At 67.4% G+C, this 113979-nt stretch carries 107 protein-coding genes and 5 pseudogenes (2 of these 112 only partly in view); 73 read left to right on the forward strand and 39 right to left on the reverse strand.

Annotated features, from left to right (window positions below):
• Positions 1–338 carry the 5' portion of a TetR/AcrR family transcriptional regulator gene (locus tag RDCOP1_RS09295; RefSeq protein WP_072700367.1) on the reverse strand. 217 nt of this gene lie to the left of the window's left edge, so only the first 338 of its 555 coding nucleotides appear in the window; the start codon lies at positions 336–338; its stop codon lies beyond the left edge, outside the window.
• 150 nt (positions 339–488) lie between these two features.
• On the opposite strand from RDCOP1_RS09295, the gene RDCOP1_RS09300 reads away from it, so the two are divergent.
• Both RDCOP1_RS09300 and RDCOP1_RS09305 read left to right on the forward strand, forming a co-directional pair.
• The gene (locus RDCOP1_RS09300; protein WP_072699844.1) at positions 489–1538 is read left to right on the forward strand and encodes a hypothetical protein; all 1050 of its coding nucleotides are present in this window, start codon (positions 489–491) and stop codon (positions 1536–1538) included.
• Positions 1539–1620: 82 nt separating this feature from the next.
• Positions 1621–2104 (forward strand): annotated as a pseudogene (locus tag RDCOP1_RS09305) (FBP domain-containing protein); the annotation flags it as partial.
• Between the two features lie 124 nt (positions 2105–2228).
• Here RDCOP1_RS09305 and RDCOP1_RS09310 read toward each other — a convergent pair.
• On the reverse strand, positions 2229–2933 hold the full coding sequence (locus RDCOP1_RS09310; RefSeq protein ID WP_072700369.1) for a type 1 glutamine amidotransferase domain-containing protein: 705 nt from the start codon (positions 2931–2933) through the stop codon (positions 2229–2231).
• 143 nt (positions 2934–3076) lie between these two features.
• Positions 3077–4033: a DUF8129 domain-containing protein gene (locus RDCOP1_RS09315; RefSeq protein ID WP_072699845.1), complete on the reverse strand. Its 957-nt coding sequence runs from the start codon at positions 4031–4033 to the stop codon at positions 3077–3079.
• A gap of 302 nt (positions 4034–4335) precedes the next feature.
• Here RDCOP1_RS09315 and RDCOP1_RS21310 point away from each other — a divergent pair, with 302 nt between their 5' ends.
• The 6 genes from RDCOP1_RS21310 to RDCOP1_RS09340 all read left to right on the forward strand — a co-directional run bounded on the left by RDCOP1_RS21310 (position 4336) and on the right by RDCOP1_RS09340 (position 15105).
• Positions 4336–4614 (forward strand): hypothetical protein, encoded by a 279-nt coding sequence (locus RDCOP1_RS21310; protein ID WP_143152189.1) that lies wholly within the window; start codon positions 4336–4338, stop codon positions 4612–4614.
• A 123-nt stretch (positions 4615–4737) separates the two neighbouring features.
• Positions 4738–4929: a hypothetical protein gene (locus RDCOP1_RS09320; protein WP_072699846.1), complete on the forward strand. Its 192-nt coding sequence runs from the start codon at positions 4738–4740 to the stop codon at positions 4927–4929.
• Positions 4930–5077: 148 nt separating this feature from the next.
• Positions 5078–8368 (forward strand): exodeoxyribonuclease V subunit gamma, encoded by a 3291-nt coding sequence (gene recC / locus RDCOP1_RS09325; RefSeq protein ID WP_072700371.1) that lies wholly within the window; start codon positions 5078–5080, stop codon positions 8366–8368.
• A gap of 14 nt (positions 8369–8382) precedes the next feature.
• Positions 8383–11697, forward strand: coding sequence for a UvrD-helicase domain-containing protein (locus RDCOP1_RS09330; RefSeq protein WP_231922983.1), 3315 nt, complete (start codon positions 8383–8385; stop codon positions 11695–11697).
• Complete coding sequence (gene recD / locus RDCOP1_RS09335) at positions 11694–13589, forward strand: exodeoxyribonuclease V subunit alpha (protein WP_072699848.1); 1896 nt, start codon at positions 11694–11696, stop codon at positions 13587–13589. Before RDCOP1_RS09330 ends, recD begins: the two co-directional genes overlap by 4 nt.
• Before the next feature lie 79 nt (positions 13590–13668).
• Positions 13669–15105, forward strand: coding sequence for a lipase maturation factor family protein (locus RDCOP1_RS09340; protein ID WP_072699849.1), 1437 nt, complete (start codon positions 13669–13671; stop codon positions 15103–15105).
• 27 nt (positions 15106–15132) lie between these two features.
• On the opposite strand, the gene RDCOP1_RS09345 is transcribed toward RDCOP1_RS09340, so the two are convergent.
• Positions 15133–15558, reverse strand: coding sequence for an ATP-binding protein (locus RDCOP1_RS09345; RefSeq protein ID WP_111731587.1), 426 nt, complete (start codon positions 15556–15558; stop codon positions 15133–15135).
• A gap of 281 nt (positions 15559–15839) precedes the next feature.
• Here RDCOP1_RS09345 and RDCOP1_RS09350 point away from each other — a divergent pair, with 281 nt between their 5' ends.
• From RDCOP1_RS09350 to RDCOP1_RS09365, 4 genes are all read left to right on the forward strand, one after another.
• Positions 15840–16343: a VOC family protein gene (locus RDCOP1_RS09350; RefSeq protein WP_072699850.1), complete on the forward strand. Its 504-nt coding sequence runs from the start codon at positions 15840–15842 to the stop codon at positions 16341–16343.
• Positions 16344–16373: 30 nt separating this feature from the next.
• Positions 16374–17732, forward strand: coding sequence for an MFS transporter (locus RDCOP1_RS09355; RefSeq protein WP_072699851.1), 1359 nt, complete (start codon positions 16374–16376; stop codon positions 17730–17732).
• An 84-nt stretch (positions 17733–17816) separates the two neighbouring features.
• Positions 17817–18428, forward strand: coding sequence for a ClpP family protease (locus tag RDCOP1_RS09360; RefSeq protein ID WP_072699852.1), 612 nt, complete (start codon positions 17817–17819; stop codon positions 18426–18428).
• Entirely contained in the window at positions 18425–19021 is a 597-nt protein-coding gene (locus RDCOP1_RS09365) for a ClpP family protease (protein ID WP_072699853.1), read from the forward strand. Before RDCOP1_RS09360 ends, RDCOP1_RS09365 begins: the two co-directional genes overlap by 4 nt.
• A gap of 1 nt (position 19022) precedes the next feature.
• Here the strand turns inward: RDCOP1_RS09365 and RDCOP1_RS09370 are convergent, their stop codons facing one another.
• Entirely contained in the window at positions 19023–19397 is a 375-nt protein-coding gene (locus tag RDCOP1_RS09370; protein ID WP_072699854.1) for a helix-turn-helix domain-containing protein, read from the reverse strand.
• 205 nt (positions 19398–19602) lie between these two features.
• On the opposite strand from RDCOP1_RS09370, the gene RDCOP1_RS09375 reads away from it, so the two are divergent.
• The 6 genes from RDCOP1_RS09375 to RDCOP1_RS09400 all read left to right on the forward strand — a co-directional run bounded on the left by RDCOP1_RS09375 (position 19603) and on the right by RDCOP1_RS09400 (position 25203).
• Positions 19603–21000 carry a uracil-xanthine permease family protein gene (locus RDCOP1_RS09375; protein ID WP_072699855.1) on the forward strand — a complete coding sequence of 466 codons (1398 nt, stop codon included), beginning with the start codon at positions 19603–19605 and terminating at the stop codon, positions 20998–21000.
• Positions 20975–22036 (forward strand): isopenicillin N synthase family dioxygenase, encoded by a 1062-nt coding sequence (locus RDCOP1_RS09380; RefSeq protein ID WP_371836815.1) that lies wholly within the window; start codon positions 20975–20977, stop codon positions 22034–22036. Before RDCOP1_RS09375 ends, RDCOP1_RS09380 begins: the two co-directional genes overlap by 26 nt.
• Positions 22033–22794: an alpha/beta fold hydrolase gene (locus RDCOP1_RS09385; protein WP_072699857.1), complete on the forward strand. Its 762-nt coding sequence runs from the start codon at positions 22033–22035 to the stop codon at positions 22792–22794. The genes RDCOP1_RS09380 and RDCOP1_RS09385 overlap by 4 nt, the downstream gene beginning before the upstream one ends.
• Positions 22795–22867: 73 nt before the next feature.
• Entirely contained in the window at positions 22868–23803 is a 936-nt protein-coding gene (locus RDCOP1_RS09390; RefSeq protein WP_072699858.1) for an ABC transporter ATP-binding protein, read from the forward strand.
• A gap of 30 nt (positions 23804–23833) precedes the next feature.
• Positions 23834–24634 carry an ABC transporter permease gene (locus tag RDCOP1_RS09395; protein ID WP_072699859.1) on the forward strand — a complete coding sequence of 267 codons (801 nt, stop codon included), beginning with the start codon at positions 23834–23836 and terminating at the stop codon, positions 24632–24634.
• Positions 24631–25203: a TetR/AcrR family transcriptional regulator gene (locus RDCOP1_RS09400; RefSeq protein ID WP_072699860.1), complete on the forward strand. Its 573-nt coding sequence runs from the start codon at positions 24631–24633 to the stop codon at positions 25201–25203. The genes RDCOP1_RS09395 and RDCOP1_RS09400 overlap by 4 nt, the downstream gene beginning before the upstream one ends.
• Here RDCOP1_RS09400 and add read toward each other — a convergent pair.
• From add to RDCOP1_RS22050, 6 genes and pseudogenes are all read right to left on the reverse strand, one after another.
• Positions 25200–26216, reverse strand: a complete 1017-nt coding sequence (add, locus tag RDCOP1_RS09405) for an adenosine deaminase (protein WP_072699861.1) — start codon at positions 26214–26216, stop codon at positions 25200–25202. The two genes, RDCOP1_RS09400 and add, sit on opposite strands and share 4 nt — an antisense overlap.
• Positions 26217–26220: 4 nt before the next feature.
• Complete coding sequence (locus RDCOP1_RS09410; RefSeq protein ID WP_231922982.1) at positions 26221–27240, reverse strand: BMP family protein; 1020 nt, start codon at positions 27238–27240, stop codon at positions 26221–26223.
• A 61-nt stretch (positions 27241–27301) separates the two neighbouring features.
• Positions 27302–28264 carry an ABC transporter permease gene (locus RDCOP1_RS09415; protein WP_072699862.1) on the reverse strand — a complete coding sequence of 321 codons (963 nt, stop codon included), beginning with the start codon at positions 28262–28264 and terminating at the stop codon, positions 27302–27304.
• Positions 28261–29340 (reverse strand): ABC transporter permease, encoded by a 1080-nt coding sequence (locus tag RDCOP1_RS09420; RefSeq protein ID WP_072699863.1) that lies wholly within the window; start codon positions 29338–29340, stop codon positions 28261–28263. Before RDCOP1_RS09420 ends, RDCOP1_RS09415 begins: the two co-directional genes overlap by 4 nt.
• Entirely contained in the window at positions 29337–30140 is an 804-nt protein-coding gene (locus RDCOP1_RS22045) for an ATP-binding cassette domain-containing protein (RefSeq protein WP_443096382.1), read from the reverse strand. The genes RDCOP1_RS09420 and RDCOP1_RS22045 overlap by 4 nt, the downstream gene beginning before the upstream one ends.
• Positions 30141–30353: 213 nt before the next feature.
• A pseudogene (locus RDCOP1_RS22050) lies at positions 30354–30764 on the reverse strand (ATP-binding cassette domain-containing protein); the annotation flags it as partial.
• Between the two features lie 279 nt (positions 30765–31043).
• Between RDCOP1_RS22050 and RDCOP1_RS09430 the strand changes: the two are divergent.
• The 4 genes from RDCOP1_RS09430 to RDCOP1_RS09445 all read left to right on the forward strand — a co-directional run bounded on the left by RDCOP1_RS09430 (position 31044) and on the right by RDCOP1_RS09445 (position 35810).
• A complete protein-coding gene (locus RDCOP1_RS09430; RefSeq protein ID WP_072699865.1) occupies positions 31044–31643 on the forward strand; it encodes a helix-turn-helix domain-containing protein in 600 nt (199 codons plus the stop codon).
• 69 nt (positions 31644–31712) lie between these two features.
• Complete coding sequence (locus tag RDCOP1_RS09435; protein WP_072699866.1) at positions 31713–32669, forward strand: isopenicillin N synthase family dioxygenase; 957 nt, start codon at positions 31713–31715, stop codon at positions 32667–32669.
• Positions 32670–32842: 173 nt separating this feature from the next.
• On the forward strand, positions 32843–35149 hold the full coding sequence (ppsA, locus tag RDCOP1_RS09440) for a phosphoenolpyruvate synthase (protein ID WP_072699867.1): 2307 nt from the start codon (positions 32843–32845) through the stop codon (positions 35147–35149).
• Between the two features lie 49 nt (positions 35150–35198).
• On the forward strand, positions 35199–35810 hold the full coding sequence (locus RDCOP1_RS09445; RefSeq protein ID WP_231922981.1) for a GNAT family N-acetyltransferase: 612 nt from the start codon (positions 35199–35201) through the stop codon (positions 35808–35810).
• Here RDCOP1_RS09445 and RDCOP1_RS09450 read toward each other — a convergent pair.
• Together RDCOP1_RS09450 and RDCOP1_RS09455 are read right to left on the reverse strand one after the other, a co-directional pair.
• Positions 35793–38567 carry a cation-translocating P-type ATPase gene (locus tag RDCOP1_RS09450; RefSeq protein ID WP_072699868.1) on the reverse strand — a complete coding sequence of 925 codons (2775 nt, stop codon included), beginning with the start codon at positions 38565–38567 and terminating at the stop codon, positions 35793–35795. The two genes, RDCOP1_RS09445 and RDCOP1_RS09450, sit on opposite strands and share 18 nt — an antisense overlap.
• A gap of 184 nt (positions 38568–38751) precedes the next feature.
• Positions 38752–39285 carry a flavodoxin domain-containing protein gene (locus tag RDCOP1_RS09455; protein WP_072700377.1) on the reverse strand — a complete coding sequence of 178 codons (534 nt, stop codon included), beginning with the start codon at positions 39283–39285 and terminating at the stop codon, positions 38752–38754.
• 193 nt (positions 39286–39478) lie between these two features.
• On the opposite strand from RDCOP1_RS09455, the gene RDCOP1_RS09460 reads away from it, so the two are divergent.
• Positions 39479–39871: a hypothetical protein gene (locus tag RDCOP1_RS09460; protein ID WP_072699869.1), complete on the forward strand. Its 393-nt coding sequence runs from the start codon at positions 39479–39481 to the stop codon at positions 39869–39871.
• Between the two features lie 71 nt (positions 39872–39942).
• Here the strand turns inward: RDCOP1_RS09460 and RDCOP1_RS09465 are convergent, their stop codons facing one another.
• Positions 39943–41640: a fumarate hydratase gene (locus RDCOP1_RS09465; RefSeq protein ID WP_072699870.1), complete on the reverse strand. Its 1698-nt coding sequence runs from the start codon at positions 41638–41640 to the stop codon at positions 39943–39945.
• 220 nt (positions 41641–41860) lie between these two features.
• Here RDCOP1_RS09465 and RDCOP1_RS09470 point away from each other — a divergent pair, with 220 nt between their 5' ends.
• Entirely contained in the window at positions 41861–42640 is a 780-nt protein-coding gene (locus tag RDCOP1_RS09470; RefSeq protein ID WP_084722557.1) for a CPBP family intramembrane glutamic endopeptidase, read from the forward strand.
• A 72-nt stretch (positions 42641–42712) separates the two neighbouring features.
• Here the strand turns inward: RDCOP1_RS09470 and RDCOP1_RS09475 are convergent, their stop codons facing one another.
• Both RDCOP1_RS09475 and RDCOP1_RS09480 read right to left on the reverse strand, forming a co-directional pair.
• A complete protein-coding gene (locus RDCOP1_RS09475; protein WP_072699871.1) occupies positions 42713–42928 on the reverse strand; it encodes a maltose regulon activator MalT in 216 nt (71 codons plus the stop codon).
• A 96-nt stretch (positions 42929–43024) separates the two neighbouring features.
• Positions 43025–43804: a helix-turn-helix domain-containing protein gene (locus RDCOP1_RS09480; protein ID WP_072699872.1), complete on the reverse strand. Its 780-nt coding sequence runs from the start codon at positions 43802–43804 to the stop codon at positions 43025–43027.
• An 85-nt stretch (positions 43805–43889) separates the two neighbouring features.
• Between RDCOP1_RS09480 and RDCOP1_RS09485 the strand changes: the two genes are divergently transcribed.
• Positions 43890–44240 carry a DUF1330 domain-containing protein gene (locus RDCOP1_RS09485; protein WP_072699873.1) on the forward strand — a complete coding sequence of 117 codons (351 nt, stop codon included), beginning with the start codon at positions 43890–43892 and terminating at the stop codon, positions 44238–44240.
• On the opposite strand, the gene RDCOP1_RS09490 is transcribed toward RDCOP1_RS09485, so the two are convergent.
• Positions 44212–44799 carry a mismatch-specific DNA-glycosylase gene (locus tag RDCOP1_RS09490; RefSeq protein WP_072699874.1) on the reverse strand — a complete coding sequence of 196 codons (588 nt, stop codon included), beginning with the start codon at positions 44797–44799 and terminating at the stop codon, positions 44212–44214. The genes RDCOP1_RS09485 and RDCOP1_RS09490 overlap by 29 nt on opposite strands.
• 26 nt (positions 44800–44825) lie before the next feature.
• Positions 44826–46214, reverse strand: coding sequence for a carotenoid oxygenase family protein (locus tag RDCOP1_RS09495; protein ID WP_072699875.1), 1389 nt, complete (start codon positions 46212–46214; stop codon positions 44826–44828).
• Between the two features lie 215 nt (positions 46215–46429).
• Between RDCOP1_RS09495 and RDCOP1_RS09500 the strand changes: the two genes are divergently transcribed.
• Together RDCOP1_RS09500 and RDCOP1_RS09505 are read left to right on the forward strand one after the other, a co-directional pair.
• The gene (locus tag RDCOP1_RS09500; RefSeq protein WP_072699876.1) at positions 46430–47362 is read left to right on the forward strand and encodes a restriction endonuclease; all 933 of its coding nucleotides are present in this window, start codon (positions 46430–46432) and stop codon (positions 47360–47362) included.
• 101 nt (positions 47363–47463) lie between these two features.
• On the forward strand, positions 47464–48186 hold the full coding sequence (locus RDCOP1_RS09505; RefSeq protein WP_072699877.1) for a DUF1906 domain-containing protein: 723 nt from the start codon (positions 47464–47466) through the stop codon (positions 48184–48186).
• Here RDCOP1_RS09505 and RDCOP1_RS09510 read toward each other — a convergent pair.
• The 3 genes from RDCOP1_RS09510 to RDCOP1_RS09520 all read right to left on the reverse strand — a co-directional run bounded on the left by RDCOP1_RS09510 (position 48173) and on the right by RDCOP1_RS09520 (position 51091).
• On the reverse strand, positions 48173–49612 hold the full coding sequence (locus RDCOP1_RS09510) for an MFS transporter (protein WP_072699878.1): 1440 nt from the start codon (positions 49610–49612) through the stop codon (positions 48173–48175). The genes RDCOP1_RS09505 and RDCOP1_RS09510 overlap by 14 nt on opposite strands.
• Positions 49613–49758: 146 nt before the next feature.
• A complete protein-coding gene (locus RDCOP1_RS09515) occupies positions 49759–50145 on the reverse strand; it encodes a hypothetical protein (protein ID WP_371836816.1) in 387 nt (128 codons plus the stop codon).
• Positions 50146–50254: 109 nt separating this feature from the next.
• The gene (locus RDCOP1_RS09520; protein WP_072699879.1) at positions 50255–51091 is read right to left on the reverse strand and encodes an Rv1157c family protein; all 837 of its coding nucleotides are present in this window, start codon (positions 51089–51091) and stop codon (positions 50255–50257) included.
• Positions 51092–51465: 374 nt separating this feature from the next.
• Here RDCOP1_RS09520 and RDCOP1_RS09525 point away from each other — a divergent pair, with 374 nt between their 5' ends.
• Complete coding sequence (locus tag RDCOP1_RS09525) at positions 51466–52710, forward strand: mannosyltransferase (RefSeq protein WP_072699880.1); 1245 nt, start codon at positions 51466–51468, stop codon at positions 52708–52710.
• Here the strand turns inward: RDCOP1_RS09525 and RDCOP1_RS09530 are convergent.
• Positions 52646–52942, reverse strand: coding sequence for a 4a-hydroxytetrahydrobiopterin dehydratase (locus RDCOP1_RS09530; RefSeq protein WP_072699881.1), 297 nt, complete (start codon positions 52940–52942; stop codon positions 52646–52648). The two genes, RDCOP1_RS09525 and RDCOP1_RS09530, sit on opposite strands and share 65 nt — an antisense overlap.
• A 25-nt stretch (positions 52943–52967) precedes the next feature.
• Here RDCOP1_RS09530 and RDCOP1_RS09535 point away from each other — a divergent pair, with 25 nt between their 5' ends.
• The gene (locus RDCOP1_RS09535) at positions 52968–53375 is read left to right on the forward strand and encodes a (deoxy)nucleoside triphosphate pyrophosphohydrolase (RefSeq protein WP_072699882.1); all 408 of its coding nucleotides are present in this window, start codon (positions 52968–52970) and stop codon (positions 53373–53375) included.
• A 19-nt stretch (positions 53376–53394) separates the two neighbouring features.
• Here RDCOP1_RS09535 and RDCOP1_RS09540 read toward each other — a convergent pair whose 3' ends face one another.
• Entirely contained in the window at positions 53395–53574 is a 180-nt protein-coding gene (locus RDCOP1_RS09540; protein WP_072699883.1) for a hypothetical protein, read from the reverse strand.
• A gap of 355 nt (positions 53575–53929) precedes the next feature.
• Here RDCOP1_RS09540 and typA point away from each other — a divergent pair, with 355 nt between their 5' ends.
• The 5 genes from typA to RDCOP1_RS09560 are packed head-to-tail and all read left to right on the forward strand — an operon-like array spanning position 53930 to position 59460.
• Positions 53930–55828 (forward strand): translational GTPase TypA, encoded by a 1899-nt coding sequence (gene typA / locus RDCOP1_RS09545; RefSeq protein ID WP_072700382.1) that lies wholly within the window; start codon positions 53930–53932, stop codon positions 55826–55828.
• Between the two features lie 27 nt (positions 55829–55855).
• Entirely contained in the window at positions 55856–57856 is a 2001-nt protein-coding gene (locus RDCOP1_RS09550) for an ABC transporter family substrate-binding protein (protein WP_084722530.1), read from the forward strand.
• Positions 57853–58758, forward strand: a complete 906-nt coding sequence (gene mshB, locus RDCOP1_RS09555; protein WP_072699884.1) for an N-acetyl-1-D-myo-inositol-2-amino-2-deoxy-alpha-D-glucopyranoside deacetylase — start codon at positions 57853–57855, stop codon at positions 58756–58758. The genes RDCOP1_RS09550 and mshB overlap by 4 nt, the downstream gene beginning before the upstream one ends.
• A gap of 56 nt (positions 58759–58814) precedes the next feature.
• On the forward strand, positions 58815–58973 hold the full coding sequence (locus RDCOP1_RS21485; RefSeq protein ID WP_169848871.1) for a hypothetical protein: 159 nt from the start codon (positions 58815–58817) through the stop codon (positions 58971–58973).
• 52 nt (positions 58974–59025) lie between these two features.
• A complete protein-coding gene (locus RDCOP1_RS09560) occupies positions 59026–59460 on the forward strand; it encodes a hypothetical protein (protein WP_072699885.1) in 435 nt (144 codons plus the stop codon).
• Here the strand turns inward: RDCOP1_RS09560 and RDCOP1_RS09565 are convergent.
• The 3 genes from RDCOP1_RS09565 to RDCOP1_RS09575 are packed head-to-tail and all read right to left on the reverse strand — an operon-like array spanning position 59423 to position 62198.
• The gene (locus RDCOP1_RS09565; RefSeq protein ID WP_072700385.1) at positions 59423–60160 is read right to left on the reverse strand and encodes a uracil-DNA glycosylase; all 738 of its coding nucleotides are present in this window, start codon (positions 60158–60160) and stop codon (positions 59423–59425) included. The two genes, RDCOP1_RS09560 and RDCOP1_RS09565, sit on opposite strands and share 38 nt — an antisense overlap.
• Positions 60157–61725, reverse strand: coding sequence for a PH domain-containing protein (locus tag RDCOP1_RS09570; protein ID WP_072699886.1), 1569 nt, complete (start codon positions 61723–61725; stop codon positions 60157–60159). The genes RDCOP1_RS09565 and RDCOP1_RS09570 overlap by 4 nt, the downstream gene beginning before the upstream one ends.
• On the reverse strand, positions 61722–62198 hold the full coding sequence (locus RDCOP1_RS09575; RefSeq protein WP_231923040.1) for a PH domain-containing protein: 477 nt from the start codon (positions 62196–62198) through the stop codon (positions 61722–61724). The genes RDCOP1_RS09570 and RDCOP1_RS09575 overlap by 4 nt, the downstream gene beginning before the upstream one ends.
• Positions 62199–62405: 207 nt before the next feature.
• On the opposite strand from RDCOP1_RS09575, the gene RDCOP1_RS09580 reads away from it, so the two are divergent.
• From RDCOP1_RS09580 to RDCOP1_RS22015, 9 genes and pseudogenes are all read left to right on the forward strand, one after another.
• On the forward strand, positions 62406–62606 hold the full coding sequence (locus tag RDCOP1_RS09580; RefSeq protein ID WP_072700387.1) for a hypothetical protein: 201 nt from the start codon (positions 62406–62408) through the stop codon (positions 62604–62606).
• 80 nt (positions 62607–62686) lie between these two features.
• On the forward strand, positions 62687–65242 hold the full coding sequence (locus tag RDCOP1_RS09585) for a bifunctional FO biosynthesis protein CofGH (RefSeq protein ID WP_371836822.1): 2556 nt from the start codon (positions 62687–62689) through the stop codon (positions 65240–65242).
• 184 nt (positions 65243–65426) lie between these two features.
• Positions 65427–65750 (forward strand): ferredoxin, encoded by a 324-nt coding sequence (gene fdxA / locus RDCOP1_RS09590; protein WP_072699889.1) that lies wholly within the window; start codon positions 65427–65429, stop codon positions 65748–65750.
• 12 nt (positions 65751–65762) lie between these two features.
• Complete coding sequence (gene dapC / locus RDCOP1_RS09595; RefSeq protein WP_072700389.1) at positions 65763–66893, forward strand: succinyldiaminopimelate transaminase; 1131 nt, start codon at positions 65763–65765, stop codon at positions 66891–66893.
• 58 nt (positions 66894–66951) lie between these two features.
• A complete protein-coding gene (locus tag RDCOP1_RS09600) occupies positions 66952–67659 on the forward strand; it encodes a rhomboid family intramembrane serine protease (RefSeq protein WP_072699890.1) in 708 nt (235 codons plus the stop codon).
• A 43-nt stretch (positions 67660–67702) separates the two neighbouring features.
• Positions 67703–69145 (forward strand): acyl-CoA synthetase, encoded by a 1443-nt coding sequence (locus RDCOP1_RS09605; protein WP_072699891.1) that lies wholly within the window; start codon positions 67703–67705, stop codon positions 69143–69145.
• Between the two features lie 134 nt (positions 69146–69279).
• Positions 69280–70560, forward strand: coding sequence for a PucR family transcriptional regulator (locus tag RDCOP1_RS09610; RefSeq protein ID WP_084722531.1), 1281 nt, complete (start codon positions 69280–69282; stop codon positions 70558–70560).
• A gap of 91 nt (positions 70561–70651) precedes the next feature.
• Positions 70652–71548 (forward strand): annotated as a pseudogene (locus RDCOP1_RS22010) (substrate-binding domain-containing protein); the annotation flags it as partial.
• Positions 71549–71704: 156 nt separating this feature from the next.
• The gene (locus RDCOP1_RS22015; protein WP_371836823.1) at positions 71705–72295 is read left to right on the forward strand and encodes a VWA domain-containing protein; all 591 of its coding nucleotides are present in this window, start codon (positions 71705–71707) and stop codon (positions 72293–72295) included.
• Here the strand turns inward: RDCOP1_RS22015 and RDCOP1_RS09620 are convergent.
• Both RDCOP1_RS09620 and dapD read right to left on the reverse strand, forming a co-directional pair.
• Positions 72264–73598, reverse strand: coding sequence for an amino acid permease (locus tag RDCOP1_RS09620; RefSeq protein ID WP_371836824.1), 1335 nt, complete (start codon positions 73596–73598; stop codon positions 72264–72266). The genes RDCOP1_RS22015 and RDCOP1_RS09620 overlap by 32 nt on opposite strands.
• Positions 73599–73675: 77 nt before the next feature.
• A complete protein-coding gene (gene dapD, locus RDCOP1_RS09625; RefSeq protein ID WP_072699893.1) occupies positions 73676–74629 on the reverse strand; it encodes a 2,3,4,5-tetrahydropyridine-2,6-dicarboxylate N-succinyltransferase in 954 nt (317 codons plus the stop codon).
• 100 nt (positions 74630–74729) lie between these two features.
• On the opposite strand from dapD, the gene dapE reads away from it, so the two are divergent.
• From dapE to RDCOP1_RS09675, 10 genes and pseudogenes are all read left to right on the forward strand, one after another.
• Entirely contained in the window at positions 74730–75806 is a 1077-nt protein-coding gene (dapE, locus tag RDCOP1_RS09630; RefSeq protein WP_072699894.1) for a succinyl-diaminopimelate desuccinylase, read from the forward strand.
• Between the two features lie 9 nt (positions 75807–75815).
• Positions 75816–76628, forward strand: a complete 813-nt coding sequence (locus tag RDCOP1_RS09635; RefSeq protein ID WP_072699895.1) for an LOG family protein — start codon at positions 75816–75818, stop codon at positions 76626–76628.
• A complete protein-coding gene (gene log, locus RDCOP1_RS09640) occupies positions 76625–77188 on the forward strand; it encodes a cytokinin riboside 5'-monophosphate phosphoribohydrolase (RefSeq protein WP_371836817.1) in 564 nt (187 codons plus the stop codon). The genes RDCOP1_RS09635 and log overlap by 4 nt, the downstream gene beginning before the upstream one ends.
• Before the next feature lie 99 nt (positions 77189–77287).
• Positions 77288–79072 carry a long-chain-acyl-CoA synthetase gene (locus RDCOP1_RS09645; RefSeq protein WP_072699897.1) on the forward strand — a complete coding sequence of 595 codons (1785 nt, stop codon included), beginning with the start codon at positions 77288–77290 and terminating at the stop codon, positions 79070–79072.
• 51 nt (positions 79073–79123) lie between these two features.
• Positions 79124–80065: a dihydropteroate synthase gene (folP, locus tag RDCOP1_RS09650; protein ID WP_072699898.1), complete on the forward strand. Its 942-nt coding sequence runs from the start codon at positions 79124–79126 to the stop codon at positions 80063–80065.
• Positions 80062–80979 (forward strand): glucosyl-3-phosphoglycerate synthase, encoded by a 918-nt coding sequence (locus RDCOP1_RS09655; RefSeq protein WP_072699899.1) that lies wholly within the window; start codon positions 80062–80064, stop codon positions 80977–80979. Before folP ends, RDCOP1_RS09655 begins: the two co-directional genes overlap by 4 nt.
• 58 nt (positions 80980–81037) lie before the next feature.
• A pseudogene (locus tag RDCOP1_RS21315) lies at positions 81038–81310 on the forward strand (DivIVA domain-containing protein); the annotation flags it as partial.
• 263 nt (positions 81311–81573) lie between these two features.
• Positions 81574–82152 (forward strand): DNA-3-methyladenine glycosylase I, encoded by a 579-nt coding sequence (locus tag RDCOP1_RS09665; protein WP_072699900.1) that lies wholly within the window; start codon positions 81574–81576, stop codon positions 82150–82152.
• Between the two features lie 142 nt (positions 82153–82294).
• Complete coding sequence (locus RDCOP1_RS09670) at positions 82295–82462, forward strand: DUF3117 domain-containing protein (protein WP_006554284.1); 168 nt, start codon at positions 82295–82297, stop codon at positions 82460–82462.
• Between the two features lie 88 nt (positions 82463–82550).
• Positions 82551–83438: a putative RNA methyltransferase gene (locus tag RDCOP1_RS09675; protein ID WP_084722534.1), complete on the forward strand. Its 888-nt coding sequence runs from the start codon at positions 82551–82553 to the stop codon at positions 83436–83438.
• Here RDCOP1_RS09675 and glgA read toward each other — a convergent pair.
• Positions 83425–84597, reverse strand: coding sequence for a glycogen synthase (glgA, locus tag RDCOP1_RS09680; RefSeq protein WP_072699901.1), 1173 nt, complete (start codon positions 84595–84597; stop codon positions 83425–83427). The two genes, RDCOP1_RS09675 and glgA, sit on opposite strands and share 14 nt — an antisense overlap.
• A gap of 65 nt (positions 84598–84662) precedes the next feature.
• Positions 84663–85001, reverse strand: a complete 339-nt coding sequence (locus RDCOP1_RS09685) for a metal-sensitive transcriptional regulator (RefSeq protein ID WP_072699902.1) — start codon at positions 84999–85001, stop codon at positions 84663–84665.
• A gap of 134 nt (positions 85002–85135) precedes the next feature.
• Here RDCOP1_RS09685 and glgC point away from each other — a divergent pair, with 134 nt between their 5' ends.
• Positions 85136–86350: a glucose-1-phosphate adenylyltransferase gene (gene glgC, locus RDCOP1_RS09690; RefSeq protein WP_072699903.1), complete on the forward strand. Its 1215-nt coding sequence runs from the start codon at positions 85136–85138 to the stop codon at positions 86348–86350.
• Between the two features lie 6 nt (positions 86351–86356).
• Here glgC and RDCOP1_RS09695 read toward each other — a convergent pair whose 3' ends face one another.
• The gene (locus RDCOP1_RS09695; RefSeq protein ID WP_072699904.1) at positions 86357–86992 is read right to left on the reverse strand and encodes an O-methyltransferase; all 636 of its coding nucleotides are present in this window, start codon (positions 86990–86992) and stop codon (positions 86357–86359) included.
• A gap of 337 nt (positions 86993–87329) precedes the next feature.
• On the opposite strand from RDCOP1_RS09695, the gene sigE reads away from it, so the two are divergent.
• From sigE to tatB, 4 genes are all read left to right on the forward strand, one after another.
• Positions 87330–87908, forward strand: coding sequence for an RNA polymerase sigma factor SigE (sigE, locus tag RDCOP1_RS09700; protein WP_111731664.1), 579 nt, complete (start codon positions 87330–87332; stop codon positions 87906–87908).
• A 16-nt stretch (positions 87909–87924) separates the two neighbouring features.
• Positions 87925–88299 carry a zf-HC2 domain-containing protein gene (locus tag RDCOP1_RS09705; RefSeq protein ID WP_072699906.1) on the forward strand — a complete coding sequence of 125 codons (375 nt, stop codon included), beginning with the start codon at positions 87925–87927 and terminating at the stop codon, positions 88297–88299.
• A gap of 115 nt (positions 88300–88414) precedes the next feature.
• Positions 88415–89968, forward strand: a complete 1554-nt coding sequence (locus RDCOP1_RS09710) for a trypsin-like peptidase domain-containing protein (protein ID WP_371836818.1) — start codon at positions 88415–88417, stop codon at positions 89966–89968.
• 82 nt (positions 89969–90050) lie between these two features.
• Positions 90051–90446: a Sec-independent protein translocase protein TatB gene (gene tatB, locus RDCOP1_RS09715; RefSeq protein WP_072699907.1), complete on the forward strand. Its 396-nt coding sequence runs from the start codon at positions 90051–90053 to the stop codon at positions 90444–90446.
• A 95-nt stretch (positions 90447–90541) separates the two neighbouring features.
• Here tatB and RDCOP1_RS09720 read toward each other — a convergent pair whose 3' ends face one another.
• The 5 genes from RDCOP1_RS09720 to RDCOP1_RS09740 all read right to left on the reverse strand — a co-directional run bounded on the left by RDCOP1_RS09720 (position 90542) and on the right by RDCOP1_RS09740 (position 95688).
• Positions 90542–91675 carry an Mrp/NBP35 family ATP-binding protein gene (locus RDCOP1_RS09720; protein WP_174555792.1) on the reverse strand — a complete coding sequence of 378 codons (1134 nt, stop codon included), beginning with the start codon at positions 91673–91675 and terminating at the stop codon, positions 90542–90544.
• Between the two features lie 25 nt (positions 91676–91700).
• Positions 91701–92570 carry a lytic transglycosylase domain-containing protein gene (locus RDCOP1_RS09725; protein WP_072699909.1) on the reverse strand — a complete coding sequence of 290 codons (870 nt, stop codon included), beginning with the start codon at positions 92568–92570 and terminating at the stop codon, positions 91701–91703.
• 278 nt (positions 92571–92848) lie between these two features.
• On the reverse strand, positions 92849–93805 hold the full coding sequence (locus tag RDCOP1_RS09730) for a lysozyme family protein (protein ID WP_072699910.1): 957 nt from the start codon (positions 93803–93805) through the stop codon (positions 92849–92851).
• Between the two features lie 91 nt (positions 93806–93896).
• The gene (locus tag RDCOP1_RS09735) at positions 93897–94421 is read right to left on the reverse strand and encodes a DUF1003 domain-containing protein (RefSeq protein WP_072699911.1); all 525 of its coding nucleotides are present in this window, start codon (positions 94419–94421) and stop codon (positions 93897–93899) included.
• Positions 94414–95688, reverse strand: a complete 1275-nt coding sequence (locus RDCOP1_RS09740) for a magnesium transporter MgtE N-terminal domain-containing protein (RefSeq protein WP_072699912.1) — start codon at positions 95686–95688, stop codon at positions 94414–94416. The genes RDCOP1_RS09735 and RDCOP1_RS09740 overlap by 8 nt, the downstream gene beginning before the upstream one ends.
• 231 nt (positions 95689–95919) lie before the next feature.
• Here RDCOP1_RS09740 and RDCOP1_RS09745 point away from each other — a divergent pair.
• The 9 genes and pseudogenes from RDCOP1_RS09745 to RDCOP1_RS09785 form a co-directional block, all read left to right on the forward strand.
• A pseudogene (locus RDCOP1_RS09745) lies at positions 95920–96108 on the forward strand (DUF4383 domain-containing protein); the annotation flags it as partial.
• Positions 96109–96251: 143 nt separating this feature from the next.
• Positions 96252–97211, forward strand: a complete 960-nt coding sequence (locus RDCOP1_RS09750) for an HpcH/HpaI aldolase/citrate lyase family protein (RefSeq protein WP_072700398.1) — start codon at positions 96252–96254, stop codon at positions 97209–97211.
• A 91-nt stretch (positions 97212–97302) separates the two neighbouring features.
• Positions 97303–97791, forward strand: coding sequence for a general stress protein (locus tag RDCOP1_RS09755; protein ID WP_072699913.1), 489 nt, complete (start codon positions 97303–97305; stop codon positions 97789–97791).
• A gap of 105 nt (positions 97792–97896) precedes the next feature.
• Positions 97897–98841: a hypothetical protein gene (locus tag RDCOP1_RS09760; RefSeq protein WP_072699914.1), complete on the forward strand. Its 945-nt coding sequence runs from the start codon at positions 97897–97899 to the stop codon at positions 98839–98841.
• Between the two features lie 88 nt (positions 98842–98929).
• Positions 98930–100162 carry a GNAT family N-acetyltransferase gene (locus RDCOP1_RS09765; RefSeq protein ID WP_072699915.1) on the forward strand — a complete coding sequence of 411 codons (1233 nt, stop codon included), beginning with the start codon at positions 98930–98932 and terminating at the stop codon, positions 100160–100162.
• Between the two features lie 126 nt (positions 100163–100288).
• Entirely contained in the window at positions 100289–101632 is a 1344-nt protein-coding gene (locus RDCOP1_RS09770; RefSeq protein ID WP_072699916.1) for an ABC transporter substrate-binding protein, read from the forward strand.
• Positions 101633–101694: 62 nt separating this feature from the next.
• Positions 101695–102576, forward strand: a complete 882-nt coding sequence (locus RDCOP1_RS09775) for a carbohydrate ABC transporter permease (protein ID WP_169848876.1) — start codon at positions 101695–101697, stop codon at positions 102574–102576.
• Between the two features lie 2 nt (positions 102577–102578).
• Positions 102579–103409: a carbohydrate ABC transporter permease gene (locus RDCOP1_RS09780; protein ID WP_111731585.1), complete on the forward strand. Its 831-nt coding sequence runs from the start codon at positions 102579–102581 to the stop codon at positions 103407–103409.
• Between the two features lie 5 nt (positions 103410–103414).
• On the forward strand, positions 103415–104590 hold the full coding sequence (locus RDCOP1_RS09785) for an ABC transporter ATP-binding protein (RefSeq protein WP_072700400.1): 1176 nt from the start codon (positions 103415–103417) through the stop codon (positions 104588–104590).
• 25 nt (positions 104591–104615) lie between these two features.
• On the opposite strand, the gene RDCOP1_RS09790 is transcribed toward RDCOP1_RS09785, so the two are convergent.
• Positions 104616–105461: a chromosome partitioning protein ParB gene (locus RDCOP1_RS09790; RefSeq protein ID WP_072699919.1), complete on the reverse strand. Its 846-nt coding sequence runs from the start codon at positions 105459–105461 to the stop codon at positions 104616–104618.
• A 73-nt stretch (positions 105462–105534) separates the two neighbouring features.
• On the opposite strand from RDCOP1_RS09790, the gene RDCOP1_RS09795 reads away from it, so the two are divergent.
• A complete protein-coding gene (locus RDCOP1_RS09795; protein WP_072700401.1) occupies positions 105535–106665 on the forward strand; it encodes a winged helix DNA-binding domain-containing protein in 1131 nt (376 codons plus the stop codon).
• Between the two features lie 52 nt (positions 106666–106717).
• Positions 106718–107314 carry a suppressor of fused domain protein gene (locus RDCOP1_RS09800; RefSeq protein ID WP_072699920.1) on the forward strand — a complete coding sequence of 199 codons (597 nt, stop codon included), beginning with the start codon at positions 106718–106720 and terminating at the stop codon, positions 107312–107314.
• Positions 107315–107323: 9 nt separating this feature from the next.
• Here RDCOP1_RS09800 and RDCOP1_RS09805 read toward each other — a convergent pair whose 3' ends face one another.
• Positions 107324–109135, reverse strand: a complete 1812-nt coding sequence (locus tag RDCOP1_RS09805; RefSeq protein ID WP_371836819.1) for a hypothetical protein — start codon at positions 109133–109135, stop codon at positions 107324–107326.
• Positions 109126–110208, reverse strand: a complete 1083-nt coding sequence (locus RDCOP1_RS09810) for a magnesium and cobalt transport protein CorA (RefSeq protein ID WP_072700403.1) — start codon at positions 110206–110208, stop codon at positions 109126–109128. Before RDCOP1_RS09810 ends, RDCOP1_RS09805 begins: the two co-directional genes overlap by 10 nt.
• Before the next feature lie 81 nt (positions 110209–110289).
• Between RDCOP1_RS09810 and RDCOP1_RS09815 the strand changes: the two genes are divergently transcribed.
• From RDCOP1_RS09815 to RDCOP1_RS09830, 4 genes are all read left to right on the forward strand, one after another.
• Positions 110290–111144: a PHP domain-containing protein gene (locus RDCOP1_RS09815; protein ID WP_072699922.1), complete on the forward strand. Its 855-nt coding sequence runs from the start codon at positions 110290–110292 to the stop codon at positions 111142–111144.
• Complete coding sequence (locus RDCOP1_RS21760) at positions 111141–111614, forward strand: hypothetical protein (RefSeq protein WP_231922979.1); 474 nt, start codon at positions 111141–111143, stop codon at positions 111612–111614. Before RDCOP1_RS09815 ends, RDCOP1_RS21760 begins: the two co-directional genes overlap by 4 nt.
• A 435-nt stretch (positions 111615–112049) precedes the next feature.
• On the forward strand, positions 112050–113240 hold the full coding sequence (locus tag RDCOP1_RS09825; protein WP_072699923.1) for an NAD(P)-dependent malic enzyme: 1191 nt from the start codon (positions 112050–112052) through the stop codon (positions 113238–113240).
• 146 nt (positions 113241–113386) lie between these two features.
• Positions 113387–113979: the 5' portion of a glycine betaine ABC transporter substrate-binding protein gene (locus RDCOP1_RS09830; protein WP_143152190.1), read on the forward strand. The gene runs 22 nt beyond the window's last position; the window shows 593 of its 615 coding nt (coding positions 1–593); the start codon lies at positions 113387–113389; its stop codon lies beyond the right edge, outside the window.

Genomic DNA, 113979 nt, shown 5'->3' on the forward strand with positions numbered 1-113979 from the left:
CCGGAGATTTCGTCCGCCACGAACTCGGCCAGTGCTGCGGCCAGTGCGCCGAGATCCAGGCCGACGAGTCGATGCACGTACTCGGCCCAGGCGGTTTCCGGAGAGGTGGCGATGGTTCCGAGCGCCTGGTCGGCTGCGTGCTGCATGTCGTCGAGGATGGACAGTGCCACCTCGTCTGCCAGTGCGGTCCTCGAGTCGAAGTTCCGGTAGAGGGTGGCGATCCCTACCCCCGCCGCCTCCGCGATGGTTTCGAGCGCGACGTCGCTGCCCTCGGCTGCGAACAACCGACGTGCTTCCCGGACGATGGCCTGGCGACGTCTCGCAGCATCGGAGCGCATGGTTCCTCTTTCTGTGGTGCCGGTGGTGACTGCACGGAGGTAGTGCGGCTGTTCCATTGGACACCACGGAGATAACCGGAGGAAAAGCATCCGCTACAATCGGAGGAATAGCATCCGGTTAGCCGCCGGTCCCCTGTGAGAGAAGAGCAGATGTCACACCCCAGCACCGATACGCCCGCTCACGACACGGATCCGTCCGCGGCCGGGAGCAAGCGCAAGCCTCACTCGGCGTTCATGCTGCTGGGTATGACCGCTGGTCTCGGCGTGATTCTGGTTCTGCTGCTGATGGTCTTCATCATGCCGTTGCTCAAGAGCGGGGCTCACGACCTGAGTGTCGGTCTGGCCGGGACGCCCGCGGTCGTCGACGACTTCGAGCAGGCCCTCGTGACTGCCGCTCCCGACGCGTATGCGCCTCAGCGGTACGACTCGGAACAGGATCTGCGCGACGCGATCCTCGACCGCGAGATCGTCGGAGGGTTCGTCGTCGAAGACTCCGGAGTGCACGCGCTGGTCACCAGCGCCGGATCGGCCACCATCTCGGGCACTCTCGCCGGCACGGCCAACGCTATCGGCCAAGTGACGGATTCGGCGGTCACCGTGGAGGACGTGGTCCCGCTCCCGCCGTCGGATCCCACGGGAGTCGGAATCGGCGGACTGGCCTTCCCTCTCGTATTCGGCGGTATCGTCCCGGTCGTCGCTTTCCGTAAGATTCTGCCGCGCAGCAACGGCTGGTACCTGGCGGGATTGTTCACTTTCGCCGTCGTCGGCGGGACCATCGTCGCGGCCGTTCTCACCTACGCCTTCGGCAGCGTGGATACAGGATTCTGGGCAGTCGCAGCGTCTGTCGCCATGGGCATCGCAGCACTGGCGTTCCCGCTGGCAGGACTCCAAAAACTGTTCGGGGCCAAGGGTTTCACCATCGGAGCCATGGCGATGATGTTCCTCGGTAACCCGCTTGCCGGGATCTCGACGACGTCCGCGTGGCTACCGACCGGGCTCGGGGCCTTCGGTCAGATCCTTCCCCCGGGCGCGGCCGGGACGCTGGTCCGCTCCGCGGCCTACTTCCAGGGAGCGGGTGGACTCGTGGCGGCGTGCACGCTCGCCGTGTGGATCGTCGTCGGACTCGCGTTGTATGCCGTCGGTATGCGCCGCGCCGGCCTGGGCACGCCGAAGACCGCCGCTCCGGTCCCGGCGACCTGACTCGAAACACTTTGCTCGGTTTTCCGGCCGCGCGTAGCGTCTATTCGGTTAGCCGACCAAACGAAAAAGGAGTTCCGCCGGCATGGAAGCGATCACCGAACGAGACATCAGGGCGTCGTTCGTCAACTGCTCCAAAGGTGAGGCCAAACGGCTGCCGGCACCGCGCGACCTCGCCGAGCGGCCCTGGGAGGATCTGGACTTCCTGGGTTGGACCGACCCGTCGTTCCCGGGTCGCGGCTACCTTGTCGTCCCTCGTGAAGACGGACCCGTCGGGATCGCCATGCGCTTCGAACCGAACGGTTCCGGTAAGTCGCAGATGTGCACGGTGTGTCTGACCACCCACTCGCGCGGCGGAGTCGCGTTGATGACCGCGGCCAAAGTCGGCGACTCCGGACGGGCGGGCAACACCCTCGGCACCTACATGTGCATCGACCTCGCCTGTTCGCTCTACGCGCGAGGAAAGAAAGAAGCCCGCGCTCGGAAGCCGGTATCGCGAAGATCTCGGGCCCGAAGAGAAGACTGCGCGTGTACGCGAGAATCTGGACGCATTCCTCGACAGGCTCTTCCACCGACACGGCTTACGCCCGGCGGCAGCACCGAGCAGGGCGGAACCGGACCGAGAGACCGGCGAGGGCGGACGCCGCTCACGCGCGCGTCCGCCCTCGCCGGACTGCCGATCCACCTGAGGCGTTACTTCGCCGCCAGATCGCTCACGACTCGCTCGGCGAGTGGGCGGGACGACGCCGGATTCTGCCCAGTGTACAGATTCCGGTCCACGACCAAGTGGGGCTGCCACGCCTCTCCCGAGGAGAAGAGGGCACCTGCTTCCTGGAGGCGGTCCTGCAGCAGCCACGGAGCCTTGCTCGCCAGGCCGGCCTGAACTTCTTCGATGTTCGTGAAACCGGTCAGCTTGTAGCCCTCGAACAACCAGCGACCACCCGAGGCGAAGGCCGGCAGAAGCGCAGCGGGCGCGTGGCACACCATCGCGACGACCTTGCCCGACTCGACGAAGTGCCGCACGAGCTCCCCGAACCGCTCGTCGACCGCGAGGTCTTGCATCGGCCCGTGGCCGCCCGGGACGAACAGCAGATCGAAGTCGTCGGCGTTCAGGTCCTCGAGGACGGCTGCATTCGAAAGCTTGGGCTGAAGCTCCTCCAGCTTCTTCTTCAGTTCGGCGGACCTGTCCTCGCCTCCGGCAGCGTCGGGCTCGAGGCTGGCCTGGTCGACCACGGGTGTGCCGCCACCCGGGGTGGCGAAGGTGATCGTGTAACCGGCCTGGTCGAACACGTTGTACGGCTCGACGAGCTCTTCGGCCCAGAACCCGGTGGGATGTTCGGTACCGTCGCTCAGCGTCCAGTGGTCGGCGGCAGAGACGGCGAAAAGCAGTTTGGTCATGTTGATCCTCTCGGGTTGTTCCCCGTCCTGCCGCATACCCACTCCGGGGCGTGCGGACACGGGTTACTGCTGTGCGAACGAGGAAGTGCCGGGCCCGGAGATCCGGACCCGGCACTCGCTGGGGTTTCAGCGCCCTGTCGCGACTAGCTGAGCACTTCCTGGGCGATCGCGGCGAGGCGTGTCTGAGCCGCGGATACGACGCCGTGACGATTCTTGTGCGCTTCCTCGTAGGCGACGACCGCGCGGATGTCGGAAGCTTCGGTGAGTTCCTTCACCGCAGCGACCGCGCTGCCCACGTTGAGCGTGTCGTAGTCCTCGATCGGCAGTTCGTCGGCGGTGAGCACACCCGATGCGGTGCGCACCCGGTGCAGGGCCTCCGCAGTGCTGTCGGCACCTTCGCGGCGGCTGACACGTTCGGCGGTCTCGAGAGCGGAATCCCGGGTCGCGCCCAAGGTCTTTGCCGCGACGTCACCGGCATGAGCGCCTCGCGTCAGAATCGACTCGATGCGCGGACGGGTCGATCGGGCCACATCGATGGCGCGGTCGAGACCGCGAGAGGACCACGTGACCGGTGTGTTCACCAAGCGCACCGCAACGCCGGCCGCGGCCTGCAGGGGAGTGCGCCGCAACGCTGCGGGTCCCCCGAGTGCCTCTTCGGCGATCACCGTGGTCAGCCATTCGACCGTCGCGCTGTGGGCCTTGATGAGCTTGTCGGCGAGCGACACGATCGACGAGTTGCCGTCGGCTGTTGCGAGCGCCTTGACGTAACGGGCGCGGTCGAGCAGTTGGTGTTCGAGCGCGAGATCGCCGAGCAGAGCCTCGTCGAACGGCTGTGCCTGTTCCGCAAGCGACTTGACGGCGGTGGTCGCGCGGCCGAGAACCGGACCCACCACGTCGGGAAGTCCACCGAGCTCGCGGATCGCCTCCTCGATGGCGACCGCACGTACACGGCAATTCTCGGCGTTCCGGGTCAATTCCTTTCGCACGGCCTCGGTTCGGGCCTGCGCGATACGGGTCTCGGCCACTTGTGTTTCGGCATGGGTCAGTTGATGCAAGGTGCGGAGCTGCGTGAGCAGTGCCGCGGTGTTGGTCTCGGTCATCGTGCGTAGCTCCTTCGGACTTGAATGGTCGATGGGCTCAGCGATGTCACATCAAACGGCTACCCGAGGAGATCGATCCCTAACATCGCGTGACGCAGGACACAATCGAGTACCCTCTACACAGCAACACTTTTCCTTTCATGCGGCCCGGTATCCGGGCCTGGGGCGTCGGCGCGTTTAAGGGCGCGACGTCCGGGGCATAGCTCCCAGCACGTCGGTGAGCCAGAGAATTCACGAGATCAGGCCGCGAGGCCCTCGTGTCTGTTCGGCACTCGAGTGAGACGAAAGTTGGAGACACGCGAATGACGACCGTAGTACCCCCTAGCCTTCTGACGAGCCCGAAAAATCTTGATAGTCCGAATTCATGGGCGCCCACGCGTGTTTCGCCCACCGAGCATCCGCCCGTCGACGTCTCCGACACCGCGGTGGTCGAGCATTCGTGGGTCGGTCCGTGTCTGTTCATCTGCCTGATGCTTCTCGGGGGAATCGCCGGTGGCGTCCTCATGGGTTCGCTCGGCGCGGGCATGGCGTTCGCCGCGGTGATCGGGGGACTCGCCGCGATCCTCGTCGCCTGCCTCTAGTTCGAACGCTTCCGTCCCGTCCTAGCGCGACTCGGGTAGTCCGTTCGGCCGGTTGTTCGAGTCGTCTCACGACACGCCCCGCATAGTGTTGCGGGTCACAGTTCCGAGGCGCAAGATCGGTTCATGTCGGCGCCCTGGGACGAGGACGGCGGCTTCGCGTGGGAGCGCCGCGAGGCCGGCCAGAGCTGGGAACAGATCGGTAGCGACCTGGGCTGCCCCCCGCACGTCGCGCAGGAACTGGGGGAGCGATACCGGGCCGAGACCGATCGGATCGTGATGCGCGACCAGATTCCGCTCTTCGACGTCCCCGAGTGACCCCGGTCGCGCGTCGTCCCGCCGTCGCGCCCGGTCACAGCACCCGACGATTCGGTCCCCGGCGGTCTGACCTGCGTGGTCGTTGCGCTGTCCGTTGTGTGTGGTAAGCCCGTAGCGACGACAGAGTCGACCATGAGGGGGCCCACGCGTGCTGACGCTGCACCGTGCCGAACGCACCGACATCCTTGCCGACGCGCTCGGCGAGTTGCTGGCGGCGCCGCTCGACGACCCGTTCGCGCGCGAAGTCGTGGCTGTGCCTGCGCGTGGCATCGAGCGGTGGCTCACTCAGCGCCTGTCGAGAGTGCTGGGTGCGACCGACAGTGACGGTGTCGCGGCCAACATCGACTTTCCCTCACCGTCCCGGCTGGTGGACGAGGTCCTCGCCGCGGCATCGGGCACCACTGCCGACGAGGATCCCTGGCTTCACTCGCGGATGCTCTGGACGGTGCTCGACGTCATGGACAGTTCTGTCGGAGAGCCTTGGTGCGCGGCGCTGACCCGGCATCTCGGCCACGGCCAGGACGATCACCGCGCCGGTCGCCGGTACGCGACCGCTGCGCATCTCGCCGATCTGCTCCGCAGCTACGGACTGCAGCGCCCGGACATGATCGCCGACTGGGCGGTGGGCCACGACACCGACGGCACGGGCGCCCCTCTCGCCGACCATCTGCGCTGGCAGGCAGAACTCTGGCGACGCCTGCGCGACCGCATCGGCACCGACAGCCCCTCCCAGCAACTCGGTAACCTGTGCTCGCGGCTGCGGGCCGAACCGGGCATCGTGGACCTGCCCGAACGTGTATCGCTGTTCGGCCCCACCCGGCTCGACGCGGTGCAACTTGCGGTCGTCTCGGCGCTCGCCGCCCATCGCGACGTACACCTCTGGGTTCCGCACCCGAGTCCGGCCATGTGGTCGGCACTGTCCGGCGGCAATACTCCCCGGTGCCGAGCCGAGGACGACAGCGCTCTGCGGGTCCGTCATCCGTTGCTGGCGGCGCTCGGACGCGACGTGCGCGAGTTCGAAATGCGGTTGTCGGCGCTCGAGGCGACCGAGGTCGCCCACACCGCACCCGAACCGCCCGCGACGTTGCTCGGCCGGTTGCAGTCCGACATCCGGGCCGACCACACGCCGGAACCGGGGTCGGCACGCGCCGACGGCACCGTCGCGATCCACGCGTGCCACGGGCCGACGCGCCAGGTCGAGGTGCTGCGCGAATGTCTGCTGCATCTCTTTCAGGACGACCCGACTCTCGAACCGCGCGACGTCGTCGTCATGTGCCCGGATGTCGAGACCTACGCACCCCTCGTCCACGCCGCGTTCGGACGAGGGGTCGGTGAACACCCCGGCCACACGCTGCGGGTGCGGCTCGCCGACCGTGGGCTGCGCCGGACCAACCCCGTTCTGTCGGTGCTCGACGACCTTCTCGGCCTCGCCGACGCCCGCGTCACAGCGAGTGAGGTTCTCGATCTCGCCACCTCGGCACCCGTGCGGCGCCGGTTCGGTTTCGACGACGACGATCTCGAGCGTTTGCAGGAGTGGGCAGCCGAGACCGGAGCGCGTTGGGGCCTCGGCCCATGGCAACGACGACCGTTCGGTCTCGGGGACTTCCCGCAGAACACTTTCGGGACGGCTCTCGACCGGATCCTTCTCGGCGTCGCCGCCGACGAGTCCGGAGGTGAATGGCTTTCTCTGGCATTGCCACTCGACGATGTCGACAGCAACGACATCGACCTCGCCGGGAGGTTTGCCGAATACATCGACCGGCTCACGGTCTCCCTGCTGGGGCTCAGGGGTCCGCAGCCCGCAGAGAAGTGGTCGGCGGCGTTCGTCCAGGCGCTCGACCTGCTCACCGACGTCGCCCCCACGGACGCATGGCAGCTTGCTCAGGCTCACCGGGAGATCGGGCTCGCGATCGAGCACGCGGGTGCGGCAGACCTGAGGCTGGCCGACATACGCGCGATGTTCGCGAGCCGCCTGGCTGGTCGCCCCAGCCGATCGAATTTCCGCACAGGCGAACTGACGGTGTGCACGATGGTGCCGATGCGGTCGGTACCCCACCGCGTGGTCGTCCTCCTCGGACTCGACGACGATGTGTTCCCCCGCAACGCCCATATCGACGGCGACGATGTTCTTGCTCAGAATCCCTGTGTCGGAGAACGCGACTCACGGAGCGAAGATCGTCAGTTGCTGCTCGACGCCGTCATGTCCGCGAGCGAGCGAGTCCTGCTGTTCTACACCGGCGCCGACGCCGTGACCGGTGCCGCCCGGCCACCGGCCATTCCGCTCACGGAGATTCGCGACGTGGTCACCACCATGGCGGGCACGGCGGTCGACGACGAGCGGATCGTGCGCCGTCATCCGTTGCAGCCATTCGACCCGCGCAACTTCAAGGCCGCCGCACCGTTCGGTTTCGGTACCGCCGAACTGGCGGGTGCCCGTGCAACCCAGCGTCATTCCCGTGAGCCGGTTGTTCCGTCCGGTCTGGCGGTGGACACGCTTGCCGCTCCGGCTCGCACGGACGTAGATCTCGACGATCTCGTGGCGTTCCTGGTTCATCCCAGCCAGGGTTTCCTGCGGCAGCGCCTCGGAGTGCGCATCCCGGAACTCGACGAGGGGATCGTCGACGCCCTCGACGTCGAACTCGATCCGCTGGCCAAGTGGAACCTGGGCGACAGGATGCTCGAAGCGAGACTGGCCGGAGTGTCGGCCGCCGACTTCCGTGCGGCGGAGTGGCGCCGCGGCACGCTGCCGCCGTATGCGCTCGGCGAGCGGGTGCTCGGCGACGTGACGAACGAGGTAGAAGGCCTCGTCGCCGCCTGTGCACCGGTCCACGCGGGCCGCGCGCACACCGTCGACATCGTGCTCGACCTCGACGGCGGACGCAGGCTCACCGGCACGGTGAGCGGGGTGCACGGCACGGTGATCGCCCGGAGCACGTATTCCAAACTCGGTCCCAAACACCGCCTCACCGCCTGGGTGCAGTTGCTCGCTGTCGCTGCGTCGGGCCGTCCGGGGCAGTGGAAGGCGATCACTACCGGGCGCAGTCGTTCGCGGCTTCCGGCGTGGCGGTCCACCCTGCTCGCTCCCGCCGACGCCGCCGAACAACTGGCGCGTCTGGTGGACCTGCGGGACCGGGGACTCCAGTCGCCGTTGCCGATCGTCACGGGTGCCTCCGCCGAATACGCCGAACGACGGCATCGGGGAGACTCGGTCGAGATGGCGATCACCGCAGCAAGTCGTGCGTTCGGCGGGGCATTCGGCGACGGGCAGGATAGGCATGTGACCTACCTGCACGGATCCGGTGTCGGTCTGGATGCCCTCACGGACGCCGGACCTCGAGACGACGAACGTCCCTGGTTCGACGACCCCAGTCGTTTCGGGGTTCTCGCACGCAGGCTGTGGGAGCCCTTGCTGACGTCGGAGAATCAGGCCAGGCCGTGACGGAAGGAAACTTCGTGACCTTATCGCCGGCGACCCCGAGGGCGTCCACGGCCGGCTTCGATCTGCTCGCGCCCCTGCCCGAGGGCACCACCGTCCTCGAAGCCAGTGCCGGCACGGGCAAGACCTACGCGATCGTCGGACTCGCGACCCGATTCGTCGCCGAGGGCGTCGTCGACCTGTCGCAACTGCTGCTCGTGACGTTCAGTCGCGCCGCCACCCAGGAATTGCGGGAACGCACCCGAAACCGGTTCGCGGAGGTGGTGAGGGCCCTCGCCGACCCCGATGTCGCGCGGGAGAGCGGCGATCCGCTGATCCGCCACCTCGCCGCCGACGATGTCCACGCCCGCCGCGCGCGCTTGCGGCAGGCGCTGTCGGACTTCGACTCGGGGACGATCTCGACCACTCACGGGTTCTGTCAGCGGATGCTCGGTGAACTCGGTATCGCGGGGGAACGCGATCCCGACGTCACCGTGGTCGAGAACGTCGACGACCTCACCACCGAGGTGGTCACCGATCTGTACCTGCGGCGATACGGGCGCGGCGAGGCACCGATCCGGTACGCGGAGGCCAAGACCGCCGCGCGCGCTGCGATCTTCGATCCACAGGCCGACCTGGCCCCCGAGGGTGCAGAGGGCACCCCCGCGGGTGAACGCGTGGATTTCGCGCGGGAGGTGCGTCGCGAGGTCGAAGACCGGAAACGGCGCATGGGATTGCGCGACTTCGACGACCAGCTGGCGTTGCTGCACCGCGTCCTGCTCGACCCCGAGCACGGGGAGGCTGCGTGCCGCCGGGTGCGCAACCGGTTCGGCGTCGTGCTCATCGACGAATTCCAGGACACCGATCCCAAGCAGTGGGAGATCCTGCGGAGAGCCTTCCATGGGTACTCCCGGCTGGTGCTGGTCGGCGACCCCAAGCAGGCGATCTATGCGTTCCGGGGCGCGGAGGTGCTCAGTTATCTCGACGCCGTCTCCTCGTCCGACGCGCACTGCGAGCTGACCACCAACTGGCGCAGCGACGCCGACCTGGTGAACGCGTGCGAATACGTGTACGGCGGTGCGGCACTGGGGGATACGCGCATCGTCGCGAACCGGGTCGATGCCGCACAGCCGAACTCCCGGCTGAGAGGTCTCGCCCCGATACGCCTGAGGCACCTGCCGCGCGCCGGAGCGGGGCCCCTCAACGACTGGGGGTTCCCCAGAAACCTCGACGGTCTGCGCGCTCGGGTCGCCCGCGACGTCGCCACCGACATCGTCAAGATCCTCGGCAACGACGAGGTCACCATCGACCTGGGCGATGGTGCGGCACGGGTGGAACCGGGACACATCGCGGTGCTGCTCCGCAAGCACAAGCAGGTCGCTCTCGTCCACGACGCGCTCGTGGCGGCCGGTGTGCCGTGTGTTCTCGCCGGGGGAACGAGTGTGTTCTCCACGTCTGCGGCCACCGAATGGTTGTGGGTGCTCTACGCACTCGAGCAGCCACATCGCGCCGATCGGGTGCGGCTCGCGGCGCTGACTCCGCTGCTCGGCCGCACCGCGTCCGACGTCGACGAACGCGGAGACGAGCTCGTCGCCGAAATCGGCAGCATGTTGCGGGAGTTGTCCGCGGTGTACATCCGCGCGGGATTCTCCGCGGTGTTCGAACGGATCGCGGCATACGGCGATCTCGAGGCACGGCTCCTCGACGCGCCGTCGGGCGAGCGCCGGCTGACCGACCTGCGGCACGTCGCGCAGTTGCTCGAACAGGCTTCCGCCGGACAATCGCTCGGCCTCGCGGCACTGACCCGGTGGCTGGAAGAGCGGATCAACGATCCCGACGGCGGGTCGGCAGACCGCATCCGCCGCCTCGACAGCGACGCCGCTGCCGTCCAGATCCTCACCGTGCACGGCAGCAAGGGTCTCGAGTTCCCGATCGTGTACGTCCCGTACGGCTGGGACGCCGCCAAGAACCCCGAGCCCGACAGGTTGCTGCTCCACGAGAACGGGCGGCGCGTCCTCGACGTGGGAGGCAAAGGCAGTCCCGGCTATTCGGAACGCAAGCGCCGGCACGACGAGGAAGAAGCCGGTGAGGAATTGCGACTGCTGTACGTCGCAATCACCCGGGCCAAGTGCCAGCTCACCCTCTCGTGGGCACCGTCGACGCCCACGTCCAGATCGCCGCTGCACCGGTTGCTCTTCGCCCGCGAACCCGGTTCACCGGACATCGCCGCGGAGGGGCCGCTCCCACACGACGAAGCGATGGCGGAGAAGTTCGAGCGGTGGGCCGCCCCGGCGGGCGGACTGATTGCCGTCGAACCAGTAGGGCAGTTCAAGATTCCGCAGCTCACCTGGTCGGCACCCCGGGAGGATTTCGGGCCGCTCGCCGCAGCGACGTTCGATCGAGTGATCGACGAAAACTGGCGCCGTACTTCGTATTCCGCGCTCACCGCCGCCGCCCACGACGAACCGGGTGTGGGCAGCGAAGTGGAACAAGCCGAGAAGAACGACGAACCGGAGGAGGCTCCGCTCCTCGAAACGGAACCCGCCGCGGAGGGCATTGCATCGCCGATGAACCATCTTCCCGGTGGCGCGGTCTTCGGCACACTCGTACACGCGGTGCTCGAAGTCGTCGACACGTCGGCGCCCGATCTCGACACCGAACTCCGCGCACGTTGCAGAGAGGTCGTCGCGCACCAACTCTCGCAGGTCGACCCCACCGAACTCGCCGACGCGCTGCTCCCCGTCCTGCGCACCCCGCTCGGCCCGCTCGGCCGGACCCTCGCCGACTTCGCCCCTGCGGACCGACTCGCAGAACTCGATTTCGAATTGCCCCTCACCGGTGGCGACAACCCGGTGCCGATCACCGTCACCCTCGAGGGGGTGGCGACGCTGATGCGACGCCATCTCGCGGCCGGCGATCCGATGCTGCCCTATGCCGACGCGGTGCGCCACCTCGAGCCGGTACCCCTGCGCGGCTTCCTCACCGGCAGCATCGACGCAGTGCTGCGCACACCCGAGCGCCGGTTCGTCATCGTCGACTACAAGACCAACCGGCTTGCACGCGTCGACGAACTGACCACCGCGCACTACACCCGTGAGGCGATGGCCGCGGAGATGATTCGTGCGCACTACCCGATGCAGGCACTGTTGTATGCGGTGGCGCTGCACCGTTATCTGCGCTGGCGACTACCGGGGTACGACGCCGAGACTCATCTCGGCGGGGTGCAGTACCTGTTCGTCCGGGGGATGGCCGGCCCGCAGAGCCCGCCCGGTAGCGGTGTCTTCGACTGGCATCCGCCTGCCGCTCTCGTCACCGACCTGTCGGACCTCCTCGCCGGAAAGGCCCTGCCGTGACGGATGCGCAGATAGCTCAGCGCGGTAAAGGCGCGCTCCGCACCTTCAACGAGGCGGGTGCCCTCGCCGCCGCCGATGTGCACGTCGCAGTGCGCCTCGCGACCCTCGCCGGAGAGTCGGACGCCGACGTGCACCTCGCCACGGCACTCGCCGTCCGGGCGGTGCGCGCCGGTTCGGTGTGCCTCGACCTGAACCGTCTGCGCGATGTCACCGTGGAGGAGGACGAAAACGGAACCCCGTTGGTCGCTCCCGAAGACCTCCCGTGGCCCCGTGACGAGGATGTCCTCGCCGCGCTGCGCCGCAGCCCGCTCGTCGTGGGTGGCGGACCCGGCGGACTGCGGCCACTGCGTCTGATCGACACTGCGGACGGTCCGCTGCTGTACCTGGACCGGTACTTCCGGCAGGAGCAGACGATCCGGCGGGTACTCGCCGAACGGGAAGGCCGTTTCCCGGAAGTCGACGAACAGCGACTCGTCTCCGCGCTCACCGAACTCTTCCGAGACCAGACGGACCCGGCGCGTCCCGCTCCGGCGCCCGACCGGCAGCGGGTCGCTGCCGCGCTCGCGGCCACTCACCTGACCGCGGTCATCGCGGGTGGTCCGGGTACGGGAAAGACGCACACGGTCGCGCGCATCCTCGCGCTGCTCACCGCATTGCACGGACGCGACCTGCGCATCGGGCTCGCGGCGCCCACCGGGAAGGCTGCCGCCCGGTTGCAGGAATCCGTGCGTGCACAGGAATCCGAGCTGAAACTGCCGCCCGACCTCACCGCCATGACGCTGCACCGGATGCTGGGATGGCAGCGCGGACGCACCCGCTTCCGCTACCACGCCGGCAATCACCTGCCGTACGACGTGATCGTGGTGGACGAAACGTCGATGGTGTCGCTGACCATGATGTGCCGCCTGCTCGAAGCCGTACGCCCGGATACGCGTCTGGTACTGGTGGGGGATCCCGACCAGCTCGCATCCGTCGACGCCGGTGCGGTGCTCGCCGACCTGGTCGGCCGGCCCATCACGGGCACGCTCAACCCGGTGTTCGAGCGCGCGGTGCCGCACGACCTCGCCGTTCCGCGCGACCTCACCGCGCCGGGCGACTTCGCGGAGCGGGGGCTCAGCGATGCCGAGCACAACCGGTTGCGAGGCGGCATTGTGCGTCTGAGCAGGGGAAGACGCTTCGGCGGCGCGATAGCCGACTTGGCGCTCGCGGTCCGGCAAGGCCGCGACGACGACGTCATGGCGATCCTCGAGAGCGGCGGTCCCGAGGTGTCGTTCGTGGGCCCGTCCGATCTGGCCGCTCTCCGCGCGGACGTCGTTCGGTCGGCCGAGGGGGTCACGGCGGCAGCGGAGGCCGGCGACGTCGCTGCTGCACTCGATCGATTCGAGAGTCATCGGTTGCTGTGTGCGCACCGCGACGGGCCTTCGGGTGTGAAGCGGTGGGCGCGACAGGCGACGGAGTGGATCGGTGCTGCGACCGGCCGTTACCTGGATCCGGAGCGCTGGTATCCCGGGCAGCCACTGCTGGTGACCGCAAACGACCACGACATGCGCATATACAACGGCGACACCGGGGTAGTCGTTCGGCGCGGCGACGAACTCGTCGCCGCCTTCGCCCGGGGTGAGGAGCCGTACCTGCTGCATCCCAGTCAGTTGTCGGCGGTGAACACGGTTTATGCGATGACTATCCACCGCAGTCAGGGAAGTCAGTACGGCACGGTGTCGGTGGTGCTGCCCGAGGCGAAATCGGCGCTGCTCACCCGGGAACTGCTCTATACCGCGATCACCAGGGCCCGCAAGCACGTGAGGATCGTCGGTACCGAGGAGTCGGTGCGGGCCGGAGTGGCACGGCAGGTGTTGCGAGCAAGCGGATTGCGCAGGGAAATCCCGGCGTAGTCGTCCCGTTCGGTGGCGGCGGTGCCATGCTCGTACAGGTGTACGGCGACACCTGTAGCGGAAGCGGGTACGGGCCGACGTGACGGAGTGGGCGGCGGCTGACGGCTACACGATCGGGCGGCTCCTGGTCACCCGTGGCCTCGCCGCGCTCTACCTGGTCGCGTTCCTCGCAGCCCTTCTGCAGTTCCGCGCTCTCATCGGTACGCGCGGACTGCTTCCCGTGCCGGACTTCGTTGCGGCACGCTCCTTCAAGAGTTCTCCCAGCGTGTTCCACTTCCGCTATTCCGATCGGCTCTTCGCAGCACTCGCTGTGGTCGGCGTGCTGCTGGCCGGATTCACGCTCGTGGGCGTCACCGAGCGGTTGCCGCTGCCGGCGTGCATGGCCGTCTGGTTCGGGATGTGGGCTCTGTATCTGTCGATCGTCAACGTCGGTCAGGTCTGGTATTCGTTCGGCTGGGAGTCGCTGCTGCTCGAAGCGGGGGTCCTCGCGATCTTTCTCGGCAACGCCGATGTCGCTCCGCCGTTCCTCGTGCTGATCCTTATACGCTGGGTGCTGTTCAGGGTGGAGTTCGGCGCCGGGTTGATCAAAATGCGGGGAGATCCCTGCTGGCGCGATCTCACGTGCCTGTACTACCACCACGAGACCCAGCCGATGCCCGGACCGCTGAGCCGCTTCTTCCATCTCCTGCCGCGACCTCTCCACAGAGTGGAGGTGGCCGGAAACCACGTCACGCAACTCGTGGTGCCGTTCGGATTGTTCCTCCCGCAGCCCGCCGCGGGACTGGCGGCGGCCGTCATGATCCTGACCCAACTGTGGCTGGTGGCGAGCGGAAACTTCGCGTGGCTCAACTGGATCACCATCGTCCTGGCCTTGTCGGTCGTGCCGGACGAGTTCTACGGCCGAATCGTGACGGTGAATGCGGACTACGCGCCGACACCGCTTCCGTTCACCGTGGCGGTGGTGGCGCTGACCGTCTTGACCGCGGCACTCAGCTACCGGCCGGTGCGCAACCTCGCCTCGAGGAGGCAGGCGATGAATGCGTCGTTCAACCAGTGGCATTTCGTCAATGCGTACGGTGCCTTCGGCAGTATCACCCGTACGCGGCACGAGGTGATCGTGGAGGGTACGGCGGATCGAGTGGAGACGCCCGCCACCGAATGGCGGGAATACGAGTTCAAAGGCAAACCGGGAGATGTGCGACGTCGTCCCCGCCAGTACGCGCCCTACCATCTGCGGCTCGATTGGCTGATGTGGTTCGCGGCGATCTCGCGGGACTACGCCGCCTCGTGGTTTCCTCGCTTCGTATACAAGTTGCTCGAGAACGACAGGAAGACACTGAAGCTTCTGCGTCACAACCCGTTCCCTGAGGCTCCCCCGGCCCGCATCCGTGCTCGGGTCTTCCGGTACCGCTATGCGACGCGATCGGAGCACCGGGCCACGGGTGCCTGGTGGGTGCGCGAACCCGTCGCAGACTTCATGATGCCGCTGTCGTTGTCGGACCTGCGGATGTCGTGAGGAGTCGGACGCGTGCGACGTTCGGTTCTACAGCGACCAGTGGATGGTGACGTGGGTTCCCTGCGGGGTGGGGTCGACGACCACGTCGGTCGCGAGCCCACGAATCAGGGCAAGTCCGTGGCCGCGTGAAGTCGGGGTGGAATCGGCGTCGTGCCAGCAGCCGTGGTCGGCGACCCGGACTTCGAGAATCTGATCCTGCGGTAGATACGTGGCCTCGAAATCGAGGGAGGCGGAGTCGTCGTCGATGTCGTAGGCGTGTTCCACGGCGTTGGCCAGGGCCTCGTAACTCGCGAGCACCACGTCGTGTTTCCGGTCGTCGTCGACGTCGAGTTGTTCGAGCCACACCCGTACGGCACGACGGAGATCCGAGATGAAAGCGGCGTCGGCGCGCACACCCCGGAAGAAGATTCCCCCCGATGTGAACGACGCTGAGCCGTCGCTGTCGGTCAGCACAGCACACCCATCGGGATGACGGGTAGCCGCAATTCGGCCGTATACATACGCGGTCTCCGCCGTATGTACAACGCGAAGCCGGCTGTTCGGGGGGTATTCATATACGTCTGCACCCCGGAGTCATACCCAGCCGGGTGCATGAATCCACCTCCGGATGATCACGAAGAGAAACTCGGGAAACTGTGATGACTTCGGTGAGGCTCGCGAGTCCGAATACATGAGGGCCACCAGCGGATCGTCCGGATACCGCGGAGGAGGGGGCCGTGCCGAAAGGAGAGGCCATGCCGAAGATCACACCGTGGTTGTGGTTCGACATGAACGCCGAGGACGCCGTGAGGTTCTATACGAACGTGTTCCCCAACTCTCGAATCGGGGAGATCACGTACTACCAGGCGGGGGCACCGGTTCCGGAGGGAACGGTGATGTCGGTGGAGTTCTTCCTCGACGGTCAGGTTTTCTACGGGCTCAACGGTGGCCCGCAGTTCCCCTTCACCGAAGCGGTGTCGTTCCGGATCGACTGCACTTCCCAGGTGGAAGTGGATTACTACTGGAACGCGCTGACCGCAGACGGTGGGGAGGAATCCCAGTGCGGTTGGCTCCGGGACAAGTACGGATTGTCCTGGCAGGTGGTCCCACAGCAACTGGACGAACTGTTCGCCTCGTCCGACCCCACTGCCGCACAGCGAGTCGTCGACTCGATGATGACGATGCGGAAGCTCGACGTGGAGACGCTCGAGGCCGCCGCCCGGGGGGTGAAGTCCTCGACGCGTGCCGATGGTGCCTGACGGGCCGGGTTCCCTGTACTTTTCGCGGTTATGCCCACTCGTACGCAGCGCCTCGACGAATTGCCGTTCACCGGTAAGCACGGCCGTCTCCTCGCGGGGTCCGGCGCGGGCTGGGCACTCGATGCGATGGACGTGGGACTGATCTCCTTCGTCATGGCCGCGCTCGCGGTGCAGTGGGACCTTTCGTCCACGCAGTTGTCGTGGATCGGATCGATCGGCTTCGCCGGGATGGCCATCGGTGCGTCGGTGGGGGGACTGCTCGCCGACCGGATCGGTCGGCGTCAGGTCTTCGCGACGACCCTGCTCGTGTACGGGCTCGCCACCGGGGCCGCTGCCCTGTCGACCTCGGTGGCGATGCTCATCGCCCTGCGGTTCGTGGTGGGGCTGGGGCTCGGCGCCGAGTTACCCGTCGCGTCCACACTCGTCAGCGAGTTCGCTCCTCGCAAGATCCGCGGCCGGGTGGTGGTGGCGCTCGAAGCGTTCTGGGCCGTCGGCTGGATTCTTGCGGCGCTCATCGGCTATTTCGTGGTGCCGCTGACCGACGACGGATGGCGCTGGGCACTCGCCGTCGGTCTCGTGCCGGCTGCCTATGCACTCGTGGTCCGATTCGGGATGCCGGAATCGGTGCGCTTCCTCGAGAGCAAAGGCCGCTACGCCGAGGCCGAGGCGGTCGTCCGCGAATACGAGTTGTCGGCCGCCCGTCGTGGACCCGGCCCGCACCCGCAGGTTGCGGAGGCACCGGAGGCAGAAGTGCCGGACGGCGACGAGCCTGCCGCTCCCGCCGCTGCGCAGGAACCCGGCCCGCGGGTCTCGATCTGGGCGCCGGCACTGCGCGCCCGGACCGCCGCACTGTGGATCGTCTGGTTCGGGATCAACCTGTCGTACTACGGTGCGTTCATCTGGCTGCCGAGCCTGCTCGTCGTACAGGGCTTCGACCTGGTGACGTCGTTCGGCTACACATTGATCATCACGCTTGCCCAATTGCCCGGGTACGCCGTGGCCGCGTGGCTGATCGAAGTGTGGGGGCGGCGCGCGACCCTCTCGGTCTTTCTCGCCGGCTCGGCGGTGGCGGCGGGACTCTTCGGTCTCGCGGAGACACCCGGGACGATCGTTGCCGCCGGGATGGCGCTGTCGTTCTTCAATCTGGGCGCGTGGGGTGCGCTGTATGCGATCGGTCCCGAGATGTACCCGACTGCGCTCCGCGGATCGGGCACCGGTGCTGCGGCGTCCTTCGGGCGGCTCGCGTCGATCGTCGCACCGCTGCTCGTGCCGTTCCTCCTCGACTCCGGGGGCAATGCCTTGGTGTTCGGTGTGTTCGCGGCGTCGTTCGTGGTCGCGGCATGCGCGGCGGTCACGCTTCCCGAGAAGGCCGGAACCGTCCTCGAATGAAGCCGCTGGGCGGCGCATACCCGGTCCGTCTGCCGTGAGCGGACAGGCGGATGCACCGTTGCTCCTCCCGGTGAGGCTGGAGCCATGACCACATATTCGGCATCCCAGATGGCCTATCGCGATCAACTGGCCGACAGGCTCTTTCGGCAACGAATCCTGCAGATCACCGGCGAGGTGAACGACGAGACCGCCGAGCGTGTCTGTTCGGAACTGGTGCTTCTCGCGTCCGCCGACGACCGCCGTGACATCGTTCTGCACATCAACTCACCCGGAGGGTCCGTGCTCGCCGGACTCGCGATCTACGACACGATGGTGCTGGTGCCCAACGACGTGGTCACCGTCGCTGTGGGATTCGCCGCGAGCATGGGACAGATTCTGCTGGCGTCGGGAGCCAAGGGCAAGCGGATCGCGTTGGCACACAGCCGCATCATGATGCACCAGCCGTCGGCAGGATTTGCGGGCACTGCCGTCGATATCGCTATCCAGGCAGAGAACCTCGAGTACATGAAGCGCCAGTCGCAAGAGATTCTCGCCGAGGCCACCGGCCGGTCGATGGAAGAGATCGCGCGCGACAGCGACCGCGACCGATGGTTCACCCCGGACGAGGCGCGCGACTACGGGATCATCGACGAGGTCGCCGGGTCGTTCTCCGAACTCGCACCGTTCGGTGCGGGCCGACCGATCGGATTGTCATGAGCACCTACACGATTCCCAACGTCATCGAACGTACCCCCGCGGGGGAACGGTCGTTCGACGTCTTCAGCCGGCTCCTCGACGAGCGAATCATCTTCCTGGGAACCGAGATCGACGACGGTGTCGCGAACGTCGTGATGGCGCAGATGCTGCACCTCGAAGCCGAGACGCCCGACCTCGAAATCGGCCTGTACATCAATTCGCCGGGCGGATCGTCGACCGCAATGCTCGCGATCTACGACACCATGCAGTTCGTTCGGGCGGGTGTTGCCACGTACTGCATGGGCCAGGCTGCGTCGGCGTCTGCTGTGCTTCTGGCGGCCGGAGCGCCGGGACGACGGCACGTGCTGGCCCACTCGCGAGTGTTGCTGCACCAGCCGTCGGCGCAAGGCCAGGGCACCATCTCCGACCTCGCGCTGCAAGCCGCGGAGGTGATGCGCGTGCGGGCGCAAACCGAGGAAATCCTCTCCGCTCACACGGGCCGTGACGTGGAACAGCTACGTCGAGACACCGACCGCGACCGCATCTTCTCGCCCCAGGACGCCGTCGCGTACGGGCTGGCCGACCACGTCCTTCTCAACCGGAACGGTTATTGACTCACGCCGCACACAGTTCGACGCCGCCGCTCCGGGACACCCGGAGCGTGCGGTGCGCGGTAATCCGGCGGATCCCTCTGCTGAGCAGTTGCTCCATCGGCAGGTCCAGTGCGTCGCACACCGACCGCATCATCTCCGACGACGCTTCCTTGCGTCCCCGCTCCACCTCCGACAGGTATTGCTTCGACATCCCGACGGCGCGGGCGACATCGTCGAGGCTGCGGTCCTGGTCGCGGCGCTCGTCGCGCAGGATTTCGCCGTAGATCTGCCGGAGCAGTCGCGGCTGCGGCTCCGCGGCGCGCGGCTCCGGTTGCCGGTAGACACGCGCGGCGCGAGCGGCGGCCAGATCGACGACGGAATCCTGCTTCGGGTCCATGGCGTCATTGTGCCGCCCCGAACCGTGGTGCGCGCCGGTTCAGCTGACGACGAACACGCGCGTGACGTCGCGGCGGGGAAGCCGTTTCCGACGGTGAGATTGTGCTTACCTGCGCGAAACATGGGGACTCGAGCCCGAAAACTTCGCACCCCACGATGTATCCGGCAGCGTATACAGCCCCGCGTACGAACTTGGGAGCGAACACATGGTCTCACCGCACCCCGTCGACACGAGACTGCCGGTCTTCCGGCAATTCGCGTTCGGACTCCAGCACGTCCTCATCATGTACACCGGATGTATCACCGTCCCACTCGTGTTCGGCGCTGCGGTCGGCCTCGACCAAGACACCATCGCGATGCTCATCAGCGCCGACCTGCTCATCGCAGGCCTGATCACCATCGTGCAGAGCTTGGGTGTCGGGAAACTCGCCGGTGTGCGGCTGCCGATCGTGTGCGGCGCCACCTTCGCGGGACTGACCCCGATGATCCTGATCGCGAAGGAGTACGGACTCCAAGCGGTCTACGGTTCCATGCTCGTCGGTGGCATCATCGGCCTCGCGCTGGCGTGGCCGTTCGCCACGATCATCCGGTTCTTCCCCCCTCTCGTCACCGGTGCGGTGCTCACCGTCGTCGGTATCTCGCTGATCGGTGTCGCCGGCGGTCTGATCGTCGGCAGCGACCCCTCCTCGCCGACCTACGGCTCACCCGCCGGCATCCTGCTCGCTGTCCTCGTCATCGCCGTTGCCATCGGATTCCTCTGCCTCGGCCGGGGCATCTGGGCGCAACTCGGTGTGCTGATCGCACTCGTCGTCGGTACTGTTGCCGCTGCCCCGCTGGGCATGATCGACCTCAGCGGTGTCGCCGGTTCGTCCTGGGTGGGTCTGCCGTCTCCGTTCCACTTCGGGGCTCCGGAGTTCCCGATCACCGCCGTCGTCGCCATGAGCATCGTCATGGCGGTCGTCTTCGCCGAGTCCACCGCGAGCATGCTCGCGGTCAGCGAGATCACCGGAAAACGGGTGTCGAAGGGTGACATCGCCCGCGGTCTCGCCGGCGATGGTGCATCGGCCGTGCTGGGTGGCATCTTCAACGCGTTCGTCGACACTGTCTTCACCCAGAATGTCGGGGCCGTCGCCACCACCCGGGTGTACAGCCGTTACGTCACCGCGACATCGGGTGCGATCCTGGTGGTGCTCGGCGCTCTGCCGAAGGTGAGTTCCGTGGTCGCCGGACTGCCGAAGCCCGTGGTCGGCGGTGTGGGCATGATCCTGTTCGCGACGGTCGCGCTGGTCGGCATCAACACGTTGCGGTCGGTGGACCTGTCGGACCGGATCAACTCCACCATCGCGGCCGTCGCAGTCGGTGTGGGTCTGCTGCCCGAACTTTCCGAAGGACTGTTCGCCAGGTTCCCGTCGTCGGCGCAGATCCTCCTCGGCAGCGGAATCACGTTGGCCGCCATCACCGCATTCTCGCTGAACCTGCTCTTCAACCACACTCGGCTCGGGAAAGTGGCGCGCGCCTCGTCCCGGCCCGGCGCGGCGGCCCCCGATACCTCGGCCGAGCTTCCTTCCCCCGTAGGAGTTGTACGTGAGCCCGCAACCGTCTGAGTCGTTCGAAGTCCCCACCGTCGACATCACCCCCTACGTGCAAGGTGGCGGCGCCGACGACCGTGCCAAGGTGGCTCGTGCGATCGACGACGCGTGCTCACGGGTCGGCTTCATCCAGATCCTCGGCCACGGAATCCCGGATACGGTGATCGACGGACTCACCGCGGCCGTCGACGACTTCTTCGGTCTGCCGATGGAGGTCAAGCGCGAATATCGCGTCGTGGGAGCGAATCGCGGTTACAGCCCGCCGAAGAGCGAGTCGCTCAGCCTGAGCCTCGGTGTCGAGTCGGCGACCCGCATGAACGACTTCTTCGAGGCATACAACGTCGGAACCGAAGCGCGTTCGTTCCCGGATCTGGACCTGTCCGAAGACGACTACGGGCTCAACCTCTGGCCCGACGTGCCGGGATTCGAGGATCGCGTGCAGGCGTACTACGCCGAGGCCGGCCGCGTCGCCCGCACGCTCACGCGCATCTTCGCCGACGCGCTCGGGCAACCGTCGGAGTTCTTCGCCGGCCTCACCGACCATTCGATCGACGTGTTGCGGATGAACAACTACGCCCTTCCCGAAGGCACCGTGGACCTCGACGGTGATCTCACCGGCATGGGTGAGCACACCGACTTCGGAATCCTCACCGTGCTGTGGGCGGATCGGGTGGAAGGTCTGCAGGTGCTCGGCCGGGACGGGATCTGGCACGACGTGTCCCCGCTGCCGGGAGCGCTGCTCGTCAATCTCGGCGATCTCACCGCCCGCATCACCGACGACCACTGGATGTCCACGCTGCATCGGGTCAAGCCGCCCGTCGTCGACGGACGCATCCGACGTCGTCGGTCGGTGGCGTACTTCCACGACGGCAACGTCGACGCGGTCGTGTCCACCCTGCCGGAATACGCGGGGCCGAATCCGTACGAGCCGGTCCTCGTACGCGATCACATCAAGGCGAAGCTCGCCGGCTCCCGGCACGGCAAGAAGAACACCGCGGCTGAACGGGAAGCCGCGCGGGTGCTCGCCGCGGCGGGAGAGACCCGGTCGTGAGCCATGTCGTCCTCGTCCACGGGGCATGGGCGGGCAGCTGGGTCTGGGACACGGTGACGGGACCACTGCTCGCGGCAGGGCATACACCGCACGCGCTGTCGCTGCCCGGCGTGGGCCGATGGAGTGACGGCGACGTCACGCTCGACGACGTTGCCGGGCACGTCGCCGAGTATGTCGACGGACTCGAGGGCACCGTGGTCGTCGTCGGGCACTCCGGCGGCGGCATCGTGGCGACGCAGGTCGCGGAGATGATGCCCGACCGCGTCGGCGGAGTCGCGTACGTGGCGGGAATGATGCTGCCTTCCGGCGTCGATTTCGGGCAATTGTGTGACGGTCTGGGACTCGAACCGCCGGTGGGGATCTCGAAGTGGTTGCAGGCCACTGCCGACGGTCGCGGAACCGTGGTGCCACCCGAAGCCGCTGCGGCGGTCTTCTTCCACGAGGCCGATGCCGTCGACGCGATCGAGGCGGCGCGCAGACTGCGTCCGCAACTCGAGACTGCGCGGCTCATGGCGCCCACCTGGACGGCGGATCGATTCGGATCGCTGCCGAGGCTGTACATCGAGGCGATACGTGACCGTTCGGTCCCGCTCGTCGCGCAGAGGGAGATGCAGCGGCTCGTTCCGGGAGCGACGGTCGTGAGCCTGGACGCCGACCATGCTCCTCAGTTGTCGGCAAGCGCCGAACTTGCGGAGGCGCTCGTCGAGTGGTGCTCGACAGTGCGGCGTGCCCCAGCCGTGGGCGTGGGGTTGCGGTAGGGCGGCGATACCGGCGCCGGGTGCCGGCGAGCCGCAGGTTTGCTCCCTACCTTCCGGAAGGTAGGCTGGCGTCGTGCCCACTTCATCCGCGATCGAAATTCACGCCCTGACCAAGTCCTACGGTGACCGAGTCGTCCTCGACGACGTATCGGTCGATGTCGCCCGCGGAAGTCGCACGATCGTCCTCGGTCCCAACGGCGCAGGAAAATCCACCCTGCTGGAGATCATCGCGACCATCCGCACCCCGACCTCGGGAACTGTTCGCATCGAGGGCCACGATTCCCGCGAACACCTGCGGGATGCACGACGTTCGATCGGACTCACGCCCCAGTCGAACGCGCTCGATCCGCTTGCCACCCCGACGGAGATCTTCGAGTTCCAGGCCTCCGCGCTCGGAATGGGCCGGCGAGCGGCGCGCGTGCGCGCCCGCGAACTCGTCGAACTGTTCGGGCTCGGAGATCACTGCCGCAAACGGATCGCGCAGTTGTCGGGCGGCACCCGGCGCAAGGTCGATCTGGCGGTCGCACTGGTAGGCGAACCGCCCGTCATCGTCCTCGACGAACCGACGACAGGACTGGACCCCCTCGCCCGTCTGGATTTCTGGAACGAGTTGACGCGACTGAACGATACCGACCCGGACCGGACTCTGCTGGTTTCCACCCAGGACCTGCACGAAGCGGAAGTCCTGGCGACGGACATCGTGGTTCTACGAGACGGCCGGGTCGTCGCGCACGATGCGCCCGACACGCTCAAAGGGCGGGTCGGTGAGCGCACGCTCACCCTCGCAATGGCGGATCCGGCTTCCGCACAACACCTGATCACGAAGTCCCGTACGGCCTTTCAGGCGGAAGCGCGAGCAGAAGACCTCGTTCGGCTCGCCCTACCGCAGGACTCGAACGTGCTCGAGACCGCCCTGGAGGACATCGGTGCCATGGCAGGAGCGGTGCGTGAAATCAGGCTGTCGGAACCCTCTCTCGACGACGTGTTCGTTGCACTCGCATCTCGCTGACACGTCGGCTTCTCCGCTCGAAGGACACGAATGATCTCCACTGCAGCACTTCCCGTTCGCACACCCGCCGCCATCCCGATCACGGTTGTCGCGGCAGCAACGATTCGCTCGCTCCGCACGCTTCTGCGTTCCCCGGCGCTGCTCATCAGCCCGCTTGCCCAATCACTGTTCTTTCTGCTCGTGTACACCGGTCAGCTGAGGACCGTCGGAGAGAGCTATCTGCCCGGGGGAAGCTTCATCGCATTTCTCCTGCCACTGATCCTCGTCACCGGAGTCGCGACCGGTGCAGGAGCGGCAGGGACCCTAATCCATCAGGACGTATCGAGCGGATATCTCGACCGGCTCCGCATGGCTCACGGGACGTCCGCGCCGTTTATCGCCGGGACACTCGTCGCCACCCTCGTCGTCGTCGCATTCCAGCAGGTCGTGACCGTCGCAGGCGCCATGCTGGTCGGTTACCGCCCGGGGACGCTGTCCGGAATGGTCGCCATGCTCGGTCTCATGATCGTTCTCGGCCTCGCGGTAGCGCTGTTCGCCGTGGCGCTCGCCGTGCGCGGTGCCTCGGCGTCGAGCATCAACCTGGTCACCCTCGTCGTGTTCGGCCTGTCGTTCTTCACGGGGTTCTTCGCTCCGGTCGAACAGCTTTCCTGGTGGATGCGTGCACTCGCCACGATCAACCCGATCACCTATCTCGTCGAGACCGCGCGCGATCTCGAAAGCGGGGTCACGCTCGAGGTGGCGCCCATCGCCGCCGTCGTGCTCGTTACGCTTCTCGTGGCAGGTGCACTTGCCTGTGTCCTGTCGTCGAACCATGCTCGGAGGACCCGATGATCGCCGGAACCGATACACGAACGCAGATCATGAAGGCGTTCGCCGACCAACTTGCCGCCACCGGTTACGCCGGTATCTCCCTCGTGGGTGTGGCGGGCGATGTCGGAATCCGCAAACCGTCGATCTACCACCACTTTCCCGGTGGGAAGGAAGATCTCTACCGGGCAGTGGCCCAGGACTTCATCGAAGGTCTCCACCTGCGCATCCTGGAGGCGATCGGAATCGACGGACCGCTCGACGATCGTCTGACCGCGCTCGCGGTCGCCTCTTCCGAGTACCACCGGTCCACGATCACATTCGAGCAACGCATCTACGATGCCCTCGACCAGGTGGGTGACGCGACGCGCGACGAGATTTCCGGGCTCTACGTACGCAGAGTCCTCGAACCGGTGGTCGCTCTGTTCGCCGAGGCCGTCGACAGGAACGAACTCACCGGAAAACCCGAGTTCCTGATGAACGCCTTCCTTCATCTCGCGCGTGCGGTGGATTCGGGAGAATCTGCCGAAGCACGACGGATCACGGAGTTGTTCCTGAACGGCGCACGGCCACGCACCGACGCCGGTCGCTAGAAGGCGCCGCCCCAGGCCGCAGCGAGTCGTGCGCGGAGCGCAGCCTTGTCGTCGTCCGGTAGCCAGCAGGCGTCGACGGAGCCGATCGCGATGTCGCGCAACTGTTCCGGCGTCACCAGACCTTCTTCGACGACCGTGACGTACTCGTCGCTGATATCGCGTCCGAGCATCGCCGGGTCGTCGCTGTTGACGGTGACGTGCAGCCCGGCCTCGAGCATGCGCGGCAGGGAATGGTCGCGAACCGACGGATAGACCTGGGAAATCAGGACGTCCGAGCTGGGGCACAGGGTGAACACGATGCCGCGGTCCGCCGCTTCGGCGGCCAGCGAGGGATCCTCGACGACGAGCGGTCCGTGGTCGATGCGTTCGCAGCCGAGCACGCGGATCGCGTCGGCGACACTCTGTACGCCGAACTCTCCGGCGTGGTACGTCCGGCGGAGGCCGCGCCGTGCGGCCTCCGCGAACACAGGAGCCAGTGCGGCGTCGTCGACGCCGGCTTCGATGCCGTCACCCCCGATCCCGACGAGGAAACCGTCGGGATCGGGCAGTGACGTCAGGAGATCGAGTTCCAGCAGAGCGAGATGGGGACCGAGAAACTTGGTGCAGTCCATGATCATTCGGACACCGATGCCGGTCTCCGCAATTCCGTCTCGCAGCCCCGCGGTGATCCCGTCCCACAGGTGCGCGGCGGGCACACCCCGGGAGAGATGGACATGCGGGGTGAAGAACATCTCCGTGTAGACGATTCCCGTTGCGGCTGCGTCGAGCACCGATTCGTACGCGACCCGGTGGAAGTCCGCAGGGGAGACGATCGTGCTGCACACCGTGTCGTACACGTCGAGGAAGTGCCGCAGGTCGCGGTACGTGTAGAGCGTGCGCACGTCGTCCACGGGCAGTGGCGTGTCGTTGGCCGCGGCGAGTGCATGCACCGTGCCGGGGCGGACGGTGCCCTCGAGGTGGCGGTGCAGTTCGATCTTGGGCAGCGCCCGCACTGCCTCGAGGGTCACCGTCATCGGGTTACGCTCCGCCCTTGTATTCGACCTCGAACTCACCGGACTTGATCTTCTCGCGGTATTCCTCGAAGAGAGCCATCGTCTCGGGGGAGACCTTGTCGGCGAACGCGGGGTTCACCGCGACATCGACACCGCCCTCCGCGAAGTCCACGTCGTAGTACTTGGCGGGGTCGACGTTGCCCGCCTCGACGTCGGCCACCATGGCGCGGAGCACCTCGTCGAGGTTCCACACGATCGAGGACACGACGTTCTCGGGGGCGAGCGGCGTCTGGTCCATCGCGTAACCGGCGACTCCCACACCCCGCTGCTTGGCGCCCTCGATCGTGGCCGCGTCGACGCCGCATGTGGTGAACTGATCGGCACCCTGGTCGACGAGCGCGTTCACGGCCTCGAGGGTCTGGGCCGCAGCATCGGACCACCCGCCGATGTAGGACGGCCGGAGCTGGATCTCGCCCGGTCCCTTGTAGCTCAGCCGCGCGCCGTCGGCGAACGATTCGATCTGCGCCTTGCACACCGGGATCTCGAAACCGGCGGTGCCGGCGAGAATTCCGGACTCGGTCAGATCGCCGGCGAGGATGCCGGACAGGAAGGACGCCTCGTAGAAGGGCTGGCTGTAGTCGGCGAGGTTGGCGGTGATGTCACCGAACCCCCCGGCGTAGGCGAACATCACGTCCGGATAGTCCGCAATGACGCCTTTGATCGGCTCGCCGTAGTTGAACGAGTGTCCGACGATGAGGTTGTGGCCGTCCTCGGCGAGGTCGGTCACGATCTGCGCGATCTGTTCGGAGGTGGCACCCGAATCCTGCTGCACCACGGTGAGATCGATGAGTCCCTCGGCTTCGAGCTTCTCGGCACCTTCCACCATGCCCTGGTTCCACCCGAGGTCGTTGACCGGGCCGGAGGTGATGATGGCGGCCTTGACGACGCCGTCGGACGACGACGCTTCGGATTCCGAACTCGAACATCCGGAGACGGCGACTCCGGCCGCGGCGATCACCGCAACAGCGGTACCCAGTTTCTTCACGTGTTTCTCCTAAGGGAAGGAAGGCTCGTCGGTACGAGCCCTTGACTCGGGGGAGGGGGAGTTATCTGGCTGGGACGAAGGGAACGCCGAGCGACTTGGGGGCGTTGTTGCGGGCGAAACCCACGGTGGTCACGACGACGGCGACGAGAGTGACCGCGTAAGGCATCGCCTGGAACAGTTCGTACGGCACCGAGGTGGCCTGACCGCCCGACGCCGCCTGCACCCGCAACTGGAATGCGTCGACGAGGCCGAACATGAAACCGCCGGCGATGGCGCCGAGGGGGTTCCACCTCGCCAGGATCACCACACCGAGGGCGATCCAGCCCCGGCCACCGGTGATGCCGTCCTGGAAGAAGCCGAGGCCGTCGATCACGAGGGCGCCGGCCATACCCGCTGTCGCGCCGGAGATCAGCAGGGTGATCCAGCGGGTGCGGGGAACCGACACGCCGACCGAATCGGCAGCATCGGGGCTTTCCCCCGCCGCGCGCACGGAGAGTCCGAACGCGGTGCGCGAGAGCACCCACCACAGTGCCACCACCAGCAGCAGTGCGGCGTAGACCAGGGGCGACTGTGAGAAGACGATCTGGCCGATCGCCGGAATGTCCGAGAGCACGGGCAAGTCGACGGGTGTGCTGCCCTGGATGCGCGGGGGTGTGCCCGTGATCCCGAAGACCTGGAGGTAGAGGAACGACGCGAGCCCGGTCCCGAGGATGACCACCGAGATACCCGTGATGATCTGGTCGACTGCCATGGTGATCGTCAGATATCCGACGACCGCAGCGGTCAGGAGGCCGGCGAGGGCGCCGGTGACAGCTCCGAACAGGGGGTTTCCGGTGTAGTAGACGGTGACGAACGCCGTGATGGCGCCGACCATCATCTGGCCTTCGATACCCAGGTTCATGAGGCCGGAACGTTCGGCCAGGCAGGCTCCCGCAGCCGCGAGGATGATGGGCACCGCGAGGCGCAGCGCCGCTGTGAGCAGGGGGACGAGCGCTCCGGCGCCCAGGACGTCGGACCAGTTCATCGGGCACGCTCCACGATTCGATTGGCGAGCAACACCGTCAGGATCATCACGGCCTGCACGACGGTGCCGATCGAGGCCGGGATCTCCTGGGTGCGCTGAACGGCCTGGCTACCGAGCGTCAGACCCGAGACGAGGGCCGCCGCAAGGACGATGCCGAACGGATTCCGCCGTCCGAGCAGGGCTACCACGATCGCGGTGAAACCGATGCCCGAGGAGACGGCGAGCGACAGGCGGAACTCGCTGCCGAGCAACATGATCGCTCCGGCGATGCCACCGAGCGCGCCGCTGACGAGTGCCGAGGTGACGATGGTGCGGGCGACCGAGATACCGTTTGCCGCAGCCACACTGGGGCTCTCACCGACGATCTGGGACGAGAACCCGAACCGGGTGGAGCGCATCAGCCACCAGACCAGCGGGACCGCTGCGACAGCCACGAACACGCCGATGTGGATGCGTGTGCCCGGAATGGTAGCCAGGGCCGCCCAGTCGGGGATGCGTTCGGATTCGGGAGTGAAGCCGTTGGGGTTGGCGAGAGGTTTGCGGACGGCCCAGGCCAGGGCGTAGAAGACGAGGTAGTTGAGCATGAGCGAGGAGATGATCTCGTTCACGCCCAGTCGCGATTTCAGGACGCCGGCGATACCGCCGATGCAGGCGCCGGCAGCGGCGGCGGTGACGGCCACGACGGGAATCGCCACCCAGGAGGTACCGAGCGGAATGCTCAGGACCACGGCCGCAGCGGTGATGGCTCCCACGTCGTAATGACCCTGTGCGCCGATCGTGATGAAGCCTGTGCGGTAGGCGATCGCGTAGCCCAGGCCCATGAGCACCAGCGGTGTCATGCCGGTGAGCAGACGTCCGAGCTGGGTGTCGCCGCCGAGTGCGGCGTTCAGCATCGTCGCGTAGGCCTGTCCGGGGTTGCCACCGGCGAGGACGATCAGTACCGCGCCGACAGCGAGACCCACGACCACGGCGAGGAACGGGATCCCGACGGTGGTCAGGAGGCCGCGCAGGCGCGAGCTCGTCGCCGGGTCCGGTGTCGGTGCCGCCGTCGGCGGACTCAGCACGTCAGTGCTCATGCCGCCACTTCCTGGAATCCGCCCATCGCGGAACCGAGAGCCTCCCGGTCGAACGGGCCCTTGTCGAATTCCGCGACGATGCGGCCGCGATACAGGACGACGACGCGGTCTGCGAGACTGCAGATCTCGTCGAGGTCCGAGGAGATCAGCAGGATCGCGGCACCCCGTGCCCGGTGTTCGACGAGGGTGTCCCACACGAACTCGGTGGCCCCGACGTCGAGACCTCGGGTGGGCTGGGCGACGACCAGTACGTCCGGAGCACCGTCGAGAACCCGGCCGAGCACCACACGCTGGGCGTGACCGCCGGACAGCGTGCCCGCGAGCGTACGTGGGCTCGAGGCCTTCACCGAGAGCGCCGCGATGATGCGTTCGGCTCGGTCTCGGATGGCGTTGCGGGACAATCGTCCCCCGCGGCGGGCGAGGGGAGGGGTGGTGTAGCTGTCGACTGCGAGATTCGTGTCGATGCCGAGTGATTTCACCAGGCCGCGGGTATAGCGGTCGGACGGAACGATGCCGACCCCGGCGTCGCGGAGCGAGCGCGGACTGGAGATGTCGACCTCCTTGTCGGCGATGCGCACCGCACCGGACGGATCGGCGGCAAGACCGGAGAGCACGTCCTCGAGCGCGGACTGTCCGTTGCCCTCGACGCCGGCCACCGCGACCAGTTGGCCGGCCCCCACCCGCAGGGTCACCTCGTCCAGCTTTCCGGGTACCGAGACCCCGACGAGTTCGAGCATGCGTCCTCCGGACGGTTCGGAAGCGGCCCGCCGGATGCCGAGTCCGACGTCGCGGCCCACCATGTCGCGGGCGAGTTCGGCGGTGGTGACCTCGGCGACCGGCTTCTCGGCCACGAGCCTTCCTCCGCGGAGGACGCCGACCCGGTCGGCCGCTTCGAGTACTTCTTCGAGGTGATGCGTGATGAGCACGATTCCGACACCCCGCTCGACCGCCAGATCCCGAATCTGCGCGAGCAGTGAATGCACCTCCGCTGGAGCGAGATTCGCGGTCGGTTCGTCGAGGAGCAGATAGCGGGCTCCGAGGTGGAGGGCACGAAGGATCTCGACGCGCTGTTGCTCGCCCACCGACAGCGTGTCGACGCGTGCCGCGGGGTTGCAGGCCAGGCCGGTTTCGGCTGCCAGCGTGGAGATTTCGTCGCACGTGCGGCGCAGCCGTCCCCGGCCGACGACTCCCCGCGAGCGCCCGAGCAGGAAGTTCTCGGCGACCGTCATCGACGGTACGAGCATGAAATGCTGGTGCACCATCGCGATGCGGTCGCGGCCCCCGGCGTCGAGCGACCGATCGTCGACGGTGACGGTGCCCGCATCCGGAGGTAGCAGTCCGGTGAGAATCCGCATCAGCGTGGACTTTCCGGCACCGTTCTCGCCGAGGAGTGCGTATACCTCGCCGGGCCGAATGTGGAGCGAGACGTCTCGGAGGACGATGTTGTCTCCGAACGACCGCGCGATGCCCTGCATCACGACGCCGTCGTCGGCGCCGGGGAGTTCGGTCGCCGGTGCGATGGTGATGCGGGATGTAGAAGCTGGTGTCACCATTCGGTGTGACCTTCCGAGTAATTCGCTATTTGTTAAGGCGAGACGATCCAGGGTCCGGGTTGAGAGACCATGTCCGATCCGTGACGTTTGTGTTTCAGGGTTCGGAAAACGGTTTCGTTTGTACGAAACATGCGACGTGGAGGGGGAGATGTGACACCGGAAGAACACGATCGGGTTGCCCGGGTCGGACGAGCTGTTCGTGTCGCTCGCAGACAGGCAGGACTCAGTGCTCGTACGCTGGCGGCGCGCGCCGGGATCAGCCAGGCGTTCCTGAGCCAGGTCGAGCGCGGTCTCAACGTGCCGTCGCTTGCGTCCCTGTACAAGATCGCCGACGCGCTGGATTGCTCACCGTCGTATTTCCTCGACGCGCCGTCGGACGGGGAGGTGCTGGTGGTGCGGGCGGATCGGCGAAGTGCCCGGTCGGTGACCAGTGCTCCCAGTACACCGAACGTGTGGGTGGCGCAGGGAAACGGAGCGATAGCCGAGGTGTACCAGTACGTCATACGGCCCGGCGACGACGTCGAAGGCTGGTTTCGCCGCGCGGACGACCTCGTCCTCGTAGTGGTGAGCGGCTGTCTCGAGGTGCAGGTGCGTGGCCGTGCTCCGGTCCTTCTCGACGTGGGCGACTGCCTGTTCGCTGTTGCCGGCACCGAGATGCGTTGGGAACACCGGGGAGTGGAAGACGTGCGGGTGGTGCTGTGTGTGGCGATGCCGGGAGCGCGCCCCGTAACACGGTCCTCACCGGCGTGAGACGAAACGGCAGCATCGCGGGAATTAACTGATAGCGATCATCTCGCAACCTGCCTTCAGGAGAACCACATGGACACCCTCCCCGTCATCGACCTGCGGCCGTTGCGCGACGGGAGCGATCCCCGCGGTGTCGCCGACGCGCTCGACGCCGCCTGCACCGACCTCGGCTTCTTCGTCGTCACCGGCCACGGACTCGACCCCGAACTTCGTACCGAGACCATGGAACAGGCGCGCCGATTCTTCGCGCTGCCGTTCGAGGAGAAGATGGCGATTTCGATCGCGAAGTCGTCGTGCCACAGCGGATATGTGCCGTCCAAGGCCGAAACCCTCGACGACGCGCTCGGCGCCGACGCCAAGGAAGCGCTCGACATCACCTACGACCGGGGCACCGATCATCCGGAGGTCATCGCCGGGACGCCACTGCACGGGCCGGCACAGTGGCCGTCCGCACTCATGCCGGCATTCAAGAGTGTGGCCGACGAGTACGCCCACGCCTGCCTCGAGATCAACACACATCTGATGCGCGGTATCGCACTGGCGCTCGGTTTGGCGCCCGGGGCATTCGAGCCGATGTTCACCGATCCGATCGCCTCGCTGCGGATGCTGCACTACGCACCGGCCGGCCCGGGAGAAGTCGCGCCGGGTGCAGGTGCGCACACCGACTACGGCTCCCTGACGCTGCTCGCACAGGACGACGTCGGAGGGCTCCAGGTCGCGGCGCGCGGCGGAGGTTGGATCGATGTCGTCACCCCACCGGATGCGCTCATCGTCAACCTCGGCGACATGATCGCCCGCTGGACCAACCACCGTTACGTGTCCACACGGCACCGTGTGCTGAATCCGGTGGGGCAGCACCGCTATTCGCTTCCGTACTTCGTCGCTCCGGATTTTCATGCGGTTATCGAGGCGATCCCGACGTGCGTGGAACCCGGGACGGAACCGATCTATCCGCCCGTCACCGCCGGTGAATACATGTTGTCGCGGTTCGATGCGACGCACGATTACCTCAAGACGAAAGCGTCGTGAGGTTTCCCGGTGCTGCCCGATCGTGTGTGGGCGGCCCACGGGGCAGGTTCGAAGTGCTCCGAACGTCCGATTTCGCCCGAAAAGCGTCCGCGCCACCTACCGTGAGACACATTCCGCCGAGCGCGACACAAGGCGGTCTTCGCTAGGGAACGCCACGATCCGGGGAGTCATTAATGGCCGAGCATCATTTGTGGATACGTCCCATCGAGACGGTGGGTGCCGAGGACGCACCGATGGTGGGTGGCAAGTCCGCCAATCTCGGTGAGCTCACGCGGGCGGGTTTTCCGGTTCCACCCGCGTTCGCTGTCACCGCGGACGCGTACATCGACGCGATGCAGGCGGCGGGGCTTCGTGCCCGACTGGCTGCCGAGGCGGTGCCGGCTCCCGATATCGACGAAGCAACACTCATCCGCACCTCGGCCGAACTTGCCGAATCGGTGACGAACGCGTCTGTTCCGGACGAGATGCGGGCGGACATCGTCGCGGCGTACGAGGCTCTCGGGGCGCGTGTTGCGGTGGCAGTTCGGTCGTCGGCGCCGGCGGAAGACGCGGCGGACACCTCGTTCGCGGGAATTCACGAGTCCTACACCAACATCGTCGGTGCCGAGGCGGTGGTTCGTGCGGTGCAGGCCTGCTGGGCGTCGTTGTGGTCCGAGCGTGCCCGCACCTATCGGGGGATCCGAGGGATCTCGGAGGAACCGTCCATCGCGGTCGTCGTGCAGGTGATGGTCAGGTCGGAGTCGTCCGGTGTGGCGTTCACCGCCGATCCACGCACGGGCGAGTTGGACCGCATCGTGATCGAGGCAGCGCTCGGGCTCGGGGAAGTCGTCGTCGGCGGGCAGGTCGAGCCGGATACCTACGTCGTCGCCAAGGACGGCTTGCAGGTGCTCGACGTGCACCTCGGGCATCAGGAGTTCGAAATCGCCTCGACCGAGCAGGGCGACAGCCGTGTGGCGGTCGATCCGGCCCGCGGTGTCCAGGTCCTCGACGACGACCAGATCGACAGGGTTGCACGACTGGCCGTCGGCGTGGAACAGCACTACGGCAGCCCACAGGATCTCGAGTTCGCCTTCGCCGAAGGCGACCTGTGGATCGTGCAGGCGAGGCCGATCACAACGCTGAACGGGCAGGGCACGGGGAGACCGAATGGATCGACAGCGGGTCCGTCCGGTGACGGGGACACGGCACCTTTGCTGATCGGACTGGGCGCGGGCCCCGGTTCGGCGACCGGGCGGGTGCGTGTACTGCGCGACCTCGCGGACGGGAAGAGACTCACCGACGGTGAGATCATCGTGGCACCGATGACCCGGCCGGACTGGCTGCCCATTCTGCGGAGAGCCGGCGGGATCGTCACCGACGGCGGTGGAATCACCTGTCACGCCGCGATCGTCGGTCGCGAACTCGGGAAGCCGGTGGTCGTCGGTGCGCGCTCGGCAACGACCACGCTGAGGGACGGACAGGTGATCACGGTCGACGGCGACGCGGGCGTGGTGTTCGAGGGGGCAGTGACCACCGCCGGCAGTCGGGCAAGGGCAGACGAGGCCGGTACGGCGGCCGTGGGTAGCGCTCCGACGGTCACCGCGACCTCGGTGTACGTCAACCTTGCCACGCCGGACGCAGCCGAGGCCGTCGCCGCGACCGACGTCGACGGTGTCGGCCTGCTGCGGGCGGAATTCATGATCACCGAGGCGCTGGCAGGGGAGCATCCGGCGCACATGATCGCGGAGGGCCGCCGCGACGAGTATGTCGAGAAGATGGCGGCCGGTGTCTCGCGGATCGCCGCGGCATTCGCGCCCCGGCCGGTGGTCTACCGGGCGATCGACCTGCGCAGTAACGAATTCGCCGACCTGGAAGGTGGTGAGATCGAACCCGACGAGGCGAATCCGATGATCGGCTATCGGGGTTGTTTCCGGTACGTCCGTGATCCGGAGTTGTTCTCCCTGGACCTCGACGTGATACACCGCGTGCGGAGCGCGTATCCGAACGTGCACTTGATGATTCCCTTCGTGCGTACACGGTGGGAATTGAAGGAGTGCCTTGCACAGCTCGACGCACATCCGCTCGGCGCAGATCGTCGGATGTGGCGCTGGATCATGGCCGAGGTGCCGTCCGTCGTCTACTGGTTGCCCGAATACGCCGCACTCGGTATCGACGGTGTGTCGATCGGCAGCAACGACCTGACCCAGTTGATGTTGGGGGTGGACCGGGATTCCGAGGTCTGCAAGGACCTGTTCGACACCTTGGACCCGGCAGTACTCGACGCGATCGACCACATCATCGACCGTGCATCCGCAGCCGGACTGACGACGTCGCTCTGTGGTCAGGCCGTGTCGACGAGCCCCGCCCTCGCCGAGCACCTTGTGCGCCGCGGCATCACGTCGGTTTCCGTCACTCCCGATGCCGCAGCACGCACCAGACGAACGGTCGCACAAGCGGAACAGCGAATCGTGCTCGGCAGGGCCCGCCGGAACGAAGAATGACGCGGCGGCCCATGCGGTGTCCCGATTCCGTGGAAGGACGTATGAGCCGGTGTCCGCAGAACAGCGCGCGGTCAGCCCCGACCTGGTGATCCGCCCGCTGGGTCCGCAGGACGAGGACTCGGTCCGGGCCTTGCACGAGCATCTCACCCAGCGCGACACGTACCTGAGATTCTTCACTGTGGCCCCACGGCGCGTGGACGAGCTTGCGGAAATGCTGTGCCGCCAGGACGACAGACATGTGAGCTTGGGGGCGTTCGACGATGCCGCGGTGGTCGCAGTAGCGAACTACACCGTCCTCGATGACGACGTCGCATCGGCGGAATGCGCGGTCGCCGTGAGCCACCCCATGCAGCATCACGGCATCGGAACCGCCTTGCTGCAACGCCTGGTCGATATTGCACGAGCACGCGGAATTCGGCGTCTGTCGGCGTACGTGTTGTCGGTGAACACCACGATGCTGCAGGTCCTCGGAGAACTGGGATGGGTCCGGAACGGGAGCGAGCCGGGATCTGTCGTTCAAGTCGATATCGCGCCCGCCGATCCTCTGGGAAACGGAGGCTCCCGCGTCGCGGTGGACTCGTCCCTCCGGGTACCACCGGATCGGCCGGAGGGTGGTCCATCCGGTACGTCGGCGAACGGTCCTTCAGTCGTGGGTCCGTAACCACCAGCGGAAGATCTCGTCGCAACCCCACACGATGAACGGCAGCGGGATGAGCAAAGTCAGCAACCAAAGATCCGGAACCTCGGTGCCGAAGACGGCCTGAAACGGTGGGATGGTCACGACCACTGCGGCGAAAAGGATCTCGAAGGCGATTCCCCACAACAGCATTCGATTCGTCGTGAATCCGATCCGTGCAAGGGAGGTGCGACTGGCGCGAGCGGCCATGGCGGTACCGATCTGGCAGGCGACGATTCCGAGAAATGTCATGGTCGTGGCCTGCCGCCAGGTGTCGTGCAACTCTCCGCTACCGACGTCGGCGCCGAAGGTCCAGCCACCATCCACGAGGGTGAGCAGGAACAGCCCCATCACCAGGACGGCTGAGACACCACCGAGCACGCCCCAGGCACGAGCCAGCATGACTCCCTCGATCACCGACTGCGAACGCGGCCGGGGCCGGCGTCGCATCAGGTCCGGTTCGGCCTTCTCACGTCCGAGCGCCAGCGCCGGGACGGTTTCGGTGCCGAGATCGATGGCGAGGATCTGCATGATGGTCAGCGGTAGGGGAATCCCGCCGCTGGTGAGTGCGTAGGCAAGGAAGGGCACGACCTCGGGGGTCGCATGCGCGAAGATGTAGACGATGAACTTGCGGACGTTGTCGTAGACCCGTCGGCCCGCTTCGATGGCGCCGACGATCGTGGCGAAGTTGTCGTCGACGAGGACCATCACCGCCGCCTCGCGTGCGACGTCCGTGCCCGATCGACCCATTGCCACGCCGATATCGGCTTGGCGCAGGGCCGGTGCGTCGTTGGCGCCGTCGCCGGTCATCGCGACGATCCGACCCGATTGCTCGAGCGCGTCGGCGATGCGTAGCTTCGTCTCCGGTGAGCTGCGGGCGAACACGATCTCGTCGTCACCGGCGAGCGCAGCGTCGAGTTCGCGGTCTGACATCGCGTCTGCTTTGTCTCCACCGATCACGCGCAGGCCGTTTTTTCCGATGTGCACGCTTTCGGCGATTCCTCGGGCGGTGAGCGCATGATCTCCGGTGACGACGATCAGCCGGATCCCGGCTGAATGGCATCGGTCCACGGCGTCGGGGACCTCGGGGCGGGGCGGATCGATCATCGCGATGATGCCGAGCAACGTCGAGCCCTGTTCTGCCTGCCCACGGGTGAGGTTCTCCGTTGCCTCGGAGGGTGCCAGGGGGCGTTCGGCCAACGCCAGCAGCCGTCGACCCCGAGCCGCCCAGTCGTCGACGACGGCTTCGATGGTGGCGCGATCCTCGTCCGTCAACGGTCTGGGTGTGGTCCCGTCGGCGATGTGTGTGCAGCGGGGAAAGACCTCTTCGGGTGCGCCTTTGGTGTGTACGACGACTGTGTTGCCGACGCGGTCGACCGTCGACATCCGCCGAAGGTCGGGAGCGAAGTGGAACTGGGCGAGTCTGTCCTTCTTGCTGCGGTGGGGGTCGATACCGAGTTTCGCCGCCGCCCGTAGCAGAGCGAGTTCGGTCGGATCGCCGATCCCGGTGTCCTCCGGTTTCGTACCGTCTTCCGGTTTCGTACCGTCGGGGGGTTTCGCGCCGGGAGGTTGCGCGAGTTCGGCGTTACTGCACCACACCGCCGCCGTCATCAGTTGTCCCGGCGCCGAGGTTGCCGCGGGAGGCATCGAGAGATCCTGGAAGTCCAGCACGCCCTCGTGTGTCCATGCCTGGGTGACGGTCATCCGGTTGCGCGTGAGTGTCCCGGTCTTGTCGGTGCAGATGACGCTCGTCGAGCCGAGCGTCTCGACCGCAGAGATCCGTTTGACGAGGGCGCCCTGCCGGGCGAGGAGCCGGACGCCTACAGCGAGCGCGAGAGTGATGGTCGGGAGCAGGCCCTCGGGAACGTTGGCGACGATGAGCCCGATCGCGAAGTTCAGCGAATCGGCAAGCGACAATCCGGCCAGCAGGGTGCCGAGGGGTATGAACGCGAGACCCAGCCCCACTGCCACGATGGCGATGAGGCGGGCGACCCTCCTCACCTGCTTCTCGAGCGGGCTCTCCTCATGCCCACCTCGTTGGGACAACGCCGCGATCCGGCCGAGTTCGGTGCTCATTCCGGTGGCGTACACCACCGCGGTGACTTCCCCGGTGACGCAGGTGGTGCCGCTGAATACGAGATCGCGCGCAAGGATCAACGGCACGTGACTGTCTCCGCTGTCGGTGCTCACCGGTACCGGAGTCGATTCCCCGGTCAGTGCGGAGGCGTCGATCTGTGCGGACCCGTCGAGCAGACGAGCGTCGGCGGAAACGCGATCACCCTCGGAGACGACGATGACGTCGCCGGGCACGAGTTCCCGCGCGTCGACTTCTGTTTCGTTCTCGTCGCGGATTACCCGGGCACGTTGGGGAAGGTAGGCGGCAAGTGCTTCGACGGCCTGTTCGGCGTGGCGTTCCTGTACGAACGCGAACGCGGCGTTGAGTCCGATGACCACGACGATCGCGATTGCCAGCGGCACCGAACCCGACAGTGCCGCAAGCGCGGCAGCGACCCACAGCAGCAGTGCGAGCGGATGAAGGAGTTGCCGGCTCAGGGCACGCCACCATCCTTCGCTGGAGCGGCGAACCAGTTCGTTGGGGCCGGACAGGCCGAGGCGCCGTTGTGCGTCGCGAGTGGACAGACCGGTTCGGGCCGATCTCAGATCGCGTAGCAATCGGTCGAGTGCTTCGAGTGGATCGACGGGCGCAGCGTGATCGGTTTCGCCGCTCGCTGTCTCGCTCATGTGGTCTCATCCCTGCGGCGCCGCACCGTCGCATTGCCATGGGCGGTTGTGCAATTCGGAACAGGGCTCTGCTCGAAGTGTCCTCCTGCGACGGTTCGGGCGTCGTCGAACTCGACGGATTGATTCGGGTCGGCAGCCACCTGTTGCAGGGCTGACGGAGGTGAAAGGACCGGGCGCGCCGACGTCAGCGGCGACTCTGGGTGATGTCGCGACCGATGCCTTCGGCCCAGGCGTCGATGTCGCGCCAATCCCTGGCATCGCCGTATCTGCCTCCCATCAGGCGAAAGACGACCCGTCCGAATCCGGGCCAGTCGCCGGGGGCGATCGAGCCGGCGAAGAAGCGGTGATCACGAACCTCGGCGAGCGTCCGCAACTTCTGTATCGCATCCGGTTCGGGCATCGCGCGGCGCAGATATCGCGCCACCCGCGGCGAGAGGATCGAACTGGTTGCGCCTACCGAACACACCGAGTATGCCCAGGTCGCCCGGCCGCTCGGGGTGGTCCCGAGCCGGGTGATCGCGTCGACGGCTCCGGGGAGCCACTGGCCGTTGTGAACGGCGCTGCCGAGCACGAGGGTGTCGTACTCCTGTACCGAGTCCACCTCGCTCAACACCAGTAGATCGACCTCGACCCCGCTTGTGGTGAGCGAGGCAGCGATCCGTTCGGCGATCCCGCGGGTGGATCCTTTCGCGGTGGCGTATCCGACCAACGTTTTCATGGTGGTCCTCTGTGGGGCGTCGGCGTAGGTCGCGGGGGATCGGGGCAGGACCTGCGTTTCCACGGTATCGACCGGCGCCTGTCACCGCTCGCCTGTTGCACCGGTCCCGCTTTTCTGGGATAGTTCCAGTATTGGTGTCGTTACAGATAGTACCGGCTGGTTTGCGGCCGTAAGTACCGAAGGAGAGATTCGCATGTTCAGCGCCGAGCGATCCCGCACGGTCGCGCTTCCGCCGCTGGTTCTCGGTGGGCTGCGACCGCTCTATCGGCAGATGGCACACAACCATGTGCATTCCGCGTCGTTCGAATACCTCGCCGCAGGCGCGGCGGTGAATGCTTGTGTGATCGTGGGTGCGCACGGCCCGGAGCTGAAGTTGAGTGTCCCGGACCGCGACCTCGACATCACCTTCACGATGTCGACGCACTTCCGCGTCGTACCGGCCATGACGGCCGAGACGTATCGAGCCCTGTGCGACATTGCCGCCCCGGGCGACGAACCGTCGTCCGAGATCGTCGTCGGCTTTCTTCGCAGAATCGTCGCCCGGGCGCCCGCAGTGCTCTCGCGCACACACGCCTGCGCGGCCTGAGAATCGTACAGACGAGTTCGGCCCCGATGGACAAATTCCATCGGGGCCGAACCATGCTGTGTGCCTGCGGGTTACAGACCCGGGCGCTTACCGACGGTGAGCGTGACCTCGCCGGTGTGGGCGAAGAAGTCGTTGCCCTTGTCGTCGACGACGATGAACGCCGGGAAGTCCTCCACGTCGATCTTCCAGACCGCCTCCATGCCGAGTTCTTCGTATTCGACGATCTCGACGTTCTTGATGCAATCCAGTGCCAGGCGTGCCGCGGGACCGCCGATCGAGCCGAGGTAGAAACCGCCGTGCCTGTGGCACGCCTCGGTCACCTGCTTGGACCGGTTTCCCTTGGCGAGCATGATCATCGAGCCGCCGGCGGCCTGGAACTGCTCGACGTACGAGTCCATGCGACCGGCTGTGGTCGGGCCGAAGGACCCGGACGCGAGACCTTCCGGAGTCTTCGCCGGGCCGGCGTAGTACACGGGGTGGTCCTTGAGGTACTGCGGCATCTCCTCGCCCGCGTCGAGACGTTCCTTGATCTTCGCGTGCGCGATGTCGCGGGCCACCACGAGAGGGCCCGTGAGCGACAGGCGCGTCTTGACGGGATGCTTCGACAGTTCGGCGAGGATTTCGGGCATCGGGCGGGTGAGATCGATCTTCACGGCCGCGCCCTTGCCCGTCCCGGAGACACCGGACGTCTCCGCGTCGAGCTGGCTGTCGGTGACCTCCGGCAGGAAGCGGCCGGGGTCGAACTCGAGCTGCTCGAGGAACACGCCCTCCGGAGTGATCTTCGCCTTCGCCTGGCGGTCGGCAGAGCACGACACCGCGATGGCGACCGGCAGCGACGCACCGTGGCGCGGCAGACGAACCACACGCACGTCGTGGCAGAAGTACTTGCCGCCGAACTGCGCGCCGATCCCGATCTTCTGGGTGAGCTCGAAGACCTTCTTCTCCAGCTCGTGATCGCGGAATCCGCGACCGGTCATCGCACCTTCCGTCGGCAGCTCGTCGAGGTAGTGCGCGGACGCGTATTTCGCGGTCTTGAGCGCGAACTCGGCCGACGTACCGCCGACGACGATCGCGAGGTGGTACGGCGGGCACGCCGCGGTGCCGAGCGAACGGATCTTGGCCTCGAGGAACTGCATCATCGAGTCAGGGTTCAGGATCGCTTTGGTCTCCTGGTACAGGTACGACTTGTTGGCCGACCCGCCACCTTTCGCCATGAACAGGAACTTGTAGGAGTTCTCGTGGCCCTTCGCGGTGTCCGCGTAGAGCTCGATCTGGGCCGGCAGGTTGTTGCCGGTGTTCTTCTCGTCCCACATGGTCAGGGGAGCGTTCTGCGAGTACCGCAGGTTCAGCCGGGTGTACGCGTCGTACACGCCGCGCGCGATCGACTCCTCGTCGTCACCGGGGGTGAGCACCTGCTGGCCGCGCTTTCCCATGACGATGGCGGTCCCGGTGTCCTGGCACATCGGCAACACCCCTGCCGCAGCGATGTTCGCGTTCTTCAGCAGGTCGAGAGCCACGAACTTGTCGTTGTCCGACGCTTCGGGATCGTCGAGGATGCTCGCGAGCTGCTTCAGATGGTCCGAGCGCAGATAGTGCGAAATGTCGTGCAGCGCGGTCTCGGTCAGCAGGCGCAGGGCCTCGGGCTCGACCTTCAGAAAGGTGCGGCCGTCAGGGCCTTCGACGGTGGACACCCCCTCGCTGGTCAGCAGCCGATATTCGGTGGGGTCGTCCCCGATCGGCAGCAGGTCCTCGTAGAGGAAGTCGGCCATTGTTTCTCCTGGAAGAGGGGGTGGTGTTCCGAAGACAGATTAGTCGTGCAGAATCGGCCCCCCGACGACGGGGCGTGTGACGAAGGAGTCCTTCGTGAAGGGTGTGACCCACGTCTCCGGCGCGGGAGGACGTCTCGAGATGGAAACCACGCCGTGGTTGGTCGGGCACCCGAGGGTGATGCGCATCATGCAGTCGGGCGCGCAAATTCCTTACAATGGTATGGATGCACGGAAAAATCGGAAAGAAGACTGCGTGAGCGTCCAAGCCCTTCAATTGCCCTTTTTGGCCTGGTTGTCCCGATTTCGCGCGTGGGTGGACGTCGCAGTTGTCGTAACCGTCCTGGTCGCTACGAACCTGGTGGCGCACTTTACGACCGTATGGGCATCGATCGCCACAGTTCCCATTTCCGCCGCGATCCTCGTCGTCCTGATGCGTCGCCGGGGAATGCGCTGGTCCGAACTCGGTCTGTCGCCGCGGCACTGGAAACGAGGCACGCTCTATTCGCTCGCCGCGGTCGGCCTGGTTCTCACCGTTGTCGCGATCGGCATCGCGCTTCCGTTCACCCGTCAGTTCTTTCTCTCCGAACGCTACGCAACCATCTCGGGCGCGCTCGTCGCTTCGATGATCATCATCCCCCTGCAAACCGTGATCCCCGAAGAACTCGCTTTCCGCGGCGTCCTTCACGGCACTCTCGAACGTGCGTGGGGTGCGCGCGGGGTCTTTGCAGCGGGGTCGCTGCTGTTCGGCCTGTGGCATGTCGCATCGTCCCTCGGCCTCACCTCGGGTAACGCCGGTCTGGCCGCCGTTTTCGGTACCGGACTCTGGGGACAGGTCGCCGGTGTCGTCGGCGCGGTGGTCGCGACCGCCGCTGCGGGCCTCGTGTTCACCTGGCTCCGCTTGCGCAGCGGAAGTATTCTCGCGCCGATCGCGCTGCACTGGTCGCTCAACGGCGCAGGGGCTCTTGCCGCCGCCCTCGTCTGGCAGATCTCCCTCGGCTGACAGACGGATTCGCTCCGGCAGGCCGGCCTGTTCGGCTCCGAAGTCCGGATTTGTGCGACCGCCCCGGCTAGCTCAGTCTTCCGGGTTCTCGATCCAGGAGCCGTAGGGCGGAGGCCCGTCGCTCTGGATCTGAAGGCCGAAATTCGGAGAGTGCTTCCATACGTATCCCGGCAGGACATGCTCTTCCGAAGTCGCGTTGTTCATGATCACGATGTCCCCGGTGGCACGCTGCTCGAGAGCGAAACCGTCGTCGCGTCCGTCGACGACCCACCATTTCGAAGCGCTCATGACTACAGCCTTTCGGATCTGCTCGAACACAGTTTCCGTGCCAACCGTAGCGCGGACGACACCCGGACAACACCGCTTCGAGGCGTTCGAGACGGGTCACGACCCATGCAGCGCCGCGGCCGTGGAGGCATCCGCAGGGTAGAAAGCTTCGATCGCCAATTCCGAGACCGTGACATCGAGCGGAGTCCCGAACAGCGTGGTCGTGCTCAGGAACGACAACTCGTCGTCCCCGAGGCGCAAGCGGAGTGGCACGACCAGCGAATGCGGTGCCGTCGTCGTCACGGGGTCGTCGCACGGATACTGCTCGAGTTCGTCGTGCAGGCGCGACAGCACCGGGTCGCCGGTCGCCCCGATCTGGTGACGTAACCGCTCCAGCAGGTGCGCGCGCCACTGTCCGAGATTGAGGATGCGCGGTGCGAGCCCCCGCGGGTGGAGGGTCAGGCGCAGTACGTTGACGGGTGGTTCGAGCAGATCCGGATCACAATCCGCAACCATCGACACGATGGCGTCGTTCGCGTCGATCATCGTCCAGTGACGGTCGACGACCAGGGCGGGAAACGGCTGGTGCAGTTCCAGGATCCGGGCGATCGCATCGGATACGGCCGCCAGCGGCACCTCGCCGAGCCGGTGCTCCGGATACGCCGGCGCGAGGCCCGCGGCGAGCAAGATCGAATTGCGTTCTCGCAGGGGGATCTCCAGGTGTTCGCTCAGCCTCAGCACGACATCTCGGGACGGCTGCGACCGTCCCGTCTCGACGAAGCTGATGTGCCGGGACGAGATACCTGCTCGATGGGCGAGAGCGAGCTGACTCAGCCCTCGGCGCTCCCGCCAGGTGCGCAACAACGTACCGGGCCGGATCGACTCCACGACCGTCATGCATTCGACGATAAGGCCCGCGGGAACGACAGCCATTACCTCGCGGGTAATCGCTCTATTCCATTTCTCGCGGCAAGCTCGAGGCATGACCGCATACGCCGTAGCCCACCTCCACAGCGTCGAGTTCGGAGACGCCATCGCCGAATACCTGACGAAGATCGACGACACCCTCCGCGCATACGGCGGGCGGTTCCTCGTCCACGGAACCGATCCGCAGGTGCTCGAGGGCGAATGGCCCGGCCATCTCGTGCTCATCGAATTTCCCGACCTCGAGGAGGCACGGGCGTGGTACGACTCGCCGGCGTACCGGGCGATCCTGCCGCTCAGGACCGAGAACTCGGACGGTTCAGCGATTCTCGTCGAGGGAACTCCGCCCGGGTATCGGGCCTTGGACTACCTCCACAAGGTCACCGGGCGGGTGAAGTCGGAGCAGTGAGAATCCCCGCCGCCCGAGCAGGTTCCGCGTAGGCCGCGGCCAGCGACTCCACGGTCTCGTGGGCGTTGAGACCGCTCGGGTTGGGCACCACCCAGAGGGGAGTCCCGTCGAGTGTCTCGTCCTGAAGACCCGGACGCGCCTTTCGTTTCCCGAACGCCGCGCGGTACGCCGTGATCCCGGCGACCGCGACGACCAGCGGCCGAAACTCCGCCACCACCGACGCCAGCCGTTCGGAACCCGCGCGCAGTTCTTCCGGGGTGAGTTCGTCGGCCCGGGCGGTGGCACGGGGCGCGAGGTTGGTGATGCCCACACCTCTTTCGACGAGATGGGCGCGATCGGCCTCGCTCATTCCGTCCGACGGAGCGATCGGGTGCGTGATGATCCCGGCACGAAACAGCGCGGGGTAGAAGCGATTTCCGGGTCGGGCGAAGTGCGCTCCCGTCGCCGCGGTCCAGAGACCGGGATTGATACCGACGAACAGTAAGCGGCACCCGGGTCCGACGAGGTCGGGAACAACGGCGTCACGGAATGATTCGAGTTCGGCGCGTGTGAAGCCCATCCACTCACACTATGCAACGGGTGTACTCACGCCGACGGCAGCCACGCCCCGTGCAGACCCGCCGGGACCCGGATCGGTAACCGTACCCGCGCAACCGGTCCGGCCCCCGGGTCGACTTCGGGGAACACCAGGAACCAACTCGTGAGATCGGTGAAGTCGGTTGCGATCGAGCCCCAGTACCCTGCGCCGGACGTGCTCGTGAGGTAGGCCGGTTCGCCGGGCGACAGAGTGCCGTCGCACCACACCGTGTCGGCGCCGGTTTCCACGTCGAACCAGAAGAGGGCGTCGGCCGAGCCCGACGGGAGTCGCCGCGACCCGCTGCGGCCCAGTGTGGCGACGACACGATGCCGCCCGGTCGACCGGCGGTCGTCGATGCGGGGGAACTCGATGTCGCGTTCGTGGAGTGTCGTGCGGGTGACGCCGCGGGACCCGATGGTCGCGCGCCGCAACAGCGACGGGTTGGGGCCGGCGTGCGCGGTCAACGCGCCGGGATACCGCCATTCGACGTAGTCCAGGGCCACGTCCCCGCCGGGCAGGTCGAAGGCATTGGCGGTGTGCCACATCCAGAAGGCGTCGGTGGTGAACCATCGCACGGCACCACCGTCGCGGGGGACGAGCGCGATCTGCACGCCGAGTTCGGGTCGCCACTCCAGTGGTGATCCGCCGTCGAAGATCTTCCCGAGATCGAACACCATCGGGGCCAGGACCAGCACGATGTACGTTCCGGTCAGCGCCATGTCGTGCACCATCAGAGGGCGATCCGCACCCTCGACGGGCGTGGCCGCGCGGGTGACCGCGCCGTCCGGGCCGAACACCGACCACGTCAGGTACGGCGGATCGAGCATGTAGCAGAACGCGACCATTTCGCCGGTGCGCGGGTCGATCTTGGGGTGAGCGGTCAGACCGACCGGCAACGTGCCGCCGAACGTCTCCCGCCCGAGGGTCTCGAGGTCCGTGCCGAGGGCGTACGGCGGTGCCGCTTCGGCCAGCGCGAGCGTCCGGCCGCCGTGGCGGACGATGTTGATGTCGGGAAGTTCGCGCATGGTGTTCGCGAGATCGGGTCCGACCTCGTCGGCGGCCGGGAAATACGGATCGGTGATACCGGCCCACAGGGCCCGCCCCGCCTTCTCTTCGGCCACGACCTGCGGGGTACGCACGAAACGGTTCGTATAGCGCGCTGTACCCGCGGACAGTTCGATCCGATGCACCATCCCGTCGCCGTCGATCGGGTAGACGTAGTGCCCGATGGGATCGAACCGAGGGTTCGGTCCGTTGCGAAGGTAGCTGCCTTCCAGACCGTCGGGCAGTTCCCCCACGACGTCGAGCCCCCGAACATCCACCTCCTCCCGCTGGGGCGCGAACATGCCGCACAGGTGTGAGTGGTGGGCCATGTCCACCGGGGCGGGACGGTTCATGAGATCACCTCACGCGGGGTGGGCCGGTGCGAACGGACGGTGTCCCCGTCTCGCATGGTAGGTCGATGGCACGCGCGGGGCGGCCGCTTTGCCGGCCCCCTGCTGTCTGGGCCGGTGGAGAGCGCGGCCACCGGGGCCTGTGCAGCATCGGCTAGGGTATTTTCCGACGTCCAGGACCGAAGCGCGGCCGCGTGGCCGCAACGTTAGGGGAAGGTGTGCAGCGCCGGAACGCGATCGGAAACTCCGTCCGGAACACCGGCAGCGACGAATCCGCGTTGCCGCCGTACACGGATCTCCTGTGGCCGACCCTGCAGGCGGTGATCGAGATCGGCGGATCCGGGGTGATCGAGGAGATCGACGCCGCGGTGATCGCCCGGGTGGGTCTGTCCGAGGAAGCTCAGGCCGTACTGCACGGTGACGGTCCCGGCACCGAGATCGAATACCGGATCGCCTGGTCGCGGACTTACCTCAAGGGCATGGGCCTGCTGTCGAACACTCGGCGCGGCGTCTGGAGTGTGACCGACAGCGGTCGCGCGGTCCGCGAGTCCGAGATCAAGCCCATGCAGGTCGCATACACCGCGGAGAAGCGCCGCAGGCGTCTCGTGAGGAACTCGTCTCAGGGTGCGCAGGTCGTCCCGCTCGCCGCGGCGCCGGAGGATCCCGAACTGTGGCGCGAGCCGGTGCTCGGTGCCGTCGCCGACCTGCCCGCGGAAGGCTTCGAGCGTCTCGTCACCGCGGTGTTGCGGTCGGCGGGCTTCACCACCTTGACCGTCCCGGCTCCCGGAGGACGCGTCGACGCCGACACTCAGGTGGAGGGCACGGGGATCCTGCGCGTGTCGCTGCTGAGTTTCTCGGTGTTCTTCCGGTTCGTGCGGGGCCAGGAGCACGCGGGAGCCGACGTCGTGCGGGAGTTCCGCGCGGCCATGGTCGGTCGCGGCGAGAAGGGTCTTCTGGTCTCGACCGGATCCTTCACCGACGACGCGCGCGCGGAGGCGCATCGGCACGGCGCTCCGCCGATCGATCTCGTCGACGGAGAAGGCCTGTGCGACCTGCTCAAGGAACACGGACTCGGGGTGCGCACCACGGTGCGAACGGTCGAGGACGTCGCGCTGGTGCCGGCGTTCTTCGCGGAGTTGTCGGGTCGCTGACGGCAGGGTCCGACCAGGACCTTTACCGATGTGCCCCCTGGGGCGCGTGTGAATGTGGTGCAATCCGGGGGCACCCTTCACACATTCCGAAACGAGGCGTCATGGCGTTTTCTCGTCGAGACATGTTGCGGTACGCGGCGATCGGTTCGGGCGCTGTGGTGGCGTCCGCGGTGGTGACCCCCGGGGTCGCGCAGGGCCGGGAAGTTCTCGGCACCATCGTCGACTACTCGGCCGGTGTCCCGTCGCCGGCGTCGATCCGGTCTGCCGGGCACATCGGAGCGATCCGATACGTCTCCGATCGTCGGCCGGGCGCGGAGTGGATGCTCGGGAAGCCGCTGACCGCCCGGGAAGCGGACGCCCTGCTCGACAGCGGTCTGGAAGTGGTGTCGTGCTACCAGTTCGGGAAGGCGGAGACCGCCGACTGGCTCGGCGGCTACGAGGCAGGGCGCAGGCACGCGCAGCGGGGCCTGGAACTGCATCGTGCGGCAGGGGGACCCGACGACCGCCCCATCTACGCATCGATCGATGACAACCCGAACTTCGAGCAGTTCACCACGCGGATCGTGCCCTACCTCCTGGCGTGGCAGGAAGTGGTCGGGCCGGCGAACACCGGGGTGTACGCGAACTCGCCGACCATCGAGTGGGCCTCCGCGGTGGGCCTCGGTGCCTTCTACTGGCAGCACGACTGGGGTACGCCTGCGGGCTACGTGCACCCGCGCGCGAACCTGCACCAGAAGGGCGGCGGAACCATCGACGGAGTCGGCATCGACGTCAACCGTGTCTTCACCGCCGACTACGGGCAGTGGTCGCTCACACGTCTGTAGCGGTGCCGGCCTTTCGCAGCCGCGGCGGCGGGGGAGGGATGAGCGCGGTGAGCACCAACGCGACCGCCGAGGCGATGGTCGCGACGAGGAAGGTGGTGCGGAAACCGCTGAGCGCGGGCACCACCGCGTCACCGATCTGGACGGTCATCGCGGCGAGCACCACACCGATCACCGCAGCGGCGGTCGAGGTGCCGATCGATCTCATCAGGGTGTTCAGGCTGTTCGCCGCCGCGGATTCGTGCAGCGGTACGGCGCTCATGATGAGTGCGGGCATGGCGGCGTAGGCCAGGCCGACGCCCGCACCGATGACCATCGACGCCACCACGATGTGCCACAGTTCCCGGTGCAGCAGGTAGGCGGTGAAATAGCCGATCCCCACGAAGATCACGCCGCACGCGAGGGTCACCCGCGGTCCGAAGGTAGTGGTGATCCTGGCCGATACCGGTGACAACGCCATCATGACGAGACCGCTCGGGGCGAGTGCCATGCCCGCGGCGACCATCGACTGGCCCAGGCCGTAGCCGGTTTCCGGTGGTGCCATGAGCAATTGGGGAAAGGCGAGGACATTCGCGTACATCGCGAAGCCGAGCGCGATCGACGCCAGGTTCGTCATCAACACCGGGCGGCGGGCGGAAAGCCTGAGATCGACGAGGGGCCGGTCCAATCGCAGTTCGTACCAACCCCAGCCGAGGAACACGACCAGCGATCCGCCGAGCATCCCGAGGGTGACCGGGTCCGTCCAGCCCCAGGAATTTCCCTTGGTGACCGGAAGGAGAAGCAGGACGAGGGCGACCGACAGCAGAGCCGCGCCCAGGAAGTCGAACCGGCCGGGGTTGCGTCGCGGCGACTCCGGAACGAACTTCAGCACCGCGGCGATACCGACGGCGCCCAGCACGAGCGAGGCCACGAACAACATGTGCCAGTCTGTCAATTGCGCCACCAGTGCGGCGAGCGGAAGCCCGATGGCTCCACCGACGCCCATGGTCGCGCTGATCGTCGCCATCGCGCCGGGAACGCGCTTGGGGGGCAGTTCGTCGCGCAGAATCGCGATGCCGAGCGGGATGGCGCCCACAGCGGCACCTTGAAGGGTTCGCCCGATCACCAACGGCACGAGCGTGTTCGACAGCGCGCACACCGCGGAACCGAGCACCATCATGCCGAGGCTGGCGAGCAGCATCCGCCGTTTGCCGAACATGTCGCCCAGGCGCCCACTGATCGGGGTGACGACCGCGCCGGCCAGCAGCGTGGCGGTCACCGCCCATGACGTGTTCTCGGGGGTCGCGTTCACGAGGATCGGCAGTCGCGGCAGGATCGGCACGATCAGTGTCTGCATGAGGGCGACGCCGATACCGCACATCGCCAAGACTGCGACGATCCCGGACGGTGCGGGTCTTTCCCGCGTCGGGACCGGAGTTTCGACGGCCATGCGACTCCTCGATCGGGGCCGGCGGAGATCGCGGCCGAAAACTTTCGTGCGCCGTACGAACGGACTGGCCTAACGTGTCTAGCACGGGAGTAGTGCCGATGCACAACCGCTTTCACACGATCGGCACCGTCGTCCGGCCGTCCGGGTCAGGTCTGGCAGTGCTCGTCGGGGTCGTGTTCGCCGACGGTGACGACGAGCGGGGGACGCTCACCGGGAGCACTGTGGACGCCGCGCCACGACAGCGCCGACCAGCGCGAAAGCCCGGAGAGCGCGGACCCGAGACTGCCCAGCGACCCGACCGACAGCGCGGAACATACCGATCCCGCCGACCCGACGGAGAGGATGGATCCCACGCTGCCAACCGACAGGATCGAATCGGCGGACCCGATCGAGAGGATCGAGCGCTCCGATGCGATCGACAGGATCGATCGGTGGGACAGGAGCGATCGGTTCGACAGGGGAGAGCGGGGCAGCAGGCGCCCGCGGGGATGCCGACGAGGTGACGGGCGGGCACGATGCCGGAAGGAAGCCATGATCCGGTCTACCACGGGTGGGTGGACGAAAACCGGTAAGGCATCGAAACGAACGAAGACCGCCGGGACGGATCCCGGCGGTCTTCGCGTGTGTCGTGGGGGTTTTCGGTCAGGGCACCGAGACCAGCCCCAGGGTGGGCAGGAAGCTGCACGAACGCGGATCCGCGCCTTCCTTCTGAGTGGTGATTCCACCCGACACCACTGCGACGACCTGGCCCGAGCCGGTGTCGGCGATAGCGCTCAGAGTCGCCGGGCCGTCCGGGTTGATCCGTGCCTCGTTGGTGAGCGGCTGGGTGCCGCTGCGGCCGTTGGACACATTGATCCAGCTCAGGGTGAGATCCTGTTCGCCGGAGGTAGGAGCGGTGCCGAGTGCGGTGAATACGAATCCCACCTGTCCGGCGGCCGGGCCGGGGGGAGGCAGCTGAGCCGGACCGGCAACCGCGAGCGCGCTGCCCACGGAGTCCTGCCCGTCACCGATGCAATCCTGGCCGAGCGTCGGGTACAGGAACTGCGAGATCACGACGGTGCCCGGGGCCGGAATATCGGGGCCCCCGCCGCCGCTTCCGTCGAGGAAGGTGATGACCCGCTCGAGGGTGCCCTTGAGCGACTCCGGAAGCTCGGAGTTCGCGAGCAGTTCCTTGGCCTGTGCAAGCAGGTCGTTGCCGCCCTCGGCGACGTCTGCGACGTCCGACGGGCCGGCTGCAGCGCCGACGATCGCGGGAGCGAGGGACGCGAGTGCTTCTACCTGCTCGGGGTTCGCCTGGATCTCGGGGATCAGGCGCGTCAACGACTCGATGGACAGATCGGCGGGGACCTCGAACTGGGGCAGTTCGACGAACTGGGTCAGGTCGGGTAGCGCCGGGGGCGCCGGTTGCGCGAGGGCGTGCGACGGCACCGCCAGTCCCGCAGTGGCGGCAAGTGCGCACGCTGTGAGCGCCCGCCGCATTCCTCGAGTACGAAGCACTGTTCCCCATCCTTGTCGTTGAAGCACCTGGAAGGCCTGGAAGACCCGCCGGTGCTGACGGCTCGAGGCGACACTCTATGGAGTCCCCCCTCGCAGGACAACCCACCGTGCCGAAGCCGGCTGGCTGTTGCCTTCGGGGGAGTGTAGCCACAGCGTGTTCCGAATGGTTGTACCCGGTGACGGTAACGTGTTTCTGCTGTGACTGTTGTGAGTAGAGATGAGATTGTTACTCGCGTGAAACGAGGTTTCGGGCCGCCGGGGGTTCGCCGGTAGTCTCTACTGCCGGGGTCCGGGCATCCGGTCCGGGAACGACGGGAGGCTGCACCGCGGTGCCACGACGAGTTCCTTCGCATCCGATGTTGTGGTGCGCAGCGCTGCTGGTTATTTCCGTCGCGGCACGACTGGCCTGGACGCTGTTCACACCCAACGGCATGAACCTCGTCGATCTGCACGTCTACGTCGACGGTTCGGCCGCGCTGCTTCAAGGCGATCTCTACAACTTCACCTTCAGCCGCTACACCCCGGACTTTCCGCTGCCGTTCACCTATCCACCCTTCGCGGCGCTGGTGTTCCTCCCACTGCACGTGCTGCCGTTCGAGGTGCTCGGCGTGGTGTGGCAACTGCTCACGGTCGCGGCGTTGTTCTTCGTCGTGCGCATCGCCTTCGAACTGGTGGTGGGGCCCGACGCGCGCACTCGCCCGTGGACCGCACGAGCGTTGGTGTGGACGGCCGTCGGCATCTGGACCGAACCCCTCCGCACCACACTCGACTACGGGCAGATCAACGTATTCCTGGTGCTCGGCGTCATGGTCGCGGTGCGCAGCACCCGATGGTGGTGGTCCGGGGCGCTGGTCGGCATTCTCGCCGGCATCAAGCTCACCCCCGCGATCACCGGCCTGTACTTCCTCGCGCGACGACGGTGGCGGGAAGCGATCTTCTCGGCTGTCGCCTTCGGGGCGACGGTGCTGATCAGCGTGCTCGTCCTGGGAGAGCAAGGCCGGATGTACTTCACCACCTTGTTCGGCGATGCCGACCGCATCGGTCCGGTGGGGTCGGTGTGGAACCAGTCGTTGCGAGGCGCACTGAGCCGCATCGCGGGCGAGGACGTCGGGACGGGGCTCGTCTGGGTCGTGGCAGTGGCGGTGTGCGCCGCGCTCGCCTTCGCGGCATGGCGCTCGCTCGGCAAAGACGACCTGCTCGGAACGCTGCTGGTCGTCCAGCTCCTCGGTCTGCTGGTCTCACCCATCTCGTGGGCCCATCACTGGGTGTGGGTGATCCCCATGCTGATCTGGCTCGTGTACGGCCCGCTCGCGCACCTGGCCGGAAGCCGCGTCGTGGCTGTGGTCTGGGGCGCGGTGGCACTCGTCGGCGTGCCCTGGATCCTGAGCAGCGCCCAGGACTCGATCTGGACCATCGAACGTCCTGCTCCGCTGGCGTGGCTCGGTGCGGTCTACATCGTCGGGGCGCTCGTCGTCTACGTGTGGATGATCGTGGGGGCACGGAGAGTTCGCGCTCCGGACGCCGGTCCCGGTGGGGTCAGAGGCCCTGCGATTGAGCCAGCCGGTCGATCCGACGTGCCATCTCCGGATCCGATTCGGTGATGCCTCCCGCGGAGTGCGTGCACAGCGAGTAGGTCACCTTCCGCCATCGGATGTCGATATCGGGATGATGATCCGCCTCCTCGGCGGCCTCCGCGACCTTGTCGACGAGAGCGATCGCGTCGACGAACGTCGGTGCTTCGATGGTGCGGACCAGGGAAGCACCTGCCCGTCTCCATCCGGGGAGTTCGGACAGCGCGGAGTCGATCTCACCGTCGGTCAGTAACTGGGCCATGACCCATTCTGGGACGATGCACCTCATGACCGCAACGACACCGGCACCGATGGGACACGTGGTCGCGGGTGCCGTCTTTCGCGACGGACGGGTTCTGCTCGCGCAGCGGACCCGGCCGCCCGAACTCGCCGGCCGGTGGGAGTTGCCCGGGGGGAAGATCGAACCGGGAGAAAGCGCGGAGCAGGCTCTCGCCAGGGAACTGCGGGAGGAACTAGGGATCGAGGTGCGCGGCGCCGACCGGTTCGGGCCCCCCGTGCAACTCGGCAGCGACCTGGTGATGTGCGCGTACCGCGTGGACCTGGTCTCGGGCGAACCGCGCCCTCTCGATCACGCCGCGCTGCGGTGGGTGGATGCGAAAGAACTCGAGCAGATGGACCTCGTCGAGGCGGACCGGGCGTGGCTACCCGCGCTGCGCGACATGCTGGCCGGCTGAATTCACGAGTACGGCCGGGTCACGCGGCGCGGGCCTTCTCGAGGTACTTGCGAAGTTCCTTCTTGCTCAGGTCGTCGCCGGCGACCTTCTTCATCCGCATCACGACGACCGGGCACTTCAGGCAACGGGTCTTCTTACGGCAGCACTTCTTCTTCGGCTTCAGGCCGGCGACCTTGCCCGGCTTGATCTTCTTGCCCATGAACAATCCCGCCCTCGTCGCAATATCCGCGTGTCAGGTTAGCGTGCCCTTACGGGAACGCAAGAGGCGGTTTCGGAACCTCACCGACCGACCGTAACGCTCGTATAACGGCGTATTCGCGTGTCGAATGTCACGTTCCGGCGTCGTGACCTGGCATTACAGGGAGGGCTCGGAGCAGGCGACCCCGGAAGGGCGGTAGGATGTTCGTGGCCGCAGTGCCTGCTCGGGCCGTCTCAGGCCGGTAGCGGGCGTATCGCAATCGCGTAGCGGCTTCGAACAATATGCGCCGTACGGGCGAGGTGCCGACCGGGTCCAGTGCCGTGTGGCCGCGGACAACAGCCAGGAGAGCCATCGCGTGAGCACCGCTGATTTTCGGAACGTCGCCATCGTGGCGCACGTCGACCATGGAAAGACCACCCTCGTCGACGCCATGCTGCGCCAGTCGGGCGCGTTCGCCGAACGTGCGGAACTCGTGGACCGGGTCATGGACTCCGGTGACCTCGAGCGTGAGAAGGGCATCACCATTCTCGCGAAGAACACCGCGGTGCACCGTCACCACCCCGACGGCAGCGTCACAGTCATCAACGTCATCGACACCCCCGGCCACGCCGACTTCGGTGGAGAGGTCGAGCGCGGCCTGTCCATGGTCGACGGCGTCGTGCTGCTCGTCGATTCCTCCGAGGGACCGCTGCCGCAGACCCGCTTCGTGCTGCGCAAGGCACTCGCCGCGTCGCTGCCGGTGATCCTCGTGGTCAACAAGACCGACCGTCCCGACGCTCGCATCGCCGAGGTCGTCGAGGAGAGCCAGACCCTTCTGCTCGACCTCGCCTCCGATCTCGACGACGAGGCTGCCCAGGCGGCCGAACTCGCACTCGGCCTCCCGGTGCTCTACGCATCGGGTCGCGAGGGCAAGGCGTCGCGCAAGCAGCCCGAGAACGGCCAAGCGCCCGACGCGGAGAACCTCGACGATCTCTTCGACGTCCTCATGGAGTACGTGCCGGCGCCCAAGGGCGACGCCGCGGCACCGCTGCAGGCGCACGTCACCAACCTCGACGCCTCCGCGTTCCTCGGTCGTCTCGCGCTGGTGCGTATCCACAACGGTGAGCTCCGCAAGGGCCAGACCGTGAGCTGGATGCGCGAAGTCGACGGCGAGCCCGTCGTCACCCGCGCGAAGATCACCGAACTGCTCGCGACCGTCGGTGTCGAGCGGCACCCCGCCGAGTCCGCCGTCGCCGGTGACATCGTCGCCGTCGCGGGCTTCCCCGACATCATGATCGGCGACACCCTCGCCGACCTGGAGAACCCGGTGGCGCTGCCCCGGATCACCGTCGACCAGCCCGCCATCTCGGTGACCATCGGCACCAACACGTCGCCGCTGGTCGGCCGCGTGAAGGGCCACAAGCTCACCGCCCGCATGGTCAAGTCCCGCCTCGACGCGGAACTCGTCGGCAACGTGTCGCTGAAGGTGCTCGACATCGGCCGCCCGGACGCCTGGGAGGTGCAGGGCCGTGGTGAGCTGGCGCTGGCGATCCTCGTGGAGCAGATGCGCCGCGAAGGTTTCGAGCTGACCGTCGGCAAGCCGCAGGTTGTCACCAAGCAGGTCGACGGCAAGCTGCACGAGCCGTTCGAAGAGCTGACCATCGACACGCCCGAGGAGTACCTCGGCGCCATCACGCAGTTGCTCGCCAACCGCAAGGGCAAGATGGTTCAGATGACGAACCACGGTGCCGGCTGGGTGCGGATGGAGTTCCTCGTCCCGTCGCGCGGTCTGATCGGTTTCCGTACCGACTTCCTCACCGAAACCCGCGGAACCGGCATCGCCAACGCCGTCTTCCACGGTTACGCCCCGTGGGCCGGCGAGATCCGTGCGCGCCACACCGGTTCGCTCGTGTCCGACCGGACGGGCACCGTGACGCCGTTCGCGATGATCCAGCTGGCCGACCGCGGCACGTTCTTCGTCGAGCCCGGTGCGGACACCTACGAAGGCATGGTCGTGGGCATCAACCCGCGCCAGGAAGACCTCGACATCAACGTCACGCGTGAGAAGAAGCTGACCAACATGCGTCAGTCCTCTGCCGACGTGATGGAGACGCTGGCCAAGCCCATCGAGCTCACGCTCGAGGCAGCTATGGAATTCTGTGCCGGCGACGAGTGCGTCGAGGTCACCCCCGAGATCGTGCGCGTGCGCAAGGTGGACCTCTCGGCGACCGATCGGCAGCGCGCGCGGTCGCGCGAGAAGGCCCGTAACAAGTAGCAAGTAAGTGGCGGTCCCGGCGAGCACATGCGAGCCGGGACCGTCCCGTACCACCTGTTCGACGGGAAGGAAGCCGGAGTGTTGCGTACGCGTGTCCGTCGCCGGTGGTGTGTCGGAATTCCGGCCCTCCTCGTGTCGGCGGTCCTGGCGCTGACGGCGTGCACCGCCGATCCGCCTCCGCCCATCGAACAGGCGGAGCCGACGACCCCGCCTGCTCCGACGCGGCCCCGGAGCACTGTCGTCGTCGCGATCGACAGGGTCGACACCGGCTTCAACCCGCATCTGCTGGCCGACCAGTCGCCTGTCGCCAACGCGGTCGCGGGCTTGGTGCTGCCCAGCGCATTCCGGGCCGTGCCCGATCCGGAGAACCCGGCCGGGAGCCTGTGGGTTCCCGACGAAACGGTGCTGATCTCCGCCGAGGTCACCGAGCAGGCACCCTTCACCATCACGTACCAGGTGCGCGACGAAGCCCAGTGGTCCGACAGCGCCCCGATCGCCGCCGAGGATTTCCGGTACCTGTGGCAGCAGATGATCACGCAGCCCGGGGTCGTCGATCCTGCCGGATACCGGCTCGTCGACGACGTGCGGTCGTCGGGCGGTGGCAAGACGGTCACCGTCACGCTGCGCGAACCGTATCCGGCCTGGCGCGAACTTTTCACCCATCTGCTGCCCGCCCATCTCGTCAAGGACACCCCCGGCGGGTTCCTGAGCGGGCTCTCCGAGACGATCCCGGTCTCCGGCGGCAGATTCCACGTCGAGACCGTCGACCGTGGCCGCGGCGAGGTGCTGCTCGAACGCAACGACCGCTTCTGGGGCACTCCCGCTGTTCCCGACGAAATCCTGATGCGCCGCGGTGGCAGTGACTCGCAGCTCACCGAATCGCTGCGCAGCGGCGACGCCCAGGTGGCTGAGGCCCGTGGCGGGACCGCGCTGCTCGCTCAGCTCGACGCGGTGCCCGGCGTCCGGACCGGCATCCAACTGCAGCCCCGCACCCTCGACCTGACCCTCAACACCCGTGCTCGCGAACTCGCGGATCCGCGCGTGCGCCGCGGGATTCTCGCGCTGCTCGATCCGGAACTCCTCGCTCTGGTCGGCGCTGGAACCCAGACCGGCGTGGTCCCGGCACGCGCGCAGGTCCTCGCGCCGTCCGATCCGGGTTACGCGCCGACGATGCCGCCGCGCCCGAGCAGGGAAGAAGCACTCGGTCTGCTCGCCGAAGCGGGATACGTCCCCGTCGCTCCCGAACCGGCGCCCGAAGAACCTCCCGCCCCCACCGGAGAATCCGCCACGACGACCTCGCGGGCTCCGAGCACCCCTCCCGCAGCTCCGCCGGAGGCAGACGACGACCTCCTTCTCCGCAACGGCGAGCCCCTGAACTTCGTGGTCGGGGTGCCCGAGGACGCGGAGATCTCGCTCTCGGTCGCACGTACCGCGGCCGACGTTCTGCGGGACGCCGGTATCGCCGCGACTGTCGTGGAGTTGCCGCCCGACGAGCTGTACGGCGAGTCGCTCGTCGACGGTGACGTCCACGCGATCCTCGGCTGGATGCGTGCCGGAGACGATCCGGCGACCGCAGCCCTGTCCCGCTTCGGCTGCCCGCCCGTGCTGCCGACCGTCGAGGGCGCGGCGCGCTCCACGGATCCGACGGCGGATGCACAACCCGACGAGTCTCCGGACGCCGGAGGCGAGGACACCACCACGCCCGCCGCGCCCACGTCGCCGGACGAGGACGCAGACGAACGGGAGGACGAGATTCGCGCGACGCTCGAAGCACCGAGCAACCTTTCCGGCGCGTGCGACCCCGGACTCGAGGAAGATCTGCTCGCCGCGGTACGCGGAACTGCCGACCCGCGAGAGGTCATCGCCGCCGCGCAGCCCGCCCTGTGGGCACTGGCCGTGAACCTCCCGATCCTGCAGGATCGCACCGTGGTTGCGGCCGGCCCGGACATCGACAACGTGTCACTGACCGGTTCGGTCCCGGCCGGCATCGTCGGCGACGCACACTTGTGGTGGAGGAGTAAACCGTGACAACAGATTTCGTCCAGCGGCCGAACGTCGCGGATCGCCGGCTCCTGCTGGTCCACGCCCACCCCGACGACGAATCCCTCACCACGGGCGGTGTCATCGCCCGTTACGTCGGGGAAGATGTTGAGGTCACCGTCGTGACCTGCACGCTCGGTGAAGAGGGAGAGGTCATCGGCGAGCGCTGGGCGCAGCTCGCTGCCGACCGGGCCGACCAGCTCGGTGGTTACCGGGTGCTCGAACTCAGCCGCGCGCTGGCGGCACTGGGTGTGGACGGCCCCCGCTTCCTCGGTGGCGCAGGCCATTGGCGGGACTCCGGTATGGCCGGGACACCTGCTGCCGGGAACCCGCGGGCATGGGTGAACGCCGACGAAGAAGAGGCGCTGGAAGCGCTGGTCGCGGTCATCCGCGAGATTCGCCCGCACGTCGTCGTGACCTACGATCCGCGCGGTGGGTACGGGCACCCCGACCACATCGCGGTCCACGACCGTGTCACCGCCGCCGTCGAGCTGTCCGGGACCGAGGATTACCCGGAGGCGGGCGCGCCCTGGACCCCGGCGAAGGTCTACTGGACGGTGACCGAGCAGTCGGCGCTGGACGCGGGAATCGCCGCCATCGGCGACCTGCCCGACGGCTGGCGCCGTCCCGAACCGGGGGAGCTTCCGAGCGTCGCCGACGACCGGGTGACCACCGCCGTCGACGTGTCGGCTGTGCTCGACGCCAAGCGCACCGCGATGGCTGCGCATGCGACGCAGGTGGTGCTCGCTCCGGGTGGCGGCCAGTTCGCCCTGTCCAACATGGTGGCCCAACCGGTGTTCGCCGAGGAGCACTTCGTGCTCGCCCGCGGCGAGCTCGGCCGCGTCGACGACTCCGGTCGAGAGGATGACCTGTTCGCCGGCATCGGTTAGTGTGACCTGGGTCATAGAGACTGCCGCGCAGGGGCGGCCACACGGCTGGGGGCACGATGTACAACTGGTCCGTACAGAATCAGATCGTCGCGTTCGTGGACTCGCTGCGGCCTTACGCCGATCAGATCCGCGCGGAGTACTTCGACGCGCTCTACCACTTCGCCGATCAGCAGAGTGCCCTGCTGACGATGCTCGGTTACCCTCCGGTCCCGTGAGCGCACAGGACCCGGTTACGCGGTCCCTCGGTCCGTGGCGCACTATCGTGTCATGACGGTCGATCCCGCAACCAAGCAGTCCGGTGGTCCCGTATCCGTGCCCGAACCGCGCCGGGGTGCGGTCGCACTGCTGGTGATCAGCGGTGGCCTGTGCGCAGTGCTGTCGGTGTTCTACCTCGGCCTCTACATCGGCGGGGTGCCGTTTCCCGTCGTGATCTTGCTCGCGGCGGTGATGAACCTTCTCCTGGTGGCGGCGATGCGCACCGAGACGGGCTCGTTGGGCCGCGCGGCGCTTCCGCTCGTCGCCTGGGCTGTGGTGTTCCTGCTCTGTCTGGCCGGCGGTCCGGGTGGCGACCAGGTGGTCGTCGCCGACTGGCGTCTGCTGTTGCTGCCGGTCGCGGCGCTGGCGCCGGCCGGGTTCTACCTGTTCTCGGCTCGCCTCAAAGAGATCACACGGGCAGTCCGGCCGCCCGAGCAGCGTCCCTGAGCACGTCGGTCACCATCTCCCGCGTCAACCGGCCGGTGAAGGTGTTCTGCTGACTGACGTGGTAGCAGCCGAACAGGTGCAGCGGACGCCGTGACGGCGCTGCCGGTTGCAGGACCGCGTGCGCGCCGTGCCCGAACTTCGGTCGCGGAGTGGGCACCGTCCATCCTGACGCGGACAACACAGGCAGCAACGACTGCCACCCGAAACCACCGAGCACGACGACTGCCCGCAACGTCGGTGCGAGCAGATCGAGTTCCTGCTCGAGCCAATGCCGGCACGTGTCCCGTTCGACCACCGTCGGCTTGTTCGCCGGCGGCGCGCAGTGCACGGGCGCGGTGATCCGCGTGCCGAACAGTTCGAGGCCGTCGCCCCGGTGCGTCGCGACCGGCTGCGAGGCCAGCCCCGCCTCGTACATCGCCTCGTACAGCACGTCGCCGGACCGGTCGCCGGTGAACATGCGGCCGGTTCGGTTGCCTCCGTGTGCGGCCGGGGCGAGCCCGACGATCAGCAGCGACGCGTCGTCCGGCCCGAAGCCGGGGACCGGGCGACCCCAGTACTCCTCGCCGCGGTACGAGGCTCGTTTCTCCCGCGCGACCTGCTCGCGCCACGCCACCAGACGCGGGCAGGCACGGCACTGCACCAGCTCGGCGTCCATCTCCTCGAGTGTGCCGGGGTCCGGACGGGGACGCGGGTCCGTCATCGTCGTGTCCAGGGGTCGCCGCATCCGGGAGTGACCGCGTCGATCAGCGACCAGGCCTGATCCTGGGGAATGTCGATCACCTCGTAGTGTCCGGCCCCCGCCGGTGTCGCAGCGACGACTGTTGCGAGACCCGCCCGGCGCTGGAAGAAGGATTGTCGTACCGTCCAGCCGATGATGCCATCGGCGTCCAGGCTCACCCGCTGACGATCGACCGACCCGTTGCGTGTGACGAGACGACCGGGCACGACCGCGTGGCCCAGGCCGCGGTAACGGTCCCACCCCAATGCGCACCCCGTGGCGACGGCAGCGACCGCCGCGACGATCGTCGCGGAGAGCGGTAGGGCCTGCCCGGCCACCGCGAATGCACCGATCACGACGGCAGCAACCGCGACCGCAGGCCCGAGAGCGCGTGTGTAGCGGCGGCGACGGGCCGCGGGACCGTGCGAGATCAGTGGTACATGCACCGGGAGCGGGTCGGTGAGCACGTCCGCCGCCACACGCTGCACCTCGCGTTCGGGTGCGGAGGGCAGCACCAGCGACGATTCGCCGCTCTCGGCCGCGACCCCCGTCATGATGGCGTCGAGGCGCGCGCCGCCGGCGAGCCGGAGAGCGAGCGGTTCGCGGAGATTCACCCCGCGCAGGCGTCCACGGTCGAGGGTGGAATGGCGAACCTTGACGAGGCCGTGGCCGATGCGCAGCATGCGTCCGTCGTCCGTCACCCGCAGGTTCCCGTAGAGCAGCACGTAGCGCGCGCACGCGGCAATACTCGCAACCAGCAGCACGACGAAGGCCACGACCGCGATGGAGACCACCACGCCGGCAGCTGCGAATGCCGCGACTCCACGTTCGAAACTTCCCGACTCGGCGATGCGCTCGCCGAGCCCGTACTGGAAAGCCAGGCCGACCACGGCCGCGATGCCGAGCAGGCCGGTCGTGGAGAACGGTGCGTAACGCACCCAGCGCGGGTCGAAGCGTGCGAGTTCGACCTCGGGGGACGAGGTCGCGGAGGCTCCGGCGGTCCGGGTGTCTGCGCTGCCTGGGTCGGTGCCGGGCAGGTCGGCCAGCAGTGCGGACCGCAACGCGGGCACGGAGTCTGCAGCGAGCCCGTTGAGTTCGAACCGGTTGCGGTCACCGGCGCCTGCGGCCTGCCCGGTTCCGATCTTCACCACGGCCAGGCCGAGCAGGCGATGCAGCACCCGCTGCTCGACGTCCACCGACCGGATCCGGCTGCGCGGGATCGACAGTTCCTGCCGCTGGAGCAGACCGCGACGCAACTCGACGTGCACGGGCCCCACCCGGTACGTCGTCGTGAACCATCGGGACACACCGACCGCGACGAGCACCGCGGTGGCCGCGAGCCCCCAGTACGGGTTGCCGCTGCTGCTCCCGAGCACCACGGTGCCGATCAGGACGGGAAGCAGGCGCAGCACTTCTTCGACGGGGTGGACGAGCAACATCCGGGGGTCGAGTCGGGACCACGGCGCCGATGCGTCCGGGTCGTCGCCGGAGGACAGAGCGGTGGCACCGTCGTCGGGGTCGCGACAGGGATCCGGGTCGGGGTTCATGTCGCGTCGACTCCGTCGCGACCTGCGATCTCCGTCAGGCGCGCGACGGTTTCGTCTGCGACGGCTGCGTCGAGGGCGGTGATCTCGACGGCGCCGGCCGACGAAGCGGTGGTGACGGTGACGGTCGCCAGGCCGAGCCAGCGGTCGATCGGGCCGCGCTCGGTGTCCACGGTCTGGATTCGCGAGATCGGCGCGATGCGCCGTTCCTGGATGAACCATCCGGACCGCGTGTAGACCGCCGTGTCGCTGATCTCCCAGCGGTGGACGCGGTAGCGCCACTGAGGCACCAGGATGATGTGCAGCGCCGCGAGGACCGCGGTCGCCACGGCAGCGGCGACATGCCAGACGGTGAGGCGAGGATCGATCGCCGTCCACACGACCTGTGCGACGACCACCGGCACCCACAGGAGTGCGGCGTTGATCGCCCACAGGGTCCGCGCTCGCTCGCTGGGACGCCACGCCGGGTCGGCCATCCTCACCTGCGGTGCGGGAACCGCAGCCGGTAGCGGGTTCCGCTCCTCCGGAGGCGCCGAACCCACGTCGGCGTCGCTGTCCACCATGACCCTCCAATGCTCGCCGGGGCCCCGCGGCGGCCCGACATCGTTGTCGGCATCCAGGCTAGGCTGATGCCGGAACACGAGCCCGACCCGTCGGGCAGGAACCGCACCAGGAGGATCGTCATGACCGAATCGTCGGATGCACTGGACTTCGACATCCAGCAGGGTGACGACTCCGAGGCCGACCGCATCGACCAGGCCATTCCGGTGGATGAAGAGCCCGAGGGCGTTCCGCCGTCCGACGTGCCTCTCGAAGCGGATCCCGTCGACACGTACGAGCAGCAACTCGAAGTGCCCGTCGACGACGACTACCCGCGCGAATAGACCCCGAGGTGGCATGCCGCCCCCGTGAGGCGGATGATCGGCCGATGACCGATTCCGCGAACGACACCGCGCAGTCTGCGATGCTTCCGACGCCGTCCGTGCGTCCCGGGGCGGTACCGCCGCCGGCACCTTCCGCGATACGCCGGGCGTTGCGCCGGGCGCGCGACGGCGTGACGCTCAACGTCGACGAGTCCGCGGTCCTGTTGCAGGCGCGCGGATCCGATCTCGAGGATCTGTGCGCGTCGGCAGCCCGGGTTCGCGATGCGGGACTGCTCGCGGCCGGGCGGCCCGGCACCGTCACGTATTCGCGCAAGGTGTTCGTCCCGATCACCCGGCTGTGCCGCGATCGCTGCCATTACTGCACCTTCGTGACGGTGCCTGGCAAGCTCCGGGCCGAGGGGCGGGGGATGTTCCTCGAGCCCGACGAAATCCTCGAGATCGCGCGCCGAGGCGCCGAACTGGGCTGCAAGGAAGCGCTGTTCACCCTCGGTGACCGGCCGGAGGAGCGGTGGCCGGAGGCAGCCCAGTGGCTCGAAGAACGTGGTTACGACTCGACGCTCGACTATGTGCGCGCGATGTCGATCCGGGTGCTCGAGGAAACCGGACTGCTGCCGCACCTCAATCCGGGTGTGATGAGCTGGGCCGAGATGTCCCGGCTCAAGCCGGTCGCGCCCTCGATGGGCATGATGCTCGAAACCACTTCGGAGCGGCTGTTCACCGAGAAGGGCGAGTGCCACTACGGTAGCCCCGACAAGGACCCGGCGGTGCGGCTGCGGGTACTCACCGACGCGGGCCGGTTGTCCGTGCCGTTCACCACCGGGATTCTCGTGGGCATCGGGGAGACCGTTGCCGAGCGCGCCGACTCCATTCATGCGATCCGCAAGTCGCACAAGGCATTCGGGCATATCCAGGAAGTGATCGTCCAGAATTTCCGGGCCAAGGACGACACCGCGATGCGCGACGTCGACGATGCGGGCCTGGAGGAGTTCCTTGCGGCGGTTGCAGTTTCGCGGCTCGTCCTCGGCCCCGGGATGCGTATCCAGGCGCCGCCGAACCTGGTCTCGCTCGACGAGTGCCGCGCGCTTCTCGGCGCCGGTGTCGACGACTGGGGCGGGGTCTCGCCGCTCACCCCGGACCACGTCAACCCCGAACGGCCGTGGCCGAACCTCGACACGCTCGCCGAGGTGAGCGCCGACGCCGGCTACACCCTCACCGAGCGGATCGCCGCCCAGCCGCAATACGTACTGGCAGGGCAGCCGTGGATCGACCCCCGCATCACCACACACGTGCGCGCACTCGCGGATCCCGACACGGGACTCGCCCGAGACGTGCTCCCGACGGGACTGCCGTGGCAGGAACCCGACATCGACTGGGACTCGTCCGGGCGCGTCGACCTGAACTCCGAGATCGACGTGAGCGGACGCAACACCGAGTACCGCTCCGACCTCGGGAGTGCGTTCGGCGACTGGGAAACCGTGCGCGAACAGGTGCTCGCACTTGGCGAATCGGCGCCCGTCCGCCTCGACAGCGACGTGCTGGCAGCGTTGCGCTCGGCCGAGCGCGATCCCGCGGGATGTTCGGACGACGAGTACGTCGCGCTCGCCAATGCGGACGGAGCCGGTCTCGAGGCGCTCGTCGCGCTCGCCGACCAACTGCGCCGCGACACCGTCGGCGACGACGTGACCTACGTGGTCAACCGCAACATCAACTTCACCAACATCTGTTACACGGGATGCCGGTTCTGCGCGTTCGCGCAGCGCAAGGGCGACGCGGACGCGTTCACGCTCTCGGCGCAGGAGGTCGCGGACCGCGCCTGGGAGGCTCACGTCGCCGGCGCCACCGAGGTCTGCATGCAGGGCGGTATCGACCCCGAGCTGCCGGTGACCGGGTACGCCGACCTGGTACGCGCGGTGAAGGCACGCGTTCCGTCCATGCATGTGCACGCGTTCTCGCCGATGGAGATCGTCAACGGTGTGGCACGCAGTGGCACCTCGATCCGCGACTGGCTGATCGACCTGCGCGAGGCCGGACTGGACACCATCCCCGGCACGGCCGCGGAGATCCTCGACGACGAGGTGCGCTGGGTGCTGACGAAGGGCAAATTGCCTGCCGCCGAGTGGGTGGAAGTGGTCACCACCGCGCACGAAGTCGGCCTGCGCTCGAGTTCGACGATGATGTACGGGCACGTCGACCAGCCGCACCACTGGGTGGGGCATCTGAACGTGCTGCGCGGCATCCAGGACCGCACCGGCGGATTCACCGAATTCGTGTTGCTGCCCTTCGTCCACCAGTCGTCACCGCTGTATCTGGCCGGCGCGTCGCGTCCCGGACCGACGATGCGCGACAACCGGGCCGCGCACGCCCTGGCCCGCGTCATGTTGCACGGTCGGATCGACAACATCCAGACCAGCTGGGTCAAGCTGGGTGTCGCCGGAACGCGGGCGATGCTCGAAGGCGGAGCCAACGATCTGGGCGGCACGCTGATGGAGGAAACGATCTCCCGGATGGCGGGCTCGCAGCACGGCTCCGAGAAGACCGTCGCAGAACTCGTCGCGATCGCGGAAGGCATCGGGCGCCCGGCGCGCCAGCGCACGACCGCCTACGCACCCCGCGAGGCCGACGTCACCGTTCGGTAGCCTGGCGGCGTCCGGCACGACGACGACGGCGTCGAGGGTCAGGGGACCCTGATGCACAGGCGTGCCCGCGCAACGGGGGATACTGGACCGCAGTGGTGAGCAGGCCACGAACGATGGACCGCACTGACCGGTGGACGGCCGGTGCGGTGGATCGGCGGGCAGACAGAGAGGCAGGGAAACAGCAGTGACGTACACGATTGCGGAACCGTGTGTGGATGTGTTGGACAAGGCATGTATCGAGGAATGCCCCGTCGACTGCATCTACGAGGGTGGACGCATGTTGTACATCCACCCCGACGAGTGTGTGGACTGTGGAGCCTGCGAGCCGGTCTGTCCCGTCGAGGCGATCTTCTACGAGGACGACGTACCCGACGAGTGGTCCGACTACGTGAAGGCCAACGTCGACTTCTTCGACGACCTCGGTTCGCCCGGTGGAGCCGCGAAGCTCGGCAAGGTCGCCTACGACCCGCCGTTCATCAAGAACCTCCCTCCCATGGGCGAGGAGTAGGTGTCGATCGATATGCAGACGGGCGGTGCTTCGGTGAAGCCACGCGTGCGCCGGTCGGTAGCGAGCAAACTTCCCGACTTCCCGTGGGATTCGCTGTCCGAGGCCAAGGCCACGGCGGCGGCGCATCCCGAGGGTCTCGTGAACCTGTCCGTGGGCACGCCTGTGGACCCGGTTCCGTCGGTCGTCCGTGACGCCTTGGCGTCGGTCGCCGCGGAACCGGGTTATCCCACCAATCACGGGACCGAGGAACTGCGTGTCGCGGCGGTGGCTGCGCTCGCACGCCGCTACGGCATCACCCCACTCGATCCGGCGGCGGTGCTCCCGGCCATCGGCACCAAGGAAATGATCGCGTGGCTTCCCACGCTGCTCGGACTCGGTGCCGACGACCTGGTGGTCATCCCGGAACTGGCGTACCCCACCTACGAGGTGAGCGGGTTGCTCGCCGGGGTGCGGCTGATTCGCGCCGACGGACTCAACCGGCTCGGACCCGAGGGTGCCGCGCTGGTGTTCGTGAACTCTCCGTCGAACCCCACCGGCAAGGTGCTCGGCCGCGACCACCTGCGCAAGGTCGTCGACTGGGCGCGCAGCCGGGACGCGATCGTCGTCTCCGACGAGTGCTATCTCGGCCTGACCTGGGAGGGCGAAGCCCTGTCGATCCTGCATCCGAGCGTGTGCGACGGTGACCACACGAACCTGCTCGCGGTGCATTCGCTGTCGAAGACGTCGAACCTGGCGAGCTATCGCGCCGGGTTCGTCACCGGCGATGCGGATCTCGTCGCCGATCTGCTCGAGGTGCGCAAGCACGCGGGCATGATGCTGCCGTTGCCGATCCAGGCGGCCATGACGGCGGCGTTGAACGACGACGAGCACGAAAAGATCCAGCGCGAGAAGTACCGGGCGCGTCGCGAGATCCTGCTCGCCGCCGTCCGCGATGCTGGCTTCACCGTGGACCACTCGGAGGCGGGACTGTACCTCTGGGCGACCCGCGGCGAAGAGTGCCGCGCCACCGTCGCGTGGTTCGCGGAGCGGGGCATTCTCGTCGCCCCCGGCGAGTTCTACGGACCCGGTGGCGTCCAGCACGTGCGAATTGCGCTTACCGCGACGGACGACGCGATCGAAGCGGCAGCGCGCCGACTGCGTTGAGCTCGACTCGTCTCGTGGCATCGCCGTGCGGCCAGGCCGAGGCCGGTAGATTGGGCGCGTGAGTGCATCCGGCGACGATCCATGGCTGTGGACGCTCTACGCCGCCGTCGTAGCGCTCACCGCGTTGGCCGCGATGCCGAATCTCCGCTCGTCCCGCAGCGCCGTCCGTGCAGCGTCGCGGTCGTGGTGGTGGCCACCGCCGGTGGCCGCTGTCGTGCTGTGGGGCGTCGTCGCGGTCGCGTCGGTGACGAGACTGATCGTGCCGTCGCTGGTCGAGTTGTTCCGCCGCGAACCGGTGCGAACCCGCGACGGGGGACAGTGGTGGCGGGTGCTGACCGCCGGGCTGGTCGAGGACGGCGGTGTTGCCGTGACGTTCGCGAATCTCGCGCTGCTCGCCGTGGTCGCGATCGCCGCCGTGCGGATCTGGGGCTGGTACCGCGCGGTGGCGCTCTTCGTCGTCGGGCAGGTCCTGTGGGGTCTGTTCACGACATTCGTATCGCCGTCGGTGGGTGCCGGAACCTCCGGCGCCACTCTCGCCCTGGCCGCATCGATCGCCGGGCTGTGGCCGGTGGTGGGGGCGCGGAGGCGATTGCTGCTCGCGTCGGCGGCGACCTTCCTTCTCGGGGTGGTCCTCGTGGCGCTCGACGACGCGCACGGTGTGGCGGTATTGATCGGCATGCTCCTCGGCGCGGTCCTCGGAACCGTGCTGCCCCCTCCGCGTCCCACGGTGACCAGTTCGGGGGCGCTCGGCGGCGTCGCCGGGTGACGAGTGTGCGGGCGTCACCGCGGCGTGTGGAATCCTGTCGCGTGTGTCTGCACTTCTCCGTTCGCTGAATCCCCTGGCCGTCGCCCGCGGCGACGACGTCCCCGATGCCGTCCGCATCGACGGCCACACGCTCTCCCGGAGCGACGTCCTCGGTGCCGCGACCGCACTCGCGGCGAGAGTCGCGCGGGCAGAACGGGTCGCGGTTCTCGCAAATCCCACGGCGACAACCGTCGTCGCGGTCGTCGGGTGCCTGCTCGCCGGTGTCACGGTCGTGCCGGTACCGCCGGATTCGGGTCCCGCGGAACTGGCGCACATCCTGACCGATTCCGGCGCCCAGGCCTGGGTCGGCGCTGCCCCGGACAACGAGCACCCGGACGTGCCGCAGCTGCCGGTGTTGCCGGTACGACTCCACGCCCGCGACTGGCATCACGTGCCCGAACCGTCCCCCGCCCGCACCGCATTCGTGCTCTACACCTCCGGTACCACCGGACCGCCGAAGGGCGTACTGCTCAGCCGCGCGGCGATCGCCGCCGGGATCGATGCGCTCGCCGAAGCCTGGGACTGGACGGAGCGCGACACCCTCGTCCACGGACTTCCGTTGTTCCACGTCCACGGTCTCGTCCTCGGGCTGATCGGCCCACTGCGGGTGGGCAGCCGGCTGATCCACACGGGCAGCCCGACACCCCGGGCGTACGCGCAGGCGCGCGGCACCCTCTACTTCGGCGTTCCGACGGTGTGGTCGCGCATCGTGGAGGACGAGGAGTCGGCGCGCGCGCTGAGCGGGGCCCGGCTGCTCGTCTCCGGGAGCGCACCCCTGCCGGTGCCGGTGTTCGAGAAGCTGCGGGAGCTGACGGGTCTGACCCCGATCGAGCGGTACGGGATGAGCGAAACCATGCTCACCCTGAGCACCCGTGCGGACGGGGAACGTCGTCCAGGCTGGGTCGGGACACCCGTTGCGGGAGTGGAGACACGCCTGCGCGACGAGCACGGCGCCGACGTCCCCCACGACGGAGAGAGCATCGGGGTACTCCAGGTGCGCGGTCCGATGCTCTTCGACGGTTACCTGAACCGGCCCGACGCGACCGCCGCGTCGTGGACGGAGGACGGGTGGTTCGTCACCGGTGACGTCGCCGTCGTCGACGAGGGCGGTTTCCACCGGATCGTGGGCCGGGAGTCGACCGATCTGATCAAATCCGGCGGTTTCCGGGTGGGAGCGGGAGAAATCGAGACGGTGCTGCTCGGTCATCCGTCGGTGGGGGAGGTCGCGGTGGTGGGCCTGCCCGATCCGGACCTGGGTCAGCGCATCACGGCATTCGTCGTTCCCGCCTCCTCAGGACCGGAGGTGGACGAGGACGAGTTGATAAGCTATGTTGCAGAACAACTTTCGGTTCACAAGCGGCCGCGTGAGGTGCGGGTGACGAGTGCGCTGCCCCGCAACGCGATGGGAAAGGTGCAGAAGGGGAAACTCGGGACGGACGGGCGGTGACGACGGTCCGTCCACATCTTCGTGTCACCCCGGACTAGAGAAAAACACGTCCCAGGGGTTGCGCATGCCGTGGTGCTAGGCGGATTCTCTACTCCACGGTATATAGGTTTGTTACTTCGATGGGGGTTCGAGGGATGTCTGTAACGGATCAGATCCGTGTAGCCGAGCACGGCCGGGGTGGCGGCCGTGTCGGCGAGACGCCGAAGTTCGTGGTGGACGGGAAGCCGGCGTCGGTGCCGCTGCGTGATCTGCCCGCCGTCGCACGCAAGCTTGTCGCACATTTCGCCGACAATGTCGCACCGTGCTCCCTTCGGCCCGGTGAATCGCTGCGCGGTGACGTCACCGAGGTGACGGTCCGCTGCCTGCGCATCGCGATCCATCTGCTCGACGCCGGAGAACTGCCGTCCGACTCCGACCTCGCGGACCTTCGCAGCAGCGCCGCACAGTGGGCGCGCGCGGGGTTCCGTCTCGAATACATGCTGCGGATCTACCACGAAGGCATCCGCCTGGGCTGGGAACTGGTCACCGAACGGGCACGCGAAGGCGACGTCGCGTCGGTCGCCGATGCGTCACGGCTGTGGATGGCCCTGCTCGAGAAGGTGACCGTCGCCGCGACCACCGGGTTCGTCGCCGAACTCGACGCCATCCGCCGCGAGCGTGATGTCGCCGCGCAGGAACTGGTCACCGCGCTGCTCAGCGGGCAGGACGCCGCCTCGGTGGCGCAGCGTTCCGGTCTCGAACTCGCCGACGGGTACACAGTTCTCGCGGTGTCGCTCGCGCGGCACCCCGACGAGCGCAATCCCCATGTCCGGCCCGAGGTCGTCGCCCGCCGCACGCTGCGTCGCGTCGAGATCGAACTCGAAACGCTGTGTGAGGGTAAGCATCTTGCACTGCTCGGACCGGAGGGCGGCACTGTTCTGCTGCCCGGATCGTCCGCGACCGCGCTCGTCGACGAGTTCCGTGAGCGGATCGGCACCGTCGCCGGGGTGGAGGTGACCGTCGCTCTCGTCCACGCGGAGGTGCCGGAGATCCCCTCGGCTGCCAAGCAGGCACACGAACTTCTGGACCTGGTGCGTCGCCTGGGCCGGCCGGCAGGTGCCTACAGCATCGCCGACCTCGCCCTCGAGTACCAGCTCACCCGGCCCGGCCCGGCACGCAAACATCTTGCCCGCGTGCTCGAACCGCTCGACGACGCCGCCGAACTCGTCGAGACCCTCGAGACCCACATCGCGCACGACCTGAGCCGACAGCTCACGGCGCGCACGTTGCACGTGCATGCCAACACCGTCGACTACCGCCTCAAGCGGGTCGCGCAGCTCACCGGTTTCGATCCGACCCGGCCGTCCGGGCTGAGGCAGCTCCAGGCCGCGCTGATCGCCCGCCGACTCGAAGGGCTGTATCCCGAGGCGAGCTGAATCCTGAGGCGAGCCGACCTCGCCGTCTCGTCACGCATCCGAAGTTCACCCGATACCATGTGGCCAAGTTCACACGTGTCGGGGCTGATGGATGATCGTGGCGGGAGGGGAACACGTGGGGGACGAATCCGGCGCGTCGGCGCCGCGGCGGGGATCCGATCGCGCTCGATCGGTTCTGGTGGGCCTCGTGGTGATCGCACTGGCCGTCGCGGCGTTGGCGTTCGTGTCCGGGCAGTGGGGCCTGGGCTGCTCCACGACCGACGAGTACACGCTCGCCGTGGCGCCCGCCCTGGCTCCCGCGGTCAGGGAGGCGCTCGCTCGCGCCGACACCGGATGCGCGGTCTTCGGAGTCACCGCGGAGGAACCAGGCGAGGTCGCGTCGAGGCTGGGCACCGGCGCAGGCGCGCCCGACCTGTGGATCCCCGAGGGCGGATGGTGGGCACAGCGTGCCCAGGACGACGCTGCCGGGTCGGTACGCACGCTCTCGTTTCCGGTGGCTACATCGCCGCTGGTGCTCGCGGGTGCCCCCGGTGCGGTGCCGGTCGCACCCAATTGGCGGTCGGCTCTCGCGGTCTCCGACCTGAACCTGGGCAACCCACTGCGTGCGGGTACGGCGTCGGCGGCGATCCGGGCCGCGTTCGCGGAAACCGACGGCGACACCGTCGCCGTCGGAACGGTGCGTTCGGTGCTCGCGGTCCTCGCCCAGCGCGAGGGGGCTCGTAAGGCAGAGTCGCCGACAGGACAGGTGGCGCTCGACGAGACCACGGGCGACGACGTCACCGTGACCACCGAGCAGCAGGCCCAGTTGTACCGCCGGACCCGGGAGCGGGATCTCGAGGTGTGGATCCCGGCGAACGGCACCGTGATGGTCGACTACCCGGTCGTGGTCACCGCGCCCGATCCGGACCGTAACGCACGTGCGTCGCGGACCGGGGCAGCCCTGGCCGATGCCCTGAACTCCGCGGACGCGCGGGCGATTCTTTCCCGCGAGGGCTTCCGGGACGGCGTGGGACACGCCCTGCCCGATGTTCGTGGCTTGGGAACGGTCCCGGTGCTGGAGTCGCAGGATGACTCCGTCGTCGAGGAGGCGCTGCGTACCTGGAGTCTGTTCGCATTGCCGGTGCGCACCCTGATCGCGGTGGACGTGTCGGAGTCGATGCGACGGCCGGTCGACGGCACGACCCCGCTCGGGCTGGTCGCGCAGGCCGCGAAGGCCGCCGCCGACGTGTTCCCGGACAGCGTGTCCGCGGGTCTGTGGATGTTCGCCAGCGACATCGGCGTCCGAGGGCGCGACTACGTGGAGATCGCGCCGATCCGCCGCTTCGACACGGTCGCCGGGGGTGAGACCCAGCGTGAGATCGTCACCTCGCTCGAGGAGCGGGTCCCGGACTCCACCGGCTCCGGTACCGCGCTCTACGACACCGTTCTGGAGGCGTACCGCACAGCACAGGCCGGGTACGACCCGAGAGCCGTCAACAGCGTGATCGTGGTGACGGACGGAGCGAACGAGAACCCACGGGGGATCGGCAAGGACGAACTGCTCGCGACCCTCGGCGAGCTGCACGACCCGGCCAGGCCCGTACCCGTCGTGACGGTCGGGGTGACGGACGACGCCGACGGCGACGCTCTCGCCGAGATCTCGGCGGCCACCGGTGGCTCGAGCTATCTCGCGTCCGACATCCCCGAGCTGGCCCAGATTCTCGTCAGTGCTCTGGCAGACCGGAGCCGTCGTTGACCCGCGCGTCCTGCCGGCGATGCCACAGGAATCCGAGAGCCGTGATGAACAGGAACAGCACGAAGGTCGCCGCGAGCTGGGCGCGGGCGCTGCTGTCGGAGAGCATCAGGGCGATGAACCCGACCAGCATCGCGAGGGTGAACCAGCTCAGGTAGGGGAAGAACCACATACGCAGGCGCAGCGTTCCCTCCTCCTCGAACCGGCGCCGCAACCGCAGGTGCGCGACGACGATGAAGATCCAGATGGCGAGCAGCGCCGACCCGACGGCGTTGAGCAGGATCCCCAGAATCGTGTCGGGGAGCAGCCAGTTGAGCAGGACGCTCACGAAGCCGAAGAACACCGACAGCAGCACGGCGTTGCGGGGAACGCCGCGGTGCGTGAGCTTGCCGAGGATGGCCGGCCCGTCGCCGCCGCGGGCGAGCGAGTATGCCATCCGCGAGGTTCCGTACACGTTGGCGTTGAAGGCCGACAGCAGGGCGATCACCACGACGAGTTCCATGAACCCGGAGGCGTACGGGAGGCCCGCCTCGTTCAGCACCGCGATGAACGGCGAGGTTTCGCCGCTCGTTGTGGTCCACGGCAACACGAGCACCATGATCGAGATCGCGCCGAGGTAGAACAGCGTGATGCGCCAGACCACCGTGCGCACCGCCACCGCGATGGACCGTTCCGGGTCCTTGGATTCGGCCGCGGCGATGGTCACGATTTCGATGCCACCGAATGCGAAAGCGACCGCGAGCAACCCGGCTGCGATACCCGCCATGCCGTTGGGCGCGAAACCGTCCCCGTCGCCGAGCAGGTGCGTCGTCCCCACCGGCTCGGTGCCCGGGAGCAACCCGAAGACCAGCAGAACGCCGATGACCAGGAATCCGATGATGACCCCGACCTTGAGAGCCGCGAACCAGAACTCGAACTCACCGAAATTGGCTACCTGGGCGAGGTTGACGACCGCGAAGAAGGTCACGAACACCAGCGCGACCACCCATTGCGGGACCCCCGGCAGCCACGACTGCACGATGGCCGACGCGCCGGTGATCTCCACGCCGAGCACCATGATCAACATGAACCAGTAGAGCCAGCCCATGGAGAACCCGGCCCAGCGGCCGATGCCGATGCGGGCGTAGTGGGAGAACGACCCGCTGATGGGCAGCGCAGCACCCATCTCGCCGAGCATCCGCATCACGAAGATGACCATGATGCCGGCGAGGATGTAGGAGACGAGCACGGCCGGGCCGGCGGCCTGGATGCCGACACCGGACCCGAGGAACAGTCCGGCGCCGATCGCCGAGCCGAGCCCCATCATCGTCAGATGCCGGACTTTGAGCCCGCTCCCGAGATCCTCCGGCGTGTCCGTCTGTGGGGCTTGACTCACGGTCTTCCTCAGTCGTTCGCGTGCAGAGCGGCATTCAGTTCGACGCCGCTGCCCTTGTTGGACACGACCTCGACGGCGCCGCTCACAGAGTTGCGGCGGAGCAGCAGGTTCGACGCCCCGCTGAGTTCCTTGGCCTTGACGACGGTGCCGTCCGGGCCGGTGACCTTGGTACCCGCGGTGACGTACAGGCCGGCTTCGACGATGCAGTCGTCGCCGAGCGAGATGCCGACACCGGCATTCGCGCCCAGGAGGCAGCGCTTGCCGACCGAGATGACTTCCTTGCCGCCACCGGAAAGGGTGCCCATGATCGAGGCGCCGCCGCCGATGTCGGAGCCGTCGTCGACGACGACGCCTGCGGAGATGCGGCCTTCCACCATCGAGTTGCCGAGAGTGCCGGCGTTGAAGTTCACGAAGCCCTCGTGCATCACGGTGGTGCCGGACGCGAGGTGCGCGCCGAGGCGCACGCGGTCGGCGTCGGCGATGCGGACACCCGACGGCACGACGTAGTCGACCATGCGCGGGAACTTGTCGACGCCGTACACGGTGACCGGTCCGCGGATCCGCAGACGCGACCGGACGGTCTCGAAGTTCTCTACCGCGCACGGGCCGTAGTTGGTCCACACGACATTGGCGAGCAACCCGAAGATGCCGTCCATGTTCTGCCCGTGCGGCTTGACCAGGCGGTGGGAGAGCAGGTGCAGGCGCAGGTATGCGTCGTGGGCGTCGACCGGAGCCGCGGACAGATCGGCGATCGTGGTCCGCACGACGACCTGGTTCACATCCCGGGCTTCGTCGGTTCCGGCAACCAGAGCCAGGTCCGACGGAATGTCGGTGCCCTCGAGCCGGGTCGTTCCGGTTTCTGTGTATTCGCCCAGCGTGGGGGCCGGGTACCAGGTGTCGAGAACGGTCCCGTCAGCCGCGATGTTTGCGATGCCTACTGCTGATGCTCCGTGTGCACTCACGGTCGAGAATCGTACTTGAGCCTCGAATCGGGACGATCAGGCCCTGGGAGAAACCGCACTCGGTCCCAGCAGCGGGCACCGTCCTCCGTATCGTTCACGTATGGCCGTACCGCACCTGGACCTGCATGCCGACCCCATCCGGCTGACCGCCGCCCTCGTCGATATTCCGAGCGTGTCGCAGGACGAGACGCTGATCGCCGATGCGGTGGAGAAGGCGCTCCGCGAGCAGACGGACGGATTCGAGGTCGTGCGCAGCGGCAATTGCGTGCTGGCCCGTACCGACCGCGGCCTGGGAAGCCGCGTGATGCTCGCCGGGCACCTCGACACCGTGCCGATCGCCGACAACGTGCCGTCCCGCCTCGACGGCGACGTGCTGTGGGGCTGCGGTACGTCGGACATGAAAGCCGGCGACGCGGTCTTCCTGCATCTCGCGGCGACGATCACCGACCCGGCACACGACCTGACTCTCGTCATGTACGACTGCGAGGAGATCGCGGCGAAGTACAACGGTCTGGGCAGGATCGAGCGTGAACTGCGCGACTGGCTGGACGCCGACGTTGCGATTCTCGGTGAACCCACAGGCGGGGAGATCGAAGCCGGCTGCCAGGGCACCCTGCGGGTGCGGATCACGACCGACGGTGTCCGGTCGCACTCGGCGCGGTCGTGGCTCGGAGACAACGCGATCCACAAGCTGGCGCCCGTGCTCGACCGGCTGTCGCGTTACGAGGCGCGCTCGGTCGACATCGACGGTTGTGTGTACCGGGAGGGCTTGTCGGCCGTGCGGATCGGCGGCGGGGTCGCGGGCAACGTCGTACCCGATGCGGCCGAACTCGACGTGAACTTCCGGTTCGCGCCCGACCGGAGTCCCGACGAGGCTCTCGCGCACGTCCACGAGGTCTTCGCCGGCCTGCCGATCACGATGGAAACGACCGACATGTCACCGGGCGCGCTTCCGGGGTTGTCGCATCCGGCGGCCGCGGCGCTCGTGGAGGCGGCCGGTGGCCGGTTCCGGGCGAAGTACGGATGGACGGACGTGTCGCGCTTCGCGGCGCTCGGTATCCCCGCGGTGAACTACGGCCCCGGCGACCCCAACCTCGCCCACAAGCGGGACGAGCACGTCGAGGTGCAGCGCATCACCGATGTCACCGCCGTCCTCCGCAGCTATCTGACGCGATAGCGTTGGGTCATGCCCGGCGATACCTCTTCCGCCTCCGATGATCGATTCGGCTCCCGCGACGACGTCGTCCAGCGGGGGCCCGTCCAGCTCCGCGGGGATCGTGCCCGCGACACGACGACCCGCGACCAGCGGTTGCTGGACCGCAGGGGCCCGTCCGACTGGGTCCATACCGATCCGTGGCGTGTGCTGCGCATCCAGAGCGAGTTCATCGAAGGTTTCGATGCTCTCGCGGAGGTGCCGCGCGCGGTGGCGGTATTCGGTTCGGCGCGCACACCCGTCGACCATCCCGACTACGAGATCGGCCGCAGGCTCGGTGCGGCACTCGTCGAGGCGGGATACGCGGTGGTCACCGGTGGTGGCCCCGGGGCGATGGAGGCGGCGAACCGAGGTGCGTGCGAAGCGGGCGGGTTCTCGATCGGTCTCGGCATCGAGCTTCCCTTCGAGCAGCGTCTCAACGAGTGGGTCGACCTCGGCCTGAACTTCCGGTACTTCTTCGCCCGCAAGACGATGTTCGTCAAGTACTCACAGGCGTTCGTGTGCCTGCCCGGTGGTTTCGGCACCATGGACGAGCTGTTCGAGGCACTCACCCTCGTCCAGACCGGCAAGATCACCCGCTTCCCGATCGTGTTGTTCGGCTCCGGCTACTGGTCGGGTCTGATCGAGTGGATCCGGGCCACGATGGTCCGTGAGGGCAAGATCTTCGAGCCGGACCTGGATCTGCTGTCGGTGACCGACAGCGTCGAGGAGGCTGTGCAGATCATCCGCGAGGCCCACCGGGGTGATGAGGAAGGCATTCTGTACGGGGAGGAGACGTCGTGGTGAGTGACTCAGGGTCGGTCTCGGTGTGTGTGTATTGCGCGTCGGGGCCTGTGGACCGCAAGTATCTGGAGTTCGCGTCGGATCTGGGCACGGCGATCGGACGACGAGGGTGGCAGCTGGTCTCCGGTGGCGGCAACGTCTCGATGATGGGGGCGGTCGCCGAGGCGGCTCGTGAAGCGGGCGCCCACACCGTCGGGGTGATCCCCAAGGCGCTCGTTCACCGCGAGGTGGCGGATGTCGATGCGGACGAATTGATCGTCACCGACACGATGCGGGAGCGGAAACGCATCATGGAGGACCGTGCGGATGCGTTCGTGACGCTCCCCGGCGGCATCGGCACGCTCGAGGAACTGTTCGAGACATGGACCGCCGGATATCTGGGTATGCACGAGAAGCCGGTCGTCATGCTCGACCCGTTCGGGCATTTCGACGGGTTGCTCACGTGGCTCGAGTCGATGGTGGACACGGGCTTCGTGGCGCGACGCGCGCTCGACGGGCTGTACGTCACCGCCGATCTCGAGGACGCTCTGGATCGATGCGCGGGATCACGCCGGGAGGACTGAGGGACCGATTCACGCACTCGTTCCCTACTCTCCGGTAAGTTCGGAGGGCGTTGCCGCCGTTCGTCCGACCCGACCCGACGTCGCAGTGAGGATCCGCCCGTGAAAAACGCCGCCCCCGAGCGTGAATCGACCGTCTCCCTCCCCAGCCTGGTCGCCCAGTTGCCCTCGATGCTGCCCGACCTGCCGAGTCTGTTGCGCGGTGCGGTGGGAATGACCCGCAAGCCGAGTGCCCGGGAGACCATCGGGTCGGTGTTCCAGAAACTGGCCGAGCGCCGTCCCGACCATCCGTTCCTGCGGTTCGAAGGCGACACCCTGACCTACGGCGACGCCAACGCAAAGGTCAACCGTTACGCCTCCGTTCTGACGGCCGAGGGCGTCCGGACCGGAGACGTCGTGGCGATCCTCATGGAGAACAAGCCGGAGGCGCTTCTTCTCGCCCTGGCGACCGTCAAACTGGGCGCCGCCGCGGGCATGCTCAACAACAACCAGCGCGGAGACGTGCTCGAGCACAGCCTTTCCCTGCTCGACAGCAAGGTCCTGGTGGTCGACGAGGAATGTGCGGAGGCACTCGAGACGATCGACGGCGAACCCCAGGCCGGGACGGTGCTGGGCATCGCCGAACTCGACGCGCGCGCAGCAGACGCGGACTCGTCGAATCCCGCGGTGACGGAAACACTTTCGGCGTCCGAAATTGCGTATTACATCTTCACTTCCGGAACCACCGGTCTGCCCAAGGCCAGCCGGATGTCCCACTTCCGGTGGCTCAAGTCCATGTCCGGACTGGGCAGCCTCGGCGTGCGTCTGCGCCGTAACGACACCCTCTACTGCTGCCTGCCGCTCTATCACAACAACGCACTGACGGTCGCGTTGTCGTCGGTGCTCGGCTCGGGTGCGACCCTCGCGCTGGGCAAGAAGTTCTCGGCGTCGAAGTTCTGGGAGGACGCCGAACGCAACGGGGCGACGGCGTTCATCTACATCGGTGAGATCTGCCGGTATCTCCTCGGCCGGCCCGAACGCCCGGACGACCGTGACCACGGCATCCGGCTGATGGTCGGCAACGGTCTCCGCGCCGAGATCTGGGACGAATTCACCGAGCGTTTCGGCATCGACCGCGTTGCCGAGTTCTACGGCGCGAGCGAATGCAACATCGCCTTCATCAACGCGCTCAACCAGCGGCGCACCGCGGGGGTGTGCCCGCTGCCGTACGCGGTGGTCGAGTTCGACCCGGAGACGGGCTCTGCGCGCCGGGGGGAGGACGGCAGGCTGGTGCGCGTCTCACGCGGTGAGGTCGGGCTGCTCCTCGCGAAGATCACCGACCGCTCACCGTTCGACGGGTACACCGACCCCGACGCCACCGAATCCAAGCTCGTCCGGGACGCATTCCGCGACGGGGACACCTGGTTCGACACCGGCGACCTCGTCCGCAGCCAGGGCTGGATGCACGTCGCCTTCGTCGACCGGCTCGGCGACACCTTCCGCTGGAAGGGCGAGAACGTCGCCACCACCCAGGTCGAGGGTGCGATCTCCGCGCACGCATCGATTTCCGGCGTGGTCGTGTACGGGGTAGAGGTGCCGGGTGCGGACGGACGTGCGGGAATGGCTGCGGTGACGCTGGAGGAGGGTGTGGACTTCGACGGCGGAGCACTGGCAGACATCCTGCACCGCACCTTGCCGGGTTACGCGGTGCCGTTGTTCGTCCGCGTCGTCGAGGAACTCGAGTACACGACGACGTTCAAGAGCCGCAAGGTCGACCTCCGTGAGCAGGGCTACGACGACATCGGATCGGACGAGCTGTACGTCCTGGTGAGCAAGAGCGAAGGCTTCGCCCCGATCTTCGAGGGATACGTCGACGGTGTGGCACGGGGAGACCTGCCGAAGCCCTGAACCGGGCGGACGCCGACCGGCCGGATTCGGTGCCCGTGTCAGGATGAAGGCATGAGCGGCTCCGCTATCGACAGTTCCGAGCATCCGCCCGTCACACCCGGCCACGACGTCGCGGCCCCTCCCGGGCCCGTATCGCCGACCCTGTGCGGGCGTCCGGTGGCGACCGACCGCGCGCTCGTCATGGCGATCGTCAACCGCACCCCGGACTCCTTCTACGACCGCGGAGCGACCTTCAGCGACGACGCGGCGCTCGCCGCCGTCGACAGGGCCGTCTCCGAGGGGGCAGACATCGTCGATATCGGCGGAGTGAAGGCCGGGCCGGGTGAGGTCGTCGACACGGCCGAAGAGCTCCGCCGCGTGGTTCCGTTCGTGGCAGCGATCCGGGAGCGGTACCCGGAGGTCCTCATCAGCATCGACACGTGGCGCAGTGAGGTCGCGCGTCGTGCGGTGGCGGAAGGCGCCGACCTCGTCAACGACACGTGGGCGGGCGCGGACCCGCAGCTCGTCGAGGTCGCGGCCGAACTCGGCGCGGGCATCGTGTGTTCGCACACCGGAGGCGCGATCCCGCGGACCCGGCCCCACCGAGTCCGCTACCGGGACATCGTCGAGCAGGTGGCCGAGGAAGTCGTCGCAGCCGCGGAGAACGCGGCTCGGACGGGCGTAGCGACCGATTCGATCCTCATCGATCCCACCCACGATTTCGGGAAAAACACCTATCACGGACTCGCTCTGTTGCGGGGCGTGGAAGTTCTTGTAAACAGCGGGTGGCCTGTGCTTATGGCACTGAGCAACAAGGACTTCATAGGCGAGACTCTGGGTGTCGAACTCGAAGACCGGTTGGAGGGCACCTTGGCAGCGACAGCATTGGCCGCAGCAGCAGGAGCAAGAATGTTCCGGGTACACGAGGTCGCGGCCACCCGCCGGGTGGTCGACATGGTGGCGGCGATCGCGGGCACACGTCTGCCTGCCCGCACAGTGAGGGGGCTGGCATGAGCGCACCGACTCGCATCTGGACCGAGGCGAACAGCTGGGACCAGCCGACCTGGACCGTCGGCGAACTCGAACGGGCGAAGGCCGGCCGCACCGTGACCGTGGTGCTGCCCGCGCTCGACGAGCAGGAAACCGTCGCGGGCGTGGTCGACACCATCTATCCGCTTCTCGGCGGGCTCGTGGACGAACTCGTGGTGCTCGATTCCGGATCGACCGACGAGACCGCGGTGCGGGCGCGTGCCGCGGGAGCGCGCGTGGTTTCGCGCGAAGAAGCGGTGCCCGGACTGGCTCCGGCACCGGGGAAAGGTGAAGTGCTGTGGCGGTCGCTCGCGGGCACGTCCGGTGACATCATCGCCTTCGTCGATTCGGACCTGATCAACCCCGATCCGGCGTTCGTGCCGAAGCTGCTCGGACCGCTGCTGCTCGGCGACGGAATCCATCTGGTGAAGGGCTACTACCGTCGCCCCCTGCAGGTTCGCGGCGGGGAGGATTCGAACGGGGGAGGACGCGTCACCGAGCTGGTGGCCCGGCCGCTCCTCGCGGCTCTGCGACCTGAGCTGACCTGTGTGCTCCAGCCGCTCGGCGGCGAGTACGCCGGAACCCGGGAGCTTCTCGAAGCGGTGCCGTTCGCACCGGGCTACGGGGTCGAGATCGGTCTGCTGCTCGACACCTACGACCGCCTCGGGCTGAATGCGATCGCCCAGGTCAATCTGGGGGTGCGGAAACACCGCAACCGGCCGCTGTCCGAGCTGGGGGCGATGAGCCGCCAGATCGTCGGAACCATGCTCGGAAGGTGCGGTATCCCCGATTCGGGGGCACCGCTGACCCAGTTCCTGGTGGAGGGCGAGTCGTTCGTGTCGTTCGACACCGAGGTGAACCTCGAGGACCGCCCGCCGATGAGCACCATCACCCGCTGATCTTCCGTCCCGGCCCGTCGACGTCGATGACGTCGGCGGGCCGTGCCAAGATCGGTGCATGGTGACGGTTCTTCTGTACGTGGTCGTCATGGTGGTCGTCGGCGCCGTGCTGTTCTTCATCGCGTCGTCGGTGTTCGGCCGGAGCGAGGTTCTCGCACCCATCCCGCCGGGCACCACCACGACCGTGCTCCCGGCCACCGACGTCACAGGTACGGATGTCCGCGACCTCCGCTTCCAGCAGACGTGGCGGGGTTACAAGATGAGCGAGGTCGACTGGGCACTCGACCGGCTCGCGCGTGAGATCGACGAGTTGCGCGCCGAACTCGCGCGAACCGGCCAGGAGACCGAAACTGCGCCCGGCCCGGTGGCCGGCCCCGACGACTCCGGTATCGAGAACGACTTCGAAGCCGAGTCAGAGAACGACTTCGAGTCCGTTGCCGAGAAGGACTTCGAGGCCGAGGAGCCCACGGAGGAAGTGCGCATCGTCGAACGGGCCGCTGCCGAGCGCCGGGCAGCCGATAGACCTGCTGCCGAAAAGCCGGCTGCCGAAAGACCTGATGTCGAAAAGTCGGCTGTCGAACGGCCGGAAGAGCAATGACCGCCGACGGCCTCGTACGGTGCCCGTGGGCGGTGGACGCTCCCGGCAGCACGATCTACCGCGACTATCACGACGCCGAGTGGGGACGCGAGTTGCACGGCCGCGACGCGCTCTTCGAACGGATTGCGCTCGAGGCGTTCCAGTCGGGCCTGTCGTGGCTGACCGTTCTGCGCAAGCGTCCGGCGTTCCGGGACGCGTTCGCGGGGTTCGATGTCGACGCCGTCGCGCGGTTCACCGAGGCCGACGTTCAACGGTTGCTCGGCGACGCGAACATCATCCGGAACCGCCGCAAGATCGAGGCCACGATCGCCAACGCGCAGGCGATTCTGGAGCTGCCGACCGACCTCGACACACTGCTGTGGTCGTTCGCACCGGCGCGGCGCGCGCGACGTCCGAAAAGTGTCCAATTCGTTCCGGCGGTGACCGAGGAGTCGTCCGCGATGGCTCGGGAGCTGAAGCGTCTCGGACTGCGTTTTGTGGGCCCCACCACGGCATATGCGTTGATGCAGGCCACCGGAATGGTCGATGATCACCTCGCCGGGTGCTGGGTGGCGAAGGCGTTGGACGGGGGATGACCGGGCCGTACGGCGGAGTCAGCTACCCGGCGCAATCCGCAATAGGGAAGAATGGGATGGCGCGCACCATCGATGTCGGCGGTGCAACCACACGGTAACCCACGCGCCCGGCGGTCGGGTGCAGATTTGGAGGGAGCAGAGGATGGCGGCCATGAAGCCCCGGACCGGGGACGGTCCCCTCGAAGCAACCAAAGAGGGACGAGGAATCGTCATGAGGGTTCCACTCGAGGGCGGCGGACGTCTGGTCGTCGAGCTCACGCCGGAAGAGGCTGCGGCCCTAGGCGACGAACTCAAGAGTGTCACCAGCTGATCGGCCCCTCTTCGGGCAACCCGGGCCCCGCGCTCCTCGGCGTGCGGGGCCCGGAGCTGTCCGTACCGGGACCCGTTGAGGAGCTGCCGTGCTCGACACCGTGATCGACCTCCTCGCGTGCCCGCACTGCCACAGTGCGATGGATCTGGACGATTCCACCGTGCTGTGCGAACTCGGGCACAGCTTCGACGTGGCGCGCCAGGGCTACGTCTCCCTTCTCACCGGCACCGCAACCCCCTTCACCGGCGACACCGCCGACATGATCGCGGCGCGTGCCGACTTCCTCGGCGCGGGGTACTACGACGCCGTCCGCGAGGCGGTGGCGTCCGCGTGCAGCAGTGCGTCGGAGGAGGACCCCCGCATCCTCGAAGTCGGTGCCGGAACCGGCCAGTACCTCCAGACCGTGCTCGACGCCCTGCCCGGCGCCCGAGGAATCGGCCTGGACGTGTCCAAGCCCGCGGTCCGGCGCATCGCGCGTGCCCACCCGCGCGCGGGTTCGGTGCTCGCCGACGTCTGGCGGCAGCTACCGGTGCGGTCGGGATCGCTCACTCACGTGCTGTCGGTGTTCGCGCCGCGAAACGCTGCCGAGAGCCATCGTGTTCTCGTGCCCGGCGGCGCCCTCGTCGTGGCGTCGCCCACGACGGAACACCTGCGCGAACTCGTCGCCCTGCCAGGCATGGTGAGCGTCGACGACCGCAAGACCGAACGGTTGTCGGCGGCGCTGTCGGGCCTGTTCGAGCGGACCGCGCGCACCCCCGTGCAGTTCTCCGTGGCGCTGCCACGACCGGCGCTCGCGCACCTGGCGGGGATGGGCCCGTCCGCACATCATCTGACCTCTGCGGAACGCACCGCGTTGCTCGCGGCGCTCCCGGACCCCTTCGACGTCACCGTGTCCGTCGTGGTCTCGACGTGGACGCGGCGGGACGACGTGACTCCTCCTGTGCCCGACGCGCACTCCACCGTCAGCGGCGGTTGACCACGTCCTGATAGACCGTGAGGGTCTGCCGGGCGATCTGCGCCCAGGAGAACTCGGCGATTGCACGATCGCGGCCGGCACGGCCGTACTCGGCGGCACGCGCGGCATCGCCGGCAACGTCGTTGAGAGCCGCTGCGAGCGCCCGCTCGTACTCCTGCGGCTCGTACGAATCGTAGTGCACCAGCACGCCCGTCACGCCGTCCTGGACGACCTCGGGGATCCCGCCGACGTCGGAAGCGACCACGGCCGTTTCACAGGCCATGGCCTCGAGATTGACGATGCCGAGCGGCTCGTAGACGGACGGGCACACGAACACGCGGGCGGCGGAGAGAACTTCCCGGATGGACTCCACGGGGAGCATTTCCTGAACCCAGTACACGCCGTCGCGGGTCGCCTGCAGTTCGGCGACGGCGCGTGCGGTCTCCGCCGCGATCTCCGGGGTGTCGGGGGCGCCCGCGCACAGCACGAGCTGGATCTCCGGGTCGAGGTGATGTGCGGCGGCGATCAGATGCCCCACGCCCTTCTGCCGGGTGATGCGTCCGACGAAGGCGACGATCGGGCGCTCGGGATCGACACCGATGCGTTCGAGTGCCGACTCGGCGCCGTCCTCGGCGGGCCCGGGATGCCACGTCGTCGTATCGATGCCGTTGCGCACGACGTGCACTCGGGCGGGGTCGACGAAGGGATAGGCATCGAGGACGTCGAGTCGCATGCCTTCGCTCACCGCGATGACGGCGTCGGCATATTGCACGGCGTTGCGTTCCGACCAAGACGAGATCCGGTACCCGCCGCCGAGTTGCTCTGCCTTCCAAGGCCGGCGCGGCTCGAGGGAGTGCGCGGTGAGTACGTGAGGCACGTCGTAGAGTTCCGCGGCCAGATGTCCGGCGAGACCGGAGTACCACGTGTGGGAGTGGACGACGTCGACTCCCGCGGCCGCGTGGGCCATGCGCAGTTCCGCCGACAGCGTCGTGAGAGCCGCGTTGGCACCGGCCAGCGCGGGGTCGGGAACGTGCACCGTCGCGGTGTCGCGCGGTGCGCCCATGCAGTGCACGTCCACCGTGCACAGTCTCCGGAGTTGCGCCACGAGTTCGGTGACGTGAACACCGGCCCCGCCGTACACTTCCGGCGGATATTCCCGCGTCATCATCGCCACCCGCATCGCCTCAAACTATCGGGCCGCCGGAGTTACAGCCAATCCGGTCCGGCCCCGGGCGCGAAGGGGTCTCAGGACCGGACGAGACGCGCGATCGCGGCCGATGCTTCGGCCAGCTTCGCTTCGCCTTCCTCGCCTCCGCTTTTCGCAGCGTCGACCACGCAATGACGAAGGTGATCGTCGAGCAACCCGAGCGCGAGTCCCTCGAGCGCGCTCGTCAACGCGGCGATCTGGGTGAGGATGTCGATGCAGTACTGCTCTTCGTCGACCATGCGGTGGATTCCACGTGCCTGGCCCTCGATCCGCTTGACGCGCGCGAGGTACTTCTTCTTGTCGCCGAGGTACCCGTGGGTGTGGCAACTACCGGAATCGTCGGTGGTCTCGGTCACCGGGAGAAGTGAGTCGTTCATAACACCGATCCTATACCCCAGTGGGGTATCCAGCCTGGTCGGACGGGATGTGGCGGGGTCCGGAATCGTGGGCGAGACGGGACGGAGATCACGCTTCGCTGGCGGCAGTGTGGGGCGGCGGATAGGTTGGGCGTGTGAGGAGCCAGCCACATGTGCTTGGAATCGTGCTTGCCGGCGGCGAGGGTAAGCGTCTTTACCCTCTGACCGCAGACCGCGCGAAGCCGGCAGTGCCCTTCGGGGGCGCATATCGCCTGATCGACTTCGTGCTCAGCAACCTGGTCAACGCCGGTTACCTGCGCATCTGCGTACTCACGCAGTACAAGTCGCATTCACTCGACCGCCACATTTCCCAGACGTGGAGACTGTCGGGGTTCACCGGGGAGTACATCACCCCGGTGCCGGCGCAGCAGCGCCTCGGCCCGCGCTGGTACACCGGGAGTGCCGACGCGATCCTGCAGTCGCTCAACCTCGTCTACGACGAGGACCCCGAGTACATCGTGGTGTTCGGCGCGGACCACGTGTACCGGATGGACCCCGAGCAGATGGTGCGTCAACACATCGAGTCGGGTGCCGGTGTGACGGTCGCGGGCATCCGGGTCCCCCGCAGCGAAGCCTTCGCCTTCGGGTGCATCGACAGCGACGAGCAGGGCCGCATCACACAGTTCCTCGAGAAGCCCGCGCATCCGCCCGGCACGCCCGACGACCCCAACGTCACCTTCGCCTCCATGGGCAACTACGTGTTCTCCACGAAGGTTCTGGTCGAGGCGCTGCGCGCCGACTCCGAGAACCCGGACTCCGACCACGACATGGGCGGCGACATCATTCCCGCCCTCGTCGCCGACGGCGTCGCGCACGTCTACGACTTCAACGACAACGTCGTTCCCGGTGCGACCGAACGCGACCGGGCCTACTGGCGCGACGTCGGGACCCTCGACGCGTTCTACGACGCGCACATGGACCTGGTGTCGGTCCACCCGATCTTCAACCTCTACAACAGACGCTGGCCCATCCGCGGGGCCGCGGAGAACCTACCGCCCGCGAAGTTCGTGCAGGGTGGTCTCGCCCAGGAGTCGATCGTGGGCGCGGGCAGCATCCTGTCGGCTGCCACCGTGCGCAACTCGGTGCTCAGCTCGAACGTCATGGTCGAGGACGGCGCCACCGTCGAGGGCAGCGTGCTGATGCCGGGTGTCCGGATCGGCAAGGGTGCGGTGGTGCGCCGCGCGATCCTCGACAAGAACGTCGTGGTGGGCGACGGCGAAATCATCGGCGTCGACCTCGAACGCGACCGGAAACGGTTCGCGGTCAGTGGCGGCGGCGTCGTCGCCATCGGCAAGGGCGTCTGGATCTGACGAGGCTCAGCTGAGCCGCACCGCGCAGAGCAGTCCGTCCCCGAGCGGGAGCACCACGGGGGCGAGACGCTCGTCGTCGGAGACGGCCCGCGCGGCCTCTCGTACCGCCAGCACGGTCGAGTCGCGCGCCGACGGGTCGGCGACCCGGCCGCCGAGCAACGCGTTGTGCAGCACGATCACGCCGCCCGGGCGCAGCAGCCGCACGCCTTCGCGCACGTAGTGCGGGTGGTCGGACGGGGTCGCATCGACGAACACCATGTCGTAACCGGAGTCGGCCAGTCGCGGCAGCACGTCGAGCGCGCGGCCGTTGATGAGACGGGTGCGGGAAGCGACGACACCCGCATCCCGGAAGGCGAGCTTGGCAGCGCGCTGATGTTCGGGTTCACTGTCGATGGTCGTGAGGACGCCGTCCTCGCGCAGGCCGTGCAACAGCCACAGACCGCTCACTCCGGCGCCCGTGCCGATTTCCACCACGGTCTTCGCGTCCAGCATGCGGGCGAACATCGCGAGAGCAGCGCCCACCGACGGGGAGACGGGCTCGGCGCCGAGGTCCTCGGCGCGTTCCCGCGCCAAGGCGAGCGGCTCGTCCTCGACGACGACGTCCTCGGCGTGGTTCAAAATGCGATCTGCATTGGTCTGCACGAGACCGAGGCTATCCGCGCCGCGATGTTTGTGCGGGCAGGCTCGCAGATGTGAGCACCGATGCGGTGATGTTTTCTCAGCTTCGTTTCAGGTAACTCACACGGCGAGCACATACCGATAGGAAAGACTTGGGCAACGAAGTCGAAGGGCCGGCAGGACTCGGTGCTTCGGTGGAAGCCTGCAACACCCGGCGACAGGGGAACAAACCCCGGAGTCCGAATGTTGAACTTTCCACCGATGTCCCGCGCAGCGGTCCCAAAAGGAGGATCCAGCGATCCACATGCCCGAACCCCGCAACGATCTCCAGCCCGACGCCGTCCCGTTCGACGAAGCCCCCATGGAAGACCTGAGTGGCACCGCGGTGTTCGACGCGACCGGGGATCGTGCCTCCATGCCGTCCTGGGACGAACTCGTCCGCGAGCACGGCGACCGCGTCTACCGCCTCGCGTACCGGCTCTCGGGTAACGCGCAGGACGCCGAAGACCTCACCCAGGACACGTTCATCCGCGTGTTCCGCTCGTTGCAGGACTACCAGCCCGGCACCTTCGAGGGCTGGCTGCACCGCATCACGACCAACCTCTTCCTCGACATGGTGCGTCGCCGGAACCGGATCCGGATGGAAGCACTTCCGGAGGACTACGATCGGGTACCGGCCCACGGGCCGAACCCCGAGGAGATCTACCACGACGCGCGACTCGGCGCCGACCTGCAGTCCGCCCTGGATTCGCTCGGTCCGGAGTATCGCGCCGCGGTGGTGCTCTGTGACATCGAAGGTCTGTCCTACGAAGAAATCGGTGCCACACTGGGGGTCAAACTCGGGACGGTGCGAAGTCGCATCCACCGAGGTCGCCAGGCACTCCGCCAGTACCTGCGCGAGAATGGAAAGGCCGAAGTCGTTCGCGTCGATGCGGGGTAGCCGCCGGGAGGTTTTGATGACGATGGTGCAGCCACCTCGCAGGTTCGGTTCCACGGAGCACTTGGCGAGCGAGGCGGTTGCCGCCTACGTCGACGGTGAACTCCGCATGGCGCCGTACCTCCGCGCGGCGCAGCACCTCTCCGAATGCCCCGAGTGCGCTGCCGAAGTCGAAGCGCAGCAGCAGGCCCGCCGAGCCCTCCGTGCTGCCGCCGAGAACGCCCCCGAAATGTCGAGTTCGCTGCGGGGCGCGCTCTGCAGCATTCCCACCCACCTGTTCGATATCCCCGGCGCGGATCGGACCCCGGGTACCGCGAACGCGCACGATGTCGACGCGGCACGGTCCGAGGCGTGGTTCGCGGCGCGGCGGTGGGCGATCCGTCGCAGGCGGTGATCGACCCGCACGCCGTCTCAGCCCGGCCGCTCGACGACCGGGCGATCACAGTGCAGCCGACACCATCGGTGATACTGGGCTGTGTGACGGACCTACACGGGGGAGACGGGTACGCGTGACCGCGGATTCTGTGGAGCACAACGGCCGACGCAGGAACGACGGCACCGGGCTGCCGGACGCCTCGGACGGGCGGCCGGACGACGCGAACGGCGCGATCGCGCGTCCCGCCGACGCGCCGCGTCTCGATCCGCGACCGGTGTACCGGCCCCGGGTCGACCCGGCTGCAGAGCGAGTCTTCGGCCGGCCCGAAGGAACCGACGGTGCCTTCGGCGCGACCCCTCGCGCGCGGGCGTCCGAACCCGAGATCCGGCACGCGCCGCCGACGGACGCGATCCTCGCCGAGGCATACGGGCGGCCGGGCGACGCGGACGAGACACTTCAGCGCCCACCCTCGGTGTCCGAGGACGACCCCGGCGACGACCCGGGTCCCTCCGATCCGTGGCGTGATCCCGACTCCGCCGTCCGGCTCGGTGCGCCCCTCGAATCGGAGGACGGCGAAGATCTGCCGCCGGCACCGAAATTGACTCTGCGGGAAGTGTTGTTCGATCGCCGCGTCCAGCCGCGCGCCCTCGCCTCGCTGGCCGCGCTCGCACTCGTGATCGGTGTGGTGGGCGGGCTTGCGGTCGCGGTGGTCACTTCCGACACCGGATCACTCACCAGTCGCGGCGTATCCCTCTCACAGGTCGCAGCCGACGAGGACGTGCCCGCCGGGACAGTGGCGCGCGTCGCCGACGCGGTGCTCCCGTCGGTGGTGTCGATTCAGGTGACCATGGGCGATCAGTCCGGAACCGGCTCCGGTGTCGTCATCGACGGTGCCGGATACATCGTCACCAACAATCACGTCGTCTCCATGGCAGCGACGAATCCCGACGCCAAGGTCCAGGTGACGTTCGACGACGGGACGAAGGTCCCGGCGTCTGTGGTCGGACGCGACATCAAGACGGATCTGGCCGTCCTCGCCGTGAAGGACGTCGACAACCTGGTCGTCGCCGAACTCGGGCGTTCGGAGGACGTGCAGGTCGGCGAGGACGTGGTGGCTGTGGGTTCGCCTCTCGGACTGAGCAAGACCGTAACCCGGGGCATCGTCAGCGCGCTGAACCGTCCCATGCGACTGAGTGGACAGGGCACCGACACCGACGCGGTGATCGACGCGGTGCAGACCGACGCCTCGATCAACCCGGGCAACTCCGGTGGGCCGCTCGTCGACATCGAAGGGCGCGTCATCGGCATCAACTCCGCGATCAAATCCGAGACGGGCGGTTCCGTCGGGCTCGGGTTCGCGATTCCGATCGACGACGTGACCGAAGTGGTGGGCGAACTCATCCGCAACGGCGAGATGCGCCATCCCGAGATCGGCGTCAACGCGCGCTCGGTCGTCAACGATGTCGCGAGCGGGGCGGAGGTCGCGAACGTACAAAACGACAGCCCTGCTCAGCGGGCGGGAATCGTCGAAGGCGACGTGATCGTGCGGGTCGGCGACCGCGAGGTCACCACGGCGGACGAGTTGGTCGTCGCGGTGCACGCCCAGGAGATCGATCAGCCCGTCACCGTGCAGATCGTCCGGAGCGGACGGCTCGTCGACATCCAGGTGACTCCGGAATCGGACTGACCGTCCCTGTTCCGTTGTGCATCAGGTGTGAGTTGGGTCCGCTCGCGCTGAATTCCGGCAGGAAACACGTAGTCTTGACCCCGTGTTCGGCAATATCGGTTGGGGTGAATTCGTAGTCCTCCTCGTGGCGGCCCTCGTGGTGCTCGGTCCCGAGAGGCTGCCAGGTGCTGTCTCCTGGGTGACCAGGTCGCTGCGACAGGTGCGTGACTACGCGTCGGGAGCGCGGGATCAGTTGAAGGAAGAGCTGGGCCCGGAGTTCGACGACTTCCGCCAGCCGCTCGCAGAGCTGAACCAACTGCGGGGCATGACGCCGAAGGCGGTCATCACCAAGCATCTTCTGGACGGGGACAGCTCCCTGTTCAACGACATGGGGAAGTCGCCGGGCGCGCCGTCCAACGGGTCGTCGCCCTCGACTCCGAATCTGTCGAAGCCACTCGCGCGCGACGAAAAACCCCCGATCGATCCCGACGCCACCTAGCCGGACGAGTTCGTCACCCGTCGCCGAACGCACACGGTCGCCGCAACATCAGTTGCGGCGACCGTGTTTCGTTCGGTTCGGAGGTTCGGTCCGGCTCAGAGGTGCCGGGTGGTGTCGATACCGAGTGACATGCCGGCCAGTCCGCGCTTGCGTACCGCCAGTTTGTCCGCGATCTCGGACAGCGCTGTTGCGGGCGCCGATTCGGGTGCCGAGAGCACGATCGGTGTGCCGGCGTCACCGGATTCACGGATTGCGGGATCGAGCGGGATCTGACCGAGCAGCGGCACCGGCGCGCCCACTGCTCGGGAGAGACGCTCCGCGACGGCCTGCCCACCGCCGGTCCCGAACACGTCCATCCGCGTGCCGTCCGGAAGCTCGAGCCACGACATGTTCTCCACGACGCCGGCGATGCGCTGACGGGTCTGCAACGCGATGGAACCGGCGCGTTCGGCGACCTCGGCCGCGGCTTGCTGGGGCGTCGTCACGACCAGGATCTCGGCGCTCGGAATCAGCTGTGCCACGGAGATGGCGACGTCGCCGGTGCCCGGGGGCAGGTCGAGCAGGAGCACGTCGAGGTCGCCCCAGAAGACGTCGGCGAGGAACTGCTGGAGAGCGCGGTGCAGCATCGGGCCGCGCCACACGACGGGGGTGTTGCCCTCGGTGAACTGGGCGATGGAGATCATCTTCACGTCGTGCGCGATCGGCGGCATGATCATGCGCTCGACCTGCGTCGGCTTGGCGGACGTGCCGAGCATTCGCGGGATCGAGTGGCCGTAGATGTCGGCGTCGAGGACACCGACCGACAGGCCGCGTGCGGCCAGGGCCGCCGCGAGGTTGACGGTGACCGACGACTTGCCGACACCACCCTTGCCGGAGGCGACCGCGTAGACACGCGTCAGGGATCCGGGCTGGGCGAACGGGATCACGGGCTCGGCGGAATCGCCGCGGAGGGATTTGCGCAGCTCGGTGCGCTGTTCGTCGCTCATCACGTCGAGGGTGACGCGGACCGGACCGACTCCTGCGACGTCGGCGACGGCCTTGGTGACGCGGTCGGAGATCTCGGTGCGCATCGGGCATCCCGAGGTGGTCAGGTACACCTCGATATCGACGCTGCTGTCATCGCGGATCTCGATGCTCTTGACCATGCCGAGATCGGTGATGGGTTTCCGGATCTCGGGATCCTGTACCCGGGCGAGTGCACTGCGGACGTCGGACTCACTGACTGCCATGACGCCCATGGTAGGTGGGGACCTGTCAGTGGATGCGCGGCAGGTCGGCCGGACTCGGTGTGACGCCGGTCGAGTAGGCCGCCGACCACGCGAACACGTTCGCAACGTAGGCCATCGAATTGTTGTACCGGTGGATCGCCTTGCTCGCGTGCCCCAGGTTGCGCATGTCGAGCCCGCCGTCGCACAGGTACCGCGCGGTCGTCAGCGTCGAGTCGTAGAGGTTCTGGGGGTCGGAGACCCCGTCGCCGTTGCCGTCGCCGGCGTACTGGTTCCACGTGGTGGGGATGAACTGCATGGGGCCCACGGCGCGGTCGTAGACGGCGTCGCCGTCGAGTGCTCCGCCGTCGGTGTCGGTAATGGTTGCCTGACCGGGCAGACTGCCGTTGAGCGGCAATCCGATCACGGGTTTGAAGAGGTCACCCTTCGCATCGGCCTTACCGCCGTTCGCGTGACCGGATTCGACGCGGCCGATACCGGCGAGCAGCGTCCAGTACATACCGCAGCCGGGATTCTCCTCGGCCATGATGCGTTCGGCATTGCGGTAGGCGTCGAAGTTGATGCCGGGGATGCCGAGAGGTCCCTCGGATAGGACCTTCGCCTCGGTCGGAGCTTCGGCCTGCATCGCGGACTTCGGTGCGAGCACCGGTGCCGGCGCGGGCTCGAGCATGATCGACTGCGCCACCGCGACGGCTTCGGGAACCGACGGGAGCGTCTCGGGAACTGCGTTGCCGAGGGTCGTGGCCTGGGCGTCCTGATGGATTCCGAGCAGGGCTCGCGGTGAAGCACCGGCGGTGGAGGCGGCGGCGGCGACGAGGCCCACCGGTACCAGACCTGTCATTGCGATAACCGAATTGCGGCGGATCTTGGAATCCGTCGGTCGTGCGTGCCGGCCCACTCGTACCTCCCTCGGGCGAATCTCGAACCCGAGATGCCTCCGTTACTTACCGGGGCTGACAGTACACGGCTCGTAGCCATTCTGTTATTTAAACGTGATGTAACGCGTGGGGTGAGGCCGGAAGATCAATATCTGCCCCGATAAGAGCATTTTGCCGTTACGTGAATGTGACTCGAGTCACGTGACGTGCGGCGTGTCGGACGAGGGGCGTGCGGGTACCGGAAAGCGACTCCTGACCCACCGAACTCCTGACGCACTGATCAGTTGCAGAACACTGATCAGTTGCAGAACGCAGGAACCAAGCAGGGGACCGCCGGCAACTCGGGCAGCACCGGCAGAGGCACCGGCGGCAGGGCCGGAATGCCGCCTTCGGCACCGTCTTCGCCGGTTCCACTCGACGTGTCCCCGGGTGTGGCCGGGTCTGCTTGGGGAGAGCCGGGAACGGCCAGGGCAGGTGCCGGCGCGGCGATGTCGGACGCTGCCGGTACGGGCCGCGCGGGCGGCGGCGCCATCGCGGCCTCCGCGACCTCGGCGCCCTTCGCGTAGGTGGCCGACCACTCCCGCACATTCGCCAGATACTCCGGCGAAGCGTCGAACAGTGCGACCGCGCGTGCCTCGCCGTCGGGTTCCCGCAAACGCGCGCCGTCCGCGCACATCCACGCGCTCGCCGCCAGGGTCGCGTCGAAGACGTTCTGGGCGTCCGTGGTTCCGTCCGCGTTTCCGTCGGCGCGATGCGTCTCCCACGCGGCGGCGGGCAGCAGCATGGGGCCGAGCGCTCCGCCGGGCGCGACCTTGGGGGTGGTCAGCGTCCCGAGGATGTCGGTGCGGCCCCCGTCGGCATGCTCCGACGCCAGGCGGCCGACGGCGGCGAGCAGGTGCCACGGCAAACCGCATTCCGGACTGTCCACGGCCATCTGCATCTCGGCGGCCCGGTACGCGTAGTAGACGAGTTCCGGTATCGCAGCGGGCCCCTCACCGAAGATCGACGTTGCGCCCGCGCCCGCCGGGGCGGGTGGATGTTGCAGCACCGGGTCGGACGGCTCGGCCGGACTCCGGAAACTGGCCGGCGAAGCAGGATCGGCGGGCAGCACGCCCACGAGAGTCGGCGGAACTTCCAGCGACGCGGACGTACTGTCCGGGATCTCCTCGGCGACGCTCGGTATCGCCGACGAGGCCGTCGCGACCAGCCCGGCCGCCACGACCATCGGGACCGCCAATGCCGCTGTCCATCGCACCCGACCGCCCCCTTGTGTGTTCGTGTGCCACATCGCTTCTTGTTGTGACGAACGTTACAGAACCGGGTCGGCTCTTGGGTAATTCCCGGTATCAGCGGCGAGGGGCGCGGCCCTTGCCCGATCCGGACCCCGACTCGTCCTCGTCTTCGTCGACCAGCAACGATCTGAGATCGTCGAGTTCGCGTCGCAGGTAGTCGCGGGTCGCCACTTCGCCTACGGCGAGGCGCAGAGCAGCGAGTTCGCGTGCGAGGAACTCGGTGTCCGCCTTCGTCTGCTCGGCCCGGGCCCGGTCTTCCTCGAGCGACACCCGGTCGCGGTTCTCCTGACGGTTCTGAGCCAGGAGGATCAGCGGCGCGGCATACGCAGCCTGGGTCGAGAACGCGAGATTGAGCAGGATGAACGGGTAGGGGTCCCATCGCCCGACGAGCGCGGTCATGTTCAGGGCGATCCACACCACCACGAAAATGGTCTGGATCGCCAGATACCGCCCGGTGCCGAGGAAACGTGCGACGCGTTCGCTGACCCGTCCGACTGCTTCCACATCGAAGTTCCAGCGGAACCGGGAGGACTGCGGTGTCTCGAGGCGCGAGCGGCCCTGTGTGAGTCGGTCACTCATCCTCGGTCTCCTCGTCACGCCAGTCCTCGGGCAGCAGATGGTCGAGCACGTCGTCGACACTCACCGCACCGAGGAGGTGCTGCTCGTCGTCGACCACCGGCCCGCACACCAGGTTGTAGGTCGCGAAGTATCGGGTGACGGTCGTCAGCGCGTCGCCGGGATCCAGACGCGGCAGATCGTTGTCGATGATGCCGCCGATCAGAGTCGCGGGTGGTTCGCGCAGCAATCGTTGCAGGTGGACGCAGCCGAGGTATTTGCCCGTCGGGGTCGCGGTGGGGGGCCGCACCACGAATATCATCGACGCCAGCGCCGGCGTCAGATCCGGGTGCCGTGCCCGCGCGAGAGCCTCGGCGACGGTTGTTGCCGGACTGAGCACGACCGGCTCGGGGGTCATCAGACCGCCGGCGGTGTCGGGGGAGTGCTCGAGCAGTCGCCGCACGGGCTCGGAGTCCTCCGGATCCATTCGCTGCAGGAACGACTCCGCGTCCGTCTCCGGCAACTCGCCGAGCAGGTCGGCGGCGTCGTCGGGATCCATCGCCTCGAGCACCGAAACCGCACGGTCGACACCCAGTTCGGTGAGCAGTTCGGTCTGGTCGTCGGACGGGAGTTCCTGGACGATGTCGGCAAGCCGCTCGTCGTCGAGTGCGACGGCGACTTCGGTGCGCCGCTTCGCCGGCAGGTCGCGCAAGGAATTGGCGACGTCGGCGGGCCGCATGTCCTCGAACTGCATGAGCAATTGCGCGACACCCTGGCCGGGCATGGACAGCGCCTGCTGTGTGAGTCCGTGCACGTGGGGCCATTCGACGACGTGGATCGGTGCCCGCCGGGCGAGCCGACCACGCTGCCGGCGCACCGCGACCCGCGCCACCACCCAGTCCCGGGTGCGCGTCAGTTCGATGCCGAGGTCCACCACGACGGTGTCCACACCCATCAGATCCGGCAGTTCCGGATCCTCGACACGCACCTTCGAATCGACCACCTGCGCCAGCGCGAGCACCTCGGACGGACGTTGCGTGAAACGCCGCAGACTCACGTTGCCGGTCACCAACGTCACCGACCCCGGTTCGATCGCCGTCACCCGCAGCATCGGGACGAAGATCCGCTTTCGCGTGGGCAGCTCCACGACGAGCCCCAGTACCCGTGGCGGTTGGCGACCGATCCGGATGGTGAGTACGACGTCGCGCACGCGACCTATCGATTCGCCGTCGGGCCCGAGGACCACCAGACCCGTGAGCCTGGCGACGAATACCTTGCTCACTGCTGCCAAGAGGTCACTCCCAACCGTTTCGGTGTGCCGTACGGAGCCCAGCATAAAAGCGGCCCCGAGCGGTGTGGACACACCGTCCAGGGCCTCGGCCCGTCGCGAAAAGAACATCCGCCGCGAGCCGCATGAACCGTAGTCATCGTACGCACCGAGCGCACTGCTCCCACTGCGCTCGGACGGGATCGGTGAATCCGCCTCCGATCGCCGGGTTTGCCGCAGTCGACTATTGCCGGGGCCAGGGCATTTCTCATCGGCGGCGGCGGGATCTACGCCGTCCTGTGGATCTACGGCCTGCTGATCGACAAGGACAGCGCGGCGAACTTCGTTCCGCTCAACAACGCGGACGATTGGCTGCACTTCGTACTGGCGGTCGCGATGATCGCCCTCGGGGTGCTGCTGGTACCGCGCCGACGCGCGGTCTAGCAGGCGAGCACTGTCAGCGGGTCGACCCCGAAGCCGGCCCGCTGACAACCGACCGCCGGAATCACCGAGCGCTAGCATGATCGACACCACGGGCTCGCCGCCCGCGGCTCGTGTGTTTCCCGAACGTGGAGGTCGGTCCGGTCATGTCGTTTTCCTACAGGCCCCGGCGGTCGGTGCTGGCCGTTCCCGGCAGCAGCCGAAAGATGATCGACAAGGCCAAAGGGCTCCCCGCGGACGAGATCTTCCTCGATCTCGAGGATGCGGTGTCGCCCCTCGCCAAGGAGGAGGCCCGGACGACCGTCGTCGAGGCGCTCGCCGAAGACGGATGGGGTGACCAGCTGAAGGTGGTCCGAGTGAACGACTGGACGACCGACGCCACCTACCTCGATGTCGCGACCGTCGTCGGCGGCGCCGGTGCGAACCTCGATGCGATTCTGCTGCCGAAGGTTCCGGACGCGAGTCATGTCCAAGCTCTCGATCTCCTTCTCACGCAGGTAGAAAAGGCCAACGGCCTCGAAGTCGGCCGGATCGGAATCGAACCCCAGATCGAGAATGCTCTCGGCCTCACCAACATCGACGCGATCGCGACCGCGAGTCCGCGCGTGCAAACTCTCGTATTCGGTCCGGCAGATTTCATGGCGAGCATCAACATGCGCACGCTCGTGGTGGGGGAGCAGCCCGACGGTTACGACCGGGGCGACGCGTACCACCACATCCTCATGACGATCCTCATAGCCGCACGCGCCCACGGTCTTCAGGCGATCGACGGCCCCTACCTCCAGATTCGGGACGTGGACGCGTTCCGCCGGTCGGCCCAGCGCAGCGCCGCCCTCGGCTTCGACGGCAAGTGGGTGCTGCATCCCAGCCAGATCGACGCCGCCAACGAGGTGTTCAGCCCGCGACAGCAGGATTACGACAAGGCCGAGATGATCCTCGACGCCTACGAGTGGCACACCTCCGCGGACGGCGGAGCGCGCGGCGCGGCGATGCTCGGCGACGAGATGATCGACGAGGCGAGCCGCAAGATGGCACTCGTGATCTCGGCCAAGGGGCGGGCGGCGGGGATGACGCGCACCGAAACGTTCGAGCCTCCACGTTCGTAGCAGTCGTGTTCACCGACCGGGACCGGGCAGAATGGGCACCGGGCGTGTCGGTGAAGACGGCGCGCGGCCATCGAGAAGGAGCCGAATACTCATGACGAATCCCATCGGACCTGGCGGCCGTCAGGTGCCGGGCCTCCCAGAACCGCCGAGCGGGTGGCCGGTCGGTTCGTATACGACCTATGCCGAGGCGCAGCGCGCTGTCGACCACCTCTCCGATCAGAACTTCTCCGTCGAGGACGTCACCATCGTCGGCGTCGACCTCATGCAGGTCGAGCGGGTGACCGGTCGGCTGACCTGGCCGAAGGTGATCGGCGGCGGAATCGTCTCCGGCGCGTGGCTCGGTGTGTTCTTCGGTCTGCTGCTGGGAATCTTCTCCACCGACTTCCTGGGTCCGCTCCTGGTCGGTCTCGTCGGCGGCATCATCTTCGGCCTGATCTCGGCGTCGATCCCCTACGCCGCGACCCGCGGACAGCGCGACTTCTCCTCGACGATGCAACTCGTGGCGGGGCGGTACGACGTGCTGTGCAAGCCGCGCACGGCGGAGCAGGCCCGCGACCTGCTGGCCAAACTCGCCCTGTAATTCAGCGGCGCGCGGGGTCGGGCAGCCTCCTGTTGCCGAGATTCCGGGTCGCCGGGTCTCGGTGCGGGGCTGCACCGGGCTCGTCGCCGCCCTAGTGTCGGTCCTATGCGCGATCTCGACTCGGTGGCCGACAAGCTCTACGGTCTGGACCCCGGTGACTTCGTGTCCGCCCGCAGCGAATGCGCAGCGGAGGCCCGTCGGGCGGGCAACCGTGAACTCACCGCCGCGATCGGCCGGTTGCGGAAGCCGACCGTCGCGGCGTGGATGGTCAACCTCCTCGCGCGCGAGCGTGCCGACGAACTCGCTGCACTGCTGGATCTCGGTGATTCTCTGCGCGCCGCGCAGCGACGACTGTCCGGCAGCGACATCCGGGCACTGTCGGCGCAACGACGCCGGGTCGTGACGGCGCTCGAGCGGGCGGCTGCCGACCTTGCCGACGAACGCGGGCGGCACGCCACCGAGAGTGCGCTGAGGGAAGTCGGCCAGACACTCAATGCCGCGCTCGCGGACCCTGGCGTGGCCGACGAGGTTCGCGCGGGACGGCTCGCCTCCATCGTGGAGCACAGTGGGTTCGGCGACCTGTCGTCTGTGCCGTTGACGCTCGTACCGGATTCGGCCGACGGCGACGCCGAGCGCAAGGCGCCCGAGCGGTCGAAAACTCGGGTGAGACGAAGTTCCGAAGACAAACCCGACCGCGATACCGAGCGGGAGAAGTCGGGCAAAGCAAGCAAGGCCGAGCGCAACCAGGCCGAGCGCAGCAAGGCGGAACGTGAGGCGCGGCAGGCGGAGATCGATGCGGTCACAGCCGAGGTCGAAGCAGCGCGCGCGGCCGTCGAGCAGGAACGTTCCGCATCCGGTGATGCCGATGCGGAACTCGAACGGTTCGAGCGGGAGGTCGCCGATCTGCGCCGCAAACTCGAACACGCAGAGCAGCAGCGACAATTCGCGCGCCGCGCCGTAGCCCGTGCGAAGAAGGAGATCACCTCTGCGGAACGAGCGGCCTCGGCCGCCGAGGCGAAGCTTGTGCGCCTGCAGAACTCGACTCGATGACACGCGAAAACTTGTGCTCGGCAGACACATACGTACCTACACCGAAACTTGCCTCTTGCGGAGGTGCCAGGTCGGATAGGGTCCTTGCATGAGTCGAAACGTCGAACCGGAAGTGCGCGTCCTCGAATCCGAGACCGAACGTCTCCAGGCGATGGCTCTGTTCCGGACGGCGATGGTGGGCTTGCCGTCCGTGAACTACCCGGCGGGAAGGATCGACGACTACCTCGAACCCGGCCGGACCTACGGAGCATTCGTCGACGGGGTGCTCGCCGGCACCGTCGATGCCTTCTCTGGTGAGATCGCGCTTCCGGGCGGCGCACGGGTCGGGCATGCCGCAGTCACGCACATCGGCGTGCTTCCCACCCACACCCGCCGGGGAGTGCTCACCGCTCTCGTGCACCGGCAACTTCGCGACGCCCGCGCCGGCGGTGAGGTGATCGCGACCCTTCGTGCTTCCGAAGCGACGATCTACGGCCGATTCGGATTCGGTATCGCCTCGTGGTCTGCGGAAACGGAGATAGACGTGCGCCGTGCGAGCCTGCGACCCGGAGCGCCGGAGGGCGGAGCCGTTCGGCTGGTGTCCGCTCCCGGCCACTGGAGCGTGCTGCGAGACACCTACGCCCGCAATCTGCCTACCCGTCCCGGAACCCTGGACAGGTGGAGTCGCTGGTGGGCTTCGCAGGAACTGCGGGCGGAGTCGAATCCGGGCCCGCAGTACGTAGCCGTGCACGGCGAGGCGGGACATGAGAACGGGTTCGTGCGATACCGGCCGGTCCCCGCAGATCCCCATCAGTGGTTCTCGAGCGACAGCCCTGCCGTCCTCGTCGACGACTTCTTCGCGCCCTCGCCCGAGGCCCACGCGGGTCTTCTGCGCTTCCTGCTGCGACTCGACCTCGTCGACCGCATCAGGTTCGCGGAACTGCCCACCGACGATCCGATGCCGTGGCTGCTGCGCGACCACCGGGCGGTCCGGGTGCGGTCGGTGAGCGACGAGACGTGGCTTCGGATTCTCGACGTGGAACGGGCACTGGCGTGCCGCACCTACGAGGGCACGGGCACGGTGACGATCGGCGTGGTCGACCCGCTGTTCCCGGAGAACGAGGGCACCTACGCGATCTCCTCCGGTGGGGTCGCGCGCTCCGGCGACCCGGCAGATCTGCGGGCCGGCGTGGCGGAGGTCGGATCGGTCCTGCTGGGAGGCGTCACCTGGCGTGAGCTCGCGGCAGCGGGCCGGGTCGAGGTCCGTCACGCGGACGCCGTACCTACGGCAGACGGCCTTTTCGATTGGCCGACGGCGCCGTTCGCGGGAACGTCTTTCTGAGCGCAACCGCTCTCGGAGTCCTCCTCGTGGGGGCAAAGCCCGTTTTGCTCCGGTCGTACGACACCAAGCGATATTGTCAGTTTCGGTGACACAAGTCACTGTCTCGGCGGTGCGGGCGGGGGCGGTATGCGACGGAAGTGGGCAAGGCACGTCACGGCCGGCGCTGTCACGGTTCTCGCCGCGGCGGGCCTGACAGCCTGTGGAAGCGAGAGCAACGGGACCGTTCTCAGCTTCTATACGGCGGCGGACGGCGCCGAGCAGTACGCGCAGGCAGCGGCCGTCTGCACCGAGCAGGCACAGGGGCGTTACTCGGTGGAGCAGAGAACGCTCCCGAAGAACGCCGACGATCAGCGACTGCAGTTGGCGCGGCGTCTCACCGGTGGGGACGCCAGTCTCGATCTGATGACGCTCGACGTGGTCTGGACCGCCGAATTCGCCGAAGCCGGATGGGCTGTACCCCTGCCCCCCGAGATCGCGGCCGACGTGACGGAAGGGACCCTCCGAGGGCCCCTCGAATCCGCTACCTGGCAGGACGTCCTCTACGCCGCACCACTCAACACCAACACGCAGTTGCTTTGGTACCGCAAGGATTTGATGCCGGACGGGCAGCCGCCGCGGACCTGGGACGAGATGATCGACATAGCAAGTGATCTCGCTTCCGAGGGGCTGCCGAGCTGGATCGGGGTCACCGGACGTCAATACGAAGGTCTCATGGTGTGGTTCAACACCCTCCTCGCAAGCGCCGGCGGGTCTGTCGTCGCCGACGACGGTGTCACCGTGACCCTCGCGGACGGCGACGCGGCGGAGACCGCCCTCGACATCATGAAACGGGTGGCGACCGCACCCGGAGCCGACCCGTCGCTGAACCAGGCCGACGAAGCGGCGGTGCGACTGGGGATGGAGAGCGGTCGCACGGCGTTCGAAGTGAACTGGCCGTTCGTGCTGCCGGGGATCCTGGAGAATGCCGCCGACCTGCCGTTCATCGACGAGAACGGCAATGTCACCGCGGTGGACACCGGCAACACGGTCCTCATCGTGGACGGTGAACAGAACTTCCTTCCGGCGCCGTACCCCTCGGTGATTCCTGGTGAGCCGGCGAAAGTCACGATCGGTGGGTTCAACATCGCGGTCGCCCAGACGAGTACTCATCCCGACCTCGCGTTCGAGGCGATGACCTGCCTGCGCAACGAAGAGAATCAGCGCAACAATGCGGTCGCGGGCGGCGTACCCCCGACCCTCGAAGTGCTCTACGACGACCCGGTATTCCAGGAGGCATACCCCGCGTGGCGGGAGGTGCGCGCGAGTCTCGAGAACGCGGCTGTACGCCCCGCTTCGCCCGCATACCAGAGTATTTCGACCTTGGTGACCTCCGTCCTCAACCCGGTGGACAAGATCGACCCGCCGAAGACCGTCGACGAACTCGCCGAACAGGTCCGCAAGGCGGTCAACTCGGAAGGGCTGGTTCCGTGACCGCAGTCGAATCGCAGAAACGCAACGAACAGGACGACAACACTCGTCCGGCGAAAGCGGCTCTGTCCGAGGGGAAGAAGGCCGAGCGGCGTCTCGGCCTCTGGCTTGTCGCACCGGCGGCTCTGGTCATGGTTCTGGTGACCGCCTATCCCGTCGCGTATGCCGTGTGGCTGAGCCTGCAGCGTTACGACCTCCGTTTTCCGGACGACCGGAGTTTCGTCGGCCTGTCGAACTACGGGGATGTGCTCACCGACGCGTTCTGGTGGCAGGCATTCTTCGTCACCCTCGGCATCACCGTCGTCTCGGTCGCCATCGAGTTCGTGCTGGGCCTGGCGCTGGCTCTCGTCATGCAGCGGACCATCCTCGGCAAGGGGCTTGTCCGTACGGTGGTGCTCATTCCCTACGGGATCGTCACCGTCGCAGCCGCTTACAGCTGGTACTACGCGTGGACGCCCGGCACCGGATACCTGGCGAACCTGTTGCCGGACGGCAGTGCTCCGCTCACAGAGCAGTTGCCGTCGCTGGCGATCATCGTGCTCGCGGAGGTCTGGAAGACGACGCCGTTCATGGCATTGCTGCTGCTCGCCGGTCTTGCGCTGGTTCCCGACGACCTGCTCAAGGCCGCGCAGGTGGACGGTGCGGGGGCGTGGACCAGGCTGATCCGCATCATCGTGCCCTTGATGAAGCCGGCGATTCTCGTCGCACTGTTGTTCCGCACGCTCGACGCGTTCCGGATCTTCGACAACATCTACGTCCTGACCCGGGGTTCCAACAACACCGGGTCACTGTCGATTCTCGGCTACGACAACCTCTTCAAGGCATTCAACCTGGGTATCGGCTCTGCGATCAGCGTCCTGATCTTCGTGTGTGTCGCAATCATCGCGTTCGTGTTCATCAAGCTGTTCGGTGCGTCGGCGCCCGGGTCGGACGAAGGGAATCGATGACGATGGCGGACAACCGCAACAAGACCGTGTCGTGGTCCGCGGTGAATGTGCTCGTACTCATCTACGCACTCGTGCCGGTGCTGTGGATCGCCAGCCTGTCGTTCAAGCCGCCCGGCACCATCAAGGACGGCAACTTCATCCCGGAGCAGTGGACCCTCGACAACTATCGCGGCATCTTCAAGACCAACGCCTTCACGAGCGCGCTCATCAACTCGATCGGGATCGGCCTGATCGCGACGTTCATCGCCGTGATCCTCGGGACGATGGCCGCGTACGCCGTCGCGCGCCTCGACTTCCCGGGCAAGAAGGTGCTGGTCGGCGTCGCGCTGCTCATCGCGATGTTCCCGCAGATCTCCCTGGTCAGCCCGCTGTTCGAGATCATGCGCAGCATCGGACTGTTCGATACCTGGGCCGCGCTGATCATCCCGTACATCACCTTCTCGCTTCCGCTGGCGATCTACACGCTCTCGGCGTTCTTCAGGGAGATCCCGTGGGAACTGGAGAAGGCCGCCAAGATGGACGGTGCGACCCCGGCCCAGGCCTTCCGGAAGGTCATCGCCCCGCTTGCGGCACCGGGAATCATCACCGCGGCGATCCTCGTGTTCATCTTCTGCTGGAACGACCTGCTGTTCGCGATCTCGCTGACCTCGACGGAACGCTCGATCACGGCGCCGGCCGCAATCGCGAACTTCACCGGTGCTTCCCAGTTCGAAGAGCCGACCGGTTCCATTGCCGCAGCCGCGATGGTCATCACCATCCCGATCATCGTGTTCGTACTGATCTTCCAACGTCGTATCGTCGCCGGATTGACCTCCGGCGCTGTGAAGGGGTGAGCGTCATGGCCGAGATCGTGCTCGACAAGGTGACGAAGGAATACCCCGACGGTTCCAAGGCTGTCAGCAATGTCGATCTGACGATCGCGGACGGCGAATTCATCATCCTCGTCGGTCCCTCGGGTTGCGGGAAGTCGACGACGCTGAACATGATCGCGGGCCTGGAGGATATCTCCAGCGGTGAACTTCGGATCGCGGGCGAGCGCGTCAACGAGAAGGCGCCGAAGGACCGCGACATCGCGATGGTGTTCCAATCGTATGCCCTGTACCCGCACATGACGGTGCGCGAGAACATCGAATTCCCACTGACTTTGGCGAAGCTTCCGAAGAAGGAGATCGCGGAGAAGGTCGACGAGGCCGCCCGAATCCTCGACCTCACCCAGCACCTCGACCGGAAACCCGCCAACCTCTCCGGTGGACAGAGGCAGCGAGTTGCCATGGGGCGCGCCATTGTGCGTAACCCCAAGGCTTTCCTCATGGACGAGCCGCTGTCCAACCTGGATGCGAAACTCCGGGTCCAGATGCGGACCGAGATAGCCCGGTTGCAGAAGCGGCTCGGGACGACCACCGTGTACGTCACCCACGACCAGACCGAGGCGATGACACTCGGCGATCGGGTGGTGGTCATGCGCGGCGGGATCGTCCAGCAGGTGGGCGCGCCCCAGGACCTCTACGACCATCCCCGGAACCTGTTCGTGGCCGGGTTCATCGGCTCACCCGCGATGAACTTCACCTCGGGACAACTGGAATCAGGGAAGGTACGTTCCGCTTTCGGAGATTTCGCGCTCCCGGAGGATCGGTGGGAGATGGTGCGGCAGCACAATCCCTCCCGTGACGTGGTGCTCGGGATCCGTCCGGAGCACTTCGAGGACGCGGCGCTCCTCGACTCCACGCAACGGGAGAAGGGTGTGACGTTCACGGCGGACGTCGACGTCCTCGAATCGATGGGGTCGGACAAGTTCGCGTACTTCAAGGTGGAAGGCCCCGGCGTGCGGTCGAAGGAACTCGACGAACTCGCCGCGGCGACAGCGTCGGTCGATCTGGCCGGAGGCTCGCTGGTGGCACGCCTGCCCGTCGAATCGCAAGTGGCCAAGGACAAGCCGGTGGATCTGTGGTTCGACCCCGCCAAGGTCGCCCTGTTCGATCAGGAGACCGGCACGAACGTCACCCTTCGACCGTGACGCGCAGCCCCGCGTGCTCCACCGATCATCGGGGATTCTGTCGTCGCAGTCGTTCCACGATTTCGTCGTTCCAGACGTGGCGGCGCACGAGGCGATAGCGTTCGCGCGCGATCCACAGGTATGTCTCTGCCTCCGTCCGGTTCGGCAGGATATCGGCGGCACGCGCCAACGCGACCACGGGCACGAACTCGTCGTCGTACCAGCGTTGCGCGACCTCCTCGCGGGTGAGGAACTCCCCGAGGTCCTGCATCAGCCGAAAACCCCACGCCTCGACCGCTTCGGAGAGTTCGGCGTAGTCCCACGGATCGGTGACCCGCACGGAATCGGCGGCCCCGGCAGGCAGCGGGACGCGGGTGCAGAACATCCGGTAGTGGTCCTTGTGGACGAGATCCGACTGGACGGTGATGCCGTCGCCGGAGATCCGGGTGACGACCTCGGTGACGTAGGCGTCGATGGTGGGGTCGTTCCGGGAGTATGCGATGGACACGCGGTGGTGCCCGTCCTGCACGAAATGCATCGAACCGACCCGATACACAGAGATGGGCGGCATCGCCTCGCCTCGCCTGCGGGCCACGGCGATCCGCTCCCAGCGCTGACGCAGCCGGGCCGAGGTGGGACGGAAACGCCGGTCGAAATCGTCGGTGCGATCCACGCTGCCGACGATCGACGAGACTTCGATGACCTGGAGGCCGAGGGAGCGCTCGCCGACTCTGCCGAGCGCACGAACCACCTCGTCGAACGGCAGGACGGTGTTGACGTCGTCGGGTTCGCGTCGCAGTCTGGCGATCAGCCGGGCGTACTCGGCGCGGCGACGCTGCCGGGCGAAATCGTCCCCGGCATCGGAGACCGGAAACCCGGTGTCGCGCGCCATTCCTCGACGGTACCGGGTGCCGAGTCGCCTCGGGGTGTCCTTCGTGTCGGTGGTCCGTGCGACAGTCGAGTCCGTGACGACCCGGATCCTCACCGTTCGTGAACTCGGTCGCGCCACGCTTGCCCGTCAACATCTGCTGAGGCGTAGCGACCTGTCCGTCACGGAGATGCTGGAGCATCTGATCGGACTCCAGGCGCAGGCGCCGGAGCCCCCGTACTACGCGTTGTGGACGCGGATGCGCGGATTCACCCCCGGCCGGTTGTCGGACCTGCTCGAGTCCCGCCGGGTCGTCCGCATCGCGTTGATGCGCGGCACCGTCTTTGCGGTCACGTCCTCCGATGCCCTGGCTTTGCGGCCGTGGGTGCAGCCGCTGCTGACCCGCGCCCTGCACACCGACGTGCAGTACGCGGCAGGCCTCGCGGGCATCGACCACACGGCGCTGGCCACGCTCGCCGGAGACCTGGTCCGCCACGCGCCGCGTACCGTGCAGGAACTGGGGGTGCTGCTCACCGAGCATTTCCCCGGCCACGACCCGCGCGCACTCGCCTTCGCGGTCCGCGGATTGCTTCCGCTGGTGCAGATCCCTCCACGTGGCTTGTGGGGAAGGTCCGGTCGACCCCGACTCACGCTGCTCGAGCATTGGATCGGACGCGACAGCGGATCGTTGCCGCCGGGCGCCACGGAAGCGGAGACCCTCGTGCGTCGTTACCTGGCCGCGTTCGGCCCCGCGAGCGTGCGCGATGCGCAGGCATGGTCGGGACTTCCGCGGCTCGGCGAGATCTTCGACGCACTGCGACCCGAACTCGTGGTGTTCCGTGACGAGAAGGGCGGCGAACTGTTCGACCTGCCGGACGCTCCCCGCCCCGACGCGTCCACACCGGCACCGGTCCGCATACTCGCTCAGTACGACAACGTGGTGCTCTCCCACGCCGACCGCAGCCGACTGATCTCGGACGCCGATCGTCGCCGGCTCGTGACGAAGAACGGCATCGTGCACGCGACCGCCCTCGTCGGCGGCACGGTGTCGGCATCGGTCCGCCGCACCACGACTCGACAGTCGGCGACACTCGAGGTCACTCCGTGGCGCCGGCTCAGCACCGCGAACCGGTCCGCGATCGAGGCGGAAGGCATGCGTTTGCTGAAGTTCTCGGCGCCCGGCGCGCAAGACCACGAGGTGCGGATCCTGCCGGAGGCGGAAATGTGACACGACGAGACGGCCCCGCGCCGCAGACGGGGGAGCGGACTAGATTGCAGGGGTGACCGATGCCGTGCTCAACGCAGTCCGCACCCATCTCGCCGCCCACCTGTCCGGGCCCGGCGGCGCGGAACCCGAATCCGCGTCGGTGACGTTCCTGGGGCTCGAACCCATCGATGTGCTGCGGTTCGTCAGCCCCGAGACCGGGTTGGTGCGGTTCGCGACACTGGGTTGTTCGCGCCACCCCATGGGCGACCCGACGGCCATGGTCGCCGACCCCACGCGCGGCCCCCGCGCCGAGCTGATCCTGAGTCTGCGCCACGCGGAAGGCATCACCTCCGGTGTTCATCGCACGCTGGCGCTTCTCGCGGCTCTTCCCGCGGTGGAAGGGGTCGTGCTCACCGACGATGCGCTGCTCGACCTCGGTGAGCCGCTCTGGGATGGGGCTCCGTTCACCGCTGTGCTGCTCGAGGCCGGTGACGTGCCGGATCTGGAACTGCCCGAGCCGGCCGATCCGGTCCGATTCTTCGACGCGATCCCCCTCACCGGCACGGAAGCGGCCTGGAAACGGTTGCGCGGCGCCGACGCGCTGCGCGAGGCGTGGACCGAGGCGGGTATCGATCTCCGAGATCCACAGAGAGCACAGGCTCGTCTCTGAGCCGGTGCGTCAACGCGGTACGACGACCCCCACCGGTCCCGCACCGATGCACACACTCAGGCCGGGGGTGGCGGTGCGGACCTGCACGCCCTCGCCGCCGCCGGGCACCCGCACGTACACCGTGCTCGGCCCCGCCGTGACCGCGACCCGAGCGGGCTCGCGCGACGGGAAACCCACCTCGATCTCCCCGTCGGAAGACGCGAGATAGTTCAGCTGTACGGTCCACGTGGCCTCGAGCATCGGGCCGGTGGGCAGCATCGTGGTGATGCCGGGTTCCACGCGCCGTCCGCAGCCCGGTTCGGGTCCGGAATCGACCCAGCGCACGGCCAGCAGATCCGCGGGGACGAGCGCGCCCACCTCGTCGAGCACTCGAAGTTCGGTGGTGCTGCCGGCGATGTCGGAGCGGTCCGGGAGGGCGGCGAACACCGAGGACACCAGGTTGTGCGGGAACGTCACGGGAAGCAGGACCCATACCGACACCGGGTGGTCGAGGACAGCCACGTCGGGGCGAGAGGTCAGGCCGTCGCGAGCGTGCGCGAGGTATTCGCCGGTCGGATTGTCCGTCCAACTGCGGGTGAACGTCACCGTGGACCACAGGGAACTCACGGTGAAGAGCGCCGCGAGCCCGGCGGCGGCCGTCCGCCGGACCGGTACCGGGATCGTCGTCGCGCTCGGCCGGCGCGGTGCTCGCAGCACCAGCGCGGCAGCGATCGCGACCACGACGGCGGAATCGGCGAAGTATCGGAGCGTCTGGGCGAGTTCGTACGTGGTGCCGGGGCCGAACCGGGTGCTTATCATGGCAACCATCGACGCCGCGACGTATGCCGCGGTCGCGGCCCACACGAACCCGGTGCGCTGTCGCCGTCGCAGGCTCCAGGCGAGTGTCCCCAGCAACACGGCCCACGCGACGAACACCAGTGCGGCCGGTGGATCCGCCCACGGCGGCCCGGGGTTCCACCGGGCCCACTGCAAGGGCCCGCCCACCAGAGCGGGGAGCAGCCCGTAAGACAGGCCGTGGATACTCAGGCCGCGTGCCATCTCGGCGGTGGGCGTCCCGAAGCGGGACTCGACGGTCGATACATAGAAGCCGAGCCAGATCGCGAGAATCAACGCCGACGCGAGCCACAGCGGCGCCGCGCGCCGCGCCGCGGTCCGGATCGGGCGGCTCCGGCCGTCGACGCGGTAGGTCAGCGCCAGCGCTGCGAACGCGACGAACGGCACGAGGATCGCCTTCTCGAAGAAGAACAGCGAGAGGGCGGTGACGATCACTCCGCTCACGAGGTGCCGGCGTCGGCCGGTGCGGGCGTATTGCAGGGCATCGCCGGTGACCCAGGCGAGAGCGGCCTGCAGAGGCAGCGAATTGAGTGCGGCAGCCCACCACGCGAACGCGGGCAGGGTCAGGGGGGTGAGCAGATAGAAGAGCAGAGGTGCCCACAGGACGCGCCGCGCTCCGAGCAGCAGCCACAGCACCCGCAGCACCGCGAGCGAGGCGATCGCCTGCCCGAGCACCAGGGTCGTCGCGGCGGGCCACCACTGCAGCGGCGCGAGCGCGGTGGCCAGTCCTGCGACGAGGAAAGCACCGGGCATGAGATGCCCGTCGTGGTCGTACCGTAGGAAGGATTCGGACAGCAGTGGCTCGGTTCCGGCCCGCCCGATGAGAATCAGGTCGTCCCAATAGAACTCGCCGGCTCCCGCGAGCACCGCCCGGATGGTCACCTGCGCCGCGACCAGTACCAGGGCGACGACCAGGACAACCCGGCCACGGTCTTGTGCCCGAAGGTTTTCGGGCTCACGGTCGGAAAGGGTGGTCGTCACAGCCACTTGTTGCGTCGGAATGTGACGAACAGACCCACGGTGATGGCGACGATGACAGCCCAAACGAGGTAGTAGCCGTAATCCCAGTGCAACTCGGGCATCTTGTCGAAGTTCATCCCGTAGATGCCGGCGATCATCGTCGGGACGGCGGCGATCGCGACCCACGCCGAGATGCGGCGCATGTCCGTGTTCTGCTGCACCGTGACCTTCGCGATCGCCGCGTCGAGCAGAGTGCCGAGGGTTTCGTCGAATGCGGCGATGCGGTCGGAGACGGTCGTGTGATGGTCGGCGACGTCGCGGAAGTATCGCCGGACGTCCTTCGGCACGGGGTTGCCGGGCGACCGGATGAGTTGCTGGAGCGGTTCGGCAAGGGGGACGACGGCGCGGCGTAGCTGCACGATTTCGCGTTTGAGGAGGTAGATCTGCTCGACCGCGATGGTGGTGCTCGGGGTGAAGACGACTTCTTCCAGGTCGTCGACGTCGGGTTGCACTGCGGTGGTGACCGCGAGATAGGAGTCGACGACGTGATCGGCGATCGCGTGGAGCACCGCAGCGGGCCCGAGTGCGAGGCGGGACGGATTCTTCTCGAGACTCCTGCGGACCCGCGACAGTTCGGAATGGTCGCCGTGCCGGACGCTGATGACGAAGTCCGGACCGGTGAAGAGCATGATCTCGCCGGTTTCGACGATGTCCTTGGTGGTGGTCACGCTTTCGTGCTCGACGTAGCTCACCGTTCGCAACACGAGGAACAGCAGATCGTCGTAGCGCTCGAGTTTGGGGCGCTGGTGCGCGTGCACCGCGTCCTCTGCCATCAGTTCGTGCAGACCGAACGTTCGGGCGACACTCGTCATCTGCTGCTCGTCCGGTTCGTGCAGACCGAGCCATACGAATCCGGCGCCACGGCTTCGTACCTCTGCGAGAGCGGCGGAGTAGCTGAATGTGCCCGGTTCGCGACGGCCGTCGATGTAGACCGCGCAGTCCACAACGGCCCGTTCGCCGGGCTCGGGTTGCGCCGGGACTCCGGCTTCGGTGGCGGGCACCGGTACGTGCCGTTCCGATCGGGAGGGCAGGTGCGCCATGATCTCCCTTTCTCCGTTGTGGTCGAGCGGCACGAGATGTCGCGCCGTCATGTTAGTCGCCACACCTGACAGACTGGGGGAGTGCGTATCGATCTTCACTCCCATTCCACGGCGTCCGACGGCACGGACAGTCCGTCCGAAATCGTCCGCCGGGCATCCGAGGCAGGGTTGGACGTACTGGCACTGACCGATCACGACACCACGGCAGGGTGGGACGAGGCGGTCGCGGCCATACCTTCCGGACTGCATCTCGTGCGCGGGATGGAAATGTCGTGCACCGGGCGTGGCGAGGACGGGTTGCCGGTCGCGGTGCATCTGCTGGCCTACCTGTTCGATCCGGAGGACCCGGCGTTCATCGTCGAACTCGACCGTCTGCGCGGTGAACGCGTGTCGCGGATCCGGGCGATGGCGGAACGAATGGCCGCGGACGGCCTGCCCATCGACGCCGACGCCGTACTCGCGCAGGCCGGGCCGGCGGCGGGTCGCCCTCACCTGGCGCGGGCGCTCGTCGACGCCGGGGTGGTGGACACCGTCGGGGAAGCGTTCACCGACCTGTTGTCGCCGCGCGGTCGCTACTACGTCTCGAAGGTCGACACTCCGCTCACCGACGCGGTGCAGATGGTGAACGCGGCGGGCGGTGTCACCGTGATCGCCCACGCCCGGGCGCGCGCTCGCGGACGCCTGCTGGCCCTCGATCAGATCGAGGAACTCGCGGAGATCGGTCTGGGCGGGGTCGAAGCCGACCACCCCGACCACAGCGCCGCCGACGCGCAGTCGATGAGGGATCTCGGCGAGCGTCTGGGTTTGTTCGTCACGGGATCGTCGGACTATCACGGGCGGAACAAGGACGTCGCGCTCGGACGGTTCACGACCGATCCCGGTGCCTACGAGGCTCTGCTCGACAGGGCGAAGGGAGTCGAGGTGGTCGCGGGATGAGAGTGCCGGGCACACCGCGTCCGGGTTCCGGACCGGACGACGAATTCGTCGCGGCGCAACGCCATTACGACGACCGTGCGTACTACGGCAGGACGTACGACCGTGGGCAGTACTACGATCGGGCGTACGACCGTGGGCAGTACTACGATCGGGCGTACGACAATGGTGCGCCGTCCGCGCACGCGCGAACGGCGTCGCTGCCGGTACGCACGGGTCGTGTCGTCTCCGGCGTGGTTGCCGGTGCGGTGCTGGTGATGGCGACGGTGGTGCTCGGAGCGCAGTACCTCAGCGGCGAGCGAGGCTTTCCCGGCCCGGGTTCCGTGTCGGTGGCGGCGCATGTGGCCGCGGCCGTCGCGGTGGTACTCGCGCAGATCGTTGCCGACCGGAAAAAGGGCTTGGTATCCATCGCGGCGTCCGGTGTGGTCATCGTCACTGCATCGATTCTGCTGGCGACGCAATGGTGGGGTTGAGTCACCCGTCATTCGGAGCTACCGGCCGGTAGCTCCGGAGAATCCGCAGGAACGGGGTTGCGCGGTACCTTGCGTTACCGCAAACTCACAGGTGAGACCACAAAAAGGTGAAACCTTTGCAATCGATGCCGATTTGATTGTTGGTCTGTAAAGGTGGCAAACTCGCCACCACGACCGAGGCCGGAATCACCATTCCGGTATCGGAAGAAGGATGGCAGAGCCGCTCGAGGGCTTGTCGCCGAGGCCACCCGCCGCGGCGCCATCACGCTCCGGAAGACGTACAGCGTTCCAAAGCCGTAACCATGATCGCGCCCGGATGCTTCATCGAATATGTCCTTGGCGGAGCCCTGTATCTCGGTGTGTCACGCATCGGAATGCAGAGTTCTCGCAGTAACCGAGGCCAACACTGGCCCCGGAACACGCAGGAGTGTCATCGTGTCAATTGTGTCTGATGCACATACCCCCGAGAAGCTCGAGCTGACCGACGAAGAGATCTTCGGCAGCCATGTGGACGGAAAGCTGTCGGTCGAACTCGCCGCGCCCCTCGAGACGCAGCGCGACCTCTCCATCGCGTACACCCCGGGCGTAGCCCAGGTCAGCCGTGCGATCGCTGCCGACGAGACGCTCGCCGCGCGCTACACCTGGACCAGCCGCCTCGTCGTCGTGGTGTCGGACGGCACCGCCGTCCTCGGCCTCGGCGACATCGGCCCCCGTGCCTCGTTGCCCGTCATGGAGGGCAAGTCCGCACTGTTCAAGAAGTTCGCCGGGCTCAATTCCATTCCGCTCGTGCTCGACACGAAGGACCCCGACGCGATCGTCGAAACCCTCGTGCGGCTGCGCCCGAGCTTCGGCGCCGTCAATCTCGAGGACATCTCGGCCCCGCGGTGCTTCGAGATCGAGAAGCGCGTCATCGAGGCGCTCGACTGTCCCGTCATGCACGACGACCAGCACGGCACGGCAATCGTGGCGCTGGCGGCGCTCAAGGGTGCCGTCAAGGTGCAGAACCGCGACATCACCTCGCTGCGTGTGGTCATCTCCGGTGCGGGAGCGGCGGGCGTCGCCTGCGCGAACATCCTCCTCGCAGCGGGGATCGAAGACGTCGTGGTGCTCGATTCGAAGGGCATCGTCTCGTCGGATCGCCCCGATCTGCACCCGATCAAGGCAGATCTCGCCTCCCGCACGAATCCGGCGGACCGCCGCGGCGGACTGATCGAGGCGCTCGACGGCGCGGACGTGTTCCTCGGCGTGTCGGCGGGCACCGTTCCGGAAGAGATCATCGCGACGATGGCCGACAACGCCATCATCTTCGCCATGTCCAACCCGGACCCGGAGATTCACCCCGACATCGCGCGCAAGTACGCGGCCATCGTCGCAACCGGGCGCAGTGACTTCCCCAACCAGATCAACAACGTGCTCGCGTTCCCGGGTGTGTTCCGCGGCGCGCTGGACGCGGGCGCCCGTCGAATCACCGAGGGCATGAAACTCGCAGCAGCCGACGCGATTCTCTCTGTCGTCGCCGACGAACTCTCCGTCGACAAGATCGTGCCGAGCCCGCTGGATCCGCGGGTCGAGCCGGCCGTCGCGGAAGCCGTTGCGGCGGCGGCCAGGGCCGAGGGCGTCGCCTGAGCGAAACGACCCTGTAGGCGACTGCGCCTGTCAGCGACCGAACGCCCGTCCGGGGATGCCCGGCCGGGCGTTCGGCGTCGTGGGGGTGGATGGGACGATGGGACGCGCGGCCCGGAAGTCGATGAGTTCGAGGAGTGTGGCGATCGGTGAAGATTCGGATGCTCGGTGTCGCGGCGCTGATGACCGCGGCGGGGACGCTCGTCGGATGCTCGACCGGTCAGGTCCTGGCCACCGACACGGATTCCGGCGTGATCACCGTCGGCTCCGGACAGTCACCCGACAGCCGGGTCCTCGCCGAGATCTATGCCGCGGTGCTGCGCGGCACCGGTGCCTCCGTCGACACCCGCCTCGGACTCGACGACGGCGAAGAACTCGCCGCACTGGATGACGGCTCGGTCGATCTGGTGCCGGAATACATGGGTGGGCTGCTCCTGCGCCTTCAGCCCGGCGCCGAGGCGATCGAACCGGACGAGGTGTTCGAGGAACTGAACAGGTCTCTGCCTCAGGGCCTCTCGGTCTCGGACTATGCGGTGGCCGAGCAACCCGGGTCCGGAGATGCCGGCGAGGCCGGTAGCGAAGCGGCAGCGGCGAACGTCGTGCCGCTGATACGCGGTGGTGCGCTGACGCCGCGACAGGTCGAAGCGCTCAACGTGGTAGCCGGTGAGCTGACCACGGACGAACTGACCGAGATGGGGGACGCGGTGAGCCGCGGTGACGTCGCGCCCGAGCACGCCGCGAA

The organism is Rhodococcus coprophilus NBRC 100603 (assembly GCF_001895045.1).
Taxonomy (GTDB): Bacteria; Actinomycetota; Actinomycetes; order Mycobacteriales; family Mycobacteriaceae; genus Rhodococcus; species Rhodococcus coprophilus.

What these genes read in the sequence shown, in the direction of transcription:
- RDCOP1_RS09755 (WP_072699913.1), top strand. Translation starts at nt 97,303, where the DNA reads ATGACGAATCCCATCGGACCTGGCGGCCGTCAGGTGCCGGGCCTCCCA.
- RDCOP1_RS09765 (WP_072699915.1), top strand. Translation starts at nt 98,930, where the DNA reads ATGAGTCGAAACGTCGAACCGGAAGTGCGCGTCCTCGAATCCGAGACC.
- RDCOP1_RS09505 (WP_072699877.1), top strand. Translation starts at nt 47,464, where the DNA reads ATGGCGTTTTCTCGTCGAGACATGTTGCGGTACGCGGCGATCGGTTCG.
- RDCOP1_RS09535 (WP_072699882.1), top strand. Translation starts at nt 52,968, where the DNA reads ATGACCGCAACGACACCGGCACCGATGGGACACGTGGTCGCGGGTGCC.
- RDCOP1_RS09515 (WP_371836816.1), bottom strand. Translation starts at nt 50,145, where the DNA reads ATGGCTTCCTTCCGGCATCGTGCCCGCCCGTCACCTCGTCGGCATCCC.
- RDCOP1_RS09770 (WP_072699916.1), top strand. Translation starts at nt 100,289, where the DNA reads ATGCGACGGAAGTGGGCAAGGCACGTCACGGCCGGCGCTGTCACGGTT.
- RDCOP1_RS22045 (WP_443096382.1), bottom strand. Translation starts at nt 30,140, where the DNA reads ATGGTGGGCCGCGACGTCGGACTCGGCATCCGGCGGGCCGCTTCCGAA.
- RDCOP1_RS09450 (WP_072699868.1), bottom strand. Translation starts at nt 38,567, where the DNA reads ATGAGCGAGACAGCGAGCGGCGAAACCGATCACGCTGCGCCCGTCGAT.
- RDCOP1_RS09490 (WP_072699874.1), bottom strand. Translation starts at nt 44,799, where the DNA reads ATGGGCTTCACACGCGCCGAACTCGAATCATTCCGTGACGCCGTTGTT.
- RDCOP1_RS09420 (WP_072699863.1), bottom strand. Translation starts at nt 29,340, where the DNA reads ATGAGCACTGACGTGCTGAGTCCGCCGACGGCGGCACCGACACCGGAC.
- RDCOP1_RS21310 (WP_143152189.1), top strand. Translation starts at nt 4,336, where the DNA reads ATGACGACCGTAGTACCCCCTAGCCTTCTGACGAGCCCGAAAAATCTT.
- RDCOP1_RS09370 (WP_072699854.1), bottom strand. Translation starts at nt 19,397, where the DNA reads ATGGACCCGAAGCAGGATTCCGTCGTCGATCTGGCCGCCGCTCGCGCC.
- RDCOP1_RS09585 (WP_371836822.1), top strand. Translation starts at nt 62,687, where the DNA reads ATGCTTCCGACGCCGTCCGTGCGTCCCGGGGCGGTACCGCCGCCGGCA.
- RDCOP1_RS09685 (WP_072699902.1), bottom strand. Translation starts at nt 85,001, where the DNA reads ATGAACGACTCACTTCTCCCGGTGACCGAGACCACCGACGATTCCGGT.
- RDCOP1_RS09760 (WP_072699914.1), top strand. Translation starts at nt 97,897, where the DNA reads ATGCGCGATCTCGACTCGGTGGCCGACAAGCTCTACGGTCTGGACCCC.
- RDCOP1_RS09350 (WP_072699850.1), top strand. Translation starts at nt 15,840, where the DNA reads ATGCCGAAGATCACACCGTGGTTGTGGTTCGACATGAACGCCGAGGAC.
- ppsA (WP_072699867.1), top strand. Translation starts at nt 32,843, where the DNA reads ATGGCCGAGCATCATTTGTGGATACGTCCCATCGAGACGGTGGGTGCC.
- RDCOP1_RS09635 (WP_072699895.1), top strand. Translation starts at nt 75,816, where the DNA reads ATGCCCGGCGATACCTCTTCCGCCTCCGATGATCGATTCGGCTCCCGC.
- RDCOP1_RS09475 (WP_072699871.1), bottom strand. Translation starts at nt 42,928, where the DNA reads ATGAGCGCTTCGAAATGGTGGGTCGTCGACGGACGCGACGACGGTTTC.
- folP (WP_072699898.1), top strand. Translation starts at nt 79,124, where the DNA reads ATGAGCGGCTCCGCTATCGACAGTTCCGAGCATCCGCCCGTCACACCC.
- sigE (WP_111731664.1), top strand. Translation starts at nt 87,330, where the DNA reads ATGGAAGACCTGAGTGGCACCGCGGTGTTCGACGCGACCGGGGATCGT.
- RDCOP1_RS09580 (WP_072700387.1), top strand. Translation starts at nt 62,406, where the DNA reads ATGACCGAATCGTCGGATGCACTGGACTTCGACATCCAGCAGGGTGAC.
- RDCOP1_RS09785 (WP_072700400.1), top strand. Translation starts at nt 103,415, where the DNA reads ATGGCCGAGATCGTGCTCGACAAGGTGACGAAGGAATACCCCGACGGT.
- RDCOP1_RS21760 (WP_231922979.1), top strand. Translation starts at nt 111,141, where the DNA reads ATGAGAGTGCCGGGCACACCGCGTCCGGGTTCCGGACCGGACGACGAA.
- RDCOP1_RS09315 (WP_072699845.1), bottom strand. Translation starts at nt 4,033, where the DNA reads ATGACCGAGACCAACACCGCGGCACTGCTCACGCAGCTCCGCACCTTG.
- RDCOP1_RS09510 (WP_072699878.1), bottom strand. Translation starts at nt 49,612, where the DNA reads ATGGCCGTCGAAACTCCGGTCCCGACGCGGGAAAGACCCGCACCGTCC.
- RDCOP1_RS09495 (WP_072699875.1), bottom strand. Translation starts at nt 46,214, where the DNA reads ATGAACCGTCCCGCCCCGGTGGACATGGCCCACCACTCACACCTGTGC.
- RDCOP1_RS09455 (WP_072700377.1), bottom strand. Translation starts at nt 39,285, where the DNA reads ATGAAAACGTTGGTCGGATACGCCACCGCGAAAGGATCCACCCGCGGG.
- RDCOP1_RS09400 (WP_072699860.1), top strand. Translation starts at nt 24,631, where the DNA reads ATGATCGCCGGAACCGATACACGAACGCAGATCATGAAGGCGTTCGCC.
- RDCOP1_RS09705 (WP_072699906.1), top strand. Translation starts at nt 87,925, where the DNA reads ATGACGATGGTGCAGCCACCTCGCAGGTTCGGTTCCACGGAGCACTTG.
- RDCOP1_RS09530 (WP_072699881.1), bottom strand. Translation starts at nt 52,942, where the DNA reads ATGGCCCAGTTACTGACCGACGGTGAGATCGACTCCGCGCTGTCCGAA.
- RDCOP1_RS09665 (WP_072699900.1), top strand. Translation starts at nt 81,574, where the DNA reads ATGACCGCCGACGGCCTCGTACGGTGCCCGTGGGCGGTGGACGCTCCC.
- RDCOP1_RS09300 (WP_072699844.1), top strand. Translation starts at nt 489, where the DNA reads ATGTCACACCCCAGCACCGATACGCCCGCTCACGACACGGATCCGTCC.
- RDCOP1_RS09565 (WP_072700385.1), bottom strand. Translation starts at nt 60,160, where the DNA reads ATGACGGACCCGCGTCCCCGTCCGGACCCCGGCACACTCGAGGAGATG.
- RDCOP1_RS09655 (WP_072699899.1), top strand. Translation starts at nt 80,062, where the DNA reads ATGAGCGCACCGACTCGCATCTGGACCGAGGCGAACAGCTGGGACCAG.
- RDCOP1_RS09520 (WP_072699879.1), bottom strand. Translation starts at nt 51,091, where the DNA reads ATGCGGCGGGCGCTCACAGCGTGCGCACTTGCCGCCACTGCGGGACTG.
- dapC (WP_072700389.1), top strand. Translation starts at nt 65,763, where the DNA reads ATGCAGACGGGCGGTGCTTCGGTGAAGCCACGCGTGCGCCGGTCGGTA.
- RDCOP1_RS09415 (WP_072699862.1), bottom strand. Translation starts at nt 28,264, where the DNA reads ATGAACTGGTCCGACGTCCTGGGCGCCGGAGCGCTCGTCCCCCTGCTC.
- RDCOP1_RS09395 (WP_072699859.1), top strand. Translation starts at nt 23,834, where the DNA reads ATGATCTCCACTGCAGCACTTCCCGTTCGCACACCCGCCGCCATCCCG.
- RDCOP1_RS09780 (WP_111731585.1), top strand. Translation starts at nt 102,579, where the DNA reads ATGGCGGACAACCGCAACAAGACCGTGTCGTGGTCCGCGGTGAATGTG.
- RDCOP1_RS09750 (WP_072700398.1), top strand. Translation starts at nt 96,252, where the DNA reads ATGTCGTTTTCCTACAGGCCCCGGCGGTCGGTGCTGGCCGTTCCCGGC.
- RDCOP1_RS09355 (WP_072699851.1), top strand. Translation starts at nt 16,374, where the DNA reads ATGCCCACTCGTACGCAGCGCCTCGACGAATTGCCGTTCACCGGTAAG.
- add (WP_072699861.1), bottom strand. Translation starts at nt 26,216, where the DNA reads ATGACGGTGACCCTCGAGGCAGTGCGGGCGCTGCCCAAGATCGAACTG.
- RDCOP1_RS09810 (WP_072700403.1), bottom strand. Translation starts at nt 110,208, where the DNA reads ATGGCGCACCTGCCCTCCCGATCGGAACGGCACGTACCGGTGCCCGCC.
- RDCOP1_RS09720 (WP_174555792.1), bottom strand. Translation starts at nt 91,675, where the DNA reads ATGGCAGTCAGTGAGTCCGACGTCCGCAGTGCACTCGCCCGGGTACAG.
- RDCOP1_RS09365 (WP_072699853.1), top strand. Translation starts at nt 18,425, where the DNA reads ATGAGCACCTACACGATTCCCAACGTCATCGAACGTACCCCCGCGGGG.
- RDCOP1_RS09435 (WP_072699866.1), top strand. Translation starts at nt 31,713, where the DNA reads ATGGACACCCTCCCCGTCATCGACCTGCGGCCGTTGCGCGACGGGAGC.
- RDCOP1_RS09790 (WP_072699919.1), bottom strand. Translation starts at nt 105,461, where the DNA reads ATGGCGCGCGACACCGGGTTTCCGGTCTCCGATGCCGGGGACGATTTC.
- RDCOP1_RS09560 (WP_072699885.1), top strand. Translation starts at nt 59,026, where the DNA reads ATGACGGTCGATCCCGCAACCAAGCAGTCCGGTGGTCCCGTATCCGTG.
- RDCOP1_RS09360 (WP_072699852.1), top strand. Translation starts at nt 17,817, where the DNA reads ATGACCACATATTCGGCATCCCAGATGGCCTATCGCGATCAACTGGCC.
- RDCOP1_RS09310 (WP_072700369.1), bottom strand. Translation starts at nt 2,933, where the DNA reads ATGACCAAACTGCTTTTCGCCGTCTCTGCCGCCGACCACTGGACGCTG.
- RDCOP1_RS09470 (WP_084722557.1), top strand. Translation starts at nt 41,861, where the DNA reads ATGGATGCACGGAAAAATCGGAAAGAAGACTGCGTGAGCGTCCAAGCC.
- RDCOP1_RS09465 (WP_072699870.1), bottom strand. Translation starts at nt 41,640, where the DNA reads ATGGCCGACTTCCTCTACGAGGACCTGCTGCCGATCGGGGACGACCCC.
- RDCOP1_RS09540 (WP_072699883.1), bottom strand. Translation starts at nt 53,574, where the DNA reads ATGGGCAAGAAGATCAAGCCGGGCAAGGTCGCCGGCCTGAAGCCGAAG.
- RDCOP1_RS09480 (WP_072699872.1), bottom strand. Translation starts at nt 43,804, where the DNA reads ATGACGGTCGTGGAGTCGATCCGGCCCGGTACGTTGTTGCGCACCTGG.
- RDCOP1_RS09375 (WP_072699855.1), top strand. Translation starts at nt 19,603, where the DNA reads ATGGTCTCACCGCACCCCGTCGACACGAGACTGCCGGTCTTCCGGCAA.
- RDCOP1_RS09460 (WP_072699869.1), top strand. Translation starts at nt 39,479, where the DNA reads ATGTTCAGCGCCGAGCGATCCCGCACGGTCGCGCTTCCGCCGCTGGTT.
- dapE (WP_072699894.1), top strand. Translation starts at nt 74,730, where the DNA reads ATGGCCGTACCGCACCTGGACCTGCATGCCGACCCCATCCGGCTGACC.
- RDCOP1_RS09735 (WP_072699911.1), bottom strand. Translation starts at nt 94,421, where the DNA reads ATGAGTGACCGACTCACACAGGGCCGCTCGCGCCTCGAGACACCGCAG.
- RDCOP1_RS09670 (WP_006554284.1), top strand. Translation starts at nt 82,295, where the DNA reads ATGGCGGCCATGAAGCCCCGGACCGGGGACGGTCCCCTCGAAGCAACC.
- RDCOP1_RS09320 (WP_072699846.1), top strand. Translation starts at nt 4,738, where the DNA reads ATGTCGGCGCCCTGGGACGAGGACGGCGGCTTCGCGTGGGAGCGCCGC.
- RDCOP1_RS09610 (WP_084722531.1), top strand. Translation starts at nt 69,280, where the DNA reads ATGTCTGTAACGGATCAGATCCGTGTAGCCGAGCACGGCCGGGGTGGC.
- RDCOP1_RS09575 (WP_231923040.1), bottom strand. Translation starts at nt 62,198, where the DNA reads ATGGCCGACCCGGCGTGGCGTCCCAGCGAGCGAGCGCGGACCCTGTGG.
- glgA (WP_072699901.1), bottom strand. Translation starts at nt 84,597, where the DNA reads ATGCGGGTGGCGATGATGACGCGGGAATATCCGCCGGAAGTGTACGGC.
- RDCOP1_RS09525 (WP_072699880.1), top strand. Translation starts at nt 51,466, where the DNA reads ATGTTGTGGTGCGCAGCGCTGCTGGTTATTTCCGTCGCGGCACGACTG.
- RDCOP1_RS21485 (WP_169848871.1), top strand. Translation starts at nt 58,815, where the DNA reads ATGTACAACTGGTCCGTACAGAATCAGATCGTCGCGTTCGTGGACTCG.
- RDCOP1_RS09570 (WP_072699886.1), bottom strand. Translation starts at nt 61,725, where the DNA reads ATGAACCCCGACCCGGATCCCTGTCGCGACCCCGACGACGGTGCCACC.
- RDCOP1_RS09485 (WP_072699873.1), top strand. Translation starts at nt 43,890, where the DNA reads ATGACCGCATACGCCGTAGCCCACCTCCACAGCGTCGAGTTCGGAGAC.
- RDCOP1_RS09550 (WP_084722530.1), top strand. Translation starts at nt 55,856, where the DNA reads ATGCGAGCCGGGACCGTCCCGTACCACCTGTTCGACGGGAAGGAAGCC.
- RDCOP1_RS09620 (WP_371836824.1), bottom strand. Translation starts at nt 73,598, where the DNA reads ATGATGGGGCTCGGCTCGGCGATCGGCGCCGGACTGTTCCTCGGGTCC.